105 protein-coding genes (2 of these 105 running past the window's edge) are annotated in these 115,343 nt (G+C 39.4%); 58 read left to right on the top strand and 47 right to left on the bottom strand.

Features of this window, described 5'->3' with window-relative positions:
* A protein-coding gene (locus tag HDF25_RS18660) for a Gfo/Idh/MocA family oxidoreductase (protein WP_184627556.1) crosses the window boundary here: on the bottom strand, positions 1-537 show its 5' portion. 477 nt of this gene lie to the left of the window's left edge; 537 of the gene's 1,014 nt are visible here — the first part of the coding sequence; its start codon is at positions 535-537; its stop codon lies beyond the left edge, outside the window.
* A 47-nt stretch (positions 538-584) separates the two neighbouring features.
* Here HDF25_RS18660 and rpiA point away from each other — a divergent pair, with 47 nt between their 5' ends.
* Complete coding sequence (rpiA, locus tag HDF25_RS18665) at positions 585-1,277, top strand: ribose 5-phosphate isomerase A (protein WP_184627558.1); 693 nt, start codon at positions 585-587, stop codon at positions 1,275-1,277.
* Positions 1,278-1,337: 60 nt separating this feature from the next.
* Here rpiA and HDF25_RS18670 read toward each other — a convergent pair whose 3' ends face one another.
* Complete coding sequence (locus HDF25_RS18670; protein WP_184627560.1) at positions 1,338-2,534, bottom strand: aminopeptidase C; 1,197 nt, start codon at positions 2,532-2,534, stop codon at positions 1,338-1,340.
* Between the two features lie 213 nt (positions 2,535-2,747).
* On the opposite strand from HDF25_RS18670, the gene HDF25_RS18675 reads away from it, so the two are divergent.
* From HDF25_RS18675 to HDF25_RS18730, 12 genes are all read left to right on the top strand, one after another.
* Positions 2,748-3,788, top strand: coding sequence for a CobW family GTP-binding protein (locus HDF25_RS18675; RefSeq protein WP_184627562.1), 1,041 nt, complete (start codon positions 2,748-2,750; stop codon positions 3,786-3,788).
* A 35-nt stretch (positions 3,789-3,823) separates the two neighbouring features.
* Positions 3,824-6,388 (top strand): M1 family metallopeptidase, encoded by a 2,565-nt coding sequence (locus HDF25_RS18680; protein ID WP_184627564.1) that lies wholly within the window; start codon positions 3,824-3,826, stop codon positions 6,386-6,388.
* A 100-nt stretch (positions 6,389-6,488) separates the two neighbouring features.
* On the top strand, positions 6,489-6,935 hold the full coding sequence (locus HDF25_RS18685; protein WP_221450953.1) for an antitoxin Xre-like helix-turn-helix domain-containing protein: 447 nt from the start codon (positions 6,489-6,491) through the stop codon (positions 6,933-6,935).
* Between the two features lie 8 nt (positions 6,936-6,943).
* Complete coding sequence (locus tag HDF25_RS18690; protein WP_184627566.1) at positions 6,944-7,411, top strand: RES family NAD+ phosphorylase; 468 nt, start codon at positions 6,944-6,946, stop codon at positions 7,409-7,411.
* A gap of 5 nt (positions 7,412-7,416) precedes the next feature.
* Positions 7,417-8,286 carry an NAD(P)-dependent oxidoreductase gene (locus HDF25_RS18695; RefSeq protein WP_184627568.1) on the top strand — a complete coding sequence of 290 codons (870 nt, stop codon included), beginning with the start codon at positions 7,417-7,419 and terminating at the stop codon, positions 8,284-8,286.
* Positions 8,287-8,317: 31 nt separating this feature from the next.
* Positions 8,318-9,226, top strand: coding sequence for a hypothetical protein (locus HDF25_RS18700; protein ID WP_184627570.1), 909 nt, complete (start codon positions 8,318-8,320; stop codon positions 9,224-9,226).
* An 8-nt stretch (positions 9,227-9,234) separates the two neighbouring features.
* Positions 9,235-9,867, top strand: a complete 633-nt coding sequence (locus HDF25_RS18705; protein WP_184627572.1) for a class I SAM-dependent methyltransferase — start codon at positions 9,235-9,237, stop codon at positions 9,865-9,867.
* 290 nt (positions 9,868-10,157) lie between these two features.
* Positions 10,158-11,555 (top strand): TolC family protein, encoded by a 1,398-nt coding sequence (locus HDF25_RS18710; RefSeq protein WP_184627574.1) that lies wholly within the window; start codon positions 10,158-10,160, stop codon positions 11,553-11,555.
* 13 nt (positions 11,556-11,568) lie between these two features.
* Positions 11,569-14,847 (top strand): efflux RND transporter permease subunit, encoded by a 3,279-nt coding sequence (locus HDF25_RS18715; protein WP_184627576.1) that lies wholly within the window; start codon positions 11,569-11,571, stop codon positions 14,845-14,847.
* 22 nt (positions 14,848-14,869) lie between these two features.
* Entirely contained in the window at positions 14,870-15,973 is a 1,104-nt protein-coding gene (locus HDF25_RS18720; RefSeq protein WP_184627578.1) for an efflux RND transporter periplasmic adaptor subunit, read from the top strand.
* A gap of 83 nt (positions 15,974-16,056) precedes the next feature.
* Entirely contained in the window at positions 16,057-16,965 is a 909-nt protein-coding gene (locus tag HDF25_RS18725) for a helix-turn-helix domain-containing protein (protein ID WP_184627579.1), read from the top strand.
* A 261-nt stretch (positions 16,966-17,226) separates the two neighbouring features.
* Positions 17,227-19,788: a DUF5686 and carboxypeptidase-like regulatory domain-containing protein gene (locus HDF25_RS18730; protein ID WP_184627581.1), complete on the top strand. Its 2,562-nt coding sequence runs from the start codon at positions 17,227-17,229 to the stop codon at positions 19,786-19,788.
* Here HDF25_RS18730 and HDF25_RS18735 read toward each other — a convergent pair.
* Entirely contained in the window at positions 19,785-20,999 is a 1,215-nt protein-coding gene (locus HDF25_RS18735; protein ID WP_221450954.1) for a BamA/TamA family outer membrane protein, read from the bottom strand. The genes HDF25_RS18730 and HDF25_RS18735 overlap by 4 nt on opposite strands.
* A 72-nt stretch (positions 21,000-21,071) precedes the next feature.
* On the opposite strand from HDF25_RS18735, the gene HDF25_RS18740 reads away from it, so the two are divergent.
* A complete protein-coding gene (locus HDF25_RS18740) occupies positions 21,072-21,788 on the top strand; it encodes a DUF92 domain-containing protein (RefSeq protein ID WP_184627585.1) in 717 nt (238 codons plus the stop codon).
* Positions 21,789-21,979: 191 nt separating this feature from the next.
* On the top strand, positions 21,980-22,663 hold the full coding sequence (locus tag HDF25_RS18745) for a substrate-binding periplasmic protein (RefSeq protein WP_184627586.1): 684 nt from the start codon (positions 21,980-21,982) through the stop codon (positions 22,661-22,663).
* Between the two features lie 190 nt (positions 22,664-22,853).
* Here HDF25_RS18745 and HDF25_RS18750 read toward each other — a convergent pair whose 3' ends face one another.
* A complete protein-coding gene (locus HDF25_RS18750; protein ID WP_184627588.1) occupies positions 22,854-23,096 on the bottom strand; it encodes a hypothetical protein in 243 nt (80 codons plus the stop codon).
* A gap of 144 nt (positions 23,097-23,240) precedes the next feature.
* Between HDF25_RS18750 and HDF25_RS18755 the strand changes: the two genes are divergently transcribed.
* The 4 genes from HDF25_RS18755 (at position 23,241) to HDF25_RS18770 (ending at position 25,680) form a co-directional block, all read left to right on the top strand.
* Entirely contained in the window at positions 23,241-23,843 is a 603-nt protein-coding gene (locus HDF25_RS18755; RefSeq protein ID WP_184627590.1) for a DUF1269 domain-containing protein, read from the top strand.
* Positions 23,844-23,876: 33 nt separating this feature from the next.
* Positions 23,877-24,845, top strand: coding sequence for a helix-turn-helix transcriptional regulator (locus tag HDF25_RS18760; RefSeq protein ID WP_184627592.1), 969 nt, complete (start codon positions 23,877-23,879; stop codon positions 24,843-24,845).
* A gap of 48 nt (positions 24,846-24,893) precedes the next feature.
* Positions 24,894-25,391: a DinB family protein gene (locus HDF25_RS18765; protein ID WP_184627594.1), complete on the top strand. Its 498-nt coding sequence runs from the start codon at positions 24,894-24,896 to the stop codon at positions 25,389-25,391.
* A gap of 79 nt (positions 25,392-25,470) precedes the next feature.
* Positions 25,471-25,680, top strand: coding sequence for a DUF6965 family protein (locus HDF25_RS18770; protein WP_184627596.1), 210 nt, complete (start codon positions 25,471-25,473; stop codon positions 25,678-25,680).
* Between the two features lie 5 nt (positions 25,681-25,685).
* Here HDF25_RS18770 and HDF25_RS18775 read toward each other — a convergent pair whose 3' ends face one another.
* Both HDF25_RS18775 and HDF25_RS18780 read right to left on the bottom strand, forming a co-directional pair.
* On the bottom strand, positions 25,686-26,105 hold the full coding sequence (locus HDF25_RS18775) for a MauE/DoxX family redox-associated membrane protein (RefSeq protein WP_184627598.1): 420 nt from the start codon (positions 26,103-26,105) through the stop codon (positions 25,686-25,688).
* A 277-nt stretch (positions 26,106-26,382) separates the two neighbouring features.
* A complete protein-coding gene (locus HDF25_RS18780; RefSeq protein WP_184627600.1) occupies positions 26,383-26,961 on the bottom strand; it encodes a Crp/Fnr family transcriptional regulator in 579 nt (192 codons plus the stop codon).
* An 812-nt stretch (positions 26,962-27,773) separates the two neighbouring features.
* On the opposite strand from HDF25_RS18780, the gene HDF25_RS18785 reads away from it, so the two are divergent.
* Positions 27,774-27,965 carry a hypothetical protein gene (locus HDF25_RS18785; protein WP_184627602.1) on the top strand — a complete coding sequence of 64 codons (192 nt, stop codon included), beginning with the start codon at positions 27,774-27,776 and terminating at the stop codon, positions 27,963-27,965.
* A gap of 22 nt (positions 27,966-27,987) precedes the next feature.
* Here HDF25_RS18785 and HDF25_RS18790 read toward each other — a convergent pair whose 3' ends face one another.
* The gene (locus tag HDF25_RS18790) at positions 27,988-30,369 is read right to left on the bottom strand and encodes an alpha-L-rhamnosidase N-terminal domain-containing protein (RefSeq protein WP_184627604.1); all 2,382 of its coding nucleotides are present in this window, start codon (positions 30,367-30,369) and stop codon (positions 27,988-27,990) included.
* A 316-nt stretch (positions 30,370-30,685) separates the two neighbouring features.
* Between HDF25_RS18790 and HDF25_RS18795 the strand changes: the two genes are divergently transcribed.
* Positions 30,686-30,832 carry a hypothetical protein gene (locus HDF25_RS18795; RefSeq protein WP_184627606.1) on the top strand — a complete coding sequence of 49 codons (147 nt, stop codon included), beginning with the start codon at positions 30,686-30,688 and terminating at the stop codon, positions 30,830-30,832.
* 98 nt (positions 30,833-30,930) lie between these two features.
* Here the strand turns inward: HDF25_RS18795 and HDF25_RS18800 are convergent, their stop codons facing one another.
* On the bottom strand, positions 30,931-32,250 hold the full coding sequence (locus HDF25_RS18800) for a glycosyltransferase family 2 protein (RefSeq protein WP_184627608.1): 1,320 nt from the start codon (positions 32,248-32,250) through the stop codon (positions 30,931-30,933).
* Between the two features lie 209 nt (positions 32,251-32,459).
* Here HDF25_RS18800 and HDF25_RS18805 point away from each other — a divergent pair, with 209 nt between their 5' ends.
* The 6 genes from HDF25_RS18805 to HDF25_RS25935 all read left to right on the top strand — a co-directional run bounded on the left by HDF25_RS18805 (position 32,460) and on the right by HDF25_RS25935 (position 43,114).
* The gene (locus tag HDF25_RS18805) at positions 32,460-33,626 is read left to right on the top strand and encodes a FecR family protein (protein WP_184627610.1); all 1,167 of its coding nucleotides are present in this window, start codon (positions 32,460-32,462) and stop codon (positions 33,624-33,626) included.
* 155 nt (positions 33,627-33,781) lie between these two features.
* Entirely contained in the window at positions 33,782-37,453 is a 3,672-nt protein-coding gene (locus tag HDF25_RS18810; RefSeq protein ID WP_184627615.1) for a SusC/RagA family TonB-linked outer membrane protein, read from the top strand.
* Positions 37,454-37,463: 10 nt separating this feature from the next.
* Positions 37,464-38,906, top strand: coding sequence for a RagB/SusD family nutrient uptake outer membrane protein (locus HDF25_RS18815; protein WP_184627617.1), 1,443 nt, complete (start codon positions 37,464-37,466; stop codon positions 38,904-38,906).
* Positions 38,907-38,979: 73 nt separating this feature from the next.
* Positions 38,980-39,831 (top strand): hypothetical protein, encoded by an 852-nt coding sequence (locus tag HDF25_RS18820; protein ID WP_184627618.1) that lies wholly within the window; start codon positions 38,980-38,982, stop codon positions 39,829-39,831.
* Positions 39,828-41,573, top strand: a complete 1,746-nt coding sequence (locus HDF25_RS18825) for an FKBP-type peptidyl-prolyl cis-trans isomerase (RefSeq protein WP_184627620.1) — start codon at positions 39,828-39,830, stop codon at positions 41,571-41,573. Before HDF25_RS18820 ends, HDF25_RS18825 begins: the two co-directional genes overlap by 4 nt.
* A gap of 5 nt (positions 41,574-41,578) precedes the next feature.
* Entirely contained in the window at positions 41,579-43,114 is a 1,536-nt protein-coding gene (locus tag HDF25_RS25935; protein ID WP_184627622.1) for a S8 family serine peptidase, read from the top strand.
* Positions 43,115-43,418: 304 nt separating this feature from the next.
* On the opposite strand, the gene HDF25_RS18835 is transcribed toward HDF25_RS25935, so the two are convergent.
* The 12 genes from HDF25_RS18835 to HDF25_RS18890 all read right to left on the bottom strand — a co-directional run bounded on the left by HDF25_RS18835 (position 43,419) and on the right by HDF25_RS18890 (position 49,866).
* The gene (locus HDF25_RS18835) at positions 43,419-43,676 is read right to left on the bottom strand and encodes a hypothetical protein (RefSeq protein WP_184627624.1); all 258 of its coding nucleotides are present in this window, start codon (positions 43,674-43,676) and stop codon (positions 43,419-43,421) included.
* A 213-nt stretch (positions 43,677-43,889) separates the two neighbouring features.
* Positions 43,890-44,159 (bottom strand): hypothetical protein, encoded by a 270-nt coding sequence (locus tag HDF25_RS18840; RefSeq protein ID WP_184627626.1) that lies wholly within the window; start codon positions 44,157-44,159, stop codon positions 43,890-43,892.
* Between the two features lie 211 nt (positions 44,160-44,370).
* Positions 44,371-44,622, bottom strand: a complete 252-nt coding sequence (locus HDF25_RS18845) for a hypothetical protein (RefSeq protein ID WP_184627628.1) — start codon at positions 44,620-44,622, stop codon at positions 44,371-44,373.
* Between the two features lie 131 nt (positions 44,623-44,753).
* Positions 44,754-45,005, bottom strand: coding sequence for a hypothetical protein (locus HDF25_RS18850; protein ID WP_184627630.1), 252 nt, complete (start codon positions 45,003-45,005; stop codon positions 44,754-44,756).
* 225 nt (positions 45,006-45,230) lie between these two features.
* Positions 45,231-45,497, bottom strand: a complete 267-nt coding sequence (locus HDF25_RS18855; protein WP_184627632.1) for a hypothetical protein — start codon at positions 45,495-45,497, stop codon at positions 45,231-45,233.
* Between the two features lie 495 nt (positions 45,498-45,992).
* Entirely contained in the window at positions 45,993-46,316 is a 324-nt protein-coding gene (locus HDF25_RS18860) for a hypothetical protein (protein ID WP_184627634.1), read from the bottom strand.
* Between the two features lie 12 nt (positions 46,317-46,328).
* Positions 46,329-46,994 carry a glycosyltransferase family 2 protein gene (locus HDF25_RS18865; protein ID WP_184627635.1) on the bottom strand — a complete coding sequence of 222 codons (666 nt, stop codon included), beginning with the start codon at positions 46,992-46,994 and terminating at the stop codon, positions 46,329-46,331.
* Between the two features lie 26 nt (positions 46,995-47,020).
* Positions 47,021-47,683 (bottom strand): glycosyltransferase family 2 protein, encoded by a 663-nt coding sequence (locus HDF25_RS18870; RefSeq protein ID WP_184627637.1) that lies wholly within the window; start codon positions 47,681-47,683, stop codon positions 47,021-47,023.
* 37 nt (positions 47,684-47,720) lie between these two features.
* The gene (locus tag HDF25_RS18875; RefSeq protein WP_184627639.1) at positions 47,721-47,999 is read right to left on the bottom strand and encodes a hypothetical protein; all 279 of its coding nucleotides are present in this window, start codon (positions 47,997-47,999) and stop codon (positions 47,721-47,723) included.
* A gap of 156 nt (positions 48,000-48,155) precedes the next feature.
* Positions 48,156-48,857, bottom strand: a complete 702-nt coding sequence (locus HDF25_RS18880; protein WP_184627641.1) for a glycosyltransferase family 2 protein — start codon at positions 48,855-48,857, stop codon at positions 48,156-48,158.
* Between the two features lie 18 nt (positions 48,858-48,875).
* Positions 48,876-49,130: a hypothetical protein gene (locus HDF25_RS18885; RefSeq protein ID WP_184627644.1), complete on the bottom strand. Its 255-nt coding sequence runs from the start codon at positions 49,128-49,130 to the stop codon at positions 48,876-48,878.
* Positions 49,131-49,221: 91 nt separating this feature from the next.
* Complete coding sequence (locus tag HDF25_RS18890; protein WP_184627646.1) at positions 49,222-49,866, bottom strand: glycosyltransferase family 2 protein; 645 nt, start codon at positions 49,864-49,866, stop codon at positions 49,222-49,224.
* Positions 49,867-49,994: 128 nt separating this feature from the next.
* On the opposite strand from HDF25_RS18890, the gene HDF25_RS18895 reads away from it, so the two are divergent.
* A complete protein-coding gene (locus HDF25_RS18895; protein ID WP_184627647.1) occupies positions 49,995-50,723 on the top strand; it encodes a glycosyltransferase family 2 protein in 729 nt (242 codons plus the stop codon).
* A gap of 53 nt (positions 50,724-50,776) precedes the next feature.
* Complete coding sequence (locus HDF25_RS18900) at positions 50,777-51,487, top strand: hypothetical protein (RefSeq protein ID WP_184627648.1); 711 nt, start codon at positions 50,777-50,779, stop codon at positions 51,485-51,487.
* A 19-nt stretch (positions 51,488-51,506) separates the two neighbouring features.
* Here the strand turns inward: HDF25_RS18900 and HDF25_RS18905 are convergent, their stop codons facing one another.
* Positions 51,507-52,229: a glycosyltransferase family 2 protein gene (locus HDF25_RS18905; protein ID WP_184627649.1), complete on the bottom strand. Its 723-nt coding sequence runs from the start codon at positions 52,227-52,229 to the stop codon at positions 51,507-51,509.
* Positions 52,226-52,867, bottom strand: a complete 642-nt coding sequence (locus tag HDF25_RS18910; protein ID WP_184627650.1) for a glycosyltransferase family 2 protein — start codon at positions 52,865-52,867, stop codon at positions 52,226-52,228. The genes HDF25_RS18905 and HDF25_RS18910 overlap by 4 nt, the downstream gene beginning before the upstream one ends.
* 127 nt (positions 52,868-52,994) lie before the next feature.
* On the opposite strand from HDF25_RS18910, the gene HDF25_RS25745 reads away from it, so the two are divergent.
* A complete protein-coding gene (locus HDF25_RS25745; protein ID WP_221450955.1) occupies positions 52,995-53,855 on the top strand; it encodes a glycosyltransferase family 10 domain-containing protein in 861 nt (286 codons plus the stop codon).
* Between the two features lie 316 nt (positions 53,856-54,171).
* The gene (locus tag HDF25_RS18920; RefSeq protein ID WP_184627651.1) at positions 54,172-54,891 is read left to right on the top strand and encodes a glycosyltransferase family 2 protein; all 720 of its coding nucleotides are present in this window, start codon (positions 54,172-54,174) and stop codon (positions 54,889-54,891) included.
* Positions 54,892-54,893: 2 nt separating this feature from the next.
* Here the strand turns inward: HDF25_RS18920 and HDF25_RS18925 are convergent, their stop codons facing one another.
* Both HDF25_RS18925 and HDF25_RS18930 read right to left on the bottom strand, forming a co-directional pair.
* Positions 54,894-55,226, bottom strand: coding sequence for a DMT family transporter (locus tag HDF25_RS18925; protein ID WP_184627653.1), 333 nt, complete (start codon positions 55,224-55,226; stop codon positions 54,894-54,896).
* Between the two features lie 52 nt (positions 55,227-55,278).
* A complete protein-coding gene (locus tag HDF25_RS18930; RefSeq protein ID WP_184627655.1) occupies positions 55,279-55,917 on the bottom strand; it encodes a glycosyltransferase family 2 protein in 639 nt (212 codons plus the stop codon).
* 146 nt (positions 55,918-56,063) lie between these two features.
* Here HDF25_RS18930 and HDF25_RS18935 point away from each other — a divergent pair, with 146 nt between their 5' ends.
* The 5 genes from HDF25_RS18935 (at position 56,064) to HDF25_RS18955 (ending at position 59,152) form a co-directional block, all read left to right on the top strand.
* Entirely contained in the window at positions 56,064-56,555 is a 492-nt protein-coding gene (locus tag HDF25_RS18935) for a hypothetical protein (protein ID WP_184627657.1), read from the top strand.
* Positions 56,556-56,595: 40 nt separating this feature from the next.
* Positions 56,596-57,159, top strand: a complete 564-nt coding sequence (locus HDF25_RS18940) for a hypothetical protein (RefSeq protein ID WP_184627659.1) — start codon at positions 56,596-56,598, stop codon at positions 57,157-57,159.
* Positions 57,160-57,407: 248 nt separating this feature from the next.
* The gene (locus HDF25_RS18945; protein ID WP_184627661.1) at positions 57,408-57,806 is read left to right on the top strand and encodes a SnoaL-like domain-containing protein; all 399 of its coding nucleotides are present in this window, start codon (positions 57,408-57,410) and stop codon (positions 57,804-57,806) included.
* A gap of 144 nt (positions 57,807-57,950) precedes the next feature.
* Positions 57,951-58,142, top strand: coding sequence for a cold-shock protein (locus HDF25_RS18950; protein WP_068396992.1), 192 nt, complete (start codon positions 57,951-57,953; stop codon positions 58,140-58,142).
* A 146-nt stretch (positions 58,143-58,288) separates the two neighbouring features.
* Positions 58,289-59,152 (top strand): glycosyltransferase family 10 domain-containing protein, encoded by an 864-nt coding sequence (locus tag HDF25_RS18955; RefSeq protein ID WP_184627663.1) that lies wholly within the window; start codon positions 58,289-58,291, stop codon positions 59,150-59,152.
* 29 nt (positions 59,153-59,181) lie between these two features.
* Here HDF25_RS18955 and bioA read toward each other — a convergent pair whose 3' ends face one another.
* From bioA to HDF25_RS18980, 5 genes are read right to left on the bottom strand one after another with little or no spacing between them, the layout of a single operon-like run.
* On the bottom strand, positions 59,182-60,471 hold the full coding sequence (gene bioA / locus HDF25_RS18960; protein WP_184627665.1) for an adenosylmethionine--8-amino-7-oxononanoate transaminase: 1,290 nt from the start codon (positions 60,469-60,471) through the stop codon (positions 59,182-59,184).
* On the bottom strand, positions 60,468-61,469 hold the full coding sequence (gene bioB / locus HDF25_RS18965; protein ID WP_184627667.1) for a biotin synthase BioB: 1,002 nt from the start codon (positions 61,467-61,469) through the stop codon (positions 60,468-60,470). Before bioB ends, bioA begins: the two co-directional genes overlap by 4 nt.
* Positions 61,470-61,480: 11 nt before the next feature.
* Positions 61,481-62,116 carry a dethiobiotin synthase gene (bioD, locus tag HDF25_RS18970; RefSeq protein ID WP_184627669.1) on the bottom strand — a complete coding sequence of 212 codons (636 nt, stop codon included), beginning with the start codon at positions 62,114-62,116 and terminating at the stop codon, positions 61,481-61,483.
* A 5-nt stretch (positions 62,117-62,121) separates the two neighbouring features.
* Complete coding sequence (locus HDF25_RS18975; protein ID WP_184627671.1) at positions 62,122-63,249, bottom strand: aminotransferase class I/II-fold pyridoxal phosphate-dependent enzyme; 1,128 nt, start codon at positions 63,247-63,249, stop codon at positions 62,122-62,124.
* Positions 63,250-63,855, bottom strand: a complete 606-nt coding sequence (locus tag HDF25_RS18980) for a hypothetical protein (RefSeq protein WP_184627673.1) — start codon at positions 63,853-63,855, stop codon at positions 63,250-63,252.
* 67 nt (positions 63,856-63,922) lie between these two features.
* Here HDF25_RS18980 and HDF25_RS18985 point away from each other — a divergent pair, with 67 nt between their 5' ends.
* Entirely contained in the window at positions 63,923-65,410 is a 1,488-nt protein-coding gene (locus tag HDF25_RS18985) for a PLP-dependent aminotransferase family protein (RefSeq protein WP_184627675.1), read from the top strand.
* A gap of 260 nt (positions 65,411-65,670) precedes the next feature.
* Here the strand turns inward: HDF25_RS18985 and HDF25_RS18990 are convergent, their stop codons facing one another.
* From HDF25_RS18990 to HDF25_RS19045, 12 genes are all read right to left on the bottom strand, one after another.
* Entirely contained in the window at positions 65,671-68,019 is a 2,349-nt protein-coding gene (locus HDF25_RS18990) for a mechanosensitive ion channel family protein (RefSeq protein ID WP_260409410.1), read from the bottom strand.
* Positions 68,020-68,058: 39 nt separating this feature from the next.
* Positions 68,059-69,174 (bottom strand): GNAT family N-acetyltransferase, encoded by a 1,116-nt coding sequence (locus HDF25_RS18995; protein WP_184627677.1) that lies wholly within the window; start codon positions 69,172-69,174, stop codon positions 68,059-68,061.
* A gap of 115 nt (positions 69,175-69,289) precedes the next feature.
* Positions 69,290-69,712, bottom strand: coding sequence for a secondary thiamine-phosphate synthase enzyme YjbQ (locus HDF25_RS19000; protein ID WP_184627679.1), 423 nt, complete (start codon positions 69,710-69,712; stop codon positions 69,290-69,292).
* 91 nt (positions 69,713-69,803) lie between these two features.
* Complete coding sequence (locus HDF25_RS19005) at positions 69,804-70,940, bottom strand: thiol-activated cytolysin family protein (protein ID WP_184627681.1); 1,137 nt, start codon at positions 70,938-70,940, stop codon at positions 69,804-69,806.
* A gap of 118 nt (positions 70,941-71,058) precedes the next feature.
* Positions 71,059-72,438, bottom strand: a complete 1,380-nt coding sequence (locus HDF25_RS19010) for an AMP-binding protein (RefSeq protein ID WP_184627683.1) — start codon at positions 72,436-72,438, stop codon at positions 71,059-71,061.
* A gap of 9 nt (positions 72,439-72,447) precedes the next feature.
* Entirely contained in the window at positions 72,448-72,693 is a 246-nt protein-coding gene (locus HDF25_RS19015) for an acyl carrier protein (protein ID WP_184627685.1), read from the bottom strand.
* A 30-nt stretch (positions 72,694-72,723) separates the two neighbouring features.
* Positions 72,724-74,130 (bottom strand): MATE family efflux transporter, encoded by a 1,407-nt coding sequence (locus HDF25_RS19020; protein ID WP_184627687.1) that lies wholly within the window; start codon positions 74,128-74,130, stop codon positions 72,724-72,726.
* 18 nt (positions 74,131-74,148) lie between these two features.
* Positions 74,149-75,963 carry an IucA/IucC family protein gene (locus tag HDF25_RS19025; protein WP_184627689.1) on the bottom strand — a complete coding sequence of 605 codons (1,815 nt, stop codon included), beginning with the start codon at positions 75,961-75,963 and terminating at the stop codon, positions 74,149-74,151.
* A 12-nt stretch (positions 75,964-75,975) separates the two neighbouring features.
* Positions 75,976-77,304 (bottom strand): lysine N(6)-hydroxylase/L-ornithine N(5)-oxygenase family protein, encoded by a 1,329-nt coding sequence (locus HDF25_RS19030; RefSeq protein WP_184627691.1) that lies wholly within the window; start codon positions 77,302-77,304, stop codon positions 75,976-75,978.
* Positions 77,305-77,315: 11 nt separating this feature from the next.
* Entirely contained in the window at positions 77,316-79,763 is a 2,448-nt protein-coding gene (locus tag HDF25_RS19035) for a GNAT family N-acetyltransferase (RefSeq protein WP_184627694.1), read from the bottom strand.
* Complete coding sequence (locus tag HDF25_RS19040) at positions 79,735-81,267, bottom strand: pyridoxal phosphate-dependent decarboxylase family protein (protein WP_184627696.1); 1,533 nt, start codon at positions 81,265-81,267, stop codon at positions 79,735-79,737. Before HDF25_RS19040 ends, HDF25_RS19035 begins: the two co-directional genes overlap by 29 nt.
* 41 nt (positions 81,268-81,308) lie before the next feature.
* On the bottom strand, positions 81,309-81,926 hold the full coding sequence (locus HDF25_RS19045) for a nitroreductase (RefSeq protein WP_184627698.1): 618 nt from the start codon (positions 81,924-81,926) through the stop codon (positions 81,309-81,311).
* Positions 81,927-82,074: 148 nt separating this feature from the next.
* Between HDF25_RS19045 and HDF25_RS19050 the strand changes: the two genes are divergently transcribed.
* Positions 82,075-83,214, top strand: coding sequence for a hypothetical protein (locus HDF25_RS19050; RefSeq protein WP_221450956.1), 1,140 nt, complete (start codon positions 82,075-82,077; stop codon positions 83,212-83,214).
* A gap of 97 nt (positions 83,215-83,311) precedes the next feature.
* Here the strand turns inward: HDF25_RS19050 and HDF25_RS19055 are convergent, their stop codons facing one another.
* Positions 83,312-85,744 carry a TonB-dependent receptor gene (locus tag HDF25_RS19055; RefSeq protein WP_184627700.1) on the bottom strand — a complete coding sequence of 811 codons (2,433 nt, stop codon included), beginning with the start codon at positions 85,742-85,744 and terminating at the stop codon, positions 83,312-83,314.
* A gap of 179 nt (positions 85,745-85,923) precedes the next feature.
* On the opposite strand from HDF25_RS19055, the gene HDF25_RS19060 reads away from it, so the two are divergent.
* The 7 genes from HDF25_RS19060 to topB all read left to right on the top strand — a co-directional run bounded on the left by HDF25_RS19060 (position 85,924) and on the right by topB (position 94,388).
* Complete coding sequence (locus tag HDF25_RS19060; protein ID WP_184627702.1) at positions 85,924-86,895, top strand: Gfo/Idh/MocA family protein; 972 nt, start codon at positions 85,924-85,926, stop codon at positions 86,893-86,895.
* Between the two features lie 70 nt (positions 86,896-86,965).
* Entirely contained in the window at positions 86,966-87,391 is a 426-nt protein-coding gene (locus HDF25_RS19065) for a MarR family winged helix-turn-helix transcriptional regulator (RefSeq protein ID WP_184627704.1), read from the top strand.
* A gap of 10 nt (positions 87,392-87,401) precedes the next feature.
* Positions 87,402-88,994: an MFS transporter gene (locus tag HDF25_RS19070; protein WP_184627706.1), complete on the top strand. Its 1,593-nt coding sequence runs from the start codon at positions 87,402-87,404 to the stop codon at positions 88,992-88,994.
* Between the two features lie 62 nt (positions 88,995-89,056).
* The gene (gene kynU / locus HDF25_RS19075) at positions 89,057-90,346 is read left to right on the top strand and encodes a kynureninase (RefSeq protein ID WP_184627708.1); all 1,290 of its coding nucleotides are present in this window, start codon (positions 89,057-89,059) and stop codon (positions 90,344-90,346) included.
* Entirely contained in the window at positions 90,343-91,203 is an 861-nt protein-coding gene (locus HDF25_RS19080) for a bestrophin family protein (RefSeq protein WP_184627710.1), read from the top strand. The genes kynU and HDF25_RS19080 overlap by 4 nt, the downstream gene beginning before the upstream one ends.
* Entirely contained in the window at positions 91,204-92,109 is a 906-nt protein-coding gene (locus HDF25_RS19085) for a histone deacetylase (protein ID WP_184627712.1), read from the top strand.
* Between the two features lie 416 nt (positions 92,110-92,525).
* Entirely contained in the window at positions 92,526-94,388 is a 1,863-nt protein-coding gene (gene topB, locus HDF25_RS19090) for a DNA topoisomerase III (RefSeq protein WP_184627714.1), read from the top strand.
* Between the two features lies 1 nt (position 94,389).
* Here topB and HDF25_RS19095 read toward each other — a convergent pair whose 3' ends face one another.
* Positions 94,390-95,217, bottom strand: a complete 828-nt coding sequence (locus tag HDF25_RS19095; protein ID WP_184627716.1) for an aminotransferase class IV — start codon at positions 95,215-95,217, stop codon at positions 94,390-94,392.
* 120 nt (positions 95,218-95,337) lie between these two features.
* On the opposite strand from HDF25_RS19095, the gene HDF25_RS19100 reads away from it, so the two are divergent.
* The 7 genes from HDF25_RS19100 (at position 95,338) to gap (ending at position 101,574) form a co-directional block, all read left to right on the top strand.
* A complete protein-coding gene (locus HDF25_RS19100) occupies positions 95,338-96,438 on the top strand; it encodes an MBL fold metallo-hydrolase (protein WP_184627718.1) in 1,101 nt (366 codons plus the stop codon).
* 43 nt (positions 96,439-96,481) lie between these two features.
* Positions 96,482-96,814: a hypothetical protein gene (locus HDF25_RS19105; protein ID WP_184627720.1), complete on the top strand. Its 333-nt coding sequence runs from the start codon at positions 96,482-96,484 to the stop codon at positions 96,812-96,814.
* Entirely contained in the window at positions 96,805-97,656 is an 852-nt protein-coding gene (locus tag HDF25_RS19110; protein ID WP_184627722.1) for a hypothetical protein, read from the top strand. The genes HDF25_RS19105 and HDF25_RS19110 overlap by 10 nt, the downstream gene beginning before the upstream one ends.
* Positions 97,657-98,589, top strand: a complete 933-nt coding sequence (gene miaA / locus HDF25_RS19115) for a tRNA (adenosine(37)-N6)-dimethylallyltransferase MiaA (RefSeq protein WP_184627724.1) — start codon at positions 97,657-97,659, stop codon at positions 98,587-98,589.
* Between the two features lie 235 nt (positions 98,590-98,824).
* Entirely contained in the window at positions 98,825-99,364 is a 540-nt protein-coding gene (locus HDF25_RS19120; RefSeq protein ID WP_184627726.1) for a hypothetical protein, read from the top strand.
* A 154-nt stretch (positions 99,365-99,518) separates the two neighbouring features.
* A complete protein-coding gene (locus HDF25_RS19125; protein WP_184627728.1) occupies positions 99,519-100,571 on the top strand; it encodes a GlxA family transcriptional regulator in 1,053 nt (350 codons plus the stop codon).
* A 22-nt stretch (positions 100,572-100,593) separates the two neighbouring features.
* Entirely contained in the window at positions 100,594-101,574 is a 981-nt protein-coding gene (gene gap, locus HDF25_RS19130) for a type I glyceraldehyde-3-phosphate dehydrogenase (protein WP_184627730.1), read from the top strand.
* 50 nt (positions 101,575-101,624) lie between these two features.
* On the opposite strand, the gene HDF25_RS19135 is transcribed toward gap, so the two are convergent.
* On the bottom strand, positions 101,625-103,103 hold the full coding sequence (locus HDF25_RS19135; RefSeq protein ID WP_184627732.1) for an XRE family transcriptional regulator: 1,479 nt from the start codon (positions 103,101-103,103) through the stop codon (positions 101,625-101,627).
* 101 nt (positions 103,104-103,204) lie between these two features.
* Between HDF25_RS19135 and aceB the strand changes: the two genes are divergently transcribed.
* Both aceB and aceA read left to right on the top strand, forming a co-directional pair.
* Complete coding sequence (gene aceB / locus HDF25_RS19140) at positions 103,205-104,923, top strand: malate synthase A (protein ID WP_221450957.1); 1,719 nt, start codon at positions 103,205-103,207, stop codon at positions 104,921-104,923.
* Positions 104,924-104,955: 32 nt separating this feature from the next.
* Positions 104,956-106,233 carry an isocitrate lyase gene (aceA, locus tag HDF25_RS19145; protein WP_184627734.1) on the top strand — a complete coding sequence of 426 codons (1,278 nt, stop codon included), beginning with the start codon at positions 104,956-104,958 and terminating at the stop codon, positions 106,231-106,233.
* A gap of 47 nt (positions 106,234-106,280) precedes the next feature.
* On the opposite strand, the gene HDF25_RS19150 is transcribed toward aceA, so the two are convergent.
* Both HDF25_RS19150 and HDF25_RS19155 read right to left on the bottom strand, forming a co-directional pair.
* Complete coding sequence (locus HDF25_RS19150; RefSeq protein WP_184627736.1) at positions 106,281-107,531, bottom strand: RtcB family protein; 1,251 nt, start codon at positions 107,529-107,531, stop codon at positions 106,281-106,283.
* A gap of 38 nt (positions 107,532-107,569) precedes the next feature.
* Positions 107,570-108,667: a slipin family protein gene (locus HDF25_RS19155; RefSeq protein ID WP_184627738.1), complete on the bottom strand. Its 1,098-nt coding sequence runs from the start codon at positions 108,665-108,667 to the stop codon at positions 107,570-107,572.
* A gap of 861 nt (positions 108,668-109,528) precedes the next feature.
* Here HDF25_RS19155 and HDF25_RS19160 point away from each other — a divergent pair.
* On the top strand, positions 109,529-110,551 hold the full coding sequence (locus HDF25_RS19160) for a helix-turn-helix transcriptional regulator (protein ID WP_184627740.1): 1,023 nt from the start codon (positions 109,529-109,531) through the stop codon (positions 110,549-110,551).
* A gap of 15 nt (positions 110,552-110,566) precedes the next feature.
* Here the strand turns inward: HDF25_RS19160 and HDF25_RS19165 are convergent, their stop codons facing one another.
* Positions 110,567-113,647, bottom strand: coding sequence for an AsmA family protein (locus tag HDF25_RS19165; RefSeq protein ID WP_184627742.1), 3,081 nt, complete (start codon positions 113,645-113,647; stop codon positions 110,567-110,569).
* Between the two features lie 143 nt (positions 113,648-113,790).
* On the opposite strand from HDF25_RS19165, the gene HDF25_RS19170 reads away from it, so the two are divergent.
* The 3 genes in view from HDF25_RS19170 to HDF25_RS19180 are tightly spaced (at most 24 nt apart) and all read left to right on the top strand, a layout consistent with a single transcriptional unit that may run on beyond the window.
* Positions 113,791-114,381: a TetR/AcrR family transcriptional regulator gene (locus HDF25_RS19170; RefSeq protein WP_184627744.1), complete on the top strand. Its 591-nt coding sequence runs from the start codon at positions 113,791-113,793 to the stop codon at positions 114,379-114,381.
* A 24-nt stretch (positions 114,382-114,405) separates the two neighbouring features.
* On the top strand, positions 114,406-114,630 hold the full coding sequence (locus HDF25_RS19175) for a hypothetical protein (RefSeq protein ID WP_184627746.1): 225 nt from the start codon (positions 114,406-114,408) through the stop codon (positions 114,628-114,630).
* 3 nt (positions 114,631-114,633) lie between these two features.
* Positions 114,634-115,343, top strand: the 5' portion of a protein-coding gene (locus HDF25_RS19180) for an MFS transporter (RefSeq protein ID WP_184627748.1). 571 nt of this gene lie beyond the right edge of the window; only the first 710 of its 1,281 coding nucleotides appear in the window; its start codon is at positions 114,634-114,636; its stop codon lies off the right edge, out of view.

The following is a 115,343-nucleotide window of genomic DNA, read 5'->3' on the forward strand; positions in this document are numbered from 1 at the left end:
CCCCAGGTCATATAACAGGCCACTGCCTGGCATAGGAGTTTCTTTAAATACTTTAGGACCTATGGTATAACGATATCTGTCATAACGGATATGCGCTTCTACCAGACGACCAAGTTTACCACCGTCAACTATATCTTTAACAGCTAGAAAATCACTGTCATAGCGACGGTTCTGATAAGGAAGGAGATAGAGGTTATGTTTTTCAGCTTCTTCGAAAAGTATTTCGGCTTCGGCAACTGTAACTGTAAATGGTTTTTCAAGTAAAATATGTTTCCCGGCCCGGATTGCTTTTTGTGCGAATTCAAAATGCGTGTAATTTGGTGTATTGATTACAACGAGTTCGATTTCTGGGTCTGCCATCAGTTCGTCGATAGTAGAATAGCTCTTGATTCCTGGAAAACGAAGGTGTGCATTCTTTTCCTTGCGTTCTACTACTGCATCAAGATTAAATCCGGGATGTGCCGCTATGAAAGGAGTGTGAAACAACTTTCCGGACATTCCATATGATAATATGCCTGTATTTATTGGTTTTTGCATGCCTAAATATATTAAATTCGTTGTTACTTAATACTAATCCAATCAAGATGAATGATTACAAAATGCAAGCTGCTAAAGCCTCGCTGAAATTTATAAAAACAGGTCAGACTATTGGTTTGGGTGCTGGAACAACCATTTTTCATTTAGTTGATCTGATTAGCCAGGATGAGCTTCTTGCTGTATCGTTAACTATCGTCTCTTCTTCATTTAAAACACGTACTTACCTGTCTGAAAAGGGCTTGAATGTCGGGTTTTCAGATCTGATAGCAAATCTGGATAGCTATTTCGATGGATGTGATCAGTTTGACCGTGAATTAAATGCTTTAAAGAGCGGAGGAGGGATACATACCAATGAAAAGATCCTGGCTTCGATGGCAACAGAATTTATTCTAATAGGGGATGAAGGGAAAATGGTGTCAGCATTAGATCATAGGCATCCGCTGGTTATAGAGATTTTACCTGAAGCACTGTCTGTCGTTTTGCGGAAAATTAAACTTACTTATCCAGGGGCTGAAGTAACCCTGAGGATGAGCAATCAAAAGGATGGTGCCGTTATTTCTGATAACGGTAATCTGCTTGCGGATATCCATTTCTCAGAATTACCTGAACTCAAGGAGCTGAATATTTTTATAAAGATGATTCCTGGAATAGTGGAGCACTCGCTGTTTTACCGCCTAGCAACAAGGGCGGTGATTGCAGGTGAAAATGGAATAAGAGTGATTATTCCTGAATATCAATAAATAAGAAGGGGGCTGTCAATTAATTGACAGCCCCCTTCTTATTTATTGATATTGAATGAATTAAATTCCCAGGCTTTTTCTTGTTGCTGCTGGTATACCGCCTTTGTTTAATAAGAATGCAGTAGTTTTATATTTTACATAATTCTTGGTCACGTATAAATAACCTTTATAGTCGTTGGTTACGCCCCATGAATTTTTTACGATATAATATTCTTTGCCATCCTGATCTTTGGCCAATCCAACGATATGCATACCGTGATCATCAGTAGTCTGATAATTATCGAAAGCTTCCTGACGGTTAGCTTCAGTAATTTCCATTTCAGGTTTTGGACCGTTGAACATAGTTTCTTTCTCCTGAGCAGTCATTTCATCATATGGTTTAGCTGGTACATAAGCTACTCCATTTTTGTAAGAGAATGATTTCTCACTTACATCTGTTGCCCAGGCTACAGAATAACCTTTTTTCAATGCATTGTCAATGATATCAGTGATATCGTTCACTTTTACATTGTAAACCTGATCAAATGACCAGTTATCAGGCACTAATAAAGTAAATTTAGTATAATAAGGATGATCGTTAAATGATGATAATTCTACATAATCATCAGGATTGATACCTACTACCTGTTTAGCAAAAGTCTGCGGAGTATAGCTCTTTCCTTTGTAATCGAATTTTTCAGGTACCTGACCTAAATAAGCATCGATTGCCGCTGTATAAGCTTTTTCCCAGTTTGGTGTTAAAGTTTTGTTAGGGTTTTTAACTACAGCTTCGAGGATACCTGTAGTGATTGCGCCCATTTCTCCAAACTTGTTAATTGTAGTGCCGTAGTTTAAGCCTGTATAGTTTACTTGTGGAATTGCACCATATTTTCTATACATATTAATTACATCATGTAAAGCACCTCCATCGCCCAGGCTTACTGCTCCGTGCATACGGACATAGTTTCTACCTTTTTCTACATAAGCGTTACGTGCCGAAAATATTTGTGATAAGGCTACTGGCTCTTTTCCCATTCTGATCATTTCTGATTCCAGGAAAGAGTTGGTAGAATAACTCCAGCAGGTACCTGATGAACCCTGGTTTTTAACTGATGTATTTTCAAGGTTAATCACATCAGTGAATTTAAAACCTGAAGTGCTATTTGCAGAATGGTTGTTTTTTAAAGAGTTTACCAGATCGTCCTGAGCAAACAAAAAAGAGGATGTTAACAATAGTCCGGAAGCAAGGACTAAAGGTCTAAATATTGATTTATTCATATTGTGTGGTTAATTAGTATTCTGCTTGATATAGTGCAACAACATTGCATTTGTGTATCTTCGTCTGGCAATGTACAGCTTTTACACAATATTGAAAAAATAATGAACGGAAAATATCCTGAACAACATAAAATTTACACTAAGTGCCAGGAAACGTTATTTTATTTGGCCAATTATAGGGGTTAAACATGATGTATCTATTAAGTTTGTAATATGAAGGCAAAAGAAGTAACGATCCTGACTGGATTTTTGGGCGCAGGGAAGACAACAGTCCTGAATGCAGTGATTTCGAAAATGAAAGATACCCGTTTCGCTATTATAGAGAATGAAATTGGTTCTGAAAGTATCGATGCCGGACTGATTATTAAGGGGGATGATGACATTGTAGAGCTGAACAATGGTTGTATCTGCTGTTCCCTGAATGATGATCTCTTTGAAATCTTAAATAATTTATGGGATAAAAAGGATTCCTGGGACCACTTAATTATTGAGGCTACCGGAATCGCTGATCCTGCAAATATTGCGCACCCATTTTTAACCATGGATCAGGTGAAAAGGGGATATGATTTAAAAAGGGTAATTTGTATAGTGGATGCTGAGCTAATCGAAGATCAGTTAAAGGAACGCCCTGAGGCAATCCAGCAGATTGCTTTTAGTGACAGTATCTTATTAAATAAAATTGAAAAAGTTAGTGAAGGGTATGTGAAAGAATTACAGGCAGTCCTGAAGACCATAAATCCATTCGCCGAAATTCTGGTAGCTACCAAAGAAGATTTTCAGATCAGGAAGATGTTTTCCAGGGAGCGTTTTGCAAACTTTTACAGTAACCCTAAACCTGTGGTTACGCCCAAAGGAATTTTTAGTCTGGGAAATGGTAATACAGAAAAGCAACCTTTAATGGCTGCGTCTGCCTCACATAACCGGCATGAACATAGTGATATCGAGACTATTCTTTTAAAATATAAAGAGAGTTTAAATATTGAGGAACTGGAGCATAGAATGATGGTTTTCCTGATTTTACAATCTGCTAATGTATACCGGATTAAAGGTATTATCTATAGTCATGTTTTCCAGAGCAGGCTCGTGTTGCAGACAGTGGGTAAGTCGCTTTCTATTACACTGGGTGAAAACTGGTTACCAGATGAGATAAAAGAAACTAAAATTGTAGTGATCGGAAAAGATCTTAAGCTATATGGTTTTGATAAGATGTTCCGTACCTGTTTATATCCTGAATCAGAACATCAGGCTGATTAATTGATTATTAATGCTGTAAAAATAGTATCTCCCTTATGATCCATGCTTACAAAACTCTATTCCTGTTGCCTTTATTGTTGTTTTCTTGTTCGTCACGTCAGCTGGTTTCTGATTCTGTTGCAGAGAATGGAGTAAGCAGATCGCTGGCTATCTATCGTAAATCAGTACTTGCGGGTATTCATTATGCACTGGAGCTTGATATCCCGAAACAAAGGGCACAGGCAATTGTTGCTCATGAAGTTGTAAATTTCCAGTTAAGTGCTGTCAGATTTCCGCTTCAGCTGGATTTTAAAGAAAATCCAGCTAGAATTAGTTCGCTGACCATTAACGGACAGAAGGTACAGGTGACACATCAGAATGAGCATTTGATTTTAATGCCTGAATTTCTTAGAAAAGGAAACAATGATGTGCAGATTCAATTTCAGGCGGGTGAGGGGGCTTTGAACAGAAATCAGGATTATCTATATACTTTATTCGTTCCTGACCGGGCAAGAACAGTTTTTCCTTGTTTTGACCAGCCGGATCTTAAAGCAACTTATACACTTACGCTTCGTTTGCCAAAAGAATGGAGTGCCATAGCAAATGCTGAATTGAGAGATTCTGTACTGGATCAACAAACTAAAACTTATTATTATAAGACATCCGATTTATTAAGTACCTACCTGTTTGCTTTCGCCGCAGGTAAGTTTCAGCTTTATCAAAATAATGTAAATGGTCATCCTGCAAGTTTTCTCTACCGTGAAACGGATGCTGTGAAACTCAAATCAAGTTTGCCGGCCATATATGATATCCATTCTTCTTCTTTGAAGTATTTTGAAGACTGGACAACTATTCCATATCCTTTTCAGAAATTTGGATTTGTGGCGATCCCGGATTTTCAGTTTGGTGGAATGGAACATCCGGGAGCAATTCAGTATAAAGCATCCAGTTTGTTCCTGGATGCCGGTGCAACCAAAGATCAACTCAATGCCAGGAATAATCTTATTGCGCATGAAACGGCACATATGTGGTTTGGTGATCTGGTGACTATGGATTGGTTTTCAGATGTCTGGATGAAAGAGGTCTTTGCCAATTTTATGGCAGATAAAAGTGCGGAAGGACAAGACGGAAACGATAATTATACACTTAAATTTCTAATTGATCATTTTCCTGCGGCCTATGCAGTAGATCGTACAGCAGGAGCAAATCCTATCCGCCAGCCGCTCGACAACTTAAAGGATGCAGGGACACTTTATGGTAATATTATTTATCATAAGGCCCCTATAATGATGCAGCAGCTGGAAAAACTGATGGGAAAAGATAAATTTCAGGAAGGAGTAAGGGAGTATCTGCATAAATATGCGAATACTAATGCGTCCTGGCCAGATCTGATCCGTATTCTGGATCGTCACACGCCAGTGGATCTCGAAAAATGGAATAGGGTTTGGGTAAATGAAAATGGAAGGCCTGTAATTGATTATACTATGGCCTATCAGAGTGGTAAAATCAAACGTCTGGTAGTTACCCAAAAACCTGAATATGGATTACAGCGGGTATGGCCGCAGACTTTTGAGATAACTTTATTCTATCCTGGTTTAGTTAAGGTACTTCGTGTTAACTTAAAGGATGGAAATCTGGAGCTTAAAGAAGCTGAAGGTCTGGATAAGCCCTTGTTTATGCTTTTCAATTCTGGTGGGGATGGCTATGGGCAGTGGCCTGTTGATGTGCAGATTTTGCAATATTTGTTTGGGATCGAAAAGCCTTTGCACCGCTCAGTTGCCTATATTTCCTTATACGAACAGATGCTCAATGGTAAAACAGTGAGTCCTGCGGACTTGTTAATGCTCTTTAGTCAAGGGCTGGAAAAGGAACAGGAAGAATTGAATATCAGGCTACTATGTGGTTATATCAGTAATATTTACTGGCAGTTTATTAGCAAAAGTGAAAGAGTAAAAATAGCTGCAGAGCTGGAAGATAAATTATGGGCTGCTATGTTGCGGCAAAAAAGTGGTAACAATAAAAAGCAACTGTTTAAAGCTTATCAGGATGTATTTTTAAGCCAGACCGCAAGAAACAGGTTATATCAGGTCTGGAAAGATCAAAAAGCGCCTACTGGAATAACCCTCTCAGAGGACGATTATACCAGTCTGGCATTTTCTCTGGCGGTTAGGGATGATGCTGACAACTCTATCCTGGCTAAACAGGAATCCAGAATTACGAATCCGGATCGCAAAAAACGCTTTGAATTTATTGTACCGGCTGTTTCCGGGAACAAAAATACAAGAGACGAATTCAATAGTAGCTTGAAATATTTAGCTAACAGAGCCAGAGAATCAAATGTTCTTGCTGCCCTGTACTATCTTCATCATCCGCTGCGTCAGCAATATAGTATAGCTTATTTGCCAGGTAGCCTGGCGTTGCTGGAAGAAATTCAGTCTACAGGGGATATCTTTTTCCCGCAATCATGGTTACAGGCGAATTTTGGAGCCTATCAAACTAAAGAAGCTGCAGATATAGTGCGGGGTTTCCTTAAGAGTCATCCAAATTATAATCCCCGGTTGAAGGCGAAAATTTTGCAGGCTACTGATAATCTATTCAGAGCAGAGAAGTTGTCCGATTAAAGGGGGGAGCTAAAGGCGTAAAACAGTTAAATGAATATGCGAATATTTTCGATATAGTTGTTGAAAATATTCGTATATTAGTGTTTTAAAACTCAAAGATATGTCAGCTACAAGTGTATTACTTTCAGATAAAAGGACGGAAGCACTTCGTATTAAGTTTAGTGCTATTGATGTAAGTGATGATATGAAGGTCTTTCAATATGCAAGGCAGGGATTAAAGCCTGGTTTGTTTTACGACTTTGCAGAAGCTATTAATATATCAAATAAATCACTGGCGGACCTGATCAATATATCATCCAGGACAATCAGTAATTATAAAGAGCAAAAGAAACTGCTGGAGCCAGTCTATGGAGAGCATTTGCTTAAACTAATTGGTCTTTATAAAAAGGGAGTGGAGTTGTTTGGTACCGTTGATGAGTTCAGCTATTGGTTAAATAAACCCTTTTGGAATTCAAAAGAACGTCCTATGGATTGGTTAACGACTCCCGGAGGAGTTGATCTGGTAACAGATGAGTTAATTAAAATGGCTTATGGTGATGCTGTTTAGGGTTACAGATGATTGCGTTCAGAATAGGGCATAAGAATTATGCCGGCTCACTCACTGCATCGGGGGTAAACGGAAGATGGGTTTCTGCTGGTAAACCTGTGATATATTGTTCGGAAAATATACCACTGGCTTTTATGGAGAATATGGTAAGGCGACAGGGAGTAGGTTTTAACCATGACTTTAAAATAGTCTTTCTGGAGATCCCAGATGATTTATTGATTAGTACGGTAGAAGAAAATAAGCTGGATCCTGACTGGCGAGATCCTTATGATTACAGCCACTGCCAGCCTTTGGGTAATAAATGGTTTGATGATCAGAGAATGCCCATACTTAGGGTTCCATCGGCAGTAATGCCAGAATGTGACAATTATATTCTCCATACCCTCCATCCCGAATTCAAAAGAATTAAGCTGATAGCGGTAACTGACCTTGTTCCTGATGAACGGATTGAAGATATTCTTAAAAAATACCATTAAAATAGATGAAGGATAAATTGAGAATTGGTTGGATAGGTCTTGGTAATATGGGTGTGCCAATGGTGAAAAACCTGATTAAAGCGGGTTTTGAGGTTGGGGTATATAACCGTAATGAAGAGAAGGCAAAGGTTTTACAAGGTCAAACCGATGTAAGGATTGCTCACTCGCCTGCCGATTTAGCAGCCAATGCAGATGTCATTATTACCATGCTAAGTAATGATGATGCTGTAAAGGAGGTTTTTAGAGGGGAGTCCGGGATTTTAACTGCAAGCAATTTAGCAAAACTGATAGCTATAGATATGAGTACTGTTTCGCCCGAAACGACATTGTCATTAGCCGCTGCCTGTTTGGAAAAAGGTATTGCGTATCTTGATGCGCCAGTTTCGGGGAGTGTTAAGCCAGCGGAAACAGGGGAGTTATTTATTATGGTAGGCGGTAAAGAAGAAATTTATCAAAGGGTAAAATCAATTTTTGATACATTGGGTAAAGCATCTGTTTATCTTGGAGAGAATGGAAAGGGAAATGTAGCTAAACTGGCAATTAATCTGTTTTTGGGAATTACCACGGTGGGGTTGGCAGAAGCGGTTGTTTTTGCGGCTAAAAACGGATTATCATCAGCAGAATTATTACCCTTGATTAATGCAAGTGTGGTGGGGAGTGGAATGACAAAGATGAAATCAGAAAATATTGTTAATCAGGATTTCAGAGCAGCCTTTGCGCTTAAATTACTGGCTAAAGATATTGGACTGGCTACTGCAAACGGAATGGATACCCCTGTCGGTACAGCCCTTTCTTCAACTCTGGAGGCTGCTGTGGAAGAGGGATTGGGAGATGATGATATGATTGCTGTATTAAAGTATTTATCAAAAAAATAGTGCTGGCAGATATTGATCAGAAAATCTCATCATGGGTTTAAAAATTATAAAATTTATATTTTTTGGAAATTATTTTATTGGCTTACTCGCTATTGCACTGACTGTAGAATCTACATTGCAATTAAAGGTGCCATTTAATTCCCTGACTTATTATATACTGTTGTTCCTTGCTCCTATAGTCTATTATACCTATGCCTATATGGGGGCAACCAATAGTCAGCCAGGACAGAATCCCAGGACGGTCTGGTATGCAGAACATCATAATTTTGTGCGGTTGAGTCAGTTTATACTTAGCTTGGTTTGCAGTGGACTGGTTTTTTATTTGATCATCGATAATTTTGAAGCCATTCTGCATTTACCACTGGTGTACTGGATTGTTGTTGGATTGGTATTAGCTATGGCCATTTTATATTATGGACTAGTACCTGTCTTTTTCTTCAATCTTAACCTGAGGAATACAGGCTGGTTTAAACCTTTTATTATTGGCTTTGTATGGGCGGCAACGGCAAATCTGTTGCCATTGATAGTACTTAAAGTTCAATCCGGTACTGACGTTGCCAGAACTACACTATGGTATTTTCTATTTGTGAAAAACTGGATGTTCTGTACGGTGAACGCTATTATGTTTGATATGAAGGATTATGCGATAGACTCAAATAGTCAGTTGAAAACATTTGTGGTTAGAATTGGCCTCAAAAAGACTATATTTTATGTATTGATGCCTCTTTTAATTACAGGAGCGCTTTCCTTACTGATATTTGCATGCATCGAACATTTTACTGTATCCAGGGTATTGCTTAATCTGATTCCTTTTGTACTTACTGCTATAGTAGCCTACTCCATGAATAAAAGAAAGAAAATATTTTATTACCTTATTGTCATTGACGGACTGATTCTGGTTAAGGCAGTTTGTGGTATTATAGCGATGCAATTTATTTAGGCAAAGGAATGAAGAATAACTATGACAATATTGCAGGATACTATGATGTGTTGAGTAGGCTGGTTTTTTTTCGTACACAGGTTAATGCACAATTGGATCAGCTTAAGGCTATTCCGTCCGGTAGTACTGTCCTGATTGTTGGAGGGGGGACGGGATGGATACTCGAAGAGATCGCTAAAATCCATCCTTCTGGATTAACCATCACATATGTGGAGATTTCAGTAAAAATGATCGAGTTGTCAAAGCAGAGAAATACAGCAGATAATATACTGGAGTATGTTCATACTTCAATGGAAGATTTTAAATCCCCTGTTTCTTATGATGTGGTAATTACCGCATTTTTCTTTGATAATTTTTCTGCAGAAACTATTGGTCGGGTTTTTAATCAGCTGCATGTATTACTTAAATCAGGTGGGAAGTGGTTATTCGTTGATTTCTATTATACAAAAGAATCAGGAAAGAAGTGGCAATGGCTACTTTTAAAAATTATGTATTTGTTTTTTGATAAAGTATCAGCTGTGGAAGCGAAATCATTGATTAACACTGAACATTATTTTAGGGAAAGACTATATCTTCCTGTAAAAACAGCCTTTTATTATGGTGGTTTCATTAAATCGGTCATTTATCTGAAATCTGAATGAATTTCTATCGTGGACAATCTGAATTTGTTAATGTAAATAAGAGGTTCTTAGTAATCTAGTCAATACAATGTCATTTAAATAGATGATTGTATCTTTTTTGATGTAATAAAGGTTCTTTTTATTCTGTAAAACAGGCTTTTTGTAGTTGTGAAGCTAATTTTTAGACTGAATTGTTTGAATTTAATAAGAATTGATTTGAACTGAATATTTTCAATTGATGTCTGAACAGATACTTTTGTGGCGTACGATAAACACATAGTAGAACATCGATTTAATTTAACATCAATACAATGCCCCGGATATCTTTTTCTACACTCCTTTTTTCTTCAATCCTGTGTACTGCTGTTACTGTTGATGCCCAAACCTTAAACATGAAGGAGGCAGTCAATACAGCAATTACTAACTATGGAACTATAAAAGCAAAAGGCAATTACGTTAACGCCTCTAAACAAACAGTTGAACAGGCCAAAAGGGATTATCTCCCTAACTTTACTCTTGCTGCGCAGCAGGATTATGGTACAATCAATGGACAGAACGGGCCGCTCTCCGCTTTGGGTGGGTTAAGTACTGCTTCATCTGGCCCGGCTTTGGCACAACAGAACTGGAACGCTGCTTTTGGTGCATTATATCTTAGTAATGTTAACTGGGACTTTTTTAGTTTTGGAAGGATCCGCGAGAAAATCAACGTCTCTAAAGCTGCGCTGAAAAGAGATGTCAATGATCTGAATCAAGAAATATTTCAACATGAAATACGTGTTTCAGCTGCTTATCTCAATCTGCTGGCCGCACAACGCTTAACAAAATCCCAGCAGAAAAATTTGGAGAGAGCGACTATATTCAAAGATAATGCAGTATTACGTGCCCGGAATGGGTTAATTGCAGGAGTAGATTCTTCTCTTGCCGGTGCAGAAGTTTCGAGTGCCAAGATAGCATTGACCAAAGCCATTGACCTGGAACAGGAACAAGCCAACAAATTGGGTGTCCTGTTAGGTGTAACTGCGACCAACTTTAAACTGGATACAGCTTCAATCAATCATGTACCACAATCAATTTTATTGAATGACACTACTGTTGATTTTAAAGAACATCCATTGCTGAAGTTTTATAAGAATAGAGTTGAAGTAAGTAATCAGCAATTGAACTATTATAAAAAGCTAAATTATCCTACTTTTTCGCTGATTGGTATATTCCAGGGTAGAGGAAGTGGATTTGAAACTAATTACCCGAATAATTTAAACGCTTATACGCACAGCTATAGTGATGGGGTTAATCCAACCCGTGGAAATTATCTGCTCGGTATTGGAGTGACCTGGAATCTGACAACGATTCTGCGAAATTCCCCTCAGATTAAAGCACAAAGATATATCTCGAATGGCCTGGAAAATGAATACGAACTGGTAGATCAGCAATTACATGCCCAACTGGCTTTATCAGAGACGAAGATTAAAAATGCAATGGACAATTATAATGAAGCTCCTGTACAGGTAAAGGCTGCAAGTGAAGCTTATTTACAGAAAAGCACTTTGTATAAAAACGGACTCACTACTATTGTCGATTTAACTCAGGCTTTATACGCTTTAAACCGCGCAGAGATAGACCGAGATATTGCTTATACTAATGTGTGGCAGGCATTGCTCCTGAAATCAGCCGCAATGGGTGATTACAATTTATTTATTAACGAATTTTAGCCGTTACCCGAATATGAATTTAATACGTTTTGCACTACGAAAACCCATTTCCATAATGGTGTTTGTCGCTGGTATGCTTTTTTTTGGTATCAGCGCGATGACCAGTATCAAGGTCGATATTTTGCCTCAGATGAATTTGCCGGTTATCTATATCGCACACCCTTTTGGTGGATATACACCTACGCAAATGGAATCTTATTTTGCTAAAAACTATGTAAACGTTCTGCTTTTTGCGAACGGGATTAAGAGTATTGAGACAAAAAATACACAGGGACTGATGCTAATGAAGCTTACCTATTATGAAGGTACTAATATGGCACAGGCGGCATCAGAACTAAGTGCACTTTCCAATCGTGCCCAGGCGATCTTTCCGCCTGGATCACAGCCTCCCTTTATTATCAGGTTTGATGCTTCATCTTTACCTATCGGACAGTTAGTACTGAGCAGTCCGACCCGAAGTAATAATGAATTACAGGATTTGGCAAATACTTATGTACGTGCATCTTTTACTGCTATTCCTGGTTTGCTGGCACCTGCACCATTTGGAGGTAGTCCGCGTACTGTCGAGATTAATGTGAATCCGGGATTGATGCGTTCGCATAACCTGACTGTAGAACAGATTGTAAGTGCAATCAGTATAAATAACCAGACGGCTCCATCTGGGAACGTTCGTATTGGTAATAAGAATTATATTACACCTACTAATTACACGATTAAAGAAATCAAAGATTTTGAGAATATACCTTTATTTAAAGGTGGGGTTCAGAATCTTTATTTGCGTGATGTTGCAACTGTTAAAGATGGGGCGGATGTGACAAATGGTTATGCACTGATCAATGGTAAACGTTCTGTTTATCTGAGTATTGCTAAATCTGGAGATGCTTCGACATGGGAAGTAGTTAAAAAACTGAAAGCTAACTTACCTAAAATACAAAATACTTTACCCGAGGATGTAAAGTTATCCTATGAGTTTGATCAGTCGGTTTCTGTAATTAATGCCGTAGAGAGTTTAATCAGTGAAGGAGCAATAGGAGCGATCTTAACCGGTTTGATGGTGTTATTGTTTTTAGGAGACAGACGTGCTGCGCTGATCGTTATTCTGACTATTCCTACTTCGATTATTTCAGGTGTATTATTCCTTAAATTATTTGGGCAGACAATTAATATTATGTCGTTGTCTGGTCTGGCATTGGCTATTGGTATTCTGGTGGATGAAAGTACAGTTACGATTGAGAATATCCACCAGCATTTTGATATGGGTAAACCCAAGGCATTAGCGATATGGGACGCCTGTAAGGAGATTGCCTTTCCAAAATTGCTGATCCTGTTATGTATTTTAGCAGTATTTGCGCCTGCATTTACGATGACAGGTATTCCAGGTGCATTATTCCTGCCACTAGCATTGGCCATTGGATTTTCGATGATTATCTCTTTCCTTCTTTCGCAAACGTTTGTGCCTATTCTGGCAAACTGGTTAATGGTTGCACATCCACATAAACACAAAAAAACTGACCCTTCAATCACTGACGATGAAGATGCTTTTAACCAGACGGGATTAACGTTGGAATCAGAGCGGGAAACACTAAATCAGAAAAAGGTATTGGTAGAAAGGGAATGTTACAGTGAAGAAGGAAAAGTTACCTTGTTTGATAAATTCAGAAACAGGTTTATGCGTTTCATTGACCGCTTATTTGTTTACCGTAAATCTGTAGTTTTAGTTTACCTGGTATTGATTATTGGTTGTGCTGGTCTGTTATTAGTTAGTATAGGCCGTGACGTACTGCCTAAAGTAAATTCAAGCCAGTTCCAGTTAAGGATGAGGGCTCCCGATGGTACACGTCTGGAACGGACTGAGGAAAAGGCGAATATGATCCTTAAGGTCCTTAAAAAAATGGTAGGTCCCGAACATGTAGGTATTACTTCAGTTTATGTAGGGCAACACCCGGCACTATTTTCTGTAAATCCGATCTATTTGTTTATGGGTGGACCTCATGAAGCTGTTTTCCAGATTGCACTGAAAGATTATCATGTGAATATGGATGAGCTGAAGGATAAGCTGCGTGACGAAGTTAAGCGTCAGATGCCAGATGTTAAGCTTTCTTTTGAGCCGATAGAATTAACAGATAAAGTATTAAGCCAGGGTTCTCCAACGCCGGTTGAAGTACGGATAGCTGGTAAGAATAAAAAAATAAATGAAGAGTACGCAGGTAAGATCGTAGCTCAATTAAAGAAATTTGATTACATGAGAGATGTACAGATAGCACAGCCTATCAAATATCCTTCTTTAAATATCAATATTGATCGTGTTCGTGCTGCTCAGCTGGGAATTGATTTAAATGATATTTCTAAATCTCTGGTGGCCTCTACCTCTTCATCCCGTTATACGGATAAGAATAACTGGGTAGATGAGAAAATTGGTTTGTCTTATGGAGTACAGGTTCAGGTACCATTAAACCAGATGAACAGTAAAGATGACCTTGGTGAAATTCCACTACTCAAAAATAGCAGCCGTCCGGTATTAAGCGATGTAGCAACTATCAAACCAGACACCACCTATGGAGAGAATGATAACCTTGGAGCAACTCCATATCTTTCTGTAACTGCCAATCTGAATAATAAGGATTTGGGTTCGGCTAATAAAGATGTGGCTGCAGCTATTAAAGCCGTTGGAGAATTGCCAAGGGGAGTTGTTGTGGAGCAGATAGGTCTTGGAAAAGTACTTGATGAAACATTAAGCAGTCTGCAAAATGGATTAATGGTGGCAATTGTTGTGATTTTCTTAATGTTATCGGCTAACTTCCAGTCATTCAGAGTGCCTCTGGTAATTCTGGCTACGGTTCCGGCAGTTGTATTGGGATCGTTACTATTGCTGAAACTTACAGGTTCAACACTTAACCTGCAGTCATACATGGGTATAATCATGTCAGTCGGGGTGTCTATTGCGAATGCTGTACTATTAATTACAAATGCAGAAGAATTAAGAAAACATAATGGTAATGCAATGGCGTCAGCAAGAGAGGCGGCCGGATTACGTTTACGTCCTATTATTATGACCAGTGTGGCGATGGTTGCTGGGATGCTTCCTATGGCAATTGGGCATGGTGAAGGGGGGGACCAGGTATCACCTTTGGGAAGAGCGGTAATCGGAGGATTAATTGCTTCAACATTTGCAGTATTGATTATATTACCAATGGTATTTGCATGGGTACAAGGCAAGGTTTCCACACAATCGCTATCACTGGATCCTGAAGACGAAGAGAGTGCACATTTTATTAAAGGGTTAAAAGATTAAATTAGTATAAGATACATATATAATGAACAAAGACATATTCCGCCGAACCTCCTTTTTATTTAGCAGTGTTGCCTTACTGGCGCTTTTAAGCAGCTGTCACCAGGAGGAGAAAAAAGAAAGTAAGAGTGCTGAGAAACATAACGAGATCAAAACTTTTGTATTGAGCAAGGAAAAAATGGCGACTTCTCTGAAGTTGCCTGGAGAGCTGATCGCTTATCAGCAGGTAGATCTGTATGCTAAAGTAAGCAGTTTTGTCAGAACACTGAAAGCAGATATTGGCTCGGAAGTTACACAGGGACAACTGTTAATGACATTGGAAGCACCCGAACTGACTTCTCAACTGGCTGCTGCTGAGTCGAGACTTAAATCGCAGGAAGCAGTATATATGGCAAGCAAAGCAAATTATGACCGTTTGTTTGAGACAAGTAAAACTCCTGGTACAATTTCTAAAAATGATCTTGATCAGGCTATTGCGAAAAGGAATTCAGATCTTGCACAGCTTAATGCAGCTAAAGCGGCTTATAAAGAGGTCGGCGCTATTCAGAATTATCTGGAGATCCGTGCTCCGTTTGACGGAGTAATTTCTTCCAGAAATGTAAATTTGGGTGCCTATGTGGGACCTTCAGGAAAAGGTTCAGAGTCACCCCTGTTTACTTTACAGCAACAGAAACATTTACGTCTTGTAATCTCAATCCCTGAATTATATACGGGTTATCTGAAAGAAGGTGATGATGTTAATTTTACAGTTAAATCATTACCTGATGTAATGTTTACAGCTAAAGTGAAGAGATTATCCGGTGCACTGGATCAGCGTTTGCGTTCGGAGAGAGTAGAAATGGATGTGCCTAACCCGAAAAAACAACTTCTGCCTGGGATGGTATCTGACGTATCGATTCCTCTGCCAGCTAATGCAAGTACTTTTATTGTACCTAAATCGGCTGTGGTAGACGGGGCCGAGGGAGTTTATGTTATTCGCTCAAAAGCGCAGAAGGCGGAAAAGGTAAATGTTAAAAAGGGCCGCGAGACAGATGATAAGATTGAGATCTTCGGGGATATTAAGGAAGGAGATATCCTGGTTAACGAAGCTAATGAAGAAATTCATCCTGGCGATCTTATCAAACCATAATTTTACAATACAGACTATAATTTTACAATAAAAAGCATAGGGACATCTTAAAATTTGCGCAATTTTAATGCGTGAAAAAAAGTATGTCCCTTCAGGAGTTTTATGAGATGTTTGCGGTCAACAGACCCGATGTCACTATTCCAAATCCGATCTTAGATGAGCATACCGGTCATTTTAATGTTTTTAAGAGATTTGGCTATTGTACGCTGAATCCTTCACCCTATAACAGGAGAGACTTTTATAAAATAGCTTATATCATCGGAAAGGGAGTGCTGCATTATCCTAATGAACGGATAGAAATTGATGGTTGTGCGTTGATGTTCACTAATCAGACGATTCCATATTCATGGGAAACTACTTCGGAATTTCAATCCGGTTATTTCTGTTTGTTTACCGAAAACTTCATGCGTCAGCGGAATGAGCCGTTGAAAAATTCTTTATTGTCAAGGATACAAGGTAACCCTGTATTTTATATCAATAAGGAACAGCAAGATAATGTAAGCCGTATTTTTGAAAAAATGATGGTGGAAATGGAAAGCGATTATGCTTTTAAGTATGATCTGATTCGAAATTATGTAAATCTGTTGATTCATGAAGCCATGAAAATGCAGCCGAGAGATCTGCAATCAAAGTCAAATAATGCATCTTCCAGAATTGCCTCTTTATTTTTTGAATTATTGGAAAGACAATTTCCGATTTATTCCACAGATCACATCCTTCAACTCCGTACTGCTAATGATTTTGCAGAACGGCTCTCTATTCATGTGAATCATCTTAACCACGCAGTCAAAGAAGTGACTGGAAAAACAACTTCTGAACATATTTCCGGGCGTATTGCTAACGAAGCCATTGCACTACTCAAACATACAGAATGGAATATTTCTGAGATTGGCTATTGTCTGGGCTTCGAATATCCTGCAAATTTCAATCTTTTCTTTAAGCGCCAGACTATGGCAGCTCCAAAATCCTTCAGGGAGAAAACAATTAGCTAGCATTCGTGTTTTCATGCTGTGAATCTCACAGATGATTGAACTTTTATAACCGCTAAAAAACAAACCGGGCTTGCAAGCTCATTGATACAAATCGATAATATATACTGATGAAAATGCTGACTTTGTGTTTTTTTAACATACATTAACATCTTAATTCAGAAACATTTTGTTTAATTAGAGTTGTGATGTGATATAGTTTGCAGATTAAGCTAGTATTCCCGCTAAAATTATTAAAAAGACTTAGGCCCGGCATTTTATATTATGATTGTTATTCAGAAGAAGTCTTTTTACGTACTGACAGTGCTTTTTTTTGTGTTTATATTTAAGACCGCTGCTCAGAGCACTGAAGTTTCGGGTACGATAACTAATATCAAGGATAGAACCCCTATACCTTATGCTACTGTTTTTTTTAAAGACTCCAGGGTAGAGACTAAAACAGACGCCGATGGACATTTTGAGATTAGCTCCGTAACACCCTACAGCCAGTTACAGATTGAATACGTCGGTTTTAAGACCAAAATTCTGCCTATAATAGCTGGTAAGACCCAGTTGGTTAATGTGAAGCTACAGGAAGATTCACAGAGTCTGACTGAAGTGAATATTAGTTCGAATAAGAAGGCACCTTATCATAACAAAGGAAATCCGGCCGTTGAACTGATTAGAAAAGTTATTGAGCATAAGCCAATGAACAGATTGGAGAGTGCGGAAAATGTTGAGTTTCAGCAGTACGACTGGATGCAATTCTCACTCAGTAACCTGTCTGAGAAGTTCAAAAATAAAAAGCTTTTCCGAAAATATCAGTTTTTGTTTGATACGCAGGATTCTTCTGAAATTGGAGGGAAAAATATTCTTCCGGTATATCTGCGTGAAAGGCTGTCTGATAATTACTATCGTAAAAATCCGGAAAAAATGAAAGTTATCATGCTGGCAGATAAGCATGTGAATTTTGATAAGAATCTGGTAGATAATAATGCTATCGGGAATTATTTTGAGCGGATGTACGCAGATGTAGATATCTATGCTAATAATATCATTTTTACCAATAGTCAGTTTTTAAGTCCTATTGCAGATGGAGCACCAACATTTTACAAATTTTTTATTACCGATACGATCAAAACAAATAAGCCTAATTTAATAGAGCTTTCATTTGTTCCCCGGAATAAAAACGCATTGCTGTTTGAGGGTAAAATCTATATTACCATGGATGGAAGATATGCCGTCCAGAATGCTTTGCTTAAAACAGGTAAAGGAGTCAATATCAATTTTGTCAGGGCAATGGAGGTCAAACTTAATTTTGAAAAGGATTCAATAGGTAAATATCATCTTGCTAAAAGCCATTTATTAGTAGACTTTGGAGTGGGGAATGATGGCGGAAGAGGCTTTAAAGGTGAAAGAACAGTTATCATAAAGAATTACAAAACAAATATAAAGCGCCCTGATACACTTTATAAAGGAGAGAATGTAGTGCTAGTTCCCGGAGCCGAGAGCCGATCGGATCAGTTCTGGGCTAATAATCGTCTGGATACTATGGCAAAGGAAAAGATCAAGATTTATCATAATATTGATAGTCTCGGGAAAATGAAGTCATTCAAAAGAATGATGGATGTAGCCTCTTTTCTATTCATTGGGTATAAGAGTTTCGGGCCTGTAGAGATAGGTCCTTTTTATACATTTTATACTTTTAATAGTCTGGAAGGTTTCAAACCGAGACTTGGTGGGCGTACGACAACAGATTTCAGTACCAGGTTTTACTTCGATACTTATGTTGCTTATGGTATTAAAGACGAAAAATGGAAAGGCTATCTGAGTGGTGCTTATGCATTTAATAACAAATCCATATATACTTTCCCACAAAGCTTTGTCCGTGTGGGGTTCCAGCGTGATGTTGAGGTGCCTGGTGATGGTGCGAAAAACATCATTCCTGAAGATAATTTTGTCTCCTCATTTAAACATGGAGTGACTAATACATTTTTGTACAGTGACTACTACAGGGCTGAGTATATGCAGGAATACAGTAACCACTTTTCTTTTAATATTGGATTTAAAAAATGGACACAGACCCCTGCGGGATCATTAATCTTTGCAACCTATCAGGATAATCAGACTCAAATTACTGATAAAATTACAACATCTGAACTTAGCCTGGATCTACGCTATGCTCCACATGAGCGGTTTTATCAGGGTAAAACTTTTAGAGAGAGGTTGATTGAGAAATACCCGGTATTTAATATTAATTATGCTGCCGGAGTAAAAGGGTTATTTGGTGGAGAGTATAATTACCATAGTGTTATTGCAAGTATTGATAAGCGTTTTTACCTGTCTCAGTTTGGGCGTTCCGACGTACGCTTAGAAGGCGGTTACATTAATGGGAAAGTACCTTTTCCTTTGTTGGATATTCACAGGGCTAATCAGAGTTATGCTTATCAGACTTATGCTTACAACATGATGAATTTCATGGAATTTGTCAGTGACCATTATGTGAGTTTAAATATAGATCACAATTTCAATGGGTTATTTGTAAACAGGATACCATTGCTTAAAAAACTTAAATTAAGGGAGTATATTACTTTTAAAGGTTTGTATGGAGGTCTTAGAAAGGAGAATAATCCTGATCAGAATCCTGCGTTACCGCAATTTCCTAGAAATAGCGATGGCATAGCTACTACTTATTCATTGGGTAAGGTCCCTTATATGGAAGGCAGTGTAGGTATTGGAAATATTTTTAGAGTAGTGCGTTTAGACTTAGTCAGACGATTCAGTTACCTGGAAAACCCTGGCGTCTCAAAATATGGGTTAAGGGCCAGGGTACAGTTCGAATTCTAAAAAGCTTCGTTTAAACCTATGAAAACACCGTTTGATCCATTACCTACACCGTAATCAAGACAAAGGGTTGAGCGTGTATGTTTATTAAATAAAATACGGATACCTGCTCCGCCACCTGGTTCCCAATATTCGAATAATCTCGTTTTTCTTTGGTTATTTGCAGTTTGCATATTAAAAAAGGTAACGCCACTAATCAATTTATTAGCAGTAATGGGAAACCTGTATTCCAGTTCATTATAAAAATAGGATGGTCCTTTGAAACGGCTAATGGTATAACCGCGCCCCATGCGTTGATTTACGTCACTTCCAGTTCCGGGTAGTTCCAGGTATGGGATAGCACCATTGAGCAAATAAGAGCCCCATAACCAATAGGCAATTATATGTTCAGGGTTTTTACTGGATAGTGAAAAGTATTTTCTGAATTCTGTTTTCAATTGTGTCGCGCTCTGTGTACTACCAAGCCATGTCCGGTTAGATCTCAATGTTACATTGGCGTATACTCCTTTATAAGGCCGATAAGGCTGGTCTCTGGTGTCGTATTGTAGGTTGATCTGAAATCCACTGGCTGCATATCCATAAGTTGGAAAGCCATTTTTAACACTATAGAAATGATTACGCGTTCTGGAATTAGCTCCATCATGTTTTTCATCATCTATATTAGTGTAGTAATTATAAGCTAAACCAGCTCCGGCATACAGATTATCAAATATTTTGCGATAGATATTCTCATAAAGTTTCACGTAAGTATATTTAATAGGAGATATTCCGGGATCATCTTTACCTGTACCAATACCGTGATCGAGTACTACAGTTTTGCCCAGTTCCCAGCTTCCTTCGAGATACCATTTGTTACTTTCAGAATAAACGTTGTGTTTTAATTGTATAAAAACAAGTTGATTTGTGGAGACTGCTGCAAACACATCAAAAAGTGATAAACTTGTTGTTTTTGGATTGCCAAATACTCTTGTGGCAGCAACCTCAGCACCAAACATGAATCCTGTACTTGGCGTATATCCAATAGAAGGAAGTAAAGAAAGGCTGTTGTTTTTTTTTTCTGTTGTGTCTGGCTTTTTGTTTTTTCTGAAAACAAGATTAAATATGTCAGTTACATCTTGCTGTGCCACAGTGTCTTTAATTGGCAATTTTACCTGTGCAAATGATGCACACGTACCCGAAAAAAGCAGACAGGCAGTTAGAAAATAACGGAACATATATTTTTTAAAATTACAATTAATATATTTATTCATGTCAAAGCTGTCTCATATATTTTATTACTTTTAGGTATGAGGATTCTATTGACTGCTCTTCCTGTGATTTTTCTATTGGCATTTTTTGCTTGGATTACTGTTTTAACCAGGAAATTGACAAAAACGGCAGCAATCACTGGAGTACTTTGTGGTACTATTATTTATTTTGGAACCGGTCTGATAGGGTTGGTATTATTAGCTGCTTTTTTTCTTTGTGGTACCCTGACGACTGCCTGGGGTAGAAAAATGAAGGTGAAGTTATACAAAACTGATGATTCTGCTCAAAGAGATTACGGGCAGGTACTTGCAAATGCCGGAAGTGCAACTATATTTTCTTCATTAGCTATTATTTTTCCGGGATATAGTGGGAGTCTGCTACTGATGACAGCCGGAAGTTTTGCTTCAGCCACCGCTGATACACTCTCTTCTGAACTCGGGATGTTATATGGAAAAAGATTCTATAATTGTCTGAGCTGGAAAAAAGAAACTAGAGGTTTAGATGGTGTAATCAGTCTGGAAGGTACACTTATCGGGATAGTAGGAGCGGGAGTTATAGCTTTGATCTATGCTATTGGAAATTTTGCAGGCAATGCTGTTTTTATTCTGATTATTGCTGGTCAGGCTGGCAATTTAGCCGATTCTGTTCTGGGAGCCAGTCTCGAAAGACGTAATTTATTAAATAATGATTGGGTGAATTTTCTCAGTACTTTATTTGCTGCAGGTATAACTCTATTATTAATCAGCGTTTTCTGACAGTTTAAATTTTCCGATCGCCAAATGAAATATTTATATCGTAAATTACTGAAAAAGCCCCTTAAAATTACCTAAAATTGTCATTATAAAACGACGACTTGGTGAGAGTTGTTGAAATTCATTATAAAATTAATGAATAAAATAGGGGATAAGGATAAAAATATACCCTCTGAGAACTGAAATAATAAATTATGAAACAAATATTGAAGATAGGGTTGGACTCTGCGGCACCTTTTCCCTTGCATAGTGATTATAACTCCCCTGTATTTGAAGGATTTGAGGTTGATATGATCCGTGCGGTTGCTGAAGTGCTCGATCTCGAACTACATTATGAGGTCTCACTATGGAAAACTATCCTCGAGAAACTATATAAAGGTGAGCTGGATATGATCTGTTCGGCTGTCACAATGACTACCTCCAGACAAATGATTCTGGAATTCAGCAAACCTTATCTGAAATTTCAGCTCTGTGCTGTTATTAACCAGGGGGATGATTTAACAGATTTGAATGATTTCAAAAATAAAAGAATAGGTATCCGTACAGCTACTGAGGCTGAAAAATACGTCATGACTCAATTTCCAGGTAATGTAACTGTACATACTGATACTAACAACGAATTATATAAAAAATTGCTGGCGCGTAAAATAGATGTGCTTATTGACGATTCACCTATTGTAGGTGGTTTTCTTGCCCAGCACAAAGCGTTGCAAATTGGTATGTTTATGCCTGGAACGGAATCAGAGTATGCCATTGCGATGAAAAAGGGTGACCTTAAACTTCAGCAACAGATTAATAAGACACTTGTTTTATTAAAGGAAAATGGCGTTTATGGTGCGATTTACGAAAAATGGTTTGATCATATCAAACTAATTTGATAATGATTTCCGCATTTATTGTAAATTTGCAGCTTATATTCTTATATGTAAGCCGCGGGTTGTGAAAAAGAAAAAACATAAAGATAAAAAAGACGGTAAGTCATCCTCTAAGTCCAAGATCAAAAAGGTCTGTTGCGAAAAATATAAAGAAGGTAAAAGATGTAAAAATTGTCCTTTTGGATAATGATATTCAGGCCCTGACCTTCCGGGCATTTTTTGCATTCATTATAATGCTGTTCAAACGCGGATCATCTTCCCTATAGGATTCCTGCAGCCAGAGGTATTGATCTATTTCTGTGTCATAAATAGCTACGCTTGGACCATGTTCAGGGCCAAGACTATTAAAATATTGATGACAATCCATTATTGTGTTTAACCGGCAATACCAGTCCTGATCTAATCTGTAGTTGATGTTAATGGCTAAATATCTCATAAGATAAAGCTAATATTTGCTTTTCTGATCTTTTAAAATTTTATATCAATAGGTATTTATCCTATATTAAATACTGTTTATATAAAACAAAATGGCTTTTTTACTGCTTATATGATTACAAGTTTGACTAAATAAGCCATTATTATGGAAAAGATAATTCAGGCCCTGTTCAATACTGAATCAGAGGCATTTAAAGGAATGGAAGCTTTAAATCAGCTAGAAGTATCCCAGGATATTTCCCTGGGTGAATCTTTTATCCTGAGTAAGGATAAAAAGGGAAACACAGCTATTTGCTCTGCTGAAGATGAGGCTGAAGGATTCAGTGCAATAGGTGGTGGTATCATCGGAGGGCTGATCGGATTATTGGCAGGACCTCTGGGCTTCCTGGTTGGTATCGGAGCCGGAATGGTTGCTGGTGCAGCAGGTGATACCATCCGGGCTGAGGGTGTTTCAGATTACCTGGATAGTGTTTCGGTAAATATTCCTAATGGAAAATTCTTGTTGATTGCTCATGTATGGGAGGATTGGGAAACTCCTGTAGATACAGTTTTACATCCGCTAACAAAGGATATTAGCAGAATGAATGTAGATGATGAAGTTTTTATACCTGCACCGGCAAAGCTAGTTGCGCTAAGAGAAAAGCAACTGTCGCGCTGGGTTGATCATACAAAGGAAAAACAAGATAAGCTACAAAGTCGTATAGACAAACAACAGTCAAGATTGACTCAATTAAGGAAAAGTAAATAAGTCTGTTTCCTTTCTAATTCATAAATTTGGACTATGAACCGAATAGATCGTCTCTCTGCTATACTTATTCAGCTACAATCGAGAAGAACCGTCAGAGCACAGGATATTGCGGACAGGTTTGAGATTAGTTTGCGTACTGTATATAGAGATGTAAGGTCACTGGAAGAAGCGGGAATACCGATTATTGGAGAAGCAGGAATAGGTTATTCGTTAACCGAAGGTTACCGTCTGCCTCCTGTTATGTTCACTCGTGAAGAGGCTACAGCATTTATCACTGCAGAAAAACTGGTACTTAGTCTGACGGATTCTGCCTATGCAAATGCTTATAGTAATGCACTTTTTAAGGTGAGAGCTGTCCTGAAGACTGCCGATAAAGATCACCTTGAAAATCTTGATGATAGAATAGAAGTAATTAAAACTGGCCGTTCTCCTGTTTTGCATTCACATCAAAACCCACTCCAGCTTATTCTGAATGCAATTTCAGGAAAAAATGTGATACAGCTGAATTATTTCGCTTATTACAGACAGGAGCATACAATCAGATTAATTGAACCTGTTGGTGTATTTTATCTGGATAATTATTGGCATTTGATTGCTTATTGCAGGGAAAGAAAAGCGTACCGTGATTTTAGATTTGATCGGATTACAGAGATTAATGCGCTGGAGGAACAGTTCTCAGCCAGCCATCCTTCAATAAAACTTTATCTGCGGGACCTGTTCCGGGAAGTTAAATTGACAGAAGCTACTATTAAGATTGATAAAGAGGCTTATCCATACCTTGGTGAACAAAAATATTACCATGGTTATGTTTCTGAAAATCATTTGGAGGATGGTGTAGAGATCCAATTCCTAACTAATTCTCTGGAGGGTTTTGCGCGCTGGTTTCTGGCTTTCGCTGATTATGCAGTTATTATACAGCCAGAGGCATTGCTGGATAAAGTCAACTCAATTTTAGCTGATATTGAAAAGAAATTAAAAAATAAAACAGTACTGCTGACATAGGGCTGTCACCAGGTTGTAGTTCCTTTGGTTAAAATAAAAAGAAACATTATGTCAACCACTCAGAATCTATTAAAAGAATTAGCAGAAGAAGCGTTAGTTACCCGTAAAATGCTGGAACGAATTCCTTCTGACAAACTGGACTGGACTCCTCATGTAAAAAGTATGCCTGTCAAACAGCTGGCAGGACATATTGCTGAATTACCTGGCTGGATAAGTATGATATTGAGTACTGAAGGTCTTAACTTTGCAGCTCAGGCATATAAGTCGCCGGAGTGGAGTACTAATTCAGAATTGCTGGATATTCTTGATGACTCGCTGAACTCGGCTAAAACATCTCTTGAAAAAGCGGGAGAAGAGGATCTGTTGCCAAACTGGGTACTAAGTAATGGAGATCAGATCCTGATGACCAAAACTAAAGGGGAGTTTATCCGACATTCTATGAGTCAGATTGTACATCACCGGGCACAATTGGGTGTTTATCTTCGTTTACTGGATGTGCCTATTCCTGGCAGTTATGGCCCCAGTGCTGATGATCCAGCTTTTTAGTTTTGCTAATTATATAAAAGAACAGCCTTCATAAATTTATGAAGGCTGTTCTTTTATATAATTCTTTTAACTTTGCAGGATGACAATTGAAGAACTTGAAGCCTATTTTACCGGAATAACTTTACCTGAACAGATTGAACTGGAAAAGGGAGTCGTTATAATGGATATACCTCTTTTTCTGGAATCGCATTTAAGTTATGTTAAGAAAAATGGCCATTTAAAATCTGCTGATGTTTTTATATACCGGTTGAACCTACTCCAGGAGAGGCTGGAAGCGATAAATGGATAATATTTCTATAATTCCATCAGGACCACCCCAGCCAGGGCTATTATGGTTAAGACTATATTGACCTTAAGGTGTTTGTACCAGCCCATCCGGCTAAATAATCCGCCGCAGGCGCAGGGATAACGATCGTAAATTTGGAATACCGCACCTCCAACATAAAGCGTAAAGATAGTCATCAGAAAGAGGGAGGTATACATCCCCAATAATCTTGTCTCTGGAATCAACAGCAGTCCGATAATTGCCAGTTCAGATAGTGGCAGGGTATAAGTCAGGATTTTGCCCATCCAGCGTGGAAATACCTGGGTCATCAGCGCATGTTGGAACTGATGCATGTTAAATATTTTGGAGAAAGAGGCATAAGCCCATAACAAGATGAGCAATCCGGTAATGATGATGATAAAAGGATGTGGGTTCATAATTTTATTCATTAGGTTTAAGTTCAAATTAATTGCAGTACTGAATGAAATAGTCATTCTGATGAAGGACGCGTAAAGACATATTTTTGTCAGCCTGCAATTAATAGGTTGTTTATTTATCTTGTTTGATAAGTCCAAGTTACGGAGGTAAAACCCTGTAAAAAAGGGACAGATGTCCCAAAAGGAGAATAATTGTTGTAAAAAAAAAGCTGTAATCCCGGAAAAGGATACAGCTATAAGTCGCTGGTCGATGGCCAGCATGAAATATTAATAAACCGAACTGATTAACCTAAAACCGTCTGGTTCTGGATCTGATACGGTTTAAGGTTTTTCTGGATATGCCGAGGTAAGCAGCAATACTTTCAACCGATGCTTTCCTGAAAAGTGCAGGACAATCCCGCATTAAATGTAGATAATGCTCTTCAGGAGTATAAGCGGCAAATTCAAGTATTCTCTTTTCACTCATTTGCTGATAATCCTGCATGATTTTACGTACATAATCATTTGATTCAGGAAAACTGTGTAATACTTCCTGGACATCATCATAAGAGATTGATAAAAGGATACTCGGTTCCAGTAATTCTATATAAGTTTCTGAGGCAATCTGATTGAAGAAGCTGTTGAGCGGAACCATAATGTCGTTCTCGTTCCAGAACCAAAAAGGTACTTTCTTTTCCTCTTTATAAACAAATCCCATAGCAGAACCCTTCTCTATAAACCAGGCACGATTAGGAATCTGCCCTGGTTTCAGGATAATCTGACTTTTGGTATAATACTCCCTCTTAATCATGTTGTTGAGTTTTAATTCTAACTCTAAACGCAAAGAATTTTTTCCAGCTAGTATTCTGAACAATTCCTTATTTTCCATTTCATACGATAATTTAAATATGACACGAATCATTAATTAGTCTATAAATTTGATTTGCAATTTGTGTGAAACTGGAATCGAAGCAAATCAATTAAAAATAACTCAATATTTTATTCTTAAGTAGGAACTAATAATCTGTGTTGCATGTAAGGTTATATAGGTTAATAATCAACAAAATACGAAAAATATCATTTACTTTATTTATTGTAAAAATAAATGTATTAACAATTATCTATCAGTTATTGACTTTATATTCTCTTTATACTCAAAATATTGCTTAGAACCTTATTTATCTGGTCTTTTTAAGAATGCCAGACAATTTTCAAAGGAATAAAATCTTTCATTTTATACACTTATATGTGATGTGTCAATTGTCACATTCGTCAGAACTTACATACACATAATCCATTTTATTATTTGTGCCAATTTCCTTTATATTAGAAATACATATGAATTTTGATTCTTAGCCACCTGTTATAATGAAATTATATGAAATGGATTTCTTTAGCCTTGCATTTATTATTAATTGTTTGTTAGTAATTAATTAGTTTTCAAAGTATTAAATCTGTCTTAATCGAAGATAAACTCTTTGAAGAAATCGAATTGTCCATGTTGGATTTTAATCATTTATTTGATGTTTGCGGTTTTGTATGCTGCCATATGCTATTTCGATAGTAGAATTTATTGAACTGTTTTAGGTGGAATGTTAATAATTCTATTCAAAAAAATAATGAGTGATTCAAAAACCAAAGAGTGTTTAGTTTCGTAAGTACTCTTTTAATGCGGACAATTTTTGATTTAATAAAGAGCGTATGGAAATCAAACTAGACAATAGGAGTCTGCCAGCAGACAAACAACAAATCCGATTCCAGGTGGTTATTGAAGAGTTACATGGAATATGGCATGAAGGTACCTACATAGCAGATGAAGATATCTTTAGGGTGGATGATGACGTTTGGTATGATATCTGGTCAGAAATCGTACGCTGGGAGCCCTTGAATTAGTTGATTGCATATTTGTGGTCTTTTAAATTGTCACAATTTGTTTACCTCCATGTAAGGTTATAATTTTTCCTTTCCAGTTAAAAGTCCCTGAAACCTGTTCAGGTAAGGTTAGTTCTGCCTGTACTCCATTTGGACCTTTTCGTTTTAATTTTACTATTACTTTTCCAGAAGGAATAGGCATCATACCCGTTGCCTCTGTTAATTGGCCTAAAGCGGGCTTGATCAGCACTTTACTGAAACCCGGGGCTTCTGGCATAATTCCGCAGATGGTAGCCAGAAAGTCATAGTCAGGGCTCGCACTCCACGCATGGCAATCGGACCGGGTTGGTTCAGGTTTCTCCGCAAAAGTCGTCAGCCCCAGCTTGAGCATATTTCTCCAGGGTTCGAGTCCATCATAGTATAGATCGCCCATTTCTGCCTTTTTTAACGCCTGAGTAAGGTAGAAACGGTAGAAAAATGTTACCTGACCGATCGACTTGTCTTCCAGCATCTTTTTCATTATTGATTGTGCTTCCTGTAATGAAACTGCTCCGCTTAATATCGCCCAGATTCCTGCATGCTGGCTATAGGTTTGCTGTTCTGGTGTATCCGCTATCAGATTTCTTTTTGCATTATAACAATACCAGTAAGTATGGGCGTTAAGGTCTGATGCGAGCATCTCATTTTCATCCGCCTGTAAATTGTGGTTAAAAGCCCTTAGAAGTTCAGCAGACTGATTCAGCGTGTAGGCATATTGTAAAGTGATAATGGAAGAGTTACCATTGGCAGCTCCCGGTGCGGTACCCCAGTCATTAAAATTATCCCAGTCTATAAAATTCCACCAGGTTAAGGGGCCCAGCATCTTTTTCTTGTGGTCAATGCGGGCATTGAACCATGCTGTGATCTCATTGATTGCCGGCAGAAACTGTCTGATAAAGACGTCATCCTGACGATGCATCCAGTAATCGTGTACCATAGAAATCCAAAACAGTGAAAAGGTTGGAATGATCTGGAGTCTGTTACTTGGGTATCTGCCTTGTGTTAATCCTTCGGGAGTTCTGGAATGATAAAAATCCAGAATTGCTTTTCGCATTAACCGGTCATCACCTGAGGTATATAAAGAAATCAATGCCTGTATACGGCTATCCCCTGTGTATTGCAGTTGTTCATAATAAGGAGTATCATAATACATATCTCCCGCGCAGAGTTGTGCTGTTCGCCAGCCCGATTCCCAGATTTTCTTTAAAGATGGGTCACTACAGGAGAATGCAGCATTCATATGAAGGGGGTATCCTGTTTTCATCCCATATATATCATTTAAAATAAGAGGCTCGTCATTTGTCGTTATATCTAGCTGGAGGTAGCGGTAAGCACGAAACCACAAAGGGCGGAATTTTCTTCCATTTCCACCATCTAGCAGAAATATATCATAGTTTCCATTAATCTCTTTATGATCTATCTCGTTTCTGTTTCCTTTATTTCCTTTTTTGTCAAATAAAGATTCTGCATAAGTCAGTTTTAATCTTGCCCCTTTACCTTTAGAGACGATGAGTTCTGGATAGCCAGCAGTTATAAACTGCTGATCTATCAGAATACTTACGTTTTGATTTGCAGGAATAATTACTGGTTTTTTTCCTGTCAGTACTTTCTGGTCTATTTTCATACCAGTGGTACGGCGAATTAATGGGAACCGTAATAAATGTTCTTCTAATAAAGGAATGTTCCTGGGGGCCAGAGTCCATCGGTTATCAGTTCCGTAACCTTCTGGCTCGGGATGTGTAATCTCTTCTGCCGCGTTCCAGGAAGCATCATTATATTCTGGTAGTTCCCAGTCCCAGGGATATTGATTGCCATCAACCTGGTCACCAGGTCCTACAACCATATAGGCTTTTAATCTTTCGGCATTATCCAAAGAACATGGCGTATAAGCTTTGCTTTTTTTAACTTTCCAGCTGGCGTCAGTATTTACTATTTGCTCTACTGCTGTATTCCCTTGTAATACGAAGGCTGTCTGATTAGATATTTGTGCAACGGGGGCCAGAGTTCCCATATTCCATACTAAAGCAGCTATAGTATTTTCGCCTTCTGTTAAATATGGCGCTATATCTACAGTTTCGTAAAACCAGTTAAACAGATCACCCCTTGCAGGGCCCGAACAGATAGGTTTACCATTTATAAATAAACGGTAACGATTGTCAGCAGTTACGTGAATTAAAAAAGATTTTGGTAAATTCTGTGAGAGGACAAAAGTTTTTCTGAAATGATAAACTCCATATTCACGCTGGGCTGCACCAGGTGAAGTAATCCACAATGCCGGCCATGCCCCCTTCAATAGTGACGGATTAATTGAGGAGGGCACCTGGCACATGACCTGGTTTATAATACCAGAAGTCATATATAAAATAAGGACTAACCTGAGTTTCATTTTTACAAGTTTATACGGATTTGAAGATTATATTTGGTTCCCTTCATTATTGGAAAATGCCAAATCAATACATATGTGTAAATGTGAAAATCGGCCCGACTAATTTACATAATTCTTTATATTTTAGGTAGTTAGTTTTAAATATAGGTATAAATACGCTGCTTTTTATAAGCTCATTTCTTAATTAAATGCTTATTAGTGTAATTAAAAGCATTTAGTTTAATTCATCTTTTTCCTACGAAAATCAGACAATAAATTTTGGCAAAAAATTAGCATCATTAAGATTTTATTGGTTTAAGCTTTTAGTAATGCGGATATGAAATCAACACGAGATGGTTATCATTCTTATTCGGATGACCTGCTAATGGCCCATTTGGTAGAAGAGATCGTTCAGGATGTTTTCAGTGATCTCTGGCAAAAAAAACAACGAGAAAAATTGATCACATTTATCCTTATTTATTAATGGTTATCCAGTATCAGGTTTACATGTTATATAAAAAGGGAAGGACAACCCCGCATTTTGAGGTGCCCCTGGATTATATGGTTTTATCGTCGTATTTCTTATAGTTTGCCGGGTTCAGGATCTGTTTCCTCAAAAAATTTAATACTTGTATTACTGGAATGTAGTGTAGCAATAAAACCCTGGAAATAATCATGGGCAAAGATCTTTCCTCCAGAGTTGCGAAGGTAATCATCATCTTCTCTTACCTGCAAATCGTTGAAAGGATGTTTCTCCCAAAATGATTTTCTGTAAATCAGACTTGCCCCTGTAACCCACGGTCTTTTCGAGTTATAGTTTTTAGTCATCCAGTAACTGTTTTTTGAAGGGGAGAAAAATTGTACCTGGTTAATTCCGCAAATATCCGAACCAGAGTTGATCAACGCCTGTACCTGATGGGAAATCCAGTCCTGAGCATACCAGTCATCATCATCCCAGTGGGTGATGAGCTCTCCATTGGCCATTTCACAAGCCATATTCCGTTTCGTTCCAACAGATTCAATGGAATCGAAATAAAAATACCGTATACGTTTGTTATCGGGAATCAGATCGGCTATTGGATCCTTTCCGTCATCTATGATTATCAGTTCAGTATTCATATAATCTTGCTTCAGAAAATTTTGTATGGCAGATGGAATGAAGTTCCTGCGATTAGCGGTAGGCATGATACAACTTACCAGAGGCAAATCTGAACTGGTAGATAAAATAGAATGTTTTGTGCATTTTTCTGGTTTTTTAATTTCCTTATACCATTTAATTATCTGTAGTTTTTCTTTAGGGTCTTGTTGAAATTCGATTCCAGAATTTTGATGATGTATAATGCCAAGATAACCATCTGTATAATCATGTGGAATTATTATAGCCTCTGAATTTGATAGAAAATCGTTGTCTTCTCCAGTTTGCAGGTCATTAAAATGATATTTATCCCAGAAAGATTTCCAATAGGCTAAGGTTGCTCCGTAGACCCATGACTTTCCTTTTTCAGGATCTCTATAATTCCATCTTTGTTTTAATACAGCCGAAAAATAATTGACATTGCAAAGCCCTGTTACATCTATTGCATTTTTTGTTAAGACGTCAACTTGTTTACTGACCCAGTTTTGTGCATACCAGTCATCATCATCCCAATGGACAATAATTTCTCCTTCAGCCAACTTACAGGCAAGATTCCGTCTGTTACCGATACTTTCTGGTTCTTCATAATAAAAATATCTGATCCGGGGGTGTTTTGGAATTAATGAGCTTACAGATTTTACCCCATCATCTATGATAATTAGTTCTAGGTTAGGGTAGTCCTGATGCAGAAAATAATCAATTGCATAAGGAATAAAAATTTGCCTGTCTGCGGTAGGCATAATGCAGGAAACAAGAGGGAATTCCATATTGAAGTTTTTCTAAATTTAAGTAAGAAAAGGGTCCTGCAATGGGTCAAAAGTCCCAAAATATTAACAGCACTTTATACAATTGGTTTTGTAGAAGGCTTCAATGACGTGGATGAAAAAAATGAATGAAAAAATATTTTTCATTCATTTAGGAGATAGTGACTTTTTGATATACTGTTATAATAAAGGTTACTTAAATACCGCTGTTAATGAAGTCTAATAAAATTAAAAAAGAATTTAAAAAAGCTGTTAATGCATATTTGAAAGGGAAGGCAAATGAAGAACAGCTATTATTTATTCAGCAATATTTTGATTTGTTCAATGAACTGGATGAAGTACTGGTAGAACAGGATTTTAAATTCATAGAATTTACCGGCGATCGTATCCATTCGAATATTAATAAGCTGATTGAAGAAAGAAATAAAAAAGGAACAGATTATTTAAAATTTGTTTACCTGGTAGCGGCCGTTATTTCTGTGACCATTTTAAGCGTTCATTTGTATCAGGGTAACTCTGTCAGGCGTACAACGGAAAACCATCAGATAGCGGCGAACACTGTTTCTGGTAAACGTAAAACAACTTTAACCCTGTTTAACGGGATAGAATTATCGTTAGCAGATTTGAAGACAGGAGAAGTTACTAATCAGTTAGGTACTATTGTTACTAAAACAAAGGATGGTCAGTTAATTTACAGGAATTCTGGTTCAGCAAAAGAAACACTTGCCTATAATAAAATTGAGACTCCCAAAGGCGGTGGGGCCCAGGTTCAGCTTCCCGATGGAACAAAAGTCTGGCTTAATGCTTCTTCTTCTTTAAAATATCCATTATTGTTTCATGATCATGAACGTAAGATTGAATTAACAGGAGAGGCCTATTTTGAAGTATCTAAGGATAAAACAAAACCTTTCAAAGTTTATTCATCTGGTCAGGTTGTTGAGGTGTTAGGTACTCATTTTAATATTAAGGCTTATTCAGGTGAGCCATCTGTTAAAACTACTTTACTCGAAGGTAGTGTCAGAGTGAGTAATCTGGTCACTCATGCCAATGTCGTTATTAAACCAGGGCAGCAATCAACTTTGCTTAAAGGAAATAGTAGTCATCAGGTAATCGAAGTCAAGAATATTGATGTGGCTGAGGCGGTTGCCTGGAAAAATGGATATTTTATGTTTAATGATGAATCGCTTGAAAGTGTATTGAGAGAAATAACAAGATGGTATGATGTTGACATTCAGTATCAGCGGGAGAGCCTTAAACATCAGTTATTTAGCGGAACCTTATCCAGGTATGCTAACGTCTCTCAAGTACTAAGAAAGCTCGAATTAACACAATCAGTTCATTTTAAGATAGAAGGGAGGCGTATTACTGTTATGGAATAAGCTTACTAGGATTAAATCAGATAGTCCAGAGATGCTGTAACACCCCTGGACTGTTGGGTTTTAAGTTATTTGATCAAACACAACCAATTAACCTATGCAGAGAGATGGTAACCTAGCAGATATTTCTCTTTGCAGCTAACCAAGCAAACAAAAGTATGAAATTTTATACTAAACTTTCAGGTCGCCTTAAAGGTAACCTGTATAAATTTTTATGGATAATGAGATTGATTATCGTTTTGTTCATTTTGGGTATTATGCAGGTGAGTGCAGCGACCTATGCACAGCAATTTAGCCTAAATAGAAAAAATATATCCATCAAAGAGGTTTTCAAGCAAATTAAAAACCAGACCGGTTACGATGTCTTGTATCAGCCGGAAAAGCTGGATGCGAATAGAATTATATCTGTTGATTTTAAACATGACAATTTAAAGAAAGTTATAGATTACTGTATAGCGGGTAAAGATCTGGCCTTTGAGATAGAGGATAATACCATTGTTATCAAGGCAAAACAAGTACAGGCTAATCGAAATGTGATCAGGCTAAGCACTGACTCCATCATTTACCATGGTACAGTTCTGGACGAAAAGGGAATCCCTATGCCAGGAGCAACTGTCAGGGTAAAAGGGAGCAATAAAATGACAAAAACAACCAGTGAAGGTAATTTTGCTATTTATGGCCCCAAAAAGGGAGCACTTGAAATCTCCTATATCAGTTACATTACTAAAGAATTTACATTGACAGGAGTAGATCCTGGCAAACGTATTGTGATTAAAATGACTCCAGGAACAAATAATCTGGGAGAGGTCAATATCGTAAGCACTGGGTATCAGGATTTGCCAAAAGAGCGGGCCACAGGTTCTTTTGAAGTTATTACCCAGGAACAACTCCAGCATAGTACTGACCCTGATTTACTCAGGAGGCTGGAAGGGATAACTACAAGTATGAATTTTAATAATCAACTTATACCGACAAATTCTACCAGTTTTGCACCATCAACTATAACTAATCTTACCATAAGAGGAAGGAATACATTAAATGTTGCAAATAACTCCGTTACCCAAAGTGGCGAAGTGCTTGTTGTTATTGACGGAATTCCCAGCCCTTATTCAATTGATAAAATCAATCCAAATGACGTTGAAAGTATAACTGTATTAAAAGATGCGGCAGCTGCTTCGATATGGGGCTCAAGAGCTGCTAATGGTGTGATTGTGGTTAAGACAAAAAAGGGTGCTTATAATAGACCGTTGAATATCTCTTTCAACAGCAATGTAATTGTATCTGATAAATTCAATTTATTTTATAAAAAGAAAATGACTACTTCTGAGTTTATTGATGCTCAGGTTTTTGCATTTAATGCATCTGGTACGTCAATTAACCCTCCCAATCTATCCCAGGCACAAGTTAATTATTCTCCTGTAGCTACAATTTTGGATCAGGAAAAAAAAGGGAATATTAGTGCTCCTGATGCTAATGCACAAATAGATGCTCTGAGAGGTAATGATATACGAAATGATTATACCAAATATCTGTTGAGAAATCCAGTCACGCAGAGTTACTCATTAGCTTTAGATGGGGGAACTGAAAAAATGACTTATCATTTATCCGGTGGTTATGATAACACAATTAATAATACAATAGCCTCAGCTGGAGATCGTCTTGCTTTGAATTATTTCACTAGTGTTAAAGTGTTGAAAAATCTGGAGCTCACAGGGGACCTGACTTATAACAGGCAGCGGACTACTGGCCAGGCTGGTTCGAATATAGTCTCAGGATTTGATGGCAATACTAATTATTATCCATATACACGCATTGTCGATAGTCAGGGCAACCCGATACCTATACCTTATAAGTATAGTACAGCTTTTTTAAATTTATTAAATTCCACCTATGGTAATAATATTCTCAATTTGCAATTTAATCCTCTTTATGATATCTATCAGGGATATAATAAGACTGACAGGCAGGGAGTTAATATAAGGCTTGGTGCGAATTATCAAATCAATCCGATATTCTCTGTCAATGTAGCATACAACTTGAATCATGAATATGATCAACAAATTATGTACGAAGGACCTAACTCTTTTTATACACGTAATTTGGTTGATATTTATAATCAAGGACCTAATTATCAAGATCCGAATTTTGGCTCAATGCCTTACGAAAATATAATCCCTCAAGGTGGAATTTATCAGCCGACCGTAACAACAACTGATAACCAGATTCTTCGGGGGCAGGTTAATGCAAATAAAACATGGAATGGAAAGCATGTATTGAATGCAATTGCTGGTGCAGAAATTACACAAAGCTATACCCTGACTAATGCTAATCAGTATTATGGATATTATCCAAATACTCTTAGCACCAAACCAAATATTGATTATTATAATTATTATACATGGCTTTTCGCAGATGCGATTACTGGGCTTCCATTTGGTCAGGTACCTGGAGTTCCTGCACCAAATTTTAGTGACTATCGTTTACGTACTTATAGTTATTTTAGTAATGCTGCATATACTTACAATAACAGGTATACCTTATCTGGAAGCATACGTAAAGATGTATCCAGCGATTTTGGATATGGTGAAAATAACAACGGGACTCCTTTTTATTCGATGGGAGCTAGCTGGAATATTGCTAATGAGGACTTTTATCATGTTAACTGGTTACCTAAGTTACAATTAAGAGCGACTTTTGGATATAATGGTAATGTAAATAACACGGTTGGTCCATCGCCGCTTATAACATATAATACTGCGGCCGCCTTTTTCGGAAACAATAATTTGCCTTATGCAAGTAGTAACGGAGTAACAAATGCCGACCTTCGTCCAGAAAAGACTGCGGTACTTAATTTCGGCCTCGATTTCGGATTACGTAATAATCGGATATCTGGTAGTTTAGAGTATTATGACAAAAAGACCACAGATTTAATATCTGGTGCACAGGTAGATCCAACTACCGGATTTAGTTCGGCTACTTATAATATTGCCAGTTTGCATGGTTGGGGTACGGATCTAACTTTGAATTCCCGTAATATTCAGAGTGGTCCGTTTAGCTGGACCAGTACATTTCTGTTTAGTTACAACAGAGTTAAAGTATCCAAATACAGTGGAACAACTAATCTTACTGCAGCTCAACTTGTACAGGGAGCCACAAATTTTACGCAAGGTTATGATGTTTCACGGCTATTTGCATTTAGGTGGGCTGGTCTTGACCCTAATACAGGGGATCCCAGGGGATATCTCAACGGCGTGCCTACTTCAGTTTCAAATACTGCACAAGGAAATGCAAATGCAGCGGCTATTGAGAATCAGCCGGGTTCTACTGCTCATTACCTCGGTTCAGCTGTACCAGTATATTACGGCTCTTTACGTAATACCTTTAGTTATAAGCGGCTTTCACTTTCGGCAAATATACTTTATAAACTCGGCTATTATTTTTTTAGACCAAGTTCAGATGTGGTGAGCTATAGTGCATTGTTAACTAGCAATTCCTTGCAGGGAATAGAATATGAAAAGAGATGGCAAAAGCCTGGAGATGAATTGCGTACGAATGTACCCTCGCTGACTTATCCAGCCAGTCAGATCAGAGACACTTTTTATGCCCTTTCGGATATAAATGTTCTCAAAGCAGATCATGTTCGTTTACAGGAAGTCAATTTGTCTTATTTATTTGGTAAGAAAAGCTGGTTTATTAAAAATCCAAGAATTTTTGCCAGTGTTACCAATTTAGGTGTAATCTGGCGGGCAAATAAATTGGGGCTTGATCCGGATATTAATGATTACCCAAAGCCGAGAACATATTCATTAGGTTTAAATGCTAATTTTTAATTTGAAGAAAATGAATCTAAAAATCAAATCGATCCAAAACCTCAGGACTAAATTAGTCATACTTTCATTAGTCACCATATCTACATTATTTAATTTATCCTGTCAGAAATATGTCGATATAGATAGAGGGAATACCCGGAATATAGTGCAGACTGCTAATGATTGTCAGCTGCTTTTGGATAATTACACCGTTATCAATACAGGATATCCAAGTGATGGAGAAGCATCCTCAGACGATTATTATTTAACGAATGCGGGTTATTTATTGTCGGCATTAGCTCCGACAGACCGGGACCTGTATATCTGGTCTACTACAGCCATAAGACCTGGTGCACAGCCACAATGGGAGTCATCTTATCAGGTAGTTTTCCAGGCAAATTTGATGCTCGAAACAATTAATAAAATCAAATCGGGGAACACAGATCCCGCTGCCACTCCAACCTTACTTAATACATTAACCGGTTCGGCTTTATTTCTCAGGTCTTTTGCATTTTGGCAAGTTGCCCAGTTGTACGCAAAACCTTATTTAGCAGCGACTTCCGGACAAGATCCTGGTATTCCAATAAGACTAAGTTCGGACATTAATGTTCAGTCTCAAAGGGGAACCGTTTCTGGTACCTATAACCAGATTATTCAGGATTTAAAGCAGGCCATTAGTTTATTGCCGGCAACCTCAATTGTGGCCACACGACCTAATCAGGCAAGTGCTTATGCTTTATTGGCAAGAGTGTATTTATCGATGGAAGATTACCCTGACGCATTGACCAATGCAGATGCGGCATTGAAAATTAGTAATCAACTCATTAACTTTAATACCTTAAATGCTAACAGTAATACTCCCTTTAGTCCAAGATTTAATAAAGAAGTGATTTTTCATGCCATTATGGCCCCTGACCCAGGCATAAATCCAGGATCTGCTTTTTCCAATGTGGCAAAAATAGATAGTAATTTGTATGCATCTTATCAGGCCAATGACTTAAGGCAAAAGATTTTTTTTAAACAAAATAGTGGGACTGATATCGGGACTCACCGTTTTACAGGAAATTATGAACCTGTCACTTCAGCAACTTTCTTTGACGGGCTCGCAGTAGATGAGCTTTACCTGATTCGCGCCGAATGTTATGCCAGGGCTAGTAATACAATTTCAGCTATGAATGATCTTAATACCTTACTCACTACAAGGTGGAAGACCGGAACGTACGTCAATATGACAGCAGCAAGCGCAGATCAGGCATTGGCACTTATTCTAGCAGAACGAAGAAAGGAGCTGTTGATGCGGGGGGTGCGCTGGTCAGATTTACGAAGACTGAACAGGGATACCAGATTTGCGAAAACATTAACCAGAACTATACAAGGAACAGTTTATACCTTACCTCCTAATGATCCGAGATATACTTTGCTGATTCCACAAGAGGTTATTTTAAATAGTCCAATAACTCAGAACACCCATTAAAGCATAGTAGTTTTTTATGCATATACATAATTTTAAAAGCTTAAGCTTTCGAGAAACAATTATCTTACTCAGAATGAATATAAAACGAATTATTTTACTAGTTGGTTCATTCCTTCAATTAGGATTTTACAGCAGTAGTGCCCAGAATTTGGACACTACTGCTGTAAGTTATCGCAGACCATTATTTGATTTTGATCCTCTTAAAAGCTCTTTTAAATTAGATCAGGAGCAAAAAATAAATAAACATTACTTTCTGCGGATGTCCATACTGACGGGATATCGGGAGGGGGTAGAACCTATAAAAGGGCTGGGGAATTTTAGAACAAACGAAGATAAAGAGAATGGGACAAAGAGATTCTATATGTATAATTTGTCTATCCAGGATATGTTAACCCACGGATTCTACACTTCCAACCGAATCATTTTAGAGGTGAAAGACCCTTCCCGGTATAGATATGATCCTTCACAAGGTTCGGAATACGAATGGATGCGCAAAAATGCGCACTGTTTTGAGTTTATTTTGCCATCAGGAGTAATTAATGGAGTAAAACCGTTGGAAAAAGAACTATGCAGAATCTTTGGTGTAGAGAGTGGTTTAAAAAAGAGAATGGTAAATGCTTTAGTACTTGTCCGTACTTCAAAGATCGATAAAATTAGATCTTCACAGATTGGAGAACGTGGGTATGATAATAACGGGCAATTTAGAAATGTACCAATTGATCGTTTAAGTTCTTTGTTGTATAATGCTGGTTTGCCACCTATGGTCGATGAAACAGGATATAAAGACCCTGTAGATCTTGAACTTAAAATTACCTCATGGAAAGATCTTCCTGCAATAAGAAAAGAATTGCAACGATATGATCTGGATTTAAAAGAAGAAAAACGAGAAGTCGAAATGTTTGTAATTACAGAAATAGATAGATGAAATATAAATTATTTGTGCTGGCATTTTTCCTGGTGAATACACTAAAAGGACAATATATCAATCCCGGATTGAAAATAGGTGATCAGGTAACTGCTGTTGTTATTCCTAAAATTATCCATGCTGCTCAGGCAACCGCTCGGATGACTGATTATAAGGACCGCTTGCTCATTTTAGATTTTTGGGCTACCAATTGCAGTGGTTGCGTTGCGGCATTGCCAAGAATGGATAGTTTACAGAAGCATTTTGGTAAGGATGTTAAAATTTTACCCGTGACTTATGAGCCATCTTCAATGGTGCAGACTTTTTGGAAAAATAATAAATATACTAAACACCTGACTTTGCCCTCGGTCGTGGAAGATAAGTTATTAAGTAATTACTTTAAGCACAAAAGTATACCACATGAGGTCTGGATTTATAAAGGGACAGTAATAGCCATCACCGACGAAGGTTATGTGGATGCAAATAATATCAGCAGAGTTCTGGGAGGAGAAAAAGTGTTTTTCCCCGTTAAGAATGATTATTTGGTTTTTGATAATAGTAAACCTTTGTTTACTACTGATCCAAAACAGATAGACACAAATAATACATCTTTAAAATATGTTGCCATCAGTGATTATAAAGAAGGAGTAAATGCGGAAGGGTTGTCGGGTGGTTTTGGGGTTGTCAGAAATACCTATAATAAGACAATCAGATGCTTCTTTCTGAATCAGCCTATTTTTAATTCTTATACATATTGTTGGTCTAGAATACTTGCAGTTGGTGCCCTTCACAAACCTTCTTTTTTAATTACGCCAAATCAGATTATCTGGGAAGTAGGTGACAGGTCTAAATATATGTATATCAAAGGTTATCAGCAAGACTGGATCCGGGCAAATGGAATTTGTTTTGAATCAGTAAAACCAGATACAGGTCAGACTGATCAGCAGGTTTACCGGAGTATAATTTCTGATTTGGATGGGCTACTTGGTTTAAAAGTACGTTGGGAAAAACGGAAAGAAAATGTGCTGGTTTTGGTGAAGAGTGATCATGGTAACAAAGAACAGGATCAGTCCGTAGAAGGAAAATCATACCGGATAGATAATTTGGTGTATGGGCTCAATCTGCAGGAGAAAAATCCATATGTATTTGATGAGAGCAAATCTGGAGAAATCGAATTAAAACTAAATATTAGTTCTTTGGCTGATATTGAGTCTGTTAAACGGGAGTTGAGAGTTCATGGCTATCAGTTGAAAGAAGAACTTCGGGAAGTTGATAAATTTATATTTTCAGAAATTGACGGGGGATTTTTGGTAGATGGAAATCTGATTAAAGAAATAGCCGAAAGGAAAGAAGCCCAAAAGGATTTGAAAAATCCGTCGTCAGAAGAAAACAAGATTTTTCTGGAAAAGAATAGAATTCAGAAAGGTATAGTCATCCTAAGCTCTGGTTTACAATATAAAATACTCCGGGGGGGGAGTGGTACCAGGCCAGGTATAAATAGTAAGGTTATGGTGAATTATACGGGAATGTTAGTTAACGGAAGGATTTTCGATAGCTCACTTGAGAACGGCAGACCATCAGAATTTAAAGTAGATGGAGTTATCAGCGGTATGTCAGAAGCCCTAAAGTTAATGCCTGTAGGGGCCAAATGGATCTTATATATTCCAGCTGCACTGGCTTATGGGGATCATACATCTGGTGGGAGAATTCCTCCTGGAAGTAATTTGATTTTTGAATTGGAATTGTTGCAAATTTTACCTTAGAATTAATGATCAGAATCGAAACCGCATTTAAAATTAAATTAATCATACTTTTTTCTATTGTTAATTTTCAGCTTTATGCTCAGGGGAAAAATAAGCCCAGTCCGAACTGGCAAAATATGGATTTGAAAACAGATGTTTTTTTTGGTATAAGTACAAAAAAGGCGTATAACTTATTATTAAAAGATAAAACCCCGGTACCTGTAGTCGTAGCTGTTATTGATGGTGGAGTTGATATTACTCATCAGGATCTCAAATCTGTTGTCTGGACTAATCAGAATGAAATTCCTGAGAATGGGATAGATGATGATAAAAATGGCTATATCGATGATGTACATGGCTGGAATTTTTTGGGTTCAAGCAAAGGAAGTTTTCATTTTGATAATTTGGAATTAATCCGCTCACTAAGAGAGGAGCTAAAAAAAGATCCCCAATCTGTAAAAGCAAAAGACTTACAAAAAGAGGTAACTGAAAAGAAAACTGCATTGGAAAATGCAATAAAAATGACAGAATCTCAGCTAGACGCCCTTAATCAGATTACAGATAAAATTGGAAAAAAAAGTCCTGATATTCAAGAGTTTGAGGATTATAGGTACCGCACGGTTTCGGAAGTTAAGGTATTGTCTATGGTTGTCAGAAATTTAAAAGCTGACCCCGATTTTATGGATGAGCTGGAAGACAAATTTATGACCTGGAAAAATCAGGTAAAGTATCTGATTAATATTAATTATGATCCCCGTGCGGGGAATGCAGAATTTTTGGCTAAATATTATGGGAATGGAGATGTGATCGGTTTAGAGCCCAGTCATGGAACACATATTTCTGGAATTATCGCTGCAAGACCAAACGAATCAAAAGGCACAATGGGAATTGCCAGAAGTGCAATGATTATGGGAATACAAGCTATTCCTGATGGTGATGCATTGGACAAAGATGTAGCATCAGCAATTCGATATGCAGCTGATAATGGGGCAAGAATAATTAATTTAAGCATAAATAAGGCTTTTTCTCCGGATAGGAAGATAGTAGACGAGGCAGTTCAATATGCTATGAGTAAAAACTTACTTATTGTACATTCGGCAGGTAATGAAGGGAGGAAGTTGGATTTAGAATCGGGTTTTCCCAGTCGAAATTATCTTAATGGTGGTAAGGCCGATTCGTGGATAGAAGTGGGGGCTTCAAACTACCGTGATGATGAAAATTTACTACCCTGGTTCTCCAACTATGGTAAAAATATAGTTGATGTATTTGCCCCGGGAGTGGATATATTTTCTACTTATCCAGGTAACACTTATTCTTATCTGAGTGGAACAAGTATGGCTGCACCAGTGGTATCCGGTCTGGCTGCACTTATCTGGTCATACTATCCAAAGTTAACAGCATTACAGATGAAAAAAATCATTATGAGTTCTGTTGTTAAAGTTAACCATAAGGTGAAGAGTAATGACGGATCAATGATCGATTTTTCTGCCCTTTGTATATCCGGAGGAATTGTCAATGCATACAATGCATTGGAAATGGCAGATAAAGAAAATTCATTGTGATATCTGAATTCACTTTTTAGCACATATTTACCTGGTTTTATTAAAACCAGGTAAATATGTGCTAAAAAGTGAATAAGGTCTTGGCTTTTTATATAGAAGTATCCTTCATGTAGAGAAATAACTTGCTACCAGCTGGGAATTGTGGTTGTGCTATCTGCTGTGAAAGCCCGCTTGCTATATAGGTCTGTATATTTGCCAAAAGCGGCGACACAGGTGTCCAACCATTATAATCAGTATAAATGGCACATACAAAAGCGCCATTAACACATGCAGGGGTAAAGGTGGTTTTAGTATAATTAAGGACCTATGGTTGTCTCATATAAACGAAATATTTAGTTCCGGCAGGTAATTGTGGTTGTGGAACAAGTGTCGAAAGCCCGTCATCAATGTAACATAATATGTTTGCAGACAGAGGTGAAAATGGGAAAAGTCCACCAGCGGGAGCATAAATAGCACATACTACTGTACCTGAGAGGCATATAGGCTTACCAGTGAGTTTACTATAACTAGATGCCAGTGTAGGATCACCCGTTCCGTTATAGGTATACCAAGCATTTGCCATAATATTGGAATGTTTTTATAGATCAAAAAACATCAGAAAACTTTAAGTTAAGCCTACTCTGTTCGGGGTTTTCGGCTTCTCCCTTTAAGTACTTGTATTTATGGTCAGGAAGATGAGTTTACTGTTAATTATAATATCTATACTGAAAATATTAAAATATCAATAGATATTTGTTTATCAGCTTTTCTTTTATTGAGTACTATTGAACGTTTTTTAAGAAGATGGCTTCATATAAACGTAAGGTTTAGATCCGACTGGAAGCTGTGGTTCAGGTACCAAATTTGCAAGTCCATTTGCTATATAAGTTTGTATATTAGGCGTAAGTGGAGAATATGGAGTTATCATTCCCCCCAGGGAATAAATAGCACATACAAAAGCGCCAAATACACATCCGGGTTTACCATGAACTATTCTGCTGTAATTTCTAGCTAGTGTCGGATCACCAGCTGTTCCGCCAATGTAGGCATACCAATTTAACCCCATAGTATTAGGATGTTTTTATAGATCAAAAAACATTAGAAAACTTTAAGACAAGCCTACTCTGTTCAGGGTTTTCGGCTTCTCCCTTTAAGTATTTGTATTTATAGTCAAGGATATGAATTAAAGTAATGTGAAGAATGATTTATTAAAATCAGTTTTGTCTTGAATTAGTTACTACAGGAGAATCTCTCCTGTAGTAACTAAAATTAGGGGACTATGATTTCAGATAAACGAAAAACTTAGATCCGACAGGTAATTGTGGTTGTGCAACCGATTTTGCCTGTCCATCAGCAATGTACTGTAATATATTTGCTGGCAGAGGTGATACAGGAAAGGTTCCTCCTTGAACATAAATGGCACAAACTGTTGGCCCATTTAAACAACCAGGTGCACCTGTAATTTTACTGTAGCTAGACGAGAGCGTAGGATCGCCTACGCCATTATATGCATACCAAAAATTAGCCATATTATTAGAATGTTTTTATAGATCAAAAAACATTAGAAAACTTTAGTGTAACAAATGATTTATTAAAACCCGCTTTGTCTTGAATTAGTTACTACAGGCGAAATTCTCCTGTAGTAACTAGAATTAGGGAACTATGATTTCAGATAAACGAAAAACTTAGATCCAGCAGGTAATTGTGGTTGTGCAACCGATTTTGCCTGTCCATCAGCAATATACTGTAATATATTTGCTGGCAGAGGTGATACAGGAAAGGTTCCTCCTTGAACATAAATGGCACAAACTGTTGGGCCATTTAAACAACCAGGTGCACCTGTAATCTTACTGTAGCTAGATGCCAGTGTAGGATCGCCTACACCATTATATGCATACCAAAAATTAGCCATATTATTGGAATGTTTTTATAGATCAAAAAACATTAGAAAACTTTAAGTTAAACCTACTCTGGTTGGGGTTTTCGGCATCCCCCCTATAAGGATTGATATTTACAATAAAAAGAACAGCTAGTATTGTTAATTAATGATGATGCTAAAAATAAAATATCCTTAAAATATTCACTGAATTGTTTGTGATGTTGTTATTGCAAGAGTCGCGACCGAAGATATCATCAACTATGAACTCGCTTTCATGTAAACGAAATATTTAGTTCCGATTGGTAACTGTGGTTCAGGTACCAGATTTGAAAGTCCGTTTGCAATATAAGTCAGAAGATTTCCTGATAATGGAGATATTGGAGCAATTCCTCCGTCTGGAGCATAAATAGCACATACAAAAGCACCGCTATCACATCCAGGTTTACCAGCTATTCTGCTGTAATTTCTAGCTAGTGTTGGATCACCAGCTGTTCCACCAACGTAGGCATACCAAGTCTTTGCCATAATATTAGGATGTTTTTATAGATCAAAAAACATCAGAAAACTTTAAAATTAAACCTACTCTTTTTAGGGTTTTCGGTTTCTCCCTTGTTCCTGTTGCCAGGTGAATTGGCCATTAAAGAATGCGGCTGCTGCAGACAGTATTTGCGTTTTCAATGGACTATCTATTGTGACCTCTAGATGCCATAATAGATGATCTGTTAACCATACTACTAAGTTAACTCAATCCCTTTTGATCTACTAGGGCCAAAAGTCACATACTGTAAGTCAGTATTTTATTTGGAATATGATGATTTGATTTCCAGTTAGATTAATAGCGATTTTAAAGGAGGGAAGATTAAATGTGTAGTACGATATTATTAGCTATAATTTATTTACAGCTAATAATATCGTACTACACATTTAATAGGTAAATAAGTGGCTGATAGCCATTGTTTGCATCCATAGTAGCTTAGTACAAATTAGCTTACCAGATGGAGAATTTAATCAGAGACATATTTATAATGACGCCTCATTCTGAATTTGGCTGATTTCTCTGGCTTTCCCATTAGTAGGGGTGGCGGACATTCTAACTTCTAATGGAACGGGAGGGAAGTTGGATGATGGCTGCCCCTTACCTTTTGCCAAAGCACGGATTATATAAAACAGTAAGCCTGGCGTGCCTTCCAGATCAGGTCTTCGTTCCGGGTCATCAGGAAGTTCATCAGCAAAAATAGCAGATAAGTAGGGACCGTTGACAGTTTCCGGTGCTTTTTCTAAAACCTGATAACTGTCTGGATCGCAAATATCGAGTTCATTGTTAATAAATTGATACCAAGGCATATAATGTAATTTTTAATAATTGTACCTACTCTTTTCCGGGTTTTCGGTTTTCCCCTCATATTTGACATCCATCCATCGTATTGCATGTTTCTTGTGACCTGGTTTTTCAAATGGCTTTAGAGTTGTATTTCCGGCATGTAAAGTGGCAATAAAGCCATCTGTATAATCGTGAGCATGAATTTTTGCGCCGGTATTCCATATATAATCATAATCCTCACCAATATGGATATCTTTGAAAGGATGATCCTTCCAGAAAGATTTTCTGTAAGCCATTGTTGCTCCGGCAAGCCAGGGACGTTCTGTATCTTTATTTGCATAGTTCCAGAACTTGTTAACCAGAGGAGAGAAAAATAAGATCTGATTTAGTCCGCAAATATCAGCATCAGATTGGGTTAAAGCAGCAATTTGTCTGCTGATCCAGTCATGAGCATACCAATCATCATCATCCCAGTGCATAATAATTTCACCACTAGCTCTTTCACAGGCATAGTTCCTTTTTTTTCCAATAGTTCCAATAGGGTCAACATAGAAATATTTGATACGGCGGTGATCCGGTAGTATCGATCTTACTGACTCTTTTCCATCATCAATAATGACTAGTTCAACATTTCTATAGTCCTGGTTAAGGAAATAATCAGCAGCTAAAGCCACAAAATTTGGCCGGTTTGCTGTTGGCATTATACAAGATACATAAGGAGAACTCATTATTTTTCTTCATTAGTAGGTTCTTTCCAGGTAGAGGCATGTTTTTTGTGCTTGGGATTCTCGATAGGCTTTATACTAGTATTATGGGCATGTAAAAGTGCAACGAAGCCTTCCGTATAATCCAGTGCGTAAGTTTTTGCCCCCGAGTTCCATACAAAATCATAATCTTCGCCAACCTGTATATCAATGAATTGATGCTGTTGCCAGAATGATTTTCTATAAGCCATAGTGGCGCCACATAACCAGGGTTTCTCCATATCGCTGTCTTCATACATCCAGCGTTTATCGACAGAGGGAGAATAAAATATCACTTTGTTTAACCCTGTTATATCTGCATCAGTGGTTAATAAAGCATTTATTTGTTTGCTGATCCAATCGTCGGCATACCAGTCATCATCATCCCAGTGCATGATGATTTCTCCCTGGGCTTTTTTACAGGCATAATTGCGTTTAATACCAATAGTACCTAGGGGTTCGGTGTAGAAATATTTGATTTTTGGATGGTTAGGTATAAGTGACGATGCTGATTCTATACCATCGTCAATAATGACAAGTTCTGCATTTGGATAATCCTGCTGTAAAAAATAATCAATGGCAAAAGGAATAAATTTTTGCCTGTTTGCCGTAGGCATTATACAGGATACAAGTGGTTGTTGATTCATTATGAAATAATTTATATGTTAAACGGTCTGGTTTGTCTTAATCTCTTACATAAACAAAACATTTTTCACGTACTCTGGGATGTGGTGGTTGTGATCCTCCAGATACCATAGCCTCAGCGATATATTGCTGAATATTAGCTGATAAAGGAGAATGAGGTGTGACATGACCGTTACCAGCATAAATTGCACATATAAATTTGCCAGTTTCACCACCCGGTTTATTATTTACTCTTCTATAGCTTGAAGCATGATAAGGATCGCCGACACCGTTATAACAGTACCATCCCTTGTTCTCGTATTTTTTCCATTTTCCCATGTTTTTTTGTTTTTTTGATTAAAAAAGAACTAAAAAATTTTAGTGTAAACCTACTCTGTTCAGGGTTTTCGGTTTCTCCCGTATTGTGTTCTTAAAATTAGCTAAAACATCATCCCATTGACAGGGTCAGATGTCCCGAAATATATTATGAATGGATTATATTTGGTCATTTAATACCTTGCGAATGCCTATTGTTGTTTGTTCATCCAATAGCTGGCTTTTATTCATGAAGTTTTCAAAGTGTGCATAGTTCCACGTATTTTCACCATGATAGACATAGATATATAAAAAAGGAACATCCTCAATTTTGTACAAAAGTTTTCTTGCTGATAAAAATGTAATCACATGAGTATCTTCACCCCGATCTCTGCTTGCATACTGATTTTGTAATAATATTTCCTTTCTGCACAGAATAGTTCCGTCCCAGGTATAAGAGAATGAGCAGTATGCCTTTTTCGTAGTAGTATCGTATAATAAGATACGTGACAAAACACTGGCCTGATAATATTGACTGATAGCTCTCAGACTATTAAATTGATAAGATAACCTGCTGGTATGGTGCCAGTCATCATCATCCCACATACAGACAAAGTCTCCTGTACATTTATAAACTGCATGATTTCTTGCTTCACCCAATGAATCCGTAACCGGACGCTCAATCTGTAGAATCTTTAATGCCTCATTTTGCTTTGCCGTTTCAATGATAAGCCGGCTTTTGGTGTCTTTTTTTTGGTAAGAAATCACCAGCTCTTTATTAGGGTAATTTTGCAGTTCAAAACAATAAATGGCTCTTTTTAGTAATGAAGGGCGGTTATTTGTAATACAAATACAAGAAATCAGCGGATAAGTCAACTCCATAATCAGAGAAATTAGATTTTAATCTTTTAGATACACATATTTCTTAGTGTTATAAGGGAATTCAGGTTGTAACTGTGTAGTAGTTAGTGCGTCACTGATATATTGTTGGATATTTTTAGACAATGGTTCCAGTGGGTGGATACCATTGTCGGTAGCATATATTGCACAAATTTTAGTACCACATAAGCAACTGTGTTTTATTGTTATCCTGAAGTAGTTCTGGACGTTAGTAGGGTCTTCTCCTCTGATAAAAGCATACCATGATTTAGCCATAACGAAATTCTAATGTTTAAATTAAAATTAGAAAAAAGCGGATGCTGCAAATAGGGTCATATGTCCCAAAAAATAGCGGCATAAATAAATGTTATTGTTTCGGCATTTTATGCCTTGGATTTTCGAAATATTTAACCGTTGTATTTCGAGGATGTAAAATGGCTACAAATCCATCTATATATTCGTGAGCAAAAACTTTAGCCCCGGATTTGGTAATGAAGTTGTCATCTTCACCTGATTGAAGGTCTTTAAATGGGTGCGTAATCCAGAATGATTTCCAGTAAGCCAGTGTTGCTCCGTTTAACCATTGATTGGGGTTGGACGGATTATTTCTATTCATAGCTGTGCCAACCCATAAAGTATCTGTCACGGGTGAAAAAAAATGGATATGTTCTATTCCGCAGATATCTGCTTCGGAAGAAGAAAGATATTCTACTTGCCTGGTGATCCAGTCATTGGCATACCAGTCATCATCATCCCAATGCATAATTATTTCTCCCTCAGCCATATTGCAGGCATAATTTCTTTTGGCACCGATACTCCCCAATGGTTCTGTGTAATAATATTTAATGCGTAAGTCATCAGGTAGTAATGGAGCAATAGAATTTTTTCCGTCGTCTATAATGACGAGTTCAGTGTTCTTATAATCCTGACTTAAAAAGTGGTTAAGTGCAAAAGGAATATATTTTTGTCTGTTGGCTGTCGGCATAATGCAGGACACTAATGGTTGATTCATCTTGTCTTATTTTAGTGATGAACTAATTTATACAGCATTAATCTCTTGGCGCAGGGTCATATGTCCCAAAAAACTGATCCCTTATTGTGCATTTCAATTTCTTAGTAACTTGTCGTAAATGAATTACAATGATGGAAGAAAAAATAGAAATTGATATTGTTATTTTAAGTTATGGGCAAACTGAAGAATTAAAAAATACCACTATAAACTGCATTAACTCATTGGTTACCTCAGAGAATCCCGACCAGATCAAATTCAATATTATAGTTGTTGAGTCGGAGAAAAAAATGCAGCCGTATCAATACGAACATAGTATAACCACTTATCCAGAGCAGGAATTCGGTTATCACAGATATATGAATATAGGTATAGATATGACTTCAGCACCTTTTATCTGTATATGTAATAATGACCTGATTTTTCATCCGGGATGGGCAACTGAAATACTGCGACCATTTCATCAGTTTCAGGATGTTTTCAGTGCTTCTCCATTCTGTTCTGTACATCATCCTAAAATGGGCTTTAAGATGAATGATGGTTTGAAATTGGGCTATCGGATCAGATATGAAGTTTCTGGCTGGTGTCTTTTTTTTAGGCGGGATATATTGCGTTTAATGGGTAAACTGGATGAAAATTATATATTCTGGTGCGCCGATAATGATTATGCAAATACACTCTGGGTATTAAAATTAAATCATGTTTTAGTGACCTCTTCCATAGTCGATCACTTGGAAAATAAGACCTTAAAATTGCAGACTCCGGAAAGACAAAATGAATTAACGGAAATGGAGGGAGTATATCTGGGAAAAAAATGGAAACATCGAACTGGCGAAGGATGGGTTTCATTAATGCTATAAAACTAGATTCCCTCTTTTGTGTAATTTGTTGTAAATGAGAAAACAATGATAATATGAAAATATATTTAATTAGTTACGGCGATGTGAAATATGCATCACAAAAAGAGTTTTTTAGAGAAACGGCCTTAGCCTCTTTATTTTTTGACGAGGTCACTATTTTCGGCCCTGAAGATATTGAACCATCATTCAGTAAACATTTTCACAATGTTCTGAAACAGGGAAGGGGCGGGGGCTATTGGATATGGAAGCCCTACCTGATACGAAGAGTACTGGAAACTCTGGACGATGATGATATTCTGATTTATTGCGATGCAGGATGTTTGATTAATAGCAATGGTGTAGACCGGTTTAATGAATATATAGAACTGCTTATGGAATCCGAAAGTGGATGCATAGGATTTGAACTGCCGCATAAAGAGATAGAATATACTAAACGCGAAGTGTTTGATCATTTCGGGTCAGCAGAAGAACTCATCCATTCCAATCAGTTAATGGCTACCGTAATTATGCTGAGGAAGTGTTCGCATGCCACTATGCTCATCAATAAATGGTATGAAGCTTTATGTGAAAACCCTTTGTTGTTTACAGATGATAAGGATGATACCGCTCAGTACGCAGATTTTATTGATCATCGTCATGATCAGAGTATATTTAGCATTCTGCGTAAAACTTATCAGTCAGAGATCATCCCGGATGAAACCTATTTTCTGGATTTTATAAGAGAGGGCCAGCCTTATCCAATCTGGGCAACCCGTTTGAGATGATAAGGCTGGTTTTATGGTATCAAGAAGGTAAAACCTCTACTTTAACATCTAAAAGATTACGTATCCAGTCAGTGCTTTCCTTGTCCAGTTGCTCGCTTTTCTTCAGATAATAGCAGAAATGGAAATAACTCAGGGCATTTTTTCCATGATATACATAAAGGTAAAGATAGGCGCTGTCTGTGATGTAATGTAAGAGTTTGTTGGACTCCAGATATTTGATTACCGGAGCATCTTCAGCAACATCACTGTCTGCAAATGGATTTCTTAGCATATGTTCTTTTTTGCACAAAAGGCTTCCGCCCCAGAGATAGGGGAATGATAGGTACCCTTTCTGAGTGGTTGCATCAAACAGCATCACACGGGTTAATATGCTGGCATCTCTGAACTGACCATTGACCAGCATAGTGTTATATTGATGGGCTAATCTTCGGGCATGGTACCAGTCGTCGTCGTCCCACAGACAAATATAATCTCCGTTGCATTTCTCAATAGCATTATTTCTCGCCGTGCCTAATGACTCATTTTCTTCACGTTCTATTCTGAGAATCCTCATATCTGATAATTCCAGAATACTATCTATAAGTTTCTTGGTTTCTATGTCCTGTTTCGGGTAGGAGATGACCAGCTCCCGGTTAGGATAGTTTTGTGTGTCAAAACTGACAATTGCTTTAAGCAGTAACAATGGCCTGCCCTGTGTAATACAGATACAGGAAATCAGTGGATGTATTAATTTGATTTTCATGATTTTAAAGCTTTATGTTTTGGGTTTTCAAAATTTCTGATGACCGTATTATGCGGATGTAAAAGAGCTACAAAACCATCCATGTAATCATGAATGAAGAGTTTAGCCCCCGAATTCTGAATAAAGTCATCATCTTCTCCTATCTGTAGATCTTTAAAAGGGTGCTTTTCCCAGAAAGATTTCCAGTAAGCGAGCGTGCCACCTGCTACCCAGTTCATGGGATTAGGCATCCCCTGAAACTGTCTGATCACTGTGTAGAGCTTATCTATGATAATAGAATAATAATGGATATGCTGTATACCACACATATCAGCGCCCGAATCAATTAATGTATTAACCTGATGCCTGATCCAGTCCTCTGCATACCAGTCATCATCATCTAAATGGACAATAATTTCTCCATTCGCCAGCTCACAAGCGTAATTGCGTTTCAGACCAATAGTACCGATTGGCTCCGTATAGATATATCTGATATTCGGATGGTCAGGTATTAAATGAGCCACTGATTTTCTTCCGTCATCGACAATAATCAACTCCTTATTCCGATAAGTCTGATTTAAAAAATAAGCAATCGCAAAGGGAATAAACTTTTCGCGGTTAGCTGTGGGCATTATACAGGATACCATTGGTGAATTCATCTTTCTGTTTTTTTAGCACAATTTATACAGGATTCACACCGAATGATAGGGTCAAAAGTCCCATAATCGTGGCTGGTACATAATTAAACGAGCTAATTTTTACCTTAGGAATACTAAAAAATATAAAATGATGAAGATTAAATTTTTCTCTGATTATGAGATTTCGGAAAACCTGCTGAGAAGGTTCAGGGCAAATTATATTGTAACTGATGAGTTGTTAACGTTTACTACTGATGAGGATTATGATTTTGCTGTTGTATTTAACAGAGCAAAAGATCCGATCAGGCCAGGAGCTAAAATAATCACAGTAATTCAGGAGCCCTCATGGAGTGATGCCCATCAAAATAAGGTATTTCTGACCAATAGTGATTACATCATTGTGCATGAGCCTGGGTTATTTGAACAAACACACCAGTTGAAACTTGGAGGTCAGATTATTGAATCCCCTTCTTATATGTTTTATCATGATCATCTGGATCATTCCTTTTATGATGGAAAGGAGGAAGTTGAAAAAAGCAGGAAGCTATCTATGATAGTATCAGGCTTGTATTTTAGCTATGGCAATTACCGTAAACGTATAGAAGTACTGATTAGAATACTGGAATCTAATCTGAATATTGATATTTATGGCAGAGGTTTAAACATTGAGGACAGAAGGTATAAAGGCGAATTGAAAAACAAATACGAAGGACTGTTGCCTTACGAGTATTCTATTGCCATAGAGAATTCGAATGAAAAAAACTATATCACAGAAAAATTTATAGACTGTGTTTTATGTAATACCACACCAATTTATAATGGTGCACCAAACATTTCAGAGATCTATGACCAGCATTATTACAGAACCATAGACCTGGATAGTTCCAATATCATCCGGGATATTAATGAAATCATTGCGAAACCTGCACCTGGTTCCGGGGGTAATAAAGCCATCTATTTTAATCAATATAACCTTTACACTAAACTCAAAGAGATTATACTGAGTTAATGTCCTGTATATACGGAATGTGGATTTACATTTTTATGAGGAGCAGGTTGCTGATCGATTCTGTATATATAAATGCAAAGATCAGCAATTACTGCAGATAACACTAAAAATAGGATGATTTTGATAAGCCTTGCCATGAGCGTTGTTTTATCTCTAATTTAATTCATTGAAGGCCCGGTAAACAGGGTCAGGTGTAACATAAGCTCACCTTCTTTAATAAATACGAAAAATGGGTCAAATGTCCCGAAATTAGTGGTTGTGAATAACATGTTTTTTTTCTTTGTAACTTGAAATAACAAATACAGGTCAAAAACTTATGAAGAGCAGAACTGAAATCGATATCATCATTTTAAGCTTGGCAACAAATGATGAGTTAAAACATATTACTGAAGAATGTATCCATTCTTTAATGACTTCTGAGGATCCGGCATTGATTAAGTTCAATGTGATAGTCATAGAAGCACACCAACAAATGGCCCCCTTTCAATATTTAAATACAACCACTATATATCCAAAGACAAAATATGGTTATCACCGTTATATGAATATGGGGATAGAGATGACCTCGTCAAAGTACGTTTGTTTATGTAACCATGATCTGCATTTTCATGCCGGATGGGCTTCAGAGATGCTAAAGACTTTCCATAAATACTATGACCTGTCCAGTGCATCCCCTTTTTGTTCATTTCATCATCCTAAAATGGGATTTGAGGAAAATAACGGACTATACCCGGGGTATCGCAGCAGATTTGAAGTTGCCGGATGGTGCCTGTTCCTGAAACGGGATGTTTTCAGGCTTACTGGGAAACTCGATGAAAATTATCAGTTCTGGTGTGCTGATAATGATTATTCAAATACTTTAGCGGCTTTAAATCTTAGACATGCATTAGTTTCCTCATCTGTTGTAGATCATCTGGATAAATGTATCCTGGATCAGCAGACAGACGAGGAAAATATCTTGACGTCCAACGAATTCTATTATCATGAAAAGAAGTGGAACCACCGGATGACCGAAGGCTGGGTTACGTATAGTTAACCTTAATGACCTGCATTTTTTGAAAATAAATTAATCACGATTACACCAATGATGATGAGCAGAATACCGATCACAGCAGGCAGATCAGGTTTCTGTCTGTAAAATACCGCTCCAAGAGTTGTAACCAGGACAATGCCAACGCCCGACCAGATGGCATAGGCAATTCCGAGATCCATTTTCCTTAAAGTCAGGCTCAGGAAATAGAATGCTACCCCATATCCCAGGACAACAATAACAGAGGGCCATAGTTTTGTAAACTCTTCTGAGGCTTTTAATGCCGTGGTGGCTATAATCTCAGAAATGATAGCCAGGAAAAGAAATAAATATGTTTTCATAAGTAGGTGTAGGTAGTATACCACAAATATCCCGAAAATTATCAGGAGCTGGTTAATGATTCTTTTTATGTTTACTGTTTTCGAAGGGTTTAACAGTCGTATTATGGGGATGTAACATCGCTATAAACCCATCGATGTAATCGTGGGCAAATATTTTCGCCCCAGGGGTTTGTACCAGGTCTTCGTCTTCACCCTTTTGCAAATCTTTGAAAGGATGTTTCTCCCAGAATGATTTCCAGTACACCAGTGTAGCTCCGGCCAGAAATGGCTTTGAGCTGGGATTATTCCTGTTATGAGCATCTCCCTGCCAGAATTCATTCATCAGCGCAGCATAATGGTGAATGTGTTTGATCCCGCAAATATCTGCTCCAGAGCTGGTCAGGAAATTTACCTGCCGGCTGATCCAGTCATAAGCATACCAGTCATCATCATCCCAGTGGACAATAATCTCTCCCTTCGCTTTTTCACAGGCAAAATTCCGTTTCAACCCAATTGTACCTAAAGGTGGAACATAAAAATAACTGATCCGTGAATCGTCAGGCAATAAGGATGCGATCGATTCTTTTCCGTCATCTACAATGACTAATTCAGTATGAGTGTAATCCTGCCGTAAAAAATAATTGACAGCAAACGGAATATATTTTTGCCTGTTGGCAGTGGGCATTATACAGCTTACCAGTGGTTGTTCCATATTGATCTATTTGATACCAATTTAGAAATCCTGAATCCTTCATCTCAGGGCCAAAAGTCCCAAAAAACTCCTCTCCGGATTACCCTTTCAATTTCTTTGTAACTTGTAACTAACCGTAAAAACTATTTACAAACCAAAGATCCACTATGAGTAGTATGTTGTCTTTTTTAGCCTATGCAGAGGCCAGGAGCCGTGTTTTGGAGACTGTCGACGGTGTTTTGATGTATCCTTATTCCGAAAATTCTATTCCTCAGTATGTCTATTTTATGCCAAAAAAATTAGCTGAGGATGAACGGCTGGGGGAGTTCTTTAATCACCAGTTTTTATACCTCCCGGATATCTTTTATGTACTCTATTTTAACCCCGTCAGATGGATTCTCCCTGACCTGGCTGAAAGGATGCAATCATTGGAATATGTACCTGTAGCTTATGGCCGGGACCGTATTTTATTTCAGCTCAGTTACGGAAGGATAACCTTCGATGTTACACCAAAAAAGACAGAAGAAGAGCCTGAAGAACCAACGCTTTTCCGGGTTCCCCTTTATATGGGGGAAACCAGTTTTTTCATTAATGTAGTTGAGCTGCCAACTACAATGGGAACCCCCAAATTATTTGAGAAAGTTGATTTTACCTGGTAAAAACACTCAGTATAGCTTATAGAACCTAAAAACAAACACAATGAAACTAATAGAGAAAATTGACCGGCATGAAGTACTCCGGAGATGGGCAATAGGGGAAGTCTATTCCGAGTTTTATAGGCCTCTTTACAATTCGGGCAGGGAAGAGACTATGGATATGTTGTTATCTGGCAATCATTATCTGGAGAAAGAAGCGATTGCTCAGGTACTGGAGTTCAAACAGAACCTTGTAGACTCTATGTCTTTACATATTAAATGGTATAGTGCTATGCTTGAAATCAATAAATCCGATCTGGATCTGGTTTATACCCTGCAATTACCGGGCTGGCAAAGAAACACGGCTGGCTCTTTCCTTGTCGCAGATGCTGCCAGAAATATCAGGGACGTACCCTTCCTCGATTCGCGGGTAACCGAGATCTATGGTTCACTGAAGAATAAAGAGGTGAAATTACAGGGAATCACTCTTTTGGCGGTAGATAAGGTAGGACCGTATGTTGCAGTAGAAGGAACAGGGAGGTTAACCAGTATTTACATGGCGCAGCAACTTGACAGACTTGACCTGATTAAAGATAACCAGATTGAAATAGCTTTAGGATTATATTAATGGGATACATTAACCGCTTTAACTACGGAAGACACAATCGGAACCGACATTATTATATCAAATTGTGCGCAATGAGAAATATTCGAAAATGTTACAAATGCATCTATTTTCGATTTAGAAGAATCTAAAACGTAATAGCAAAAAAACTGTTTAAAATATCTTATCTAATTGATTATCATTTATTTGTGGATTAATATTTCTTTTGTATTTTCAACTAAGAAATCAAGTATTTATCAAAATTAAAGACAATGAACACTCAGGAAGTTGCCGATAAATTTATCCGGCTTTGGCGGGAAGGCAGAAATGATGAGGCCATAAAGGAATTTTATCCGGATGGGATATTAACTCATGATCCAGGTTTTTTACATTCCAGAAAACTGGAGGGAGAAAATTTCCAGATGAACAAACCAGAATATATGCTGGAATATGTAGAAGAGTTTCATGAAACTGAAATTTCCAATCCACTGGTCATTGGGGAATATTTCTGCTTCAGGCTAATCATGAATGTGACGCTTAAAAATGCAGGCATGAGTTCTTTAAACGAATCCTGGGTGTTTGAAGTTAAAAATGGGAACATTATTTACGAAAGGTTCTTTAACTGTAATACCAAAATGGTCTTACCCGGTTTAGACCCTGTTCATGTCTGAATTTAGTATGTTTAATGGGCTGGGTTCCTGTGTTTTTAAGGAGAGAAAAATCATATGGATGTCCTGATTTGAAAATATAATTCTTCTTTTTAACAAGATCTAGAAATATATAAGTACATTTGTAAATATTTTAATAATAATACAATGCAAGAAGGAGTAGTAAAATTTTTTAATGAAACTAAAGGTTTCGGATTTATTGTACCAGCTAATGGTGATAGTGAAATCTTCGTTCATTCAACAGGCCTTATGGCTAGCATCCGTGAAAACGACAAAGTTACTTACGATGTAGAAGAAGGCCGTAAAGGTCTTAACGCAATTAATGTTCAGTTAGTTTAAGTTTTATTAACTATATAATTGACCTGACCGGTTCGGATCCCCGAACCGGTTTTTTTGTGCCTTAGGGTCAGATGTCCCAAAATGCGCTGTACAGTATTTCTGTTTTAAGCATTCTCTATCTTAGGGTTTGTTTAAAATAAGATTTTATGAAGATCAAATTTCTTTCCAATTATGAGGGCTCAGAAAACCTTTTAAGAAGGTTTAAGGCAAATTATAGGATTAATGATACTGACCTGAGTTTTACCATTGCTAATGATTATGATTACGCGGTGGTATTTAACAGGACAGATGAACCTGTCAATCAAAAAGCGAAAGTCATTACGGTTATCCAGGAGCCATCCTGGAGTAAGGCGCACGAGTATATTGATTTCTTATTGCATAGTGACTATGTCCTGGTTCATGATCCGGACTTATTTGAGCAGGCCCATCAGCTGCACATCGGGGGAGAGGTGATTACTACACCAGCTTATATGTTTTACCATGATCATGTACCTTATGCTTTTTTTGATGCGATGGCGAATACAAAAAAGGAACGTAAAGTATCTATGATTGTTTCTTATCTCAATAAACCAGAGGGAAATTATCATAAACGTATCGGTGTATTAGATAAATTGCTTGCCTCAGACCTGGATATTGATATTTATGGAAAACGTCTGGAGCGTCATGACAGAAGATTTAAAGGCGCACTGGAGTATAAGTTTACAGGTTTGCTTCCTTATGAATACTCCATTGCCATAGAAAATTCAAATGAAAAGAACTATGTCACTGAAAAGTTTGTCGATTGTGTTTTGTGCAATACGATACCTATTTATAATGGTGCCCCGAATATCAGTGAGATCTATGATGAGCGTTATTTCAGGCTAATTGATCTGGATAGCCCTTCCATTGTTGAAGATATCAAAAAGATTATTGCGGCACCAGCCCCGTTATCAACGGTCAATAAAGAAATCTACTTCAACAAATATAACCTCTATATCAAACTGAAAGAAATTATATATGCAGACCGGTAAGAAGAAGCAAGCAAAGCCTGCTTCTCTCTTTAATAAAGCTCTAAAGCTCCCTCAATTTCCTCGTAAATATGGTCTAAATCCTGATCACTGATACAATAAGGAGGTAGTATATAAATTACATTACCAAGAGGACGCATTAAAATACCCTTGTCCAGAAAATAATCATAGAGCAGGTTCCTCAGATCATCAAAATAAGAAGTACCAGTTTCAGTACGCCATTCGATAGCCAGTATTGTGCCCGTCTGTCTCGCTGACTGGATCCGCCTATGTCCGCCTGTCTTTTTGATAAAAACGGCGTGTTTACGGCAAATCCGGTTGATGTTCTCCTGGGTTTCTTCTCTTAATAACAGATCAAGACTTGCTGATGCTGCCGTACAGGCCAGGGGATTGGCAGTAAAGGAATGGCCATGAAACAGCGTTTTCAGTTTATCTTTAGACAAAAATGCGTTATAAATTTCCTCCGAGCAGGTGGTTAGCCCAAGTGGCATTGTTCCGCCGGTTAAACCTTTTGAAAAACACATAATATCAGGGCTTTCTGTCAGGTGGTCTGCTGCAAAATGCTTTCCTGTCCGTCCGAAACCTGTGAACACCTCATCCTGTATCATCAGGATGTTTTCCTCCCGGCAGTGATTCATCAGCTGGTCAAGAGCAGTTGCACTATACATTACCATACCGGCGGAGCCCTGTACTAATGGCTCATAAACGAAACAAGCCAGCTGATCACTTATTTCAGAAATTTGTTTCTTTAAATCAGCTAAATTATCAGCAGTAGGCAGGTCGATATAACGTACCTCAAACAAATAGTTGTCAAAAGGGGCGGTCCATGCGCTGCGGCCACTTATAGACATGGCTCCAAAAGTATCTCCGTGATAACCATGATGAAATGCCAGTACTAATTTCCTGGTTTGTCCTTGATTGTGCCAATACTGAATACACATTTTTAAGGCAACTTCTACAGCTGTTGAACCATTGTCTGTGTAAAATACCTTTTCCTGATTTTGGGGCAATAGCCCAAGTAATTTTTCGGCCAGCTCAATAGCCGGCTCATGGGTGAAGCCAGCAAAGATGACCTGATCCAGTTTTCTGATCTGTGCTGATACCCGGTCTGCAATGTAAGGATGTGAGTGCCCATGAAGAATTACCCACCAGGATGATATGGCGTCAATATAACGTTTGCCGTCCTCATCGAACAGGTAGCTTCCTTCAGCCCTTACGATTGCGGTAGGATATCTGGCATGTAACATTTGCGTATAGGGATGCCAGATAACCTTTAAGTCTCTTTCAGTTAAACTTAAAGTATCCTGTTCATTTAGTCTCATACTATTGGTTTTATGTTTTCTGACTTCTCTTTTTGCATGGGTTTCAGACCTAGTAACTCGAACATTTTGCGGTCATCATCCAGTCTCGGATTTGGGGTGACCAGCAATTCTTCGCTTTCACTGGTGAAAATTGAATTGGCACCAGCCATAAAACACCAGGACTGTTCTTCTGTTGTCATTTCAGCCCGTCCGGCACTCAGTCTTACCATAGATTTAGGCATCAGGATCCTTGCGGTGGCAATCATTCTGACCATCTCCCACGAATCTACTTTTGGCAGGTCGGCCAGCGGTGTTCCCTTTACTCTTGCCAGTGCATTTACTGGTACAGATTCCGGGTGCTGCGGTAAAGTTGAAAGGGTGTGAAGCATGTTAATCCGGTCGGAATGCGTTTCTCCTAAACCGATAATTCCACCTGAACACACAGAAATACCTGCTTTTCTGACGTGATTCAGGGTGGATAACCGGTCATCATAGGTACGCGTACTGATAATTTCCTGATAGTAGTCTTTAGATGAGTCAAGGTTGTGGTTGTAAGCATACAATCCTGCTTCCTGTAGTCTTGTGGCCTGTGATTCACTGAGCATACCCAATGTACAGCAGACCTCCAGGCCGATTTCGTTTACACCCTGTACCATTTCCAGAATGTTTTCGAAATCGCGGTTGTCCCTGACTTCCCGCCATGCTGCGGCCATACAGAAGCGCGAAGAACCAGAGTCTTTGGCCCTTTGTGCGATAGCCACTACATCATCTTTAGACATTAATGCCTTTACTGTTATTCCCGTGTGGTAACGGGCAGCCTGTCCGCAATAAGAACAATCTTCGGGGCAGCCGCCGGTTTTTACGGAAAGCAGGGTACATACCTGTACTTCTCCCGCTCTATGCCAGGTACGGTGTACAGTAGCCGCCTGATAAACCAGTTCCAGCAAAGGCTGATGATAGATGTCTTTGATTTCCTGGATAGACCAGTCATTGCGTATCGGAGTTGTGTTGTTGTTCATTTGAATTAAAATTAATTGGTGATTTGGTTAGCCAGATTGAGTTGAAAAGGAGCGTTCGCAACGGCCTCTTTATTGATAGTCGTGAATTCCGGTAATTTGCTCCAGGTACATCCTTTCGGAAGATGATGGAGTAAGATATTAAGCGTGTCAGCATCAAACTCTCCATTTAAAATAAGATGTTTTAGCGGGATGTTTCTATTTTCCAGTGCATTGATGCTTAGTAAAGTGTGGTTTATACAGCCCAGGTAGTTCCGGGCTACCAATACGGTTTCGGCATCTAAAATCCGGATCAGGTCAATCATTAGCAGCTGATAGGAAAGTGGGACAAATAATCCCCCGGCCCCTTCAATCAGCAATTGATTCTCGGTTAGGGGCAATTGAAAGTCTTGTGCCAGGATTTCGACACCATCTGCCTTTGCGGCCCGATGCGGAGAAGCAGCAAGGGTTAGCCGGAAAGCTTCTGGGTGTATAAGGCTTTTAGAGTTACTGATCAGTTGTCTTACCCTGTCACTATCAGTATTGCCCAGGTCGCCGGCCTGTACTGGTTTCCAGTAGTCGGCCTGTAATTGTTCAGTCAGAACAGCAGAAACAACCGTTTTTCCGACGTCGGTACCAATTCCTGTAATAAATAAAGGTTTGTTGTTCATGAGATTTATTGACTCAGTTGTTTGAGATGATGACATAATTCAAGTATTTCCTGATCCGTATTATGAATATGCAGGCAAATCCGCAGTCTTTCTTTGCCTTTGGGAACAGTCGGGCTGCGGATAGGGCGGACGTCAAAGCCCCTTTGTTGTAAAGCCTGACTCAACCTGATCGTTTCTTCGTTCCCATTCAGAAAGATAGCTTGTATAGCCGCAGGGTTGCAGCTGCTACGTAATTGTTCTCTTGGCGGTAAATGAGCCTTCAGGAGCGACGATTTGTGCTGTAAGGTGACTTGGTGCTCCGGATGACTTAAAAGGTGCTTATAAGCGACCTGAAGCGAAATAAGCAGAGAGAATGGGGGGGCGGTGCTATATATAAAGGGACGCGCGAAGTTAATGAGGTAATCTCTCAGTAAATCAGATCCTAATACTATTGCTCCATGCAAACCAAGGGCTTTTCCAAAAGTAATCACCCTTGCAAATACCGTAGTCTGTATTTTTAATAAGTCTACCAGTCCGGTACCCAATACCCCGAAGGCATGGGCTTCATCCACAATCAGGTGCGCTTCATGTTGCGTACAAAGTGCTGAAATTCCGGTGAGGTCAGCAAGATCTCCGTCCATAGAATAAACACTCTCTACAGCTACATAGCAGGTACCTGTGCACTGAAGGAGTTTCTTTTTCAGGTCTTCCAGGTCATTATGTCTGAACTTCAATCTCGTTGCAAAACTTAACCTCGTCCCGTCAATGACAGAAGCATGGATATATTCATCGTAGATAACTGTGTCACCCTTCTGTGGTAAGGAAGAAAACAAGGCGGTATTTGCTGAGTAGCCAGTGTTAAACAGTAAGCCATGAGCTGCATGATGATGAGCTGCGATCTCTTTTTCCAGAAATTCAGCAAATGCAGAATTACCACTCAGTAATCTTGATCCAGTAGCCCCCGAAAGGTACTGGGGGTACTTTTCCAGTTCCAGTTTAATCAGGTCTTTTAACTCCTGAGAACGTGCAAAACCTAAATAATCATTTGAACTAAAGTCATATAAAGTGTTTTCCTGTTGTAGATTACGAATTGAACTGTTTGCCTCCCGGAGGTTCAGTTTTTCGCGCATACTATCATAGGCACTCCGTTTCATTTATATAGTTTTAGCCAGATCATTAATCCAGTTCTGATAGAGTTCACTTTCGAAATGAGTGATCTTTTCTGCATGGATCTCCCATGCCGGTGAGAAATTGCTGAGTTGTGCAATCATCTCTTCCAGGTGACCTTGTTCCTCCAGAATGATTGACCTTACACTTACCTTACTCTTATTTTTGTTTAGTACTTCCTGATATACGGGGTAAATCAGATCGGCGCGGACCTCAATTGCATAAGTAACTAATAAATAGGCGGCGAACTTCAATGCGGAGCCCGCTAACTGAAGTGTTTCTTTCAAGTAGCGGCTTGTCATCAGATCAAGCTTGTTGAGATAGTATTTACTGCTATATGGAGCCAGCAGGTAGTCCGGTTCGTAAGTCGGACAGGCGGATGTGCTTAACTTGGCAATCTGCTTTTTCAGATAGAAGGCATGGCGGTGTTCTTCGGCAGCATGTTTTAAGACCATGTATGTCGATGTTTCTGGTTGTTCGTTCGCTGAGATCTTTCTGGCCCCGATATTCTCCTGTAAGGAGAGGGTATTGAGAAAGCAGGCATGTCTGTGATCGTCACTTACTATATGGTGCAGGAGTTCTTCTAATTCCATTGGTTTCATTTGTTTGAGCCAAAAGTATTACCTTGCCGGATAGTTAATAGGTACCAGTTTTAAGTTTATGAGTAGTCCGGTTCAAATTCCTTTTCAAAGTGTAATCCGTATAGACAGGTCGCTTGACCGTCCGGTTTATCTGCAGATTGCCCATCAGATGATCAATGCCATCCAGCGTGGTGTGCTTTTAGCAGGAATTCAGCTGCCTGGTACAAGAAGTCTGGCTGATGATCTCGAAGTACACCGGAAAACCATAATTGCTGCTTATGATGAGCTGGATGCGCAGGGATGGACTGAAATCAGGCCTAATAAAGGGACTTTTGTCAGAAATAAGGGGCCGCAGGAAAATATCGCCCTGCAGTCTTATGATGAGGAGTTCCTGACTAGTTATCCGGCGGAAACAGGTTATCGCTTTAAACAAAGTATTCTGCTCGATGTCCTTCCTGTGACATCAGCAGCCGGACTGGAATTTAATGATGGATTGCCCGATATCAGGCTTCTGCCGCTGGAAAAGTTATCAAAGGTATATGGTGGAATTTTAAAGAGTAAAACCAATTACAGGCATTTCGGCTATTCACATGTGGAAGGAAATGAGTACTTCAGGGAAACTTTGGCCCATTATCTGAATAATACCAGGGGTTTACATATCAATAAGAATAATATATTGACAACCAGAGGAATTCATATGAGTATTTATATGGCTTCCAGCATGTTGATCGAGTCTGGTGATCTCGTGATTGTCGGCGATCTGAGTTATTATCTGGCCAATATGTGTTTTCAGCAATGCGGAGGCAGGATTATCTCTGTACCTGTAGATGCAGAGGGGATTTCTGTGGATGCGATCCGTGAACTCTGTAAAACTAAGAAAATAAGGATGTTGTATCTTACTCCTCATCATCATTATCCAACTACAGTTACCTTAAGTGCAGAGCGGAGAGTAGAGTTACTGCAGTTAGCACAGATCCATGGATTTATTATTCTGGAAGATGATTACGATTATGATTTTCACTATAACGGGAATTCTGTGTTGCCTCTGGCCAGTGCAGATACAAATGGTATGGTAGTCTATATCGGCTCCTTTTGCAAATCTCTTGCGCCGGGTTTCCGTTCCGGATATCTGATTGCCCCCGAGAATCTGATCAGGGAGATGGCGAAGTTCCGCAGGCTGGTAGACAGGCAGGGGGATATGTTGATGGAGCAGGCCCTGGCAGAATTACTCGAGGAAAAAGAAATTCAGCGACACTTGAAAAAGGCAGTTAAGATTTATCAGGAACGCCGGGATATATTTGTGAGTTTACTGCAGCAGGAGTTGGGAGAGGAGCTTACTTTTTCTTCTCCTCCGGGCGGCTTGTCAGTATGGACAAAATGGAATCCGGAATTGAATCTGATGCGGATCAGTAAAAATTGTCTGAAGCGAAATCTTCATCTTCCGCAGGAGCTGTTGTACCAGACAGATAGTTTTACGGCGATGCGGCTTGGCTTCGGGAACCTGACCAGAGAAGAGCTGGAAGAGGCGGTAAGTGTGTTGGCCTACGCGGTGAAAGAGAGTCGTTAATATGATTAAATAACATATTATCATTTGATAATATGTTATTTTTAAATATCTGTTATTCAGTATTAATACATTATTTATGTATATATTGTGTTTACTTATAATAAATGATGGGAAGATGCGTTTTTTTTTGCCAGAAAGATAGGGGGGCAGTATAATCTTGCCGGATACTGTCCACGTAATTCAAAGCATAGGGCATATAAAACTGACCAGAATACAGAAGGGATTAATTCCGTTTAAGGGTGATATCAGAGCTGGGGAATCTATAGAATTTCTATCCCTTTTTCTTCCAGCTCATCAAAAATAATAGAGCTGATACTGCTTCTGGTATTCTCCGCTAATGAGATATCCTTACACCAGAAATTGATTTTAATTGTGCTGCTGATTTTGTTTTTTGGAACGATATTGATTTTGGGCTCTTTATTCAAAAAGATGTTATCATTGGAGCTGATTACCCCTTTGATCAGTTCTAAAACTTCCTCTCTTGGGAAAGGGTTGCTCACTGTGAACTCTATGGCTACTCTCATCTGGTTATTGCTCAAGGTCCAGTTGATAATGTTATTTGACAGGATAGCCCCATTTGGAATGATAATCTCTGCACCATCATCGGTAAGCAGGGTACTGGCACGAATACCTATTTCCTTAACTCTTCCCTTTTTGTCTCCCAGTTCAACCACATCTCCGATGCGCAGTGTTTTGTCAAAAATCAGGATAATACCAGATACAAAATTGCTGACTATATTCTGAAGCCCTAAGCCGACTCCTACGCCCAAAGCACCTAGTACGACAGTGATTTTGTCAATTGGCAAACCAGAGGCCGCTACAGCCAGTAAAAACCCGCCTATAAACAAAACCAGTTTGGTTACGATGAGTTTAGAGCGTTCACCTTTTGTGCCATCCAGAGAATCATCTCCGGTGTCACCGAAAAAGTAGGCGATATATTTCTGTAAAAAGTTGGCTACCCAGATGATCAGCAGGAATAACACAATACCACCTAGGGTGAAGACCAGTGTGCCTATTTTTCGTTTTTCCGTCAAAACTGATACTGCAAGCGTATACAATCCGTCAAATATGTTCAGGTTAACCAGAAACAAAGTTAGCCAGATCAGGAATATCCCAATCCCCAGTAAACCCCGGATGCTTTTTACAACCTGTTTCCAGTCAAAATGTTCCGGGTAGTTCTTTCTGATCCTGCTGCTTTTAATCTGGAGAAGAAAGGCTTCGGTAATCATCGCAGCCAGAATAATCAGTGATACAGCATGTAGCAGAGCACTCGAAGCACTGTTGTAGAAGATTTGTGTCAGTGTAAACCGACCGAATAAATTACAAATAATAGCCAGGAAATTGAAAATAATATAGATCACACCCACGCTCAGGAGTAACCTGTGTTTCCTGGCTTGCTCTTTTAAAGTTCTGTAGGTATATATTCCATAGACCAGAGATGCTGTACTGAATAAAAGCAGTAACCAGCGCTGATAACGTGCCGGCATTCCCAGAGACCGTAGAATAACCGGGAAGATCAGTAACAGGGCAAAAATGCACCATTGATAAAAAATAGCTCTGGGAAGTCTTTTAAACAGGAGTGCCGTAAGACTAATTGCAAGTAAGATATGGATGCTTTCGATATATAAGGCAGGTGCCAGTAAATCGAAAACAGGGGCAAGCGTTAAGATAAATATCAGGGTAATGAGATAAGGTCTGTGTCTGATAAACACAAAGTTCAGTGAGCTGACAGCCTCCAGTTTATCCCTTTGTTTTAAACTTTTGAAGTTAAAATATATCCAGAAGAAGAATAAAGCACCAGTGAGGAGTAATAACAATCTGGCGCTCCTGGTATAAACAAAATAATAAGCAGAGATCTTCTGTTCGCTTTCCATGAAGTTTTTGAAACCTATATTGGTATTGGCCGACTGGTTAACAGATTCCCATAAATAACGTCTTTCCTTGCTGAAAGCCTTAACGCTAACCGACTTTAACTGGCTGTCGGCCTGGTAGCTCATTTCTCTGACGCTAATCAGATTGGCAGAGGTTCTGGCTTTCAGGTTATTAATTATCCCAGTGTTGGATTTAATCAGGCTGTCCATCAGAATCCGCTTTTTTCCTAACTCCTGAAACTGAGTCCTGAAAATTACTTTTAATGAGTCGGTTCTGAAGATTTTACGCAGGACAGTATCCTTACGGAGGTCAAGAATCTGTGTTTTAAGCCCGTCTAACTGTTTGTCATAAAGTTGCAGGTCGGTCAGACAGTCATCATTATTAGATTCGAGTTCATCAAGCAATGTCTGATACATTTGCAGATTTTGAAGATTGAGCGTTCTGTCACTCTGTGATAAACGTTTCTTCAATAAAGCAATCGCCGATTCATCCTGAGATAAGTGTTCAGCGATAGGTTTTAATTTATAAAATGACGAAGTAGTCACCTCTACCTGGTTGATAATATCAAATACTTGCCCAAGTTTGGTTAAATAATCACTCCTGGTCAGTACGGTGGAGTCGGCCAGGTAAGAGAGGTCACTACTCTTTTGAACAGCTTTTTGATGTTGCGCCGAAAGTTTCGTACTGTTAAAAAAAAGTAGAATCAGTAAGGTTATAAATCCCAGTTGTCGCATCATAAAAAAGAACTGTTTAGCTTCATATTAACATTGCAGAATTTAAATTGTTTTTTCGTAAATTCTGTATTTTTTGTAAGGATCGCCTTTTATTGCACGGATAGCATTATTTACTAAATCATTGTGTTCCAGTGTCCAGGATGCCTCTGCGTACTTTAATCCTTTAGCTTTATAGGCTTTAATAATGTTACCATACAAACAAGCTTCGATACCCATTTTACGATAACCTTCTACTACACCCAGAAGCAAAATCCTGATCCCTGATACTTTCTTTTTATTCATTAGTAATTTGAACAGACCAGTAGGGAATAATCTTCCTCTTTTAATTTTGATCAGGATTTCGTTGATGTCAGGAATAGCTGCCCCAAAACCAACGATCTTTCCATTCTGTTCTGCAACCAGACAGAAATCAGGATCCAGAATCATTTTCAGATCTTTAGCCTGGTAGTCATATTCCTCATCGTTCAACGGTACAAAACCCATGTTTTTGTCCCAGGCTTTATTGTATACTTCACGAAGGCTTTCTGCTTCCTCCTTGAATTTTTTCATGTTGATCTTACGGATCGTGATATCGCTTCTTTTTAAGCGTTCCTGTAATTTATCCAGTAACTGTACAGAGCGGTCATCATAGTTATCACCATTCCACTTCCATGCAATCAGGTCTACCTTTTTGGCTAGTCCTGTTTTTTCCAGTAAGGCCGGATAATAGGAAGCGTTATAAGGCATCATTACTACCGGAGGCATATCAAACCCTTCAACCAGTAAACCGCATGATTCATTGGTTGAGAAATTGACCGGACCGATTAATGTAGCAACTCCTTTTTCCTTTAACCATTTCTCTGCTTCGGCAATCAGCATAGCAGCACTTTCAGTGTCATCAATACAGTCGAAAAAACCAAAGAAACCATCGTTAGCCTGGTTAAATTCATTATGACTATTGTTTAATATAGCTGCAATACGACCTGTAACTTTATCTCCATCATACAGTAAAAATGACTGAAGGGTAGAATGTTTATGAAAAGGGTGCGTGGTTAGCAAATCTTTTTGTGCAATAAACAATTCCGGAACATAGTTTGGGTCGTGCTGATAGAGCTCATGTGGAAAATCAATAAATGTCTTAAGTTCTTTTTTTGATTTTACCGCAACAATTTTTTTCATATAAATAATTTGAAGGAGAGGTTGATTACCGTTTCTAATCCGATTTTAACATTTCGGTCTCCAAATATATTCAAATGGATAATAGCTTGTATAATTCGTCAAAATTTTGATCACATCATTCTCCCCATGCAGTTAGCATTATTGCCCTGGCCCCCCCGTAATTGCGGTGTTCACAAAGATAAATTCCCTGCCAGGTACCCAGTGCCAAACGACCATTGCGAATTGGAATCATTAATGAAGTGTCCAGCAGCGCTGTTTTCAAATGAGCGGGCATATCATCAGACCCTTCATCATCATGAAGATAGTCCGGGTCATTTTCAGGAACGGCTTTATCGAAAAATAATTGAAAATCATGGCGTACGGTAGGGTCGGCATTCTCGTTAATCGTCAGCGAAGCAGAAGTATGCTGTATAAAAACCTGAAAAATACCAGTTTTTATCTCGCTGATCTGTGGAAACGCCTGAAGAATATCTTCTGTAATCAGGTGATATCCTCTTTTTCTTTCTCTGAGCAGGAGTGAATGCTGGTAAATCTTCATGTCTTCAATATTTGAGGGGCTAAACTTAGCATCTTTTTCAGAAACATAACGTAGCAAGAGGTGGGATTATTTTAACCACCTCTTTTTCACCTTAATTGGTTTTGATGACTTTCTCCCTTTGTACATTTACCCTGACTACATATCCTTGTTGAGGTACCCTGCTGTAATCGACACTATGGTTTAAAGTATAGAATAATGGGCTGCCATAAGTAGAGGCGGAAAAGGTTCCTTCGCTTGAGATCAAGTTGTAAAAACCTTGTATTTTCTGTAGTCCACTTGCCGATTCCACACTTTTTGTTCCGGAATAACTATAGCCATTCAGGTAGGTATGTATCTCGGCGGTTGTTAACAGTTTTTCTTCATCAGCACCCAATGGCTGGGAAGTTCTGATTTTATTAGTAATCACATTCAGTTGTTCTGGTTTGGCATCGGCTTGAAGGGTCAGTAAACCCATTCGTCCATAATCGATACTACTTACAGAGCTGATTTTGCTTTTGTTCAGTATATTGTTGTCTACCTTGGCTTTAAAAACAGAATACTCCGGAATGTCCATATCAATACCAAAGTTGACCTGCACAGCTCTGAGCACAATTCCATTTCTGACTTTGGTGACAGTTCCTGTATTTTCAGTGGAAATGCCAAATAATTGCTTAATATCTACATTGCCACCAAAAAGAATATTCAGTTCATTAAGATGGGTGAAAGCGAAGCTGTTATAGGAGAAATTATAGATCTGTTTATGAACGGCTGTGCCGGATAAAGCTCTTTTTAGATAATCTAAAGTAGCTGTGTAAGAAGGTTTTTCGATTACAAAGTTAAATTTGTCCGGTAAATTCAGGAATGTAGGACTGACAGTTATAGGATTGACTTCATAATCCGCAACTACTTCCGGATCTATTTTCTGTCCGGTAAAATTACCCTTTAGAATTGCACAAGGAAATATTTTTTCCTGGAAAGCAGGCAGAATCATCAATCTGCTTGATGGAGTATATTGCAGCAGCAGGGTATGGCTCACCTGATCTGACCACACGCTGTCTTTTAAAAGACTATATCCACTGCTATTGACCAGATTTTCTAAGTTAATATAGCCTGAGGCACCCACAACAGGTGGTACTACCGGCGGTATTACAGGAGGGAGGACCGGAGGATTAGGAGGTACTACAGGTACTTCAGTTTTACTGCAGGAGCATAAAAAAAGTATAACTAGGGCAAGGTTGATTATTCGCATGATTCATAGGGCTTTAACACAAATATAATCAGCGTTTTCGACCTAAGTGGTGACATCGGTTAAATAATTAAATATTTAGGCAATATTCCGGAATAACCGGGATATTGCCTAAAATCATTTAAACCTGCTGATAAAGTGATCTTGCAGAGGTATAATCTACCTTTCCGTTAGGAGTAAGAGGTATTTTACTGACTTGTTTTATTTTGATAATGCTTGGATGCAGGTTGAGTTTCGTTTTCAGAAACTGTTTAATTTCCTCATCCTTTAAGTCCTGATTAAGATGGATAACCAGCAAGTGTTTATCTTCCACTCCGATACAGGCAAATGTCTCCCCGTTAAAGGCATTTTTAATAATCAGTTCTATCTCATCCAGGTTAAAACGTGTGCCCAATAGTTTGACAATGCGTTTAATCCGTCCAATGATATAATAATAACCTTCTTCGTCTTTTTCAGCAATATCACCGGTATAAAGGACATCTCCAGGTTGAAAAGTATTTAAATCTGCCGATTTTGTGGCATATCCGCCAAAAACGTTCGGCCCCGAATAAAGCAGTTCGCGGGTTGAGGGATCAATCTGGAAACTTCCGTTTCTGATCGGACGTCCGATAGAAGTATTTTTAGTTTTCAGATCCGCAGGTGAAAGATAGGCCATTCTTCCGGCCGCCTCTGTTTGTCCGTACATTACAAAAAACTGCTGTCCGCGTGGGGCAACATATTCTTCGATGACTTTGGCCAGAGTCTGATTCAGGATTCCTCCTGTCTGGGTCATATATCTTAAAAATGGATATTCCTTCTTGAAAAAATCTATTCTCTGGAGCATTTCATAGACATAAGGTACACCTCCTAAGGAACTGAACTGATATTTCACAAAATCATCCCAGAACTCCTTTTGCAGGACATCCCTGTTGGTACAGATAATTGTACCTGCTTTCAGCGCATTTGTCGTGAAAATTGAAAGACCATACACAAAGATGACCGGAACATTTAGCGGGGTTATATCGTCTTCCCTGATTGGCAGGAACTCAAGAATGGCCTCCGCATTGTGAATCAGATTTTCTTCAGACAACTTAACGAATTTTGGAGAACCCGTTGTTCCTGATGTGCTGAGTAACAGTTTGATGTCCGGATGAATAGGGTAGTCCGGTTTCAGCTGATGCTGGAATAACCGGATTCTGGAAGAAGCCTCGTGTATATCAAAACCGGGTATTTCTGTTCTGGAAGGATCATAAATGTAATATGGCTGATAAACCTCTTCCAGTTCCTGTTTGTAAACCGGACTGAGCTGGGGGCTAAGCAGGCTGACAGTAAAGCGACTGCCCAGAAAGTTAAGAAAAACCTCTATTGAGCCAATCAGATTGTCTGCGTAGATAAAGACCAGCGCCTGGCGGTCATCGATAACCAGCGAATGATGGAAATCAGCTACTCCATACGACCGGTCGGTGAAAGGATCTATAAAGGTTAATTTTTTATTATTTTGAATTAGATCATAAAGTCTCATGGCAGTTTTTTAATTGGTTTGCATTACCCCGTATTTCTGTAAGATCTCTCTTACTTTGGGCATGGTGTTCATTTCCAGCATGTCGTCTGTTTCTATAGAGATACCAAAAGCTGTTTCCAGTTCGGTCATTAATACCATGTGTGACATAGAATCCCATTCTGGTATGCTCTGGTAAGCCAGATCATCATTAATTTCTTCCAGTGGCACTGACAAAGCCAAAGCCATGACTTCATCTAATTTCTGTGATTTGTCCATTTGTTTTGTAGGTTGTTTTTCTTGATTAAATTATATCTTGGTTTTCTTCCAGTTTCCTTTACGAAAGACGATAATACAGGCCACTGCCAGTACGATTTCTGAAACTACAATGGCAGTAAAAATCCCTTTTGGCCCCCAGTTCATGGAAATTCCCAAAAGATAAGCCAGCGGAAGCTGCGTAATGTAAAATGTCAGCACATACAGAAAGGTGACCAGCTTGACATTTCCGGCAGCATTTAATGCTCTGGATATCACCATGGTATAACCTAGTAAGATGTAAGCCATAGAAATGTACTGGATATACATTGTTCCACTTTCGATAACTGCCGGTACGTTTGTAAAAAGACTGACTACAGGTTTTGCGTAGAAGAACCAGAATACGGCTACCAGGCACAGGAAACACATATTAAAGAAACCAGCTCTCCAGACTGAAGCCTCTGCACGCTCTGACTGATTTGCGCCGAGGTTCTGACCGGTAAGTGTGCCAGCTGCATTGCCAATACCCCAGGCGGGCATAGTGGCTACCGAAGCTACCCTTTGCGCAATAATATATCCTGCCAGGGCATCTCCGCCAAAATGAGAGACAATCCTGATCATCATCAGCCAGCTCGATGCGGGAATGATATACTGAATGGTACCGGCAAATGTTAATTCCAGGATCTTTTTCATAATGGAGCTGACCATGACCAGTTGTTTTCTACCGATAATGATAATTGTTTTTCCTGTGGTCAGGTACCAGATCTGATAGCTGACCCCGAATACCCGTGAAACTAATGTTGCGATTGCGACACCCATTAAACCAAAAGCAGGAACGAATCCCCAGCCAAAAATGAATAATGGACATAATGCGATATTCAGTGTATTTGAAATCCAGAGCGTACGCATGGCCATTGCCGCATCACCTGCTCCTCTGAAAATACCGTTCATCAGGATGCGCATGATGATGAAAATAATACTACCGAACATGATTTTAGAGAACCATCCGCTCTCCTGAACTAAAGCATCAGAGGCACCTGCCAGACTTAATACACTCCCCGAAAATGAAAATGTTAAAATACTTATTAATAGCGCAATAGATGCCCCTATGTAAATAGCCTGCATCGCTGTCAGGCCGGCTCTTTCCAGCTCTCCTTCGCCAACACGGCGTGAAATCATGGCTGATGCAGCAGTACTCAGTCCGATGGCCACCGAATAAGCGAGTGTGGTGACCGACTCCGTGATTCCGACAATGGAAATAGCACTGGCACCAAGGCGACTTACAAAAAATATGTTTACACATACAAATAACGCCTCCATGACCAGCTCAAGTACCATGGGTACTGATAGCAATACAATAGCCCGGTTGATACCTCCGCTGGTGAATTTCTTCTCTCTGCCCAGGAAAGCTTCCCGGAGCAGAGAAAGAAAGGAGCGAGTCTGTAAAATGATAGTCTTCATTATTAGTGTTTAATAGGTTTAATTGGAAATTTCCTGTTCTTTTTTAGTTGCAATAGGATTAGCTAAGACGCCACCTTTTTTAGGTATGGCGAAGTCTGTACCTTCCTCATAACCTTTAAATAAGCGTAAACTATTGATGTAAAAACGGGCAAATTCAGAAACAAACAGATCAAAACGTTCAAATTTTTGCTGTAGTTCCGGATGTTCACGCTGATAATCCATGACGATGTCATTGACCTGTTGCCAGAAATCATCTTCATGGTAGCCCAGGTGTGTATGGAATACATCACTCAGGTATCTGAAAAATGCGTCGAATACGCCCAGCAGGATGAATAAAGGCACATCATCTTTGTTGGAAGACTGTATCATACCATCTGCTAAGTCAGCTGGAAGTTTTTCCCTTGCATCCCTGGTCAATACAATGTCATCTACAAAATCCTTGATAATCATGCGGCTTGGTACATAGTCCTTCATGATCAGGATGATGTTTTCGCCATGCGGGGTTACACAGAGAGAATGATTGTAATAAAGCTGTAACAATGGTTTCAGGTAAACCGTTAAATAAGCATTCAGCCATTTCTCGGCCGTAAGTCCCGATTTTTCGATCAGTGAACCGACCAAACTCTTGCCCTCGTCATCTACGTATAACAGCGCTGCCATAGTCATCATTTTCTCTCCCGGCAGCAGATACTTTTCAGCACTTTCGCGCCAGAGCACACCAAGCATTTCCCTGTATTGATAAGGGGCACCTTTGATAGCCTGGTAATGCGGGTGTAAATAAGTGATAGTGGCTACTTCACCCAGTAAAACCAGTCCCAGGTCCTGAAGGTAAGCGTCGCCGTCAAGCATATCTTTTACCCATTGGGTCACCCGGGGGGCAATAGACATCTGCTTAGGCGATAAACCACGGATATTCCCAGTGCTTAATATAGATACAGCTGTTTTTACGTAGTGTTTCTTTGGATAGGATAAATTATATAATGTACGGATGCTTTGCTGACCAGCGTATTCATCTTCTGCCAGACCTACCGGTATCAATAAGTGCCCGGCAATATCAGCCGCAAACTGAACTACGATTTTATTATTCCACTGCCAGTCATGCACAGGCATAAAATGATAATGCGCAGGGTCCAGCCGCAGATCTGTCAGGACTTTTCTGAAAGCCAGGAGTGTCTCATTACCCAGTTCAGCTTCATAAAATGCCTGTTGTTCAATTTCAGTCAAGGCATAAAAAGTAGCTCTGCTCTGATGAACAGCAATCCAGTTTAAACGCATGGTCTGACCGGTTTCGGGCGCATATTTTGTGTAATCTTCATGATTAAAACCTAAACGGCTTTTGTTGACAATTACCCATGGATGTCCATCCATCTGATGTTCAACGGTCTGATAATGCGCATCGGCCAGTTCATCAGCTGTTAAGCGGTTATAGCTGTGTATATAAGCATCAGCATATAAAGTATGGGTCAGCTCTTCCAGGTAATGTGCCAGGGTAAATGACTTCATGCCAAATGTTTCCTGCATTTCAACGAAGAAATCTCCGGCATCAGTTGCTTCAGCAGTTAGTCCGCTGACATGTTTTTTGATAGATTCCGGATAAACATGCCAGTAATCCAGCACACGGGGAGAAGCAGAAAAAGTATATTGTATATGTTCCTGGTCTGTTTGTAAGCGGAATTGCGTCAGGCCGGTTGCATCAGCAGAGATCATCTGAGGTTTAGCAACTTGTTCATGCATTAATTCGGCGATAGATTTGGCCAGCAGGTTCTGGTTCACTTTTTTCCAGCGGCCGGTTAATAATGGGTCTGTACCCTTAAGTGTATGATTGATTGTCATTTTTTGATAGATTTAAAGGATAACGGTATCAAGGTCATTGAATAAAACAGGACTTTCCTCCAGTCCGAACTCCTGGTAAGCAATACGTTCTTCAACTTTGTAGACTTCTCTTTCTGCCAGTTGATTGATAATGATAGAATTACGGTAAGCACCCATTCCAAGATCAGTTGAAATAAAGCTGTGTGTATGTGATTCGGCATTCTGAACAAAGATTTCACTGGCATTATGGTCTATCGTATAGTTGCGGTTAACCGCATAGAGTCCATTTTCAGACCTTGATATACGCTCCTTAATTCCTTGTAAAAATTCAGGTTCATGATAAGTATAACCCGTTCCCAGTACCACAAAATCAGCTGTGCTGTAAAATTTTTTCTGCTGGGCAACATGCGTAAGTTCAAGGGTGTAAGTGTCATCTGCTTCGGCATTGATATGGTCAAGCTGGATATTAGGTCTCAATTGTACGCTGATTTCCTCGTCACCCACAGTCATTTCATACATCAGGTCATAGATCTGGTTAATCAGATCGAAGCTGATTCCTTTGAAAAGAGACTTCTGCATCGTCAGCATTTGCTTCCTTTTGGCAGCAGGCATATTATAGAAATAGTCAATGTATTCGGGTGAAGTGAGCTCGAGCGAAAGTTTTGAATATTCCATCGGGAAAAAACGGTCCGGTCTTGTAAACCAGTTCAGTTGTAAACCATGTTTTGTCTGTGGTAAAAGATCGTAGAATACCTCTGCTGCACTTTGTCCCGATCCGATGATCGTCACCGATCTGCTTTCCAGCATTTCTGCTTTACGGTTTAAATAGGCCGACGTATGGATCACATTCTGGAAATCTGCCTTTTTAACGAAATCAGGTACATCCGGACGGGTTCCGGTACCTAATGCCAGTTTTTTAGCGAAATAAGTTTTCGTTTCCTTTGTTTTTAGATTTAGTACGCTGACCTGATACAGACCATCCTCAAAAACCACTGATTTGACTTGATGAGAGAACCTGCAGTTGAGTAATTGTCCAGCCACCCATTTACAATAGGCATTATACTCCTTGCGAAGCACAAAGAAGTTCTCTCTGATGAAGAATTTGTATAAACGTCCGGTTTGTTTCATGAAATTCAGGAAACTGAAATGACTGGTAGGATCTGCCATAGACACACAGTCACAGAGAAAAGGAGTTTGCAGGGTAGCACTGTCCAGCATTAAACCAGGATGCCAGTTAAATTCTTCTGACTGGTCAAAGAACAGGGATGACAATTCATTTACAGGTTCCAGCAGTGCTGCAAGACCAAGATTAAAAGGGCCAATACCAATGCCTATGACCGAATATGTTTTTTTTGTGTTCATTTAAATTACTGTTAATGGATTAATTCTGCGACAGGACTGATTTTTATAGCTTTATTAGCGGGGAATTTTGCCCAGTACCATTCGCGGTAGCAGAAATTCAGGTTGGCTTTTTTATGTGGGAGTTCAATTACTTTTTCAATCTTAAATCCGACATGTGCTTTATTCATAATAGAGGCCAGGGAATCCACAGACCCTTCACCAACCATTTTACCGACTTTATCTTCAGAGAATACCCAGTCCAGCATACATTGTGTAGAGGGAGAGGCATATTTCTTTCTGGGATCAACCGGGGCAATGAACTGATGTGTACCATAATCTGTTGGTAATACATCGTAATAATCCCCAAGCATGTCGCGTGTAGCCCAGTACACTTCGAAATTAAAGCTGGGTTCGCCGTTTGCTTCACCTATATAACTATGGATCACATCACCAGGCAGGAGCGTCCGGTAGTAATTCTCAAGCTGCCTGATCGGCCAGTCCATCTGCCATATTTTTTTAGCATGCTCTCTGTGAAACCATTCGTGCACCATTTCCAAATCCTGATCCAGGTCAAAAGGACGGATACTGATCGTTACATTTTCTTTTGGGAAGTAACGACTGTACAGGATTTTTTTTCCTTCCGGATGAATCAGTTTGTTAGAAAAGAAATGCAGATGTAACAGGTTAGGATAAGGGGTACGGACAACCTGAGTTGGTGCGCCTGCTCCGTCGATATGGTGCAGGCTAGTCAGTAAATTTGCTTTTTCACTCCAGTTTCTGCTGCTTAACAGGTAAGAAACCAGACCAGTTGTATCATTCGGTCCAATCTCTTTCAGCTTCTGATAGATTTTATCAAGCAGGACATGCTCATCAGCCAGGCCATTACAGCCCAATGCGTTGATTAACCCAAAAAGGTTACTGATTAGAAGATAGTGGGTAATAATATTAAAAAGACGGTCTTCCGGGATAAATGATTTACCCTGTTCGGCTAATCCGGGCAGTAGGGCTGTTAATTCATCTTTCAGGCCTGCTCTGAAAAGAAAACCTTGATTGTCGCGGAAATGCAGTTTCTCCGGAAACAGATAGTCATCAAATTCAATCAGTAAATTCTGCTGATGAATTTCACAGGCCAGACCAAATTCATTGAACAAACCTATAGCCGGGACAAGAATCAGATCCAGATACTGATCAAACCATTCTACAACTATCTGGTGCAGGGGTTTATCATTGCGGATAGCTGCTTCTTTGAGGATATTGACTATCCTTGCAGGCTGTCCGGCAATACCGTCCTGACACAGAGAGGCTAATAAACTTACATTTTTCTTTGCACCTGCTCCTTTGAAAGGGTTTTCCCTGAAAGTGGTATTCAAACCATTGATCACTTCTCCTTTATAAGAAACGGATACAAAAGCCGGATCAGTGATAAATTCTATTTCCGGATAAGTCGCTTTCAGTTTTTCACCCCAGGTTGTTTCCAGTAAACGTGCTACATCATAACCGCGGTGCATCTCATGCAGGTAGTTGACCCTTTCGGCGCTGGTTATTTTGACATGCAGTGAAAGTTTGTACATCCAGTCACTCTCTGCATTATAGACAGTTCTTACCGAGGACGTCGCGGTGAATTCAGGTCCCCAGGCACCCAGGTCATAAATGACCATTTCAGCTTCCATCTGTTTGATAACTGGTTGCTTTTTTAAATATTCGGCTTCCCATGGATGTGCAGGAATAACTTTCCAGTCCGGATGTCTGTTGATGACCTGCCGGATCCCTTCATGATTTTTGGTGTAATTCAGTAAATCATTTTTTAAGATTACTGTCGGATTAAGCTCAGCGACACTTGCTTCAGTAACCAGGTCAGGGTGGATCAGAAAATAATGAAGCTGAAACTGTCCGCCGGTTTCAGGTGAGTATTTAAGCAGGTCTTCCTGTGTAAAGCCCTGACGTCCTTTAGTTAAAGCATGTGTGTTATGGCCCGAAGCCATCAACTGTTCAGCTTCGATAAAAGTCATTTCAGGCCGGTTAAGCTGTTGTCCTGTTTGTTCAAAATGATCCAGGAAGGTATCTATATTGGCTATGCTTTGTGTTAAACGTCCTGGAATAGAAGCAGCATCAATACCAGGATAGTTTAATTTAGCCTCAGTAATGACCAGTTCCAGGAAACGGAGTGGATCAATAGTCCTGATTTCATCTGTTTCTGTATTTCTTTCAAATACAGGAAAATGAAATAAATGTCTTCTGGTTGCTGAATAATAACGCAATGGAGCATATACTTCAATATGTTCAGCTGAAAAATCAAACTTCAGGTGCAGTTCATGGCCTGTAGCTCTTAAATGAGCCGCTAAAGCTTCATCATATTTCGGAACTCCCTGGTAGCAACTCCAGTTGGCGAATTCTCCACAGCAATTATTTAGTAATACTGTGAAGTTTAATTCTTCAGCAGTCTGATGCCATTTAGTTGAGTGATAGGTAGTCTGTTCCATGTTTTTTGATGATGTTTAAGATATTTTGGATATCATTCAGATTGGTAATCGGGTTAAGCAGCGTGAACTTCAGGTAAAAGGCGCCATTAACTTTTGTGCTGGCTACCAAAACTTCACCACTGTTAAACAGTGATTTCTTAATATACTGGTTCAATTCACAGGGGTCGTAACTGGTCTGTCCGGGGTTGATATAGCGGAATACCAGGACACCCAGATCCGAATCGCTTAATAATTCGAAATGCGGATCTTTATCAATGATTTTAGCCGTGTCTGCTGCTGTATCAATAATAGATTCAGTGTATTCACCGAGTTTCTGTTTACCCAGAAGTCTTAGCGTGAACCAAAGCTTAAGGGCATCAAATCTTCTGGTACTTTGGGTGATTGATTTGTTAATTTGCGCAGGGAGTTCGTCGTAATCCTGTTCTTTCGGGTTCAGGTAATCTGCATGGTGTTTAATTAATCCCAGCTGATGTTTTTCCCTGACCAGGAATGCACTGCTGCTGATCGGCTGGAAGAAAGATTTATGATAGTCTATAGTAACCGAATCTGCGTCGGCTATGCCATCCAGTAAATACCTGTATTTTGTGGTCAGTAACAAACCGCATCCATAAGCCGCATCCACATGATACCATAACTGATATTTTTTGGTCAGTAGCGCAATTTCTGCCAGCGGATCAAGATTTCCGAAATCTGTTGTACCTGCAGTAGCCACTACAGCGATCGGAATATTCCCCAGTTCAAGTTCTCTGATAATCGCTTGCTCCAGCAATTCACTGTCCATTCTGAAACGGGAGTCAGTTTTGATTTTGATAACCGACTGTTCACCCAGTCCTAATAAAGATGAATTTTTCTGATTACTGAAATGGGCCTTTTCTGAGACAAAAATCCTGAAACGCGAGGCTTCCGGTGGATTGCCATTTAATTTGATATTATGCTTCAGGTACTTCATGGCGTAATAATCTCTGGCCAGCAGTAATCCCATCAGGTTACTTTGAGAACCACCTCCGGTGAATACACCATCACAGTCAGGTCCGAAACCTATTTCGCGTCCGGTCCAGTCAATCAGTTTACGCTCCATTAAAGTACCGCCTGCGCTCTGGTCATAAGTATCCTGCGAGGAGTTGATGGCACTGATCAATACCTCGGCTGCCAATGCCGGAATAACAACCGGGCAGTTTAAATGGGCGATATAACGGGGAAGGTGAAAAGCAGTGGCGTGTTTTACATACAAGGTTTCCACTTCCTCAAACAAACTTTTGTAATCGGGTAGAGGGGTATCAAAATCAACCTCAGCGAATATAGAGCCTAAAGCTGCCGGACTGATCCCACTAAAAGGCTTTTTGTTATTCTCCAGGAAATTCCGGACTACCTGTTTTGCACTTTCAATAGCCTCACTATACTCTTCTGTACTTCCTTCATGAAAAATATCCTGGTAAGGATTCTCTTCTCGGGTGTCTGTCAGGAAAGCTGATTCTTGTAAATCAGGTAAGATTTCTGTTTTCATAATAGGGGTTTAAATTTTTATTCGGTTTGTTTTGAGGCGTTTTATTTAAGCCAGGTTACTTTTTTTGTTAGCGGACTTCTTTTTTTTCTGGGTGTTATCGCAAGGGGGTCAAAATGCCCCATGATAAACAGCCCCAGTGAGCGTTCATTTTCTGCCAGTCCCAACTCTTTTACATACTCAATAGCAGCATCTGTAGAGCACCAGTAACCTCCCAGGCCGTAGGCTGTACAGGAAAGTGCCATGTTTTGTACTGCACACGAAACAGCTGCTATTTCTTCCCATTCCGGGAGCGCTATTTTAGGATGACGGACAAGAATAATGGCAATCATGCAGGCCGCCTTTAAGGGATATTCCTGTAGGTATTTAAACTTTGCGGCGAATTTTGAGTGTGATAATTTCTCTAAATAATAATTTTTATAATAATTTGCCATATACAGCCCGAACTGATATTGATGCGTTCCCTGTAGTACAATGAACCTCCAGGGTTCGGTCATTTTATGTGTAGGTGCCCATGTTGCATTGACAAGTATTTCTTCTACAATGTTTTGAGGGATATCTTTTGCCAGAAACTCATCTGGATAGATACTTCTTCTTTCCCGTATTACGTCCGTAATTACATCCTCAGCTCCGATTAGGGTCAAATTATTTGAATGATCCATAGTTTAATAGTGTAACCTTAGAGTTACATATGTTGTGTTTATTAAATATTTATTTTCAAAAAGTATTGCTATTTAGAACGATTAAAAATAGATTTGCTGTGACAAAAGTATTTTTAATTAGTCTAAATAACAAATTAAATATCTAAACATGGAAAATAATCTTGCACCAGAGCCCAAAATAGGGGCCTCCAGGGAAGGCGCTCGCCTGGGGCGCTCCGTTTCAACTCCACCGAGGTCACCACGTATCATAGACGTGACTGCAGAAGAGCGGTTGGAAATTATCTATATAGGAAAATTGCTGAAAGCGCGTTACGGCGATTATTCTCACCCGGATTTCATCTCTATGATCCATTTGAACGCGTATAAAATGCTGCCAGAAAGACTGGCGAAAATCCTGAGTAATTTTGGTACTGACTTTTCTGAGGAGCAGTATGGAGCGATAGTCTTCAGAGGATTGGTTGAGGTAGATCAGGATGCACTTGGCGTGACCCCGCCATCCTGGAAAGAAACAGACTTCAGTAAACTGGTTGAATATGGATTTATCTCTGCGTTATTACACGGCGTAGTACCGTCTAAACCGGTAGAATATTTTGCACAACGAAAAGGCGGAGGTTTGTTACACGCGATTATTCCAGATGAAAAAATGGCCTTGTCACAAACAGGCTCAGGTTCAAAAACTGATCTGTATGTCCATACAGAAGACACATTTTTGTACAATGCAGCTGATTTTCTAAGCTTCTTGTATTTGAGAAATGAAGAACAGGTACCTTCTATGCTGTATTCTATCCGTTCTCACGGCAAAACAAATGAGATGATGAAGGAATTGTTCAAACCGATGTATAAATGCCCTAAAGACGCTAATTATGCGACCGAAGAAGCTATTGGTGATTCACCATCAACTGCTGTGTTATATGGGGATGAGGCGACACCATTTATCCGCTTCGATGCTGCGGAACAGATTTTTAATAAAGATGCCGGACAGAGCCCTGAGGCTATGGATAACCTGAAGGAATTCTGGGCTGAAGCCAAACAGCTGATCTATAATGACTTTATTCCTCAGGCCGGGGATCTGATTTTTGTCAATAATCATTTATGCGCACATGGGCGGAATGCTTTTGTCGCAGGTTTCAGAAACGAGAATGGGATTATGGTTAAATGTCAGCGCAGACAAATGCTGAGGATGATGAGTAAAACCAGTCTGATCCATATCAGGTCTGTTACCCATCCGGAAAACCCTTATCTGATCATGGAAGAACACTATGGCCAGGTATATAAAAACCAGGGATAAAACATAAAACAATAATTCAAGGAAAAAGCGTACAGGAATAATCCCTGTACGCTTTTTAAGGTTAAAGATTTGCCTCAGCGATTCTGATGAACCTGATTTAGAATCTAAGAGTTAGGTTTGCAGCAAAATTTCTTGGCATTTGTGCTGTGATTACACCTTGTCCGGCAAAATATAACTGATCAGTAAGATTATCGAATTTCAAACCAACCCTGTACCATTTTGTGTTGTAAAATGCAGTTGCATTTAAAACAGTATAAGAAGGGAGAGTAAATACACCAGTAACCTGAGAGTTTGAAGTCATTTGTTTACCGGCATAGTTTCCGCCGAAGCCCAGCCCTAAACCTTTAAGATCACCTTGCTGTAAGGTATAACTGATCCAGGCATTGGCTAATTCTGCCGGTCCGGCAGAAGCAGGTCTTCTTCCTTCTACTTCAGGAGCTGATTTTGTCCATTTGCTATCGTTATGGCTATAACCCGCAATAATATTCAGGCCAGCAACAGGATTTGCGATCAGCTCGAATTCCACACCTTTGCTTAGCTGGGTGCCATCCTGTAACTGAACATCATAAGCCTTATTGTTAATGGTAACTGTGCCATCGCGCAGCATATTTTTAACTTTAATATTATAATAACTTGCAGTGAAGCTCAATTTATGTTGGAAAACATCCAGTTTAACCCCTCCTTCAAACTGATTGGCCTGCATAGGTTTGAATGTTCCGGGAATATCACCTTGCTGCACACCTACAGGGGCAACATTGGCAAAGCTGTTCATATAATTACCAAAAATGGAGACCTGGTCCTGAATTACATTATAAACCAGGCCGAATTTAGGAGAAAGGGCCGTCTGGCTGTTTTTTGTATTGGCAACCTGCATATTGGTCACCTGATTAATTGTTCCTTTGGTTTCAAAACGATCTACACGTAAACTCATCATAGCCAATAAATTATCCGTTACATTCAGCACATCGGATACATAAGCACTGTAAACGTTGCTTGCGTTATAAGTTCTGATCCTGGCTGCGGTGCTTGCTCCGATTTTCTTTTCTGCCGATGTACGTGATAAACTTCCGTAACCCGGCGAGAATACATCCTTCAGGCCGCTCACCGTATCCATAACAACAATAGGAGAGTTGTTAGTTAATGCAGTTTGATTCAGGTAATCTAAACCAATGACCATTCTGTTGCGGAGTTTACCGATTTTGAAATCTCCTGTAAAGTTCTGCTGAAGATTGATAGAGGTTGCATTGGCATTTTGTAGCTGCACGCTTCTTTGTACATAACCATCACCAGGTAGATTACGGATAAATTCATATTGATAGAAGCCGTCAGTTTTGCGGTTATTCTGAGAATAATTGGTTTTTGATGTCCACTGATCAGATATTTTGTAATTTACTTCTGCGTGGATATTTGTACTTGGTGCTTTAATGCTAAGGTCATTGCTGGTATAAGAACGGTTCCAGTCATAATTAAGCTCATTCGGGTTATGTGCTGTAAACTGGCGGGTACGGTTTAGGAAAATAACCGTCGGGCTGGTGCCTTCATAATTGTAAAATTCGGCACCGATATTAACTTTTAGTCTTTCATTCACGCGATATTCGACAACCGGTGCGATAAAAGTCGATTTTCTGAATCCTGCATCCTGGAAGCTGTTCTGATTTTGATAAGCCGCATTTAATCTGAATAATAAATTCTTGTTTTTATTGACTGGCCCGTAAAGATCTGTACTGATACGGTTAAGGCCAAAACTTCCGGTTGTATAAGCTATTTCACCGCCCAGCGTGTCTACAGGTTTTTTGGTCACCAGGTTAATTAATCCACCAAAGCTGGTCAGTGCACCTCCGTACAATGTGCCGGAAGGGCCTTTAATGACTTCAATCGCTTCTATATTTGCCGGATCGAAATCTGCATTGGTTCTGCCTGCAATACCATCAATCATAGTAATCTGAGTTGGGAATCCACGCATCGTGTAATAAGCACCTCCATCTCCGCTGCGGCCACTTGTACTTAGTATTTTAGTTAAACCAGGTGTGTTTTTAAGGACATCACCTACACTGGTAGTGATCTGTTCAACGATCAGGTCTTTGGTGATTGTCGTATAAACCTGAGGGTTCTCGAGGTTTTTTAAAGGTAATTTGGCAACTGATTTACTTTTTTTTGCAGCAAATTTATTTGTTCTTCCTACACTGATGGTTACTTCCTGCAATTGTGCAAGGTTTTCGGACAGGATAAAATCAGGGAGTATAGTTTCCTTTTTGGTCAAGCTAATTTTTTTCTCTAAAGGAATAAGACCTACAGCTGTTACTCTCAAGGTATAATCGCCTGGTTTTACATTGGTAATGGTATATTCTCCTTCGTTATCTGTCTGTGTACCATGTCCTTTTCCTACAAGGGTTAAGGAGACGTTATCGGCTGGTTTTCCGTCTTTAGTTAGTATTTTTCCACGTATAGTATATCCTTGCTGTGCCTGGGCTACAGTGCCAAACAGGCAAAAAAGGCAAATTAAATGGAGGATTCGTAGTCGTATTTTCATGTGATTTAATTGGATTAATTCTAATTAAGGCAAATCAACGACAATATAAACTGAAATCCAAATTATTTTTAATGATTCTAAATAGTAAGTGAAGAGAAATATATGGCTTGTAACTTGCAACTAATTATTCGAAAAATGATGAGCATATTTACAGCCATAACTTAAAGCAGAGACATAAAATGATAAAATGGGGAATGATCGGTTGCGGAGATGTTACAGAGGTAAAAAGCGGGCCGGCCTTTAATAAGGTGACTGGTTCCAGTCTGGTAGCAGTCATGAGCAGAAGTCCGGAAAAAGCGGCAGATTATGCCAAAAGACATCGGGTTCCGAAATGGTATAGTAATGCTCAGGAATTAATTGATGATCCTGAAGTCAATGCTGTATATATTGCTACACCACCCTTATCGCACGAGTCACTGACAATTGCCGCCCTGAAAGCGGGTAAGTCAGTTTATGTCGAAAAACCAATGTCAGTCAGTGCTGAAGCTGGTCAGAGAATGCTTGAAGCGGCAGTTCAAAGTGAAGGATCATTGACAGTAGCACATTATCGCAGGGAACAGCCCATATTTAAAAAAATTAAATCCCTGATTGAAACAAAAGCAATCGGAGAGGTTAAGTTTGTTACGCTAGATTATTTGCAGCCTGCATTGACGGCGAAAGAACTGGCGGACCCTAAAATACAATGGCGTGTGGATCCTTCCATAGCTGGCGGCGGACTTTTTCATGATATCGCCCCGCATCAGCTGGATCTGATGATTTATTTTTTCGGGCCGGTAGAAAAAGCAACAGGAGTATCAGGTAACCAGGATGGGCTGTATGAAGCTGATGATATGGTAACCGGTGTTTTAAAATTTAAAAACAATGTTTTTTTTAACGGAACCTGGTGTTTCGGAATGCCTGAAGGCCAGAGTCTTGACCGTTGTGTCATTACAGGATCAAAAGGAAGCCTGTCTTTTGCAGTTTTCGGACAGCCGCAGATAGAACTGGTCGTTAATGGAGAAAAGGAAGTATTCGGTTTTGAACCTCTGCAGCATGTTCAACAGCCTATGATTGAGGCTACTGTGCGCTATTTTCTTAAAGAAGGAGCCAATCCCTGTAAGGTGGAAGAAGGGCTGGAGGTCATGAAGATTATTGAGGAATTTAGTTCGTGATTAAGCTTTAGTATAAATTGGTTGAATATTCAACCAATTTATACTAACTTTGTCTGGTAATTCATTCGTTATGGAAGATTCGACCAGAATTAGTTTATTAATCTCACAGGCCCTGGGCTTGTATCGCCTCAGAATAAACGCATTACTGATACAAAATGAGCTTGATCTCACCTCTGAGATGTGTGCTGTTCTCCGGTTAATCTGGAAAAAAGAGGGGCAGAAACAAAGGGAACTTGCCAGTCAGTTGTACAAGGATAAAGGTTCCATCACCAAAATCATCGATAATCTCGAAAAGAGGAAACTAGTGGAAAGGATCAGCGATGAAACCGATGCCAGGAATAAGAACATCAGACTAACCAGCAGTGGCCGGGCACTGGAAAAGAGAGTTTTACCACTATTGGATAGCTTTCTGAATGAAATTACCGCTTCGATCGAAGCACAGGAGCTGGAGATTACCAGACGGGTTCTTCAGGAAATTATTGGAAAACTAAGCTGATCTGTTTGTTATGCTGTATGAATTGTCTCCTTACCGGAAAAATATCAGCGAAGCTATCAAAGGACCTGCAATAATTTTGCTTCTTCTTTTACAATCGTTTGTACTGGCTATTACCAGTACTACTGCCTCGCGTTTATCTGCTTTTTATGGTGTAGAACCAGAAACTGTAACCTGGTTTTCGCAAATTGGTACGATCGGGCTGGTTTCTGCCATCCCAGTATATTACAGGCTGAAACTGTATTTTAAAAAGTCTGACCTGTTAATGGGTGCGCTCGTGTTACAGGTAATTTTATCGGTTTCCTGTTACCTGATTAATTACGCACCGTTGTTACTGATCAGCAATTTCTTTATCAGTATGCTTAAACTGATCTGTCTGCTCGACTTCATCTCCTTATTAACGGACAGGTTTCCCGTCATGCGGCACAGGGCGATGTTTTATGGTATCTATTATACAATCGCCAGGACGGGAGGGGAACTGGCTGATATACTGATTAACCCAACTATTGAAGAACATGACTGGCAGTCTGTCTATCTGATTGCAACGGTCGCAGCCAGCATCTGTATTGTAATTTGTCTGCTGTTATTTCATCGCGAAAGGATGTTTCGGAAAGTTCCACTATATCAGGTGGATTGGGCAAGTATGTTTTTCTTTACCGGCGCATCTTTACTCTTGTGTTATGTCCTTACATACGGACAGGTCCGCGACTGGTTCAGTAATTCTGAAATTATAACTGCATTTGCAGGATGCTGTATGTTCACTTTCCTGTTTATTTTCAGGCAGTATCATGTGAAACGTCCATTCTGGGATTTGAGGGTTTTTAAAGATTACAAACAGATCCCTTTGGGAATAACATTTATGGTCATTATGTATCTGTTTTACAGCAGTAATATGCTGTTCAACCGGTATGCGGCCTATACTTTTCAGGGGGAAGAAGGCTATCTGTCAATGATTGCCCTGATTACTTTATGTGCTTATTTGCTGAGTTTTCCACTGGCGGGAATCTTATTGTATCGCCGGGTACCGGTAAGGATAATGCTCTGTCTGGCATTCCTGCTTTACGGTGCGTCTTTGCTGCTCTTTTTCCATGATGTGCAGACATATAATGCCATGAATAACCTGGTTGCTGCCTATTTGTTGCAGGGGATGGCTTATGGGATCATGCTGACTACACTTTCTACGTTCACTGCGACCAATATACCCCGCGAATCCAATGGTGACAGGGTCATGGGAAGTTTGTTTTTCCGGTATATTTTCGCCTCTTATGCAGGCTATTCTTTATTCAGTAACTGGTTGTTCCGGGATACGGTGAGACATCATGGTTACCTGACAGAGGGGATTACTTTTGACAATCCTGTTTATGCTACTGAAATGCAGCAGTTAAAAGGAAGATTTTTAGCGCAGGGGATGGATCTCATCCATGCGAATAGGGCTGCATTGTCTTTAATCAGCAAAAAGATCGAATTACAGGCAACCTTACTGAGTATCAGGGAAATTTCTTTATATATGGCAATAGGCGCTGTTTTGATGGCCATGCTGGTCCTGTTTATCAGGAGATTTGAAATGCACGAAATTACAGAAGAGAACAAGTATAAAATTGTCTGAACCCTGATTTTTTTTGTTAAAATTGTAAAAACAGTTAAGCTGACCCGATTTATTAAAAAGATATGAATTTTGAAAATACACTATCATTTGCCAGGACAATGGATGAGCAGGACCCTTTACGCAGGTTCCGTGAAGAATTCCTGTTTCCACAGCAAAATGGTAAACCTTTTATATACTTATGCGGAAACTCATTAGGGCTTCAGCCTAAATCAGCGCGGACAGTACTTGGTCAGCAATTGGATAACTGGCAAAACCTGGCCGTGGAAGGATGGTTTGAAGGAGATAGTCCCTGGATGTTTTACCACAAGGAACTGAAAAAACTAATGGCGCCGGTTGTAGGTGCAAATCCGGCCGAGGTTTGTCCGATGAATACACTGACGGTAAACCTTCATTTACTGATGGTCAGTTTTTATCGCCCGGAGCAGAAAAGATTTAAGATCATCATGGAAGCGGGTGCTTTTCCTTCAGATCAGTATGCACTGGAAAGCCAGGTCCGTTTTCATGGTTACGATCCTGCAACAGCGATTATCGAAGTTGCCCCAAGACCAGGTGAATATACTTTAAGGACTGAGGATATTACAGCCCGTATTGCTGAAAATGCAGATGAACTGGCATTGGTGCTGTTTGGAGGGATCAATTATTTTACCGGACAGTGGTTTGATATGGAGGCTATTACCAAAGCCGGGCATGCAGCAGGGGCGATCGTAGGTTTTGATCTTGCACATGCAGCAGGTAATGTGCCGGTAAGATTACATGACTGGGATATCGATTTTGCCTGCTGGTGTTCTTATAAATATCAGAATAGCGGGCCAGGTGGAATAGGTGGGATTTTTGTCCATGAAAAGCATTTCAAAAATGAGCAGCTTGACCGTTTTGCAGGCTGGTGGGGTTATCAGGAAACTACCCGTTTTAAAATGGAAAAGGGTTTTATTCCTGAAGCCGGAGCGGATGGCTGGCAGGTGAGCTGCTCACAGGTGATGCCTATGGCCTTATATCATGCTTCATTGCAGATTTTTGAAGCTGCTGGTTTCATGGGGCCACTGAGGAAAAAGAGTATGATGCTGACGGCATATCTGATCTATGTCATTGATCAGGTTAATCAGGCAGTAGGTTACGAGCAGTTTAAAGTCATTACTCCTGAAAATGAAAATGACCGGGGTACGCAGGTTTCGATCATTGCCCAGGGAGATGCCAAAGGTATTTTTGATCAGCTGGTCACTGCACATGTACTGGGTGACTGGAGAGAACCCAATGTAATCAGGTTAAGCCCGGTGCCATTGTATAACTCTTTCGAAGATGTTTTCCGGACTGGTGAGTTATTGTTGAAAATAAGTAAAGAGCGTGCTTTATGATCAATTACAATCCTAAAGACTGGTTTACCTTCATCTTTCATATCCACAAAGCGGATACTTTCAGGAAACTATGGCCACTGATGATCAGTGTAGCGATCTTTTCGGGGATAATTGCGTTTTTGGAACTGCATTTTCTTCAGCTTTCGCAGACCGCCTCGGTAAAGAATATAGGGATGATGCACAGCTTGCTGGGTTTTGTGATCTCTATGTTGTTGGTTTTCAGGACTAATACTTCTTATGACCGCTGGTGGGAAGGACGCAGGTTATTAGGCGAACTGACGAATGTGAGCCGGAACCTGGCCATTAAACTGAAATCGCTTAAACTGGATGCTGCGGAGTATGAATATTTCAGCTATGCGATTCCAAAGTATGCTTTTGCTTTAAAGGAGCATTTAAGAGAAAAACAATATTTCGGTAAAAACAGTTTCCTGGTAGAAGTGGATGGGGGAAAACATATTCCCAACCAGGTAGCGGCGAGCCTTTCTGCAAGGATTTTTGAACTGGAGAAGCAGGGGCAGATTTCGGGTGAACAGCTAATTATATTATGTGGAGATTTGAACCGCTTTACGGATATCTGTGGTGGATGTGAAAGGATTAAGAAAACTCCTATTCCTTTCTCTTATAGTGCTTTTATTAAGAAATTCTTATTTATTTATGTGATTACGCTTCCGTTTGGCTGGGTTTTCAGTCTGGGCTATTTTGTCATCCCGATCGTACCGTTTATTTTGTATGTACTGGCCAGTTTGGAACTGATTGCCGAAGAAATAGAAAACCCTTTTGGTACGGATGCGAATGATTTACCTGTCGACGAGATTTGTAATAATATAGAAAAGCATGTCGGAGAGATCCTGAACTAAATGGTCAAGATAGCTTATCATCATTTATACGCACATCCTTTACCTGAAGGGCACCGTTTCCCGATGCTAAAGTATGAGCTGATCCCCGGACAGTTATTGCATGAGGGGGTGATTACTGCTGCAAATTTGTTCGAACCTGAATTGGTTGCTGAAGAAACGGTACTGCTATCACATGATATGGCTTACTGGACACAGCTAAGGGACCTGACTTTACCGGCACGTGAACAACGCAGGATTGGATTTCCGCTGAATGCGCAGTTACTGGAACGGGAGCTGAGGATCACGCAGGGAACTATAGATGGTGCATTGTTTGCCAGGGAATGTGGGATTGCCTTTAATGTCGCAGGTGGTACGCATCATGCGGGATCTGACTGGGGAGAAGGGTTTTGTCTGCTGAATGATCAGGCGGTTGCTGCAAATTATTTAATTCATAAAGGGATATATCAAAGGATTTTAATTATTGACCTGGATGTACACCAGGGAAATGGTACAGCACAGATCCTGGAAAAAGAACCGCGTGTTTTTACCTTTTCTATGCACGGGGAAAAGAACTTCCCTTTCAGAAAGGAAACCTCTGATCTGGATATCGGACTGGATGAAGGAACCGGGGATGAAACTTATCTGTCAATTTTAAGGGATGTTTTACCAGATCTGTATGAAAAACACCAACCAGAATTTGTATTTTACCTGGCAGGAGTAGATGTTTTGAGTACGGACAAGCTAGGAAAACTGGCCATGTCAAAAGCCGGATGTAAGGAAAGGGACAGGATCGTTTTTCAATTTTGTAAGGATCATCATTTGCCTGTACAGGTGAGTATGGGCGGAGGGTACTCACCAGGAATTAAAGATCTCGTCGAAGCACATTGCAATACGTTCAAACAAGGGATAGATATTCTGGGGGGCTGATACTCTTCCGGTCGGGTTGTATTCGGGTACTGTTCTGGTACTGGTCGTAATGAGTCCGTATTCATGGTGTCCTGCGTGTATGTTGAGGCCACGTTTTCCTAAGTAAAAGGTGGCCTCAACGTGGGGTAATGGTGGCCTCATGGTGGCCTCATCCCGAACAGTACCCCAGCACAACCCGACTAAGTCTTATCCGTCTATAGCTATGCAACATTAAAATATTTTTTTGACCGGCAGACCAGCTGGGGTAGTTATTGAGGTGATGGCCTTAATGGCTTGTTGCCTTGTTGGTTAGGTTGGTGTATGAATAGTGTTAAAGCGGCTTGCTGATAGGGAAATGTAGATGTTACCAGAGCTGTCTGGTTTTTTTATACGAAGTATTTTGATGAAATTTAGGGGTTCTAACTAAAGGATATCAGATGAAGATTGTAATTGCAGAGAAACCATCAGTTGCACGTGAACTGGCTAAAGTGTTTGGCGCAACGGGTAGAAAAGACGGATACATTGAGGGGAAAGGATACTCTTTCACCTGGGCATTCGGACATCTTCTGCAATTGGCACCTCCACAGGAATATGGCTTTATTGGCTGGAGAAGACAACATCTGCCCATGCTCCCGGCTAAGTTTAAACTGGCCATCCGGAAAATCAAAACCAAGGACGGTCTGGTAGAAGATCCGGGCGTGAGGAAACAACTGGATATCATCAAAAAGCTTTTTGATGAAGCTACGGAGATTATCGTCGCAACGGATGCCGGGAGAGAAGGTGAACTCATCTTCCGCTATATCTATTATTTTCTGAAATGTAAAAAACCTTTTAAAAGACTCTGGATCTCCTCGCAGACTGACGAAGCGATCAAGGAGGGGTTCCGGAATCTAAAACCGGGTACGGATTATGATACTTTATTTAATTCAGCGCATTGCAGATCGGAATCTGACTGGCTGGTAGGGATGAATGCCACGCAGGCACTCAGTATCTCGGCCGGCGCAAGATCAGTACTGTCGCTGGGCAGGGTTCAGACACCGACACTGGCCATGATCTGCTCCAGGTTTCTTGAAATCAAGAATTTTGTTCCTCAGTTATATTATCAGCTGGGGATACAGCTGGATAAGGACGGACAGTTGTTTAAGGCCGTTTCTATCGTGAATTTCAATGTAAAGGAAGAAGCACAGATCCTGTTTGATAAAATTGAAGATGTTAATTCAGGTTTTCCAACGGGCGGAAAGATCATTGATGTAGAAGCTAAACCAAGGAAGGAACCACCTCCTTTATTGCATGACCTGAGTAGTTTACAACAGGAAGCCAATAAACGTAAGGGATATACTGCTGATCAGACATTGAATATACTACAGAATTTATACGAGAGTAAACTGGTTTCCTATCCCCGGACAGGCAGCAGGTACATCGGTGATGATGTATTTGCCGGAGTCCCTCAGCTCATTACACAATTAACGACACATCCTGATTTTGGGAAACAGGCTGAATTCCTGATGATAACCCCACTGAATAAAAGGAGTGTGAATGCGAAAAAAGTGACGGATCACCATGCTATTCTGCCAACCGGTGAGACACCTTATCATCTGAGTGCGGATAAACAGGCTGTCTATGATATGGTTGTTGGTCGTATGCTGGAGGCTTTCCACCAGGAATGTGTTAAGGAAGTGACTAAAATTACTATCGAATCTGGTTCTTTGTTTATCGCCAATGGTACGGTAATCCGCTCTGCGGGATGGAGATCTGTATTAAATGATAAAGAGGATGATAAAAAGGATGAGGATAACCCTTCGCTTCCAAAAGTCAAAAAGGGAGAACTTTTACCGATTGTCGAAAAGGCATTGTTAGAGAAACAAACTAAGCCTAAAGCGCTATACAATGAAGCTTCCCTGCTGAAAGCGCTGGAGACCTCTGGTAAAGAAATTGAAGATGAAGAGTTGCGCTATGCGATGAAAGATAGTGGATTAGGCACACCGGCAACCAGGGCAGCAATCATTGAAACACTGATTACCAGGGAATATATTATGCGGGAGAAGAGAAATCTTGTACCTACTTTTAAAGGCCTTGCCGTGTATGACGTGGTTAAAGATCAGAAAATTGCACAGGCAGAACTGACCGGTTCCTGGGAAAAACGCCTGGAGGAGATCAGGTCTGGGGCCTCAGTTACCGAATTTAAAGCTGAAATTTCTGATTATACCCGGGCAATTACCAATGAGCTGCTTGCGGCCGGAGCTGGTCTTGCAGAAAAGCTGATTCCTAAGAAAGAGGCTCCGGCTGTTACAGAAGCTTAGGTTAAACCGATTTGATTTTTTCCAGAAGCAGTTCAGAAAGTTTCCTGGTAACAGGTCCTGCTTCTCCATTGCCTACATTTTTTCCGTCTATTTTCAGAACAGGTAAAATGTTTTTGGTCGTACTGGTGATAAATGCCTCACTAGCCTGGTTAAGCTCTGTTAAAGTGAAATCACGTTCGGTCAGCTGGAAGCCGGTGTACTTCAGGTTAAGGATATTTTTACGGATTACTCCACTAAGAATACCATTTTTAGCTGTAATGACTTCCTGTTCAGGAGTAACGATGAAAAAATTTGCACGCGGACATTCTTTAACCAAACCGTCAGCATGATACAATACGTCATCGGCTTTATTTTCATCAATAAAAGATTTTAGCCAGATGGCCATAGAATAATCCAGGGTTTTCATTTCTGCCAGTTGTCTCTGATAGGCGTAAGTCACCAGGGACATTCCTTTTGAATCTAAGGCTGAAGGGATATTCAGGGGGTGCTGGGTGATAATCAGGTTTGGGGATACCGGTAAATGATACCCATCTGCTGAATAACCTCCGGTTAAGGTCAGCCGTATTCCTGAGTCAGGTAAGTTGTTGATTTTGATAAGTTTGTTGATAATTTCTTCCAACTCAGCTGCTGTGTATTTAACCTGCAGGTGCATTCTGGCTGCAGAATTGAAAAAGCGTTCCAGATGATCCTGTAGAAAAACCGGCCTGTCATTGATGGTCTTGAAAAAATCAAATATGCCGTATCCTCTTAGTATGGAAAGATCTGAAATTAATAAGGATGCTTGAGTTGCGTCTAGATAAGTATCGTTTAAAAAAACAGTATTTGTCATCGTTTCTGGCTTTTGAGATTAAACAGGCTGCTGCAATATTAATAAATTCCTGACCGTGATCCTACCTCCAATTGTTATATTCGGTGCGGAATTTCCGGATATTAACATTTATCTTAAACTATGTATATCATTTTGTTCATTGTCTGCGCTTTAGCGTTATTGACTTATATCACTTTATCTCTTCCTGTTTTTGGACGTTTGCCTGAAGGGGCAAGACTGGAAAGAATCAGGCTGTTGCCTAATGTAAAAGAGGATGTTTTGCAAAATCTTTCTTTTACGCCCATGAAACCGGAAGACCAGGGATACTGGGGAATTATCCGGGCTATGTTGAAGGGGAATCCGAATAACAGGCCTTCAGGGGTTTTACCACATGTCAAACCTGAACTGGATTCTGTTTCCGGACATAAAGTGACCTGGTTTGGCCACTCGTCTTATTTACTTCAGCTAGATCAGGTGAAAATACTGGTTGATCCTGTATTTAGCAGAACACCCTCGCCATTTTCTTTTATTGGCAGGAAGTATTATGATGGAACTGATTTTATCAGCGCTGAGGATTTTCCGGCAATTGATATTTTATTGATTACACATGATCATTATGATCACCTGGATTATCAGAGTATTTTAAAACTGAAGGACAGAACAAAGCATTTCTTAACTTCGGCTGGAGTAGGGGCACACCTGGTCAGATGGGGAATTCCAGCCAGTCAGATTACAGAATTAGCCTGGTCTGAACAAACGGTTTTAAACGGGTTCAAATTTACAGCAACCCCAGCAAGACATTTCACAGGAAGACTGTTTAAAAGGAACCGGACGTTATGGTCTTCTTTTGTTCTGGAAACAGGTACATCTAAATTATTTTTAGGCGGTGATTCGGGTTATGACACTCATTTTAAAGAGATAGGGGACCAATACGGGCCGTTTGATCTGGCGATCCTGGAATGTGGACAGTATAATGAGTTATGGCCATATATCCATATGTTCCCTGAACAAACGGTAAAAGCTGCAAAAGACCTGCAGGCAAAAGTCCTGATGCCTGTGCACTGGGCAAAGTTTACCTTAGCTTTGCATGACTGGAATGAGCCTGTCCTGCGTGTAGTTAAAAGCGCGGAAGAACAGCATCAAATGATCACAACTCCTTTGTTAGGTGAAACAGTAATTATTGGGGCAGCATACCCGGCTACAAAATGGTGGTTAAATATTGCAGCTAATGGTAAACAATAGTTTTTAATACGTGTTATAGGTATGTATTCAAAAACAAAAAAAAATGAAAACAGATCTTATTGAAATCTTCCAGACTATCAGAGCCGCGATACAACCTTATGTCAGATTGGGGTTTAATCATCAGACTGACAGTGAAAAAAAATATGATCTTTGGACAGAAACCCCGGTAGGAACCGGGAATGGAAAACAACAACCGAAGTTCTTCCTTAGTTTGGAAATCATCGACGATCATGTCGCATTTGATCTGTTGCCTGAGTCTGTTGCGCAGCATGAACGAACAATGTACATTAAAGAACTGGATGACGTGACTTTGAATTTAATTGAAGACAGAGTAGCAGCCGGCTTTAAAATATTTAAAGAGCAGGAGTGGGTATAAAAAATATAAGCTGGAAAGAAGAGCTTAAACAAGAATTATTGAAAATTGGCATTGAGTCAGAACTTTTTATTTCTGACTCTTTTCTTTTAATGAGGTTCCGGGAGAATGAACAGTTATTCCTGCACCTCATTACCATTGACACACAGCCCGGTTGCAGGGAAACCTTACAGCTGCAACAGGATTATCTGGCAGAGGGTAAACAGCTGATTCAGCTTTGGGAAGATGTATGGCAGAACAGGACTGTACAGGTACTGAGCCGGATCAGTGCACTATTGGGCAGAAATAAAAGGATACATGGACGGAAAACCAATATCCTGAGCATTACTCAGCCCCAGGCAGATCAGTTTTTAAATCAGCACCATCTTCAGGGATCGGCCACTTCCAGGTACCGGTATGCCTTACTGCTTAATGATCAGATTGTTGCTGTTGCCACTTTTAGCGGCAAAAGGAAAATGATCAGAAAACATCCGGACTATACCTCTGCAGAGTTGATCCGGTTTGCGACGGCGGACGGATTTACGGTACAGGGCGGATTAAGTAAGTTACTTCAACATTTCATCAAGACTTTACAACCGGACGATGTGATGACTTATGCAGATCTGGACTGGTCTTATGGCAAAGGTTATACGAAACTGGGCTTTGAACTGGTGGCGCAAACACCTCCGGCTGAAATATGGCTGGATACGCAAAAAATGATCCGCTATTTCCCCCATCGCTTACCCCCTGAACTCAATCTGATAGTTGCTGAGCTGTCGGCTGCTGAACGTGTCGGATACTTAAATTCTGCTCATTATTTCAGCGTATTTAATATGGGAAATCTCAAATATATCTTACACTTGTAAATGGACAAAAATCCTCTTTTAATTATTCTCGGCCCTACCGCTTCGGGAAAAACAAAACTAGCTGTCAGCGTTGCCCATGCACTGAATGGAGAGATCATCAGTGCAGATAGCAGACAGGTATTTAAAGATATGGATATTGGTACGGGAAAAGATCTCGGAGAATACGAAAAGGATGGTCAGCTGGTGCCTTATCATCTGATTAATATCAGGGAAGCAGGAGGAATTTATAATGTGAATGCATTTAAAGAGGATTTTTATACAGTCTTTGATCGGCTGACAGCACAACATAAATTACCTGTGCTGTGTGGTGGTACAGGAATGTATATTCACAGCATTCTGCAAAAACAACCTTATACCGCCGTTCCGGTTAATGAAGAATTAAGGAATAGTCTGCCGGCACATGATATTGTAGCTCTGCGGAAAATATTGACTGCTTATCCGGCTTCTTTAACAGCGCATGCAGATCTTTCTTCTGCAAAAAGACTGGTCAGGGCAATTGAAATTGCAGCTTATTTAAAGGAGAATGATTTACCTGAAGTGAATTATCCTGAAGTTCATCCACTGGTTATAGGACTAAGCGGACCAGTAGACTTGCGAAGGGAAAGAATCTTTCAGCGATTAAATGCACGTTTTGACGAAGGTTTAATTGAAGAAGTGGAAGGCCTTTTAAAGCGCGGAGTAAGTGCAGAAATGCTTGTCTTTTACGGTTTGGAATATAAATTCATCACAGAATATCTCCAAAATAAGCTCAGTTTACCGGACTTAAAGGAGAAATTGTACTTCGCAATCCGTCAGTTTGCTAAAAGACAGATGACTTTTTTCAGAAAAATGGAAAAAGACGGTATTCTGATAAACTGGCTGGATTCAGTACAAGGACCGGAGTATTTAACCCAGAGGGTTATCGAATTATATAAAGCTGAGTTTTCTGTATAAATGACTGTTACGTAGTGTTTTGTGTTGGTGTGATTGGTGGCTTCCGGACAGGACTGGCCAGGTCGGTATGAAGGAATTTAAAATTTCTGAAAATGCCGGATAGCTGGTTTATGAACTTGTTTTGAGACCTTAAAAAGCCATTTTAAATCGTAATGGCATACAATTTGTAATTACCCATGCAGGAGATTGGTATTGATTATCAATCCCGGACAGTTAAAAACAAATGAAGAAACAAATGAAAAATTCTACAAAATATCTTGCTTCGGCAGTAGCTGCTGTGGCAATATTCTTTTCTACGAATGCCAGTGCACAAAAATTAGGGATTGGTGCTAATATAGGAATTCCGACAAGCAGTAATTATAGTATTGCAGCTGGTCTGGATGTACGTGGTCAGTTTGACCTGACTAAACAGTTATCGGTTCCGGTAGGTGTTGGTTACACTCATTTTTTTGCTAAAAATGCGACTTATAATCCAGGTGACGGTGTAGTTAAAGTTCCTGATTATGGATATATTCCGGTAAAAACTGGTTTGAAATATTTCTTTGATCCAAGTGGTTCAGGAATCTATGCAATGGGAGAGGCTGGAGCGGCTTTTGGAGTTTCTAAAAATTCAAAAACTACTTTCCTTTATGCACCTACAATAGGTTATTCATTCAGTAGTGGTCTGGATTTAGGTCTTAAGTATGAAAATGCTGGTAAAGGTGATGCTTTACGTTATTTAGGTAATAATACGGGACAAATAGCTTTACGTATTGCTTACGGTTTCAAGCTTTAAAAAAAACGGATCATATCTAAAAGAGGCTGTATCATTGATAGAAATGATACAGCCTCTTTTTTTTTTGTTCAGTATTTTATGGTTATTCCATTTGGCCTGAATTGTATAAAATATGTCCTTTTAGACAGTTAACTTAGGTTGTAAATTTGTCATTATGAATGATGGTAAAGCAATAACCGTTAATAATCAGCAAAAAAAACGAGTCGTAATTGTAGCCATGTCAGGCAATATGCTGCTTAATTTTGCAGGTCCGGCTGATGTTTTTACCAATGCCGACAAGTGTTTAAGTCTTTCTGGTTCAAAAATGGGCTACGATGTGCTAATCGTGTCTCCAACCTTGAATAAGAAAGTAGTCACTTCAACTGGAATTGAAATTAGCTGTCAGCACAGTGCAATGGAAATTACAACACCTATTGATACCGTAATAGTTGCTGGAAATGACAACCAATTACAGAAATCTGCATATGCTGATTTCTGTAATTGGTTGTCATTCGTAAATGAAAGTAATACACGCCGGATCGGATCAGTTTGCGGAGGTGCGTTTGTTTTAGCCGAGGCAGGGTTGTTAAACGGAAAAAAAGCGACGACACATTGGCAATTGAGTGAAAGGTTAAAGAAGGAATATCCGCTTGTTGAAGTGAATACCAATGCCTTTTATACAAACGATGGACGCATTTATACTTCTGGTGGCGTGTCTTCAGGAATTGATCTTGCGCTGGCTTTGGTCGAAGAAGACCACGGAAAAGACATTGCCGTTCAGGTAGCCAGGAGATTAGTTTTTTACTTATCCAGACCTGGGTTCCAGGTTCAGTTTGCCAACTTGCTGCCGGTTTATGAAAGTTCAAATCTTGCCGGAAAATTACATAGCTGGTTTAGCGAAAATCTGCATCAGCCATTGGATATCATCCGGATCGCCGATCATTTAAATATGAGTCCAAGAAATTTTACACGTGTTTTTCATAAACAAACTGGTTTGCCTCCCGCTAAATTTATAGAAAAACTAAGGGTGGAGACAGCCCGTAAATATCTGGAGAATAGTGATATGTCGCTTGAAAATATAGCTGAAAAATGCGGTTTAGGTGGACTGGTTTCCATGAGACGAACCTTTCTGAGGCATTTAATGATTACGCCTTCCGACTATCGCCGGGCATTCAGGACCTCTCTCAAAACACCCGGTATTAACGACGTGATGCAACCTGATTTATAACACAGAAATTAATAGAAATAGTATGAAAATCGCAATTAATGGATTCGGCCGCATAGGAAGGATGACCCTTCGGGCATTACAAGATAAACCAGAAGTAGAAGTTGTCGCAGTAAATGATCTGACAGACATCAGGACATTAACACATCTGCTTAAATATGATACTGCTCACGGACGCTTTCCCGGAGAAGTAGACAGTGACGGTGATACGATGATCGTAAATGGCAAACGCATACGCTTACTGAGTGAAAGAGATCCGGAAAAGCTTCCCTGGAAAGATCTGGCAATCGATGTAGTCATAGAATCAACAGGAAGGTTTACTGATAAAACTTCAGCTTATTCACATATCCATGCAGGCGCAAAAAAAGTATTGATTACCGCACCAGCCTCTGGTGGCGTAAAAACGATTGTACACGGCGTTAATACAGCGTTAATAGGGGATGATTTGATTTATTCAACGGCATCCTGCACTACTGGAAGTATAGCCCCGATATTATCTATTCTGGATAAGGAATTTGGAATCGAATCCGGATATATGATTACTGTTCATGCTTTTACCTCTGATCAAAACTTGCAGGATGCTCCTCACAAAGATTTGAGAAGAGCACGTGCAGCATCTTATTCCATTATCCCTACAACTACTGGTGCAGCCAAAGCTATTGGCGATGTTCTGCCTAACTTAAAGGGTAAAATGGACGGTTATTCATATCGCGTTCCTGTCATTGATGCATCTATTGTGGATTTGTCAATTAACCTGAAAAAAGAGGTCTCAGTGACCGATCTGAATAACCTGTTTAAATCTTATGCTGGCAACTCACTTAAAGGCATAATGGAATATACAGAAGAACCTTTTGTTTCTTCAGATATTCTAGGTAATACACATTCTTCAATTGTAGATGGCAGTCTTACTAAAGCTATGGGTAACTTTGTTAAAGTTGTTGCCTGGTATGATAACGAAGTAGGGATCTCTAACAGGATAGCAGAATTAGTCTCCTTGCTGCGATAAGGAATGAGGAAAAAATAACAAAAGGGACTGATCATGAATCAGTCCCTTTTTTATTCCAGTTGTTTGAGTGCTATACTGATTTGTTCCTGTTGTTGTTGTCTGAAGATTTCAACTGGTGGTGCAGCTCTTTCTTTACAATCCATAATGCCACAACGTTCACAGGTAGTATGTACTGTTTTCACCGGAATAGTCATGTCGTTGATAAAAGACATAGCCTGGAGCAGTTTCTGGTCTATTAAAAGACCAATAGTTACACTGACCATCTCATTGGTTTTTCTGGCAGGTTTAGAAATCGATATACACAGGTATCTGTTGTGTGTCTGCCAGTACTGAGAGATCTGAGCTTCTACAACCGGGTATTTATATTTTTTCCTGTTTACCAGTTCTGCTGTCTGTTGTAGTGAAGTAATGGATATCCAGCGGCGGCAATAATGTTCATGTGTTGCGTTGGCATGCGGATTATGTAGCTGAGAAAGGTGTAGCTCTTTGGTGATTTCATATTCATCTTTCTGGGTATCTCCTGTAATGCGCAGAAAAAAGAGCTGATCAATGCCAAAATGTTTTGGTAAGATATTGGTCAGTCTCTGGATCATCATTTCGGGTGTGACATCATAGGTATGACAGAGATCCAGCCAGACCTTGTCATTCCATTTTGTCTGCATCATAATGCCTTTTACTTCTTCTACAAATTTCTCTTCCTGCATGAGCAAGGCAACTGCAAAATATGAGGCTTTGAAATTATTGAGCATCATATCAAATGAATCGCTATGCTGGATAATCGTTTCATAAGGCCTTTCGGTAATACTGAGATACTGAAAACCAATCTCCCTGGCTAAAAGAAACTTTTCCTGCGCAGGGGTCATTCCTTTATTGATGTAAAATATTTTAGTGTTTACAGCGTAAAAAGAACGCAGGCCATGTAAAGCTTCCATGGTATTCATCCGTTTACGATTGATTTGTATACCCATGCCGGTTAATATACTCTCGAGTAAAGTGACATCGATCTGTAGTATTTCTTCCCATTGATAGGCTGTTCTGAAGTTTCTTACCACATCTTCTATAGCTTCAAAATAGTTATCGTGCAGATCCTGGTAAGAACGTAATGCAGCATTGTAGAAGTTTTCTTTGGATAACTGATAACTTCTGGAAATCTTAAGCAGGGTACTGATAAAAGCAGTTACCTTATCAGGGGTGTTGGAAAACAGATCGAGCAAAGCTGCTGGTGTTAATCCAAAATGTTCCCATGGAATAGCATTGATAAAATCGGAGTTGATCAGATCTATAATAGGCTGAAGCTTTTTGCTGGCCCTCAGGGAAACCAGATAATCATAATCTACGCCCAGAATTTTAGCGAGCGAGAGTATTTTGTCAGCCTTTGGAAATTTCTTTCCTGTCTCAATATCATGTACATAGGAAAGAGACATGCCAGTTTTTTCGGCAAGCTGCTGGTAAGACAGTCCTTTTTCCTGGCGTAATGATTTTACTTTAAGGCCTAAAATGAGCCTCACACTATCATTATTGGTTATCATCTTACTAAAGTAGTTAAAATGCATCAATCAACGAAAATAAAAATATTAGCGAAATATTCGCTAATTGAGAATAATCCGTATATTGTATAAAATTTACAACCATGACAGCAAATATGAATCACCTAAAAACATGGTATAGTACCCCAGAGGGAATCACCATTAATGCGCCTTTCCGGGCAGCTTACACTCAAGTGCTTTCTAATGAAGCACTGCAGTTTATTAAAGCATTGCATCTGCAGTTTAATGTACACCGAAAAGCGCTTTTAGCGGAAAGGGAGGTGGTTCAGCAAAAAATAGATCATGGATGGGAACCTTCTTTCCTTCCTGAGACAGCTGCGATCAGGGAAGGAGACTGGCAGATCAGTTCTGTTCCTGAAGATATCCTGGACCGTAGGGTAGAGATCACAGGTCCGGTAGACCGTAAGATGATTATCAATGCAATGAACTCGGGGGCTAATGTTTTTATGGCTGATCTGGAAGACAGCAATTCACCCAATTGGGATAATGTTATCGGCGGACAGCTTAATCTATCTGATGCAGTGAACCGGACCATCAGTTTTGTTAATCCGGACAACGGAAAAGAGTATAAGCTGAATGAGGAGACTGCGATTTTATTTGTTCGTCCAAGAGGCTGGCACCTGGAAGAAAAACATATTGAAATTGATGGTGAAGCTGCAAGTGGCAGTTTAATCGATTTTGGACTTTATTTCTTTCATAATGCAAAAACATTATTGCAAAATGGAAATGGTCCTTATTTCTATTTACCCAAACTGGAAAGTTATCAGGAGGCGAGATTATGGAACGATGTCTTTGTATTTGCCCAAAACTATTGTGGGATTGCGCAGGGAAGTATTAAAGCCACTGTATTAGTCGAAACGATACTAGCCCCTTTCCAGCTGAATGAAATATTATATGAATTAAAAGACCATTCGGCCGGTATGAACTGCGGACGATGGGATTATATCTTCTCTTTTATCAAAAAATTCAGGAACGTTCCGGGTTATGTTTTTCCGGATCGTGCACAAGTAAATATGACAGTCCCTTTTATGAGGGCTTATACGCAACTAGTTATTCAAACCTGTCATAAACGCGGAGCGCATGCGATAGGCGGAATGGCTGCACAAATACCAATTAAAAATAATGAGGCAGCCAACGAAGCAGCGATGAAAAAAGTAAAGGCCGATAAACTGCGTGAGGTAAGAGATGGTCATGACGGAACCTGGGTTGCGCATCCTGGTTTAGTGTCTTTAGCCAAAACAATATTTGATGCAGGTATGAAAACACCTAACCAGCTGCATGTCACCCGCGAGGATTTTGTTTGTACAGAAGCAGATTTGCTGGAATTACCTCATGGAACTATAACCGAGGAAGGATTAAGACAGAATATCAATGTAGGTATCCTGTATCTCGAAAACTGGCTTCGTGGAAATGGTGCAGCGGCAATCTATAATCTGATGGAGGATGCGGCTACCGCTGAGATTTGTCGTACGCAGGTTTGGCAATGGGTACATAATCAGGCAAAATTGGCCGATGGCCGCACGATTACACATAGTCTGTATGAAGATTTGCGCGATGATGAAATCTGGCAGATCAGAGATACGGTAGGGGCTAAAGCTTACCAGGAGGGGGCTTATGTTCAGGCCATCTGTATTTTCAACAGACTGGTGGTACAGAACAGATGGGTTGATTTTCTGACCCTGCCTGCCTATGATCTTATTCTTTCCAATGATGAAAAAAAAGTATGCAGGGAAGATGAAGCGGAGCTGCAAAATGCTGAATCCGATTTGTTAACTGCAGATAGTCATAACCAAATAAAATAAATAACCAATGTAAACCTTAAAAATTAACCATCATGGCAACAAATGCTAAAGCAGCCAGTCTATTGACCGAATGGCAAACCAACCCAAGATGGGAAGGTATTAATCGCCCTTATAGTGCAGAAGAAGTTTTGAAACTGCGCAGTAAGGTAGAAATTGAATATACCCTGGCTAAAAACGGGGCAGAGAAATTGTGGCTGAAACTGAATACGCAAGCTTACGTAGCCGGACTGGGTGCTTTAACAGGTAACCAGGCCGTACAGGAAGTGGCAGCAGGACTGGAATCTGTTTATCTGAGTGGATGGCAGGTCGCTGCAGATGCCAATACTTCGGGCACGATGTATCCTGATCAGTCACTTTATCCTGTTAATTCTGTACCTGAAGTAGTCAAACGGATTAATAACGCTTTTTTACGCTGTGAGCAGATTGATTCTGTCAACGGAGATAATTCAAAAGACTGGATGGCCCCTATAGTAGCAGATGCGGAGGCAGGTTTTGGCGGTAATCTCAATGCATTTGAATTGATGAAGGCCATGATTGAAGCTGGTGCATCTGGTGTCCATTTTGAAGACCAGCTCTCTTCTGCTAAGAAATGCGGGCATTTGGGTGGAAAGGTTTTGGTACCAACACAGGAGGCAATTAATAAATTGGTTGCTGCAAGACTGGCAGCAGATGTAATGAATGTGTCTACACTGATTATTGCACGTACTGATGGCGAAGCTGCTAATCTGATTACTTCGGATGTAGATAGCAGGGACCGGGAATTTATTACCGGGGAGAGAACCAACGAAGGGTTTTACACGGTAAGGAACGGGCTGGAACAATGTATCTCACGCGGTATATCCTATGCGCCTTATGCAGATATGTTATGGATGGAAACCTCTCAGCCGGATCTGGCCATCGCGAGGGAGTTTGCAGCGGCAATCCATGCAGTTTATCCTGGTAAGCTGTTAGCTTATAATTGTTCGCCGTCTTTTAACTGGAGCAAACACCTGAGCGAAAAGGAAATAGAAACTTTCAGGGAAGATCTGGCAGCACTGGGTTATAAATTTCAGTTTATTACCCTGGCAGGTTTCCATGCACTGAATACTTCTATGTTTGAATTGTCGCATGCCTATAAACAAAAGGGGATGACCGGGTTTTCACAGTTACAGCAAAGAGAATTTGCTTTACAGGAACATGGGTTTAAAGCAGTGAAACATCAGAGTTTTGTGGGAACAGGTTATTTTGATTGTGTGCAGAATACGGTGCAGCAGGGGACAGCCTCTACGATAGCAATGAAAGACAGCACAGAAACTGCACAGTTTCATTAAATATATAAAAAGGGTGCTGTAAAATAATTACAGCACCCTTTGCTCTTCTAATCTTCACGGCTACCGTCATCAGCCATACGGACCATTTTTGGCGTAAATTTAGCGACGATATCAATCAGCTCTTTTTGAGCGGCCATGACCAGTTCAATGTCTTTATAAGCCATTGGGGCCTCATCCAGTCCGGCCCCGATCAAGGTTACCTTGTGGTCAGTGACCACCTTTTTCATTTCATCTTTTGAAATGTTTTTAATGGCTTTTGACCTGCTCATTTGTCTTCCCGCACCATGCGCTGCCGAATTAATAGATTCCTTTTCGCCTTTACCTCTGACCAGGAATCCTGGTGCAGTCATAGAGCCTGGTATAATACCCATCACACCTTTTCCGGCAGGAGTAGCCCCTTTACGGTGCACAATAACTTCTTCACCATTCCAGACTTCTTTCCAGGCAAAGTTATGGTGGTTTTCTACTTTGGCCAATACCTCTGCGCCAATGGCTTTGGTTAGTTTGGTATGAATAATTTCATGACAGGCAGAAGCATAGTCTCCGGCCAGGTTCATCGCCAGCCAGTATTCGTGACCAGCTTCGGTATTCAGATCCAAGTAGGCCAGGTTCGCAGCTTCGGCTGGTAATTTACAGTGTTCCTTAGCCAGTTTAGTATAATAATCTGCCAGTGTCGCACCTAACCCACGAGAGCCGGAATGTGTCAGTAAGGCGAGGTATTTACCCTTTTCTACATTCAGTACTTCGTCTCTGGTTTCAAATTCGATAATCCCCCATTCTACAAAGTGATTTCCACCACCTGAACTTCCCAATTGCGCATAGGCCTTATCATGCAGGTTTTTGATAAAAGGGGTTAGGTTAAACTCTTCCCGCTCTAATACGGCATGGTCTGATTTGTATTGACCTTGAAAGCCATGTCCGGCACCAAATTTAGTATGGGCAATCAGTTCGCGTTTATATTTAGCCTCATTTTCATAAAAATGGGTTTCTGTAATATCAAAGACAGACAAAGCCATTCTGCATCCGATGTCTACACCTACACCATAAGGTATAATTGCATTTCTTGTCGCCAGAACACCACCGATTGGCAATCCGTAACCTTGATGCGCATCAGGCATTAAGGCACCGGCTGCGGTAACCGGAAGACGCATCGCAATATCCATTTGTTTTCTTGCGCCTTCTTCGATATGTTCGGCCCCATAAATTGTATAAGGTGCTATTTCTTCTTTTAATCTGATAATATCTTCTGTCAGGTCAGCTGCTTCAGGCAGTCTGTCCCTGTTATTTCTTGTATTCATTTCTTCTATAATTATAATCTTATTTAATCATTTGTCAATTAAGACTTGATGAAAATTTGTTTAAGCTGATCTACGATTTGTCCACCGCCCGAAAGACTTATGGTATGAATCTTTTCTGCAATTTTTTCTACGTACTCCATCTCTTTTAGTTTGTACAGCATCGTGTTGTCTTCCATTAACTTAGCTGTGTTTAACAAGCTTCTGGTCGATGCCGTTTCTTCTCTTCTGGTAATTAAATTGGCCTGTGCTCTTTTTTCGGCAATCAAAACCTGGTTCATGATCTCTTTGATGTCCCCTGGCAGGATAATGTCCTTCACTCCGCAGTTCATCAGGGCAACACCTAATCCAGAGGCTTTGTTAGCTGAGATTTCGAGAACATTTTCAGAGATCTTTTCCTTGTTTTCCATCAGCTCATCAAAGGTCATCTTTCCGATAAATTCTCTCAGTGCTAACTGGATTACCATATACAACTGCTTGTCAAACTCTTTGTTTTCCAGTAAAGCAACGATTGCATCAGTCACTTTGTACTGGACACTGAAGTTGATTCTCAATTGTGCCTTATCTTTAGTCAGGATTTCCTGTCCTGCGATTTCCATGTTTAACTGACGGATATCGGTTTTCAAAACCTGGATGACCGTACTGTTTTTCCAGAAAATATAATTTCCTGGCTCCAGTGTTTTTTTTAATCTGCCATCCACGATCATCAGACCAGTTTCATAACTTTCAACCTTGAATACTTTGATATAAGCTGATAATTGTGGCTTTTCAAGCGTATTTCTATCTATGTTTTCTGCAATCTCATACTCATTCAGATCGGCAGTGACAAATGAATAGTTATTCAGGCCTATCCAGAAGGCATATTTTCCTGCTGTCAGTACTTGCTTGAAGTTGCCGTTCTGATAAACCAGTACCAGTTCATTATCTTTTACTTCTACCAGATTTACCAGATCTTTGAAGGTTTTATTCAATAATAAAACGTCTAATTCAGTTAATGCATAGAAAGTTTTGGACTGATCATATACTTCTATATTTTCAAAGAAGCCTAACCAGTAGCTACCAGCAGTTAATACTCTTTTTAATTCTTTTCTTTTATAAACCAACCCTACAGAGTTGGTATTTACAGTTACTCTTTTCATCTCTTTTTTGGTTTAATTTTTATTATTCCTGATCCGGGAAGAATGGTACACTCTTTAACCATTCTTCCGTCTCTTTTTGTCTTTTAATAAATCACATTGAAAGACATTCGCCCGATTTATGCGGAAGTATAATATAAGAGAGAATGTCCTGAGGCCGGTTGCCAGATTCTCGCAGATCAATGGAGAGCAGATGACCTTACCAGAACCTGGCATTTTACCTCAATGTCTTTTTTCTATGTTATACTTTCAAAGCTTAACTCAGACTGCTTTTCCCTTCGGTGAACGACGGCTAAAAGCTGAATGTCTTTCTCTGTAATTTGTTCCATGAGAAATTTGAAAAGTATCTCTTCTTTCAATTGGAATTGTTTTGCATTACCATTTTGCTATTCCATACTCTGGAAGCAGGATTCGAACCTGCATGGGGGTTGTTGATCTAACCTCTGATCTATCCTGTTTAACCAGGAGCGGGACTCGAACCCGCGCACACAACATTGTGTTGATACAATCTTCAATTTTAAACATCAGTATATTGATGCCTACAGGCTCAATACTATGGGGTCATACAGAAACCCTCAACATGGATGTTTATCCTCCCGGATTATAATTCCCTTTTGAGGAATGTCTTATATATTATATTATTTTTTCAAGGAACGTTTGTCATTGCTGACATTACAAAGGTGCAAGCTGTACGACGCAGCGTAATTGCGTAGTTATAGTTGATTAGTGTTGTTTTTTTTATCTTGTTGGTATTCAGGTGTATAATTTTGTTTTTAGGCTGTATTTCTGAGAATTAAATTTTGTTACGCAGTTGTATTGCGTAGTATTTTGTTTTCTTTACATTTATAAATAAGAATTTTAGCCATGTCGATCAATAAATTAGCTCTGATCCGTTATAAAGCCATTGATGAATGTTTAAAGAACAGGTACCGCAAATGGAGCCTGGATGATATTATTGAAAAGGTTTCTACTGTTTTGTATGAGTACGAGGGGATCACTTCTGGCGTAAGTAAACGCACCATACAAGCCGATATCCAACTGATGCGGAGTGACAAATTAGGGTATAATGCACCTATTGTAGTTACTGACAGAAAGTATTATGCCTATAGTGATACCAGTTACAGTATTACAAAAGTACCGATCAACAACGGTGATATTGAAAAGATGAAAGAGATCGTAGGGGTCCTGAAGCAGTTTAATGGGTTCAGCTACTTTGATGAAATGAGTGATATGATTGCCAAACTGGAAAACAACCTTTATAAGTCAACGCATCAAAGCCGGAACTGTATCCAGTTTGAGGGGAATAAACAACTCCGGGGCCTGCAATATATTAATCCACTGTATCAGGCTATATTGAATAAAATACCGCTGTTGATTGAGTACAAGTCTTTTAAGGCAATCAAAGCACGGCATAATATTTATTTCCCTTATCTCTTGAAGGAGTATAGAAACAGATGGTTTCTGATTAGTAAAGCTAAAAAAGGAACCACATTGGTTACTCTTGCACTAGATAGGATCATAGAGTTTCAGGAGCTGACTAAGGAGCCGTTTATAGATTATAAAGGAGTAGACTTTGACCGTTATTTTAATGATTTACTTGGTGTAACCAAATCTGAGAAGGACAGGGGACAAAAGGTGTTCTTATGGATAGATAAGCATCATGCCCCTTATGTATTAACCAAGCCTATTCATCATAGTCAGCAAGTTATCAAAGAAGATGACCAGGGAACAGTCATCAGGATTGATGTAGTCTTAAATTATGAACTGGAGCGGGAAATACTTGGCTTTGGAGAGTCTATGCAGGTACTTTCTCCGGCAAAGCTGGTCTCCAGAATTCAGAAACGGCTGGATGAAGCAGGCAGAAGATATTTGGATAGGGTGCCCTGAGGCACCCTGTTATTTTTACGGCGTTTCGTCTTCTTTTTCTTCGAGTTTAGCCTCTTTGTTCCTTTTCAGTGTGATGATTGGTTTATCCTGTGTACCGGTAATGGTTAAAGGAATACCGATCAGCCCAAAGGGTGGCAAACCTAATCTTCCACTCATATTTAACCGGCCATCGAAACTTACCTGCCCTTCAAAACGAGGCCTGAAACCTGCGATACGCATTTTAAATCTTTCTATCGTGATGATATTTTTGCTGATTGTAGATTTAATCTGTACATCATGGAGATCCGGATTACTTAGACTATCTCTTTTGGTAGCCTGACTAACTGCATTCATCATTTTAAATCCGCTCAGACTAACTTTCTTCAGCGAAAGTACTCCGGCACCTGTTAAAGATGGATACACAGGCATCATGTCCTGATTTAATTTTCCGGATAACTGGTAATCCAGGCCTACAACTCCTTTAACTTTTGAAGCTGAAGTAGCTAAGGTTCTGAAGATTTTGATCTCCTTATAGGCTTTGGCGATATCAAATTCTTTAGCAGTAATGTGATAATCGAATGTAGCAGACTTAGGAGTTATACTTTTATAAGTCGCATCCATATTTACAGCAGCGCCGATCAGATTGAAACTGGTCTGGTTTAGGGTTAATGTCCCATTATTTAAAGCAACATTTCCTTTTGCATTTTTGATCTGCAGATCATTATAATAAACTGTACCTGCATTGGCAGATAAGGTCACGTTCAGGTTCGCCGGAATCAAAATTACTCCGTTACTTCCGGCAGGGGCGCCAGGGATCGGTTTAGGCGTATTATACACCATCAACTCGTCTGCAAAAATGCTTTTACTCTGAAAATTGAAATTTCCTGTAAGTATAGCTTTTGTGTTCAGTGCGTAATTGATGACATTTCCCAGTTGACCATCCATAGTGAAATCGGATTTTCCGTAACTGGCATTGAACTTTTCAAATTTCATGTTATCCTGTGCAAAAGAAAAGACACCGTTTTTGATGAAAAATGATTTCGGGAACAGATCTGACTGCAAAGTGATGTTATTGACGATTAAACGTCCCTTGTTATTCAATTTTTCATATCTTCCGGCAGTAGCATCACTCTGTAAACCTTTTAGCGACAGATCGGTAAAGATTGTACCTTTTACATTATAGCCTTTTACAGCAAAAAACTGATACATTTTTCCGATATCGATGGTTCCTTTTGAGGTAACGTTATAGGATACATTCTCGAAATTTTTGATAGCGGCCTTCAGCATGAAGGGCTGACCCGCCATCAGGAAGGAAATAGGTTTGATATTTAACTGGGTACCTTTCATTGTACCATCCCTATTAATCAGGGTACCATCCATGACGATCTGTTCCAAAGGCTGATCAAAATGGGCAGTTTTAATTCTTCCGTTGGCCAGGGTGAAAGTAGCTGCGGTTACCGGGAATATCTTTCTGGCCTTATTGTAGACTCCTTTACTTTGTACGTCCATGTTAAGGTTACCACTTAGTTCAAGATCTTTCAGAGGATAGAAATCCTTGATTTCGGCCAGATTGATCATTGATTTAAGCTGTACGGCTATAGCCATATTGCCAGGATTGATTTTAGCTGAACCTCTGATATAATTACTTAATGCCTGTAAATTGATTTCACTGATATCCAGTTCGGTATGTTTATAGTTTCGGTCGCTGTTATGCCCATTGATATTGAAATTAATTTTGTCTATCGGGGCTTTAAGAGAAGGGTATTTAAAATAACCATTACGCATAGAAGATTTTAAAGTAAACTTCGGGATAACATTCACAGTATCTACTTGTCTGATCCCACTACGCACTACCTTTTTGGTAAACTGACCGTCGGCCTGCAGATCTATGGTATAAACACCCCTCAGGTTATTTACACTAAATATTTTCCCCCAATTGGCTAAATCTATACTGGAACGGGTGTTGATAAAGACTTTAGGCTTTTTTAAGCCATTGAGTCTAACAATCGAGCTTACATAGTCTTTGCCCATATTGAAATGAAGGCTATCCATATCAATATACAAACTGTCTGGATTTAAGCTGGGCAGTTTCATATGCAGATTCAGATAGAGGTTACTAATAGCCTGGGGAGCCTTAGGATTGGTAATATGACCATCGCGGACCTTGATATTAAAGGAAAGGGTAGGCATAGTTTTGCTCTTTGCCAGATATTTTCCAATTAAAGAAGCATTGATTTCGGCATAACCTTTAACAGTCGTTTTTTGCATCCGGTTTGCGATAGACGGAGGCAATACCGTAAAAATATTATGCAGGTCGGTTTCTTTAGCTTTGGTTTTAAAATTGATGTCATATCCGTCTTTCAGAAAAGAAAATTTCCCTACGAAAATGATAGGCAGGGTATTGATCCTCAAATCATTCTCATTGAACATCAGGTCCAGCGAGTTTGTATTGATTTTAGTCACCAGTTTAGCATCAAGCTTTTTATGGAGTAAATAAGGCTCATTATTATAATACAGATCCAGTGTGTCAATTTTTGCATTACTTTTCAGATCAAAAATATCCTTGCTGAGGTCACCATTACCAGAATAATTCAACCCTTTGACATTGACTTTCATCGGGATGGAATTATCATTATAGATCAGGTTACTTTTAGTGATATATATCCCGTCAATTTTTATGGCTGTAGAGCTGCTGCTATCCTGTGCCGTTTTTGGACCATTATTGCTTTTATAGACATTGTAGTTCGCATTTCCCTTTTCATCTACTTTAATATTGATGTCGGCCTGATCCAGAAAAATCTGATCAATCTTCACTTGCTTGGAAAATATGGTGCTCAGGTTTAAACGGAATGACAATTCTTTAGCCTGGATCAGTGTTTCCTTCTCAAAGGGAGCAGAGCCTTTTAAGGTGAAGTTATTCAGACTGAGGGTTAGAGATGGGAAATGTTTGAAGAAAGACAGACTGGTACTTTCAAACTGAACTTTACCATTGATATTCTGGTTAATCCGGTCTTGTATTTCTTTAGAGATTGTACCCGGTATTAAATAGGGGACCAATAATACCAGAAGTATGATGACGGCAATGCTTATGCCGGAAATTTTAAGAACTTTTTTCATTGATGTGATGTAGACACTGCAAAGATATTAAACTGATCCTATAACTACCTATGAGGTTCTGTTTTTTATACTTATATAAATATTTTATAATTCAATCATAAATGAATGAATATTCACTTATATTTGACCATCAATTTTAAATTATGCGTGCAAGAGATATAGATAAAGAAAACCTGGTTAAACAGAAAGCGATAGAAATTATCGGCAAGGGTGGTTTTGAGAGTTTTAGTGTAAATAAATTAGCTAAGGCCTGTGGCATTTCCGTAGCTACAATCTATATATACTACAAGGATAAACATGATCTTCTTTCTCAGCTGGCAACTGAGCATGGGCATCTGATGGGGCAGTCAATGCTGCATAATTTTGATCCGGAAACCTCATTTGAGGTAGGTTTACGCCAGCAATGGGAAAACCGCTACCGGTATATGATTGATAACCCGACAATCAGTCTCTTTTACGAACAACTGAGAACTTCTCCTTATCAGGAACAATTCCTTGCTACGTTTAAGGCAGATGCTTATGAGCCTTTTACCAAATTCAGTGAGAATATAGTTGCACGTGGTGAGATCATGGCTATGCCTTTAGAAGTCTACTGGTCTGTCGCTTTTGCACCTTTATATGCTCTGGTTAAGTTTAACAATGAAGGAGAAAGTATAGGCGGTAAACCATTTAAAATGAATGATAAGATGTTATGGCAAGCTTTTGATTTAGTAGTAAAAGGTTTAAAAAAATGAACTCAATAATTAAGAATTACAGAAATGGAAAATTTCGATCATATCCTTCTTTTCAAAACAGATATCAGATCTGAAGAGGATAAACAGGTTTTACAACCTGTACTGGACAAAAACAAAAACATCGAACAATGGAATGTGGATCTCGATGATGAAGATTATGTTTTGAGAATTATCTCTTATAAACTCAGACATGAACAGGTCATCGAACTGGTCCAACATCAGGGCTATATGTGCACTGAATTAAAATAAATTATGGAAACTCAAAAAATCGTCCCTTTTACCGGTTATCAGAAGATCGTAATCTTTATGATGGCCATGACACAATTTACCGTTATACTTGATTTTATGGTGATGTCTCCACTGGGAGATATGCTGATCAAATCACTGAATATGAAACCATCCTCTTTTGGGATTGCAGTTTCAGCCTATGCATTCAGTGCAGGTATATCGGGTTTATTAACAGCGGGTTTTGCAGATCGCTTTGACCGTAAAAAATTGCTGTTATTCTTTTACACAGGTTTTATAGTAGGAACCTTTTTATGCAGTCTGGCTACTTCTTTCGAAGCTTTGGTCGCTGCACGTATTATTACCGGGCTTTTTGGTGGTGTGATCGGATCTATTTCTATGGCCATTATTACTGACCTTTTTAGCTTGCAGCAAAGAGGCCGGGTAATGGGCTTTATACAAATGGGCTTTGGTGCGAGCCAGGTGCTGGGGATCCCGATTGGTTTATATATTGCGAATCAATGGGGGTGGGAGTCTCCTTTTGTCATGGTTGCAGGTGTGGCTGTAATGATTGCGATTTTAATTGTTGCGGTCTTAAAACCGTTGAACAAACACCTGAGTTTGCAGCATGACCGTTCTGCATTTAAACATCTTTGGCATACAGTATCAAAACGTAACTACAGGGTTGGTTTTGCGGCCACAGCGGTACTCTCTATCGGTGGTTTTATGATGATGCC

It is taken from the genome of Pedobacter cryoconitis (genome assembly GCF_014207135.1).
GTDB classification, from domain to species: domain Bacteria; phylum Bacteroidota; class Bacteroidia; order Sphingobacteriales; family Sphingobacteriaceae; genus Pedobacter; species Pedobacter cryoconitis_D.

Coding starts and splice junctions, on each gene's coding strand:
- rpiA (WP_184627558.1), top strand. CDS start 585: ATGAATGATTACAAAATGCAAGCTGCTAAAGCCTCGCTGAAATTTATA.
- HDF25_RS18670 (WP_184627560.1), bottom strand. CDS start 2,534: ATGAATAAATCAATATTTAGACCTTTAGTCCTTGCTTCCGGACTATTG.
- HDF25_RS18675 (WP_184627562.1), top strand. CDS start 2,748: ATGAAGGCAAAAGAAGTAACGATCCTGACTGGATTTTTGGGCGCAGGG.
- HDF25_RS18680 (WP_184627564.1), top strand. CDS start 3,824: ATGATCCATGCTTACAAAACTCTATTCCTGTTGCCTTTATTGTTGTTT.
- HDF25_RS18685 (WP_221450953.1), top strand. CDS start 6,489: ATGTCAGCTACAAGTGTATTACTTTCAGATAAAAGGACGGAAGCACTT.
- HDF25_RS18690 (WP_184627566.1), top strand. CDS start 6,944: ATGATTGCGTTCAGAATAGGGCATAAGAATTATGCCGGCTCACTCACT.
- HDF25_RS18695 (WP_184627568.1), top strand. CDS start 7,417: ATGAAGGATAAATTGAGAATTGGTTGGATAGGTCTTGGTAATATGGGT.
- HDF25_RS18700 (WP_184627570.1), top strand. CDS start 8,318: ATGGGTTTAAAAATTATAAAATTTATATTTTTTGGAAATTATTTTATT.
- HDF25_RS18705 (WP_184627572.1), top strand. CDS start 9,235: ATGAAGAATAACTATGACAATATTGCAGGATACTATGATGTGTTGAGT.
- HDF25_RS18710 (WP_184627574.1), top strand. CDS start 10,158: ATGCCCCGGATATCTTTTTCTACACTCCTTTTTTCTTCAATCCTGTGT.
- HDF25_RS18715 (WP_184627576.1), top strand. CDS start 11,569: ATGAATTTAATACGTTTTGCACTACGAAAACCCATTTCCATAATGGTG.
- HDF25_RS18720 (WP_184627578.1), top strand. CDS start 14,870: ATGAACAAAGACATATTCCGCCGAACCTCCTTTTTATTTAGCAGTGTT.
- HDF25_RS18725 (WP_184627579.1), top strand. CDS start 16,057: ATGTCCCTTCAGGAGTTTTATGAGATGTTTGCGGTCAACAGACCCGAT.
- HDF25_RS18730 (WP_184627581.1), top strand. CDS start 17,227: ATGATTGTTATTCAGAAGAAGTCTTTTTACGTACTGACAGTGCTTTTT.
- HDF25_RS18735 (WP_221450954.1), bottom strand. CDS start 20,999: ATGTTCCGTTATTTTCTAACTGCCTGTCTGCTTTTTTCGGGTACGTGT.
- HDF25_RS18740 (WP_184627585.1), top strand. CDS start 21,072: ATGAGGATTCTATTGACTGCTCTTCCTGTGATTTTTCTATTGGCATTT.
- HDF25_RS18745 (WP_184627586.1), top strand. CDS start 21,980: ATGAAACAAATATTGAAGATAGGGTTGGACTCTGCGGCACCTTTTCCC.
- HDF25_RS18750 (WP_184627588.1), bottom strand. CDS start 23,096: ATGAGATATTTAGCCATTAACATCAACTACAGATTAGATCAGGACTGG.
- HDF25_RS18755 (WP_184627590.1), top strand. CDS start 23,241: ATGGAAAAGATAATTCAGGCCCTGTTCAATACTGAATCAGAGGCATTT.
- HDF25_RS18760 (WP_184627592.1), top strand. CDS start 23,877: ATGAACCGAATAGATCGTCTCTCTGCTATACTTATTCAGCTACAATCG.
- HDF25_RS18765 (WP_184627594.1), top strand. CDS start 24,894: ATGTCAACCACTCAGAATCTATTAAAAGAATTAGCAGAAGAAGCGTTA.
- HDF25_RS18770 (WP_184627596.1), top strand. CDS start 25,471: ATGACAATTGAAGAACTTGAAGCCTATTTTACCGGAATAACTTTACCT.
- HDF25_RS18775 (WP_184627598.1), bottom strand. CDS start 26,105: ATGAATAAAATTATGAACCCACATCCTTTTATCATCATCATTACCGGA.
- HDF25_RS18780 (WP_184627600.1), bottom strand. CDS start 26,961: ATGGAAAATAAGGAATTGTTCAGAATACTAGCTGGAAAAAATTCTTTG.
- HDF25_RS18785 (WP_184627602.1), top strand. CDS start 27,774: ATGGAAATCAAACTAGACAATAGGAGTCTGCCAGCAGACAAACAACAA.
- HDF25_RS18790 (WP_184627604.1), bottom strand. CDS start 30,369: ATGAAACTCAGGTTAGTCCTTATTTTATATATGACTTCTGGTATTATA.
- HDF25_RS18795 (WP_184627606.1), top strand. CDS start 30,686: ATGAAATCAACACGAGATGGTTATCATTCTTATTCGGATGACCTGCTA.
- HDF25_RS18800 (WP_184627608.1), bottom strand. CDS start 32,250: ATGGAATTCCCTCTTGTTTCCTGCATTATGCCTACCGCAGACAGGCAA.
- HDF25_RS18805 (WP_184627610.1), top strand. CDS start 32,460: ATGAAGTCTAATAAAATTAAAAAAGAATTTAAAAAAGCTGTTAATGCA.
- HDF25_RS18810 (WP_184627615.1), top strand. CDS start 33,782: ATGAAATTTTATACTAAACTTTCAGGTCGCCTTAAAGGTAACCTGTAT.
- HDF25_RS18815 (WP_184627617.1), top strand. CDS start 37,464: ATGAATCTAAAAATCAAATCGATCCAAAACCTCAGGACTAAATTAGTC.
- HDF25_RS18820 (WP_184627618.1), top strand. CDS start 38,980: ATGAATATAAAACGAATTATTTTACTAGTTGGTTCATTCCTTCAATTA.
- HDF25_RS18825 (WP_184627620.1), top strand. CDS start 39,828: ATGAAATATAAATTATTTGTGCTGGCATTTTTCCTGGTGAATACACTA.
- HDF25_RS25935 (WP_184627622.1), top strand. CDS start 41,579: ATGATCAGAATCGAAACCGCATTTAAAATTAAATTAATCATACTTTTT.
- HDF25_RS18835 (WP_184627624.1), bottom strand. CDS start 43,676: ATGGCAAATGCTTGGTATACCTATAACGGAACGGGTGATCCTACACTG.
- HDF25_RS18840 (WP_184627626.1), bottom strand. CDS start 44,159: ATGGGGTTAAATTGGTATGCCTACATTGGCGGAACAGCTGGTGATCCG.
- HDF25_RS18845 (WP_184627628.1), bottom strand. CDS start 44,622: ATGGCTAATTTTTGGTATGCATATAATGGCGTAGGCGATCCTACGCTC.
- HDF25_RS18850 (WP_184627630.1), bottom strand. CDS start 45,005: ATGGCTAATTTTTGGTATGCATATAATGGTGTAGGCGATCCTACACTG.
- HDF25_RS18855 (WP_184627632.1), bottom strand. CDS start 45,497: ATGGCAAAGACTTGGTATGCCTACGTTGGTGGAACAGCTGGTGATCCA.
- HDF25_RS18860 (WP_184627634.1), bottom strand. CDS start 46,316: ATGCCTTGGTATCAATTTATTAACAATGAACTCGATATTTGCGATCCA.
- HDF25_RS18865 (WP_184627635.1), bottom strand. CDS start 46,994: ATGCCAACAGCAAACCGGCCAAATTTTGTGGCTTTAGCTGCTGATTAT.
- HDF25_RS18870 (WP_184627637.1), bottom strand. CDS start 47,683: ATGAATCAACAACCACTTGTATCCTGTATAATGCCTACGGCAAACAGG.
- HDF25_RS18875 (WP_184627639.1), bottom strand. CDS start 47,999: ATGGGAAAATGGAAAAAATACGAGAACAAGGGATGGTACTGTTATAAC.
- HDF25_RS18880 (WP_184627641.1), bottom strand. CDS start 48,857: ATGGAGTTGACTTATCCGCTGATTTCTTGTATTTGTATTACAAATAAC.
- HDF25_RS18885 (WP_184627644.1), bottom strand. CDS start 49,130: ATGGCTAAATCATGGTATGCTTTTATCAGAGGAGAAGACCCTACTAAC.
- HDF25_RS18890 (WP_184627646.1), bottom strand. CDS start 49,866: ATGAATCAACCATTAGTGTCCTGCATTATGCCGACAGCCAACAGACAA.
- HDF25_RS18895 (WP_184627647.1), top strand. CDS start 49,995: ATGATGGAAGAAAAAATAGAAATTGATATTGTTATTTTAAGTTATGGG.
- HDF25_RS18900 (WP_184627648.1), top strand. CDS start 50,777: ATGAAAATATATTTAATTAGTTACGGCGATGTGAAATATGCATCACAA.
- HDF25_RS18905 (WP_184627649.1), bottom strand. CDS start 52,229: ATGAAAATCAAATTAATACATCCACTGATTTCCTGTATCTGTATTACA.
- HDF25_RS18910 (WP_184627650.1), bottom strand. CDS start 52,867: ATGAATTCACCAATGGTATCCTGTATAATGCCCACAGCTAACCGCGAA.
- HDF25_RS25745 (WP_221450955.1), top strand. CDS start 52,995: ATGATGAAGATTAAATTTTTCTCTGATTATGAGATTTCGGAAAACCTG.
- HDF25_RS18920 (WP_184627651.1), top strand. CDS start 54,172: ATGAAGAGCAGAACTGAAATCGATATCATCATTTTAAGCTTGGCAACA.
- HDF25_RS18925 (WP_184627653.1), bottom strand. CDS start 55,226: ATGAAAACATATTTATTTCTTTTCCTGGCTATCATTTCTGAGATTATA.
- HDF25_RS18930 (WP_184627655.1), bottom strand. CDS start 55,917: ATGGAACAACCACTGGTAAGCTGTATAATGCCCACTGCCAACAGGCAA.
- HDF25_RS18935 (WP_184627657.1), top strand. CDS start 56,064: ATGAGTAGTATGTTGTCTTTTTTAGCCTATGCAGAGGCCAGGAGCCGT.
- HDF25_RS18940 (WP_184627659.1), top strand. CDS start 56,596: ATGAAACTAATAGAGAAAATTGACCGGCATGAAGTACTCCGGAGATGG.
- HDF25_RS18945 (WP_184627661.1), top strand. CDS start 57,408: ATGAACACTCAGGAAGTTGCCGATAAATTTATCCGGCTTTGGCGGGAA.
- HDF25_RS18950 (WP_068396992.1), top strand. CDS start 57,951: ATGCAAGAAGGAGTAGTAAAATTTTTTAATGAAACTAAAGGTTTCGGA.
- HDF25_RS18955 (WP_184627663.1), top strand. CDS start 58,289: ATGAAGATCAAATTTCTTTCCAATTATGAGGGCTCAGAAAACCTTTTA.
- bioA (WP_184627665.1), bottom strand. CDS start 60,471: ATGAGACTAAATGAACAGGATACTTTAAGTTTAACTGAAAGAGACTTA.
- bioB (WP_184627667.1), bottom strand. CDS start 61,469: ATGAACAACAACACAACTCCGATACGCAATGACTGGTCTATCCAGGAA.
- bioD (WP_184627669.1), bottom strand. CDS start 62,116: ATGAACAACAAACCTTTATTTATTACAGGAATTGGTACCGACGTCGGA.
- HDF25_RS18975 (WP_184627671.1), bottom strand. CDS start 63,249: ATGAAACGGAGTGCCTATGATAGTATGCGCGAAAAACTGAACCTCCGG.
- HDF25_RS18980 (WP_184627673.1), bottom strand. CDS start 63,855: ATGGAATTAGAAGAACTCCTGCACCATATAGTAAGTGACGATCACAGA.
- HDF25_RS18985 (WP_184627675.1), top strand. CDS start 63,923: ATGAGTAGTCCGGTTCAAATTCCTTTTCAAAGTGTAATCCGTATAGAC.
- HDF25_RS18990 (WP_260409410.1), bottom strand. CDS start 68,019: ATGATGCGACAACTGGGATTTATAACCTTACTGATTCTACTTTTTTTT.
- HDF25_RS18995 (WP_184627677.1), bottom strand. CDS start 69,174: ATGAAAAAAATTGTTGCGGTAAAATCAAAAAAAGAACTTAAGACATTT.
- HDF25_RS19000 (WP_184627679.1), bottom strand. CDS start 69,712: ATGAAGATTTACCAGCATTCACTCCTGCTCAGAGAAAGAAAAAGAGGA.
- HDF25_RS19005 (WP_184627681.1), bottom strand. CDS start 70,940: ATGCGAATAATCAACCTTGCCCTAGTTATACTTTTTTTATGCTCCTGC.
- HDF25_RS19010 (WP_184627683.1), bottom strand. CDS start 72,438: ATGAGACTTTATGATCTAATTCAAAATAATAAAAAATTAACCTTTATA.
- HDF25_RS19015 (WP_184627685.1), bottom strand. CDS start 72,693: ATGGACAAATCACAGAAATTAGATGAAGTCATGGCTTTGGCTTTGTCA.
- HDF25_RS19020 (WP_184627687.1), bottom strand. CDS start 74,130: ATGAAGACTATCATTTTACAGACTCGCTCCTTTCTTTCTCTGCTCCGG.
- HDF25_RS19025 (WP_184627689.1), bottom strand. CDS start 75,963: ATGACAATCAATCATACACTTAAGGGTACAGACCCATTATTAACCGGC.
- HDF25_RS19030 (WP_184627691.1), bottom strand. CDS start 77,304: ATGAACACAAAAAAAACATATTCGGTCATAGGCATTGGTATTGGCCCT.
- HDF25_RS19035 (WP_184627694.1), bottom strand. CDS start 79,763: ATGGAACAGACTACCTATCACTCAACTAAATGGCATCAGACTGCTGAA.
- HDF25_RS19040 (WP_184627696.1), bottom strand. CDS start 81,267: ATGAAAACAGAAATCTTACCTGATTTACAAGAATCAGCTTTCCTGACA.
- HDF25_RS19045 (WP_184627698.1), bottom strand. CDS start 81,926: ATGGATCATTCAAATAATTTGACCCTAATCGGAGCTGAGGATGTAATT.
- HDF25_RS19050 (WP_221450956.1), top strand. CDS start 82,075: ATGGAAAATAATCTTGCACCAGAGCCCAAAATAGGGGCCTCCAGGGAA.
- HDF25_RS19055 (WP_184627700.1), bottom strand. CDS start 85,744: ATGAAAATACGACTACGAATCCTCCATTTAATTTGCCTTTTTTGCCTG.
- HDF25_RS19060 (WP_184627702.1), top strand. CDS start 85,924: ATGATAAAATGGGGAATGATCGGTTGCGGAGATGTTACAGAGGTAAAA.
- HDF25_RS19065 (WP_184627704.1), top strand. CDS start 86,966: ATGGAAGATTCGACCAGAATTAGTTTATTAATCTCACAGGCCCTGGGC.
- HDF25_RS19070 (WP_184627706.1), top strand. CDS start 87,402: ATGCTGTATGAATTGTCTCCTTACCGGAAAAATATCAGCGAAGCTATC.
- kynU (WP_184627708.1), top strand. CDS start 89,057: ATGAATTTTGAAAATACACTATCATTTGCCAGGACAATGGATGAGCAG.
- HDF25_RS19080 (WP_184627710.1), top strand. CDS start 90,343: ATGATCAATTACAATCCTAAAGACTGGTTTACCTTCATCTTTCATATC.
- HDF25_RS19085 (WP_184627712.1), top strand. CDS start 91,204: ATGGTCAAGATAGCTTATCATCATTTATACGCACATCCTTTACCTGAA.
- topB (WP_184627714.1), top strand. CDS start 92,526: ATGAAGATTGTAATTGCAGAGAAACCATCAGTTGCACGTGAACTGGCT.
- HDF25_RS19095 (WP_184627716.1), bottom strand. CDS start 95,217: ATGACAAATACTGTTTTTTTAAACGATACTTATCTAGACGCAACTCAA.
- HDF25_RS19100 (WP_184627718.1), top strand. CDS start 95,338: ATGTATATCATTTTGTTCATTGTCTGCGCTTTAGCGTTATTGACTTAT.
- HDF25_RS19105 (WP_184627720.1), top strand. CDS start 96,482: ATGAAAACAGATCTTATTGAAATCTTCCAGACTATCAGAGCCGCGATA.
- miaA (WP_184627724.1), top strand. CDS start 97,657: ATGGACAAAAATCCTCTTTTAATTATTCTCGGCCCTACCGCTTCGGGA.
- HDF25_RS19120 (WP_184627726.1), top strand. CDS start 98,825: ATGAAAAATTCTACAAAATATCTTGCTTCGGCAGTAGCTGCTGTGGCA.
- HDF25_RS19125 (WP_184627728.1), top strand. CDS start 99,519: ATGAATGATGGTAAAGCAATAACCGTTAATAATCAGCAAAAAAAACGA.
- gap (WP_184627730.1), top strand. CDS start 100,594: ATGAAAATCGCAATTAATGGATTCGGCCGCATAGGAAGGATGACCCTT.
- HDF25_RS19135 (WP_184627732.1), bottom strand. CDS start 103,103: ATGATAACCAATAATGATAGTGTGAGGCTCATTTTAGGCCTTAAAGTA.
- aceB (WP_221450957.1), top strand. CDS start 103,205: ATGACAGCAAATATGAATCACCTAAAAACATGGTATAGTACCCCAGAG.
- aceA (WP_184627734.1), top strand. CDS start 104,956: ATGGCAACAAATGCTAAAGCAGCCAGTCTATTGACCGAATGGCAAACC.
- HDF25_RS19150 (WP_184627736.1), bottom strand. CDS start 107,531: ATGAATACAAGAAATAACAGGGACAGACTGCCTGAAGCAGCTGACCTG.
- HDF25_RS19155 (WP_184627738.1), bottom strand. CDS start 108,667: ATGAAAAGAGTAACTGTAAATACCAACTCTGTAGGGTTGGTTTATAAA.
- HDF25_RS19160 (WP_184627740.1), top strand. CDS start 109,529: ATGTCGATCAATAAATTAGCTCTGATCCGTTATAAAGCCATTGATGAA.
- HDF25_RS19165 (WP_184627742.1), bottom strand. CDS start 113,647: ATGAAAAAAGTTCTTAAAATTTCCGGCATAAGCATTGCCGTCATCATA.
- HDF25_RS19170 (WP_184627744.1), top strand. CDS start 113,791: ATGCGTGCAAGAGATATAGATAAAGAAAACCTGGTTAAACAGAAAGCG.
- HDF25_RS19175 (WP_184627746.1), top strand. CDS start 114,406: ATGGAAAATTTCGATCATATCCTTCTTTTCAAAACAGATATCAGATCT.